This window comes from Streptomyces sp. NPDC001270 (genome assembly GCF_042896695.1).
Taxonomy (GTDB): Bacteria; Actinomycetota; Actinomycetes; order Streptomycetales; family Streptomycetaceae; genus Streptomyces.
Genome location: NZ_JBIAXM010000027.1, coordinates 1 through 113,813, shown reverse-complemented (window position 1 = coordinate 113,813; position 113,813 = coordinate 1). Strand labels below are relative to the sequence as shown.

Genomic DNA, 113,813 nt, shown 5'->3' with positions numbered 1-113,813 from the left:
GTGCCGATCAGCGCCTCCGCGGGGACGCCGTCGAGCGCCGCGCCGCGGTAGCCCATCGGTACCAAGTACGCCACCGGTTCCCGCTCCTGCTCGTGTGCGCTGGTGTCCACCACGACCATGAACTCGATCCCGACCGTGCCCTCAGGGTCGTCCAGGCGGAACCCGCCCGCCTTGAGCAGTTCCGGCGTCTTCGCGTCACCCACGTACCAGCTCTGCTTCGGCAGCCACTCCGTGAGCAGTTCCAGCTTGGTCGGTTTCATGGTGGTGCGGTGGATGAAGGCCATGCGAGTCCCCCTCGTGAGTGGGTCCGGGCCCGTCCTACGACGGGTGTGACCGAACCTATAGGAGACGGCCCTACTTCCTGAGCGGTGGGAAGTGGCCAAGATCTCGCCGGGTCCCGTCATGGCCAGCTCTGGTCATGGCAGGGTCCCGTCATGGCCGGTGCCTCGTCATCCGGGCCGCCGACGCGATCGTCGCCCGCGCCTCGCCCTCCGAGAGACCGGTGTTGCGGGCCGCCTCGACCAACGGGGCCACAAGGGCGGGGCCGATGCCGTTCTCGTAGGCGCGGCAGGCGGCCCAGAACAGGCGGGTGTTGCGCTGGCCCTCGTGGGCCGCGAGGACGAACTGGACCAGTCCCTTTCCGTGGTCGCCGGTCACCGGGGGCGCCGGATGAGGTGCGGGGGGCGGCGGGAGGAGCAGGCGCAGCAGGGCGGGCGGACAGGGTGCGGGGACGAGGTGGGCGGTGCCGGGGGCGGTCGCGTAGACGCCGTGCTCGGTGCGGGAGCCGGGCCCGACGAGGTAGCCGCCGGCGCCCCGTATGTCGATACCGGGGGCGAGCCGGCCGGCCGAGTTGGGGACGACGACGTCCGGCGGGCCGGTCAGCCAGACGTGCCGGCCGCCGCTCGGCGTCAGCACCACGACGGTCTCCGGGACGGTGAACAGGTGGCGCAGGGCGAGTTCACGCAGGGCGGCCGAGGAGTCCGTGCCGGACGTGGTGTCGAGGTCGACGCCGATCAGATGGTGCGGGGGCAGCCCGCAGGCGATGCCGTAACCGGTCGCCCAGGGTGCGGCGGCGAACAGCTCGCGGATGCGTTTCGGGTCGGTCGAGGCGTCGTACACGCCGTGCCCGAAGTTGCCGCATTCGCCGTGGCACGGGGCGGGGGTGGGGGTGGCGTGGCCGCGGTGGGGGGATCGCAGGGCCGGGAGTTTCGTCCGGGACAGGGGGATGACGGCCAGTCCGCGTTCGGCGGCTGACAGGGCGTGCGCGAGGGCCAGCGTCGTGGCCTGCCGGTCGGTGATGGCCATACCTCATGGTCGTACATGTGTTCGAGGAAAGGAAGAGGGGGTCGGGGCCGGCACGTCGGTGCGGGCGGGCTGGCCGGACCTGCGGAGGAACGATTCATCGCTTGCGCCGCTTGAGTCCGAGAAGTCCGTACTGAGTGCTCTCAGGCTATGAGGTCACTAAAGATGGCGAAAGGGGTTTATCGACATGTCATCACGCTTGAGTGCGAATCAGGGCCTGTGGGGTGGTTCGCCAGGGATTCGATGGGCAACTCTGGATTCGCGACGTCGTGCAGAACCGCCCGGGGGGTCGGCCAACTTCCCTGGCAGAAGCCGTACTTCACGAATTTCCCGTGCGCCCGGCCATCCGGCCAATGGGTATTGTCCTGGAGGAACAAAATGGCAAGCATCCGTACCGCTCGCGTTCTCGCCGCCGTCTCCGCGCTCCCGCTCGCCGCCGCTCTCTTCACCGGCGTCGCGGCCGCGGACAACGGGGCCCTCGCGAACGACGGATCGAACGCCGCCGCGGCGACCGGCGTGGCGAGCGTCATCGGCAGTGGGGTCGGTGACGACAACGAGGGCAACTCGTCCACCACGGCGCAGAACGCGAGCGGCTCCGGCGCCTCGAACCAGAGCAACACGGCCCAGGTCGACGGCTCCGCGTTCACGCCCATCCAGCAGGGAAACGAGAACGTCTCCGTCAGCTTCGACCACCTGTGGTAAGCCGGGGCTGACGTCCTGTGTGGGGTGTGCTTTCGGGGTCGTAGCACGTCTGCGCGGCGGTACTTCGGTACCGCCGCGCAGGCGTTTTCCGCTGCTGCCCCTGTCCCCTGTCCCCTGTCCCCTGTCCCCTGTCCTTGTTTCTTGTCCTTGTTCTTGTTCTTGTTCCTCGTCCTTTGTTCCCTGGCTCCGGCCTCCGTGTCTCCCCTTCGCCCCCTCCTCTTCCTCTTCTCCCCTTCGCCCCGTCTCCCGGTCCTCCGGCCTTCCGGTCTTCCGCCGACCTTGACACCCGACGGTATCTGACGGACAGTCAGAAACCGTCGTGCAGTCAGAGATCGTCGCTCGTGCGGGCCGCACCCGGTCCGTGCGAATCCGTAACCGGGCCGGGAGGTTACACCGCCGTGCACCTCGCCCCCACTGAGCGCCAGCAGCGGCTGCGCGCCGAACTCCGCGCCTATTTCCGGGCCGTGCTGCCGGCCGGACCCGTCGAGCCGCGGGAGCGGCGGGCGCTGCTGCGCCGGATCGGCGACGACGGCTGGCTCGGGCTCGGCTGGCCGGTCGAGTACGGCGGCCAGGGCCGGAGCGCGGACGAGCAGTTCGTGTTCTTCGACGAGGCGTACCGGGCCGGCGCCCCGGTCTCGATGGTCACCCTGAACACCGTCGGGCCCACGCTCATGAAGTACGGCAGCGAGGAGCAGAAGGCCCGTTTCCTGCCCCGTATCCTCAACGGGGAGCTGACCTTCGCGATCGGCTACAGCGAGCCGTCGGCCGGTACCGACCTGGCCTCACTGCGGACGCGGGCCGTGCGGGCGGACGACGGCTGGCGGATCGACGGGCAGAAGACGTTCACCTCGGGTGCCCAGCACGCGGACTGGATCTGGCTCGCCTGCCGCACCGATCCCGAGGCACCCCGGCACCGCGGCATCTCGATCCTTCTCGTCCCCACCGACGCGCAGGGGTTCTCGTGGACGCCGATCGAGACGGTCGGCGGGCAGACCACCACGGCCACTTACTACGACGGGGTCCGCGTCCCGGCCGGGAACCTCGTCGGGGCCGAGAACGAGGGCTGGTCGCTCATCACCAACCAGCTCAACCATGAGCGGGTCGCCCTCGCGGCCGTCGGCATGCAGGCCGAGGACTTCTACGTGGCCGCGGTCGCCGCAGCCCGTACCCCCGATCCGGTGACCGGCGAGCGTCGGATTGACGAGCCCTGGGTGCGTGCGCAGCTGGCAGAGGCGCATGCGCGACTGGCGGCGACACGCCTGCTGAACTGGCGTTTGGTGGGGGACGTGGGAGCGGGTCGGCTTGCGCCGGGAGACGCCAGCGGCGTGAAAGTGGCGGGAACCGAATCGGCGGTGGCGGTGTACCGAATATGTCAGCACGCGATCGGGACGGACGGGCTGGCAGGGACGGTGCGGTCGGGTTCGCCAGGTGCCTTCGCGGACGGCGAGCTGGAACGGCTGAACAGGGCAGCGCAGATCAACACGTTCGGGGGCGGGGTGAGCGAGGTGCAGCGGGAGATCGTCGCGACGATGCGGCTCGGGATGACGAGGGGGCGGCGGTGACGGGCGAGGAAGGGGGCGCGGTGACCGGCGTGGAGGGGGCGGCCGGGCTCGGCTCGGGAGCGGGGAGGGAAGCCGCGATGGGTGTGGGCACGGGGCCAGGACCGGGTGCGCCGCCTACGGGCTCGGGTGCGGGGGTGACGGCAGTCGCGGGCACGCCGGACGAGCGGCGCGTGTCGGATGAACGCTGCGCGTCGGACGAGCCGCGCGCGCGGGGCGAGCAGGGTGCGCCGGACGAGTTGTGGGTCCGGCTCAAGGCGTACGAGGGGCGGGCCGCAGCCGTCGCCTGCGCGGGCAAGGACCCGGTCAACGCACCGATGATCCGGCACTGGTGCGAGGCGATGGGCGACACCAACCCGGCGTACACGGGCCCGGACACCCTGGCCCCGCCCACCATGCTCCAGGTGTGGACGATGGGCGGACTCTCCGGGTACGACGGGCGTACGGACGCGTACGACGAACTGCTCACCCAGCTCGACGAGGCGGGCTGCACCTCGGTGGTCGCCACCGACTGTGAACAGGAGTACCTGCGACCCCTGCGGCCCGGGGACGAGGTCACCTTCGACGCGATGATCGAATCGGTGTCGGAGCGCAAGACGACCAGGCTCGGCACGGGGTACTTCGTCACGACCCGCATGGACGTCCGCGTGGGCGCCGACCTCGCGGGCACGCACCGCTTCCGCATCCTCAAATACGCCCCCGTGCACCGGAAACCCAGGCCCCCGCGCCCCCGACCGGTGGTCAACCGGGACACCGCCGGCTTCTGGGAGGGGGTGGCCGGGCACCGGTTGCTCATCCAGCGCTGCACCGGCTGCGGCACCCTGCGCCACCCCTGGCTGCCGGGCTGCAACACCTGCGGCTGCCTGGACTGGGACACGGTCGAGGCGAGCGGCGAGGGGACCGTGTACTCGTACGTCGTGATGCATCACCCGCCCTTCCCCGCGTTCGACCCTCCCTACGCGGTCGGCCTGGTCGAACTGGCCGAAGGCGTGCGGATGGTGAGCAACGTGGTGGGGGTGCCCTACGACAAGGTGCGCGTCGGCCTGCCGGTGCGCGTGGAATTCCGGCGGTACGAGGAACCGGACGGCGACACGGACCCCCTGGTCCTGCCGGTCTTCCGGGTCACCGAGGGCGGGGTCTGAGATGGACTTCACGCCCACGGAGGAACAGACCGCGGCCCGCGACCTGGCAGCACGGATCTTCACCGACCTGGCCACGCACGAACGGCTCACGGCCGCCGGCACCGGCAGCGACCCGGACCTGTGGAAGGCACTCACCGGCGCGGGCCTGGTGGGCGCCGTGGAGGAGCTGGGACTGCTCGGCCTGGTGCTGCTCCTGGAAGAACAGGGGCGTACGACAGCCCAGGTGCCCTACGCGGCGAGCTGTGTCTTCGGGATCCTGGCGGTGGCGGCCCACGGCACACGGGATCAGCGGGAACGGCTGCTGCCGCGGCTCAGGGACGGATCGCTGGTGGCCGTCGGGGCGTTCCCGGCGCAGCCGGGCGTGCGGGCCTCGGCACCGGGCGGACCGGAGGACCCACAGGGAGCGGCCACGGCCGAGCTGACCGGCACGGTGCCCGTCGTCCCCTGGCTGCGCGACGCCACACACGTCCTCGTCGCCGACGGCCGGCGACGGCTGTGGCTGACCCCCCTCGCCGCCGGGGCGACGGTCACGCCGGTCGACCTGACCGCACCCTGGTCGGCCGGCCGCCTCACTCTGGACCACGCCGACGCGGAGCGCCTGGGGACCGGCGAGTCACCCCAGGACACCGGTGCCTACGACGACATCCTCGCCACCGCCCGTACCGCCTTCGCCGGGCTCCAGGCCGGTGTCTGCGCCGGGTCGCTCGCGCGGGCGGTGACGCATGCGAACTCCCGGGAGCAGTTCGGCCGCCCGCTGGCCACCCGCCAGGCCGTCCAGCTCAAGGCCGCCGACGCGCACCTGGACACCGAGGCGATACGGGTGACGGCGTATGAGGCGGCCTGGCGGCGCGATGCCGGGCTGCCGTACGCCACCCATGCGCTGACCGCCGCCTGGTGGGCGTCCGAGGCGGGGCAGCGTGTCGTCCACACGGGCCAGCATCTGCACGGCGGCACCGGAGCCGACCTCGAGCACCCGGTGCACCGGCACTTCCTGTGGGGCCGGCAGCTGGACGCCTATCTGGGATGCGGGAGCGAAGCGCTCCAGGAGTTGGGGAAGTTGATCGCACATGGGGAGTGAGGCATGGCGGTGACGACAGGAAAGCCGGCGATGACGGCGGGCGCGCAACTGGCGCCGCTGGAGATCCCGGTCACCCGCACTCTGATCGTGTCCGGAGCCATCGCGTCCCGGGACTACCAGGACGTGCACCATGACGCGGAACTGGCCCGGCAGAAGGGCTCCCCGGACATCTTCATGAACATCCTGACGACGAACGGCCTGGTCGGCCGGTACATCACGGACCACTTCGGCCCGACGGCGGTCCTCCGCAAGGTCGCCATCCGGCTGGGGGCGCCCAACTATCCCGGGGACACCCTGGTGCTGACCGGCACGGTCGAGGAGGTGGACGGCGACACCGCGACAGTACGGGTGGTCGGGTCCAACGCCATCGGCAGACACGTGACCGGGACGGTGACGGTCACGGTCCCGGCGGGAGGTGCGTGATGGCCGTACGCACCCGTGACCGGCTCGGCGGCCGGGCCGCCGTCGTCGGTATCGGCGCCACCGAGTTCTCCAAGAACTCCGGACGCAGCGAGCTGCGGCTGGCGGTGGAGGCGGTGCGGGCCGCGCTGGACGACGCGGGGCTGACCCCCGGAGACGTGGACGGGCTGGTCACCTTCACGATGGACACCAGCCCGGAGATCACCGTGGCGCAGGCATGCGGGATGGGCGAGCTGTCCTTCTTCTCGCGGATCCACTACGGCGGCGGGGCAGCCTGCGCCACCGTCCAGCAGGCGGCGCTCGCGGTGGCGACGGGCGTGGCCGAGGTGGTGGTCTGCTACCGCGCGTTCAACGAGCGGTCGGGCCGGAGATTCGGCTCGGGCGTGCAGCACCGGGAGCCGTCGGCGGAGGGCGTGGCGCTGGGCTGGGCGCTGCCGTTCGGGCTGCTCACCCCGGCCTCCTGGGTGGCGATGGCGGCTCAGCGTTATCTGCACGCGTACGGGCTGACCCCCGAGGCGTTCGGGCACGTGGCCGTGGTGGACCGCGCATACGCGGCGACCAACCCGGCGGCGTACTTCCACGGCCGCCCGATCACGCTCGCCGACCACGCGGCCTCGCGCTGGATCGTGGAGCCGCTCAGACTGCTGGACTGCTGTCAGGAGACGGACGGCGGGCAGGCGCTCGTGGTCACCTCCGTGGAGCGGGCCCGTGATCTGCCGCGGGCACCGGCGGTGATCGCGGCGGCCGCCCAGGGCGCCGGCCGGGCCCAGGAACAGATGACCAGTTTCTACCGCGACGACCTGACCGGCCTGCCGGAGATGGGTGTGGTGGCCCGCCAGCTGTGGCGCACCTCCGGGCTGGCCCCGGCCGAGATCGACGTGGGGATCCTGTATGACCACTTCACCCCGTTCGTTCTGATGCAACTGGAGGAGTTCGGGTTCTGCGCGCCAGGGGAGGCGACGGGTTTCATGGCCGAGGAGCGGCTGCCGGTCAATACGCACGGGGGACAGCTCGGGGAGGCGTACCTCCACGGGATGAACGGCATCGCGGAAGGGGTGCGCCAACTGCGGGGCACGGCCGCCAACCAGATACCGGGGGCCGCCCGGATCCTGGTGACGGCCGGTACCGGAGTGCCTACGTCGGGGCTGGTCCTGGCGGCGGACGGATGACCCTCAGGGGTCATCCCGGAGCAGGTCTCGTCCCCCACTCCACCTTCAGGAGGTGTAGCCACCCCCACCCCTACAACCTGAGGGGGACTCTGCTTCGGGACCTGCGGCCGATCCGTCCGACTCAGGTCACTCATAGCGTGGAGCCATGACCACACCCGTCTGCACCAGTGCTTCGGACGCCGCCCCGGCGGCGAGGCAGACCCTGCCCCACCCCCGGCTTCGGTCGGGTGGAGGGACTTCCGTGTATCCGTCGTTCTCGTCGTACGTGAAAGACCGGCAGCCGGTACTGCTGCGTGCCGCCCGTTCGCTGACCGCCAACCCCAGCGACGCGGAGGACCTGCTGCAGACCGCGCTCACCAAGACGTACGTGGCGTGGGAGCGGATCGAGGACCATCGGGCGCTCGACGGCTATGTGCGCCGGGCGCTGCTGAACACCCGGACGTCGCAGTGGCGCAAGCGCAAGGTCGACGAGTTCGTCTGCGACGAACTGCCCGAACCGGAACCCGTGCCCGGCGACGACGACCCGGCCGAGCGCCAGGCGCTGCACGACGCGATGTGGCGGGCGATCACGAAGCTGCCGGCGCGGCAGCGGGCGATGGTCGTCCTCCGGTACTACGAGGATCTGAGCGAGGCCCAGACGGCCGAGGTGCTCGGGGTGTCGGTGGGCACCGTGAAGTCCGCGGTGTCGCGTGCGCTCGGCAAGCTGCGCGAGGATCCTGAACTGGGGCTCGTTCGATAGCGGTTTCTTGCGGACCTTGCGAGGTTTGCGGGGTTAGCGGGATTTATCCGGGTATGCAGGGCATATTCCGGGCGTACCCCGGGCGTATATCGCAGGCGTGCAGGTGTATCGGGGAAGGTCGGGGGAGGCCGTGGAGGGTTGGCGCGGCGGACAGTGCCCGTACCGAGCCCAGCCGGTTGCGCTCGGCGGTGGGATGACGAGGGGGGAACCCGATGCCTGGGCCAATCACGCGACCTCACGGAGGTCCCCGTCGATGAGCGCGGCTCCAACGAGACCCCCGTCGGCGAGTGCGGCTCCACGGAGGTCCGCGTCAGCGAGTGCCGTTCCGGGCGAGCCTTCGTCGGCGAGTACTGCCCCGAGTGCCGAGTGGGTCGGTCGTCGGCGCCGATCAGGGGATGCCGGTGTGGAACACAGACCGAGCGGGCCAGAGGTAGTGACATACCGCCAGGTATGCCCCGAGAATCGCGGCCAGTAGCTACCACCGCGTAACTCAATGGGGAGGCCCCCGGTGTACAGCACGATGCAAGACGTCCCGCTGACGATCTCGCGGATTCTGGAACACGGCCGACGGGTGCATGGCTCGTCCCAGGTCATCACGTGGACCGGGGGGACCGGGGAGGCCGCTCCCCAGCGCCGTAGCTTCGCCGGGATCGGCGACCGGGCCGCCCAGCTGGCGCACGCACTCCGTGACGACCTGGGAGTACGTGGGCCGGACGTGCTGGCCACCCTCATGTGGAACAACGCCGAGCACGTCGAGGCGTACTTCGCGATCCCGGCCATGGGCGCGGTGCTGCACACGCTCAACCTGCGGCTGCCCGCCGAGCAGCTGACCTGGATCGTCAACCACGCGGCCGACCGCGTGATCATCGTCAACGGGTCGCTGATCCCGCTGCTCGCCCCGCTGCTGCCCCGGCTCACCACGGTCGAGCACATCATTGTCTCCGGCCCCGGCGACCGCTCCCCGCTGGCCGCCGGCCGGGCGCAGGTGCACGAGTACGAGGAACTGATCGCGGGCAAACCGACCACCTACGACTGGCCCGAGCTGGACGAACGCCAGGCCGCCGCCATGTGCTACACCTCCGGCACGACCGGCGACCCCAAGGGCGTGGTCTACAGCCACCGTTCGATCTACCTGCACTCCATGCAGGTCAACATGGCCCAGTCGATGAGCCTGACCGACCAGGACACCTCGCTCATCGTGGTCCCGCAGTTCCATGTGAACGCCTGGGGCCTGCCGCACGCCACGTTGATGACCGGCGTGAACATGCTGATGCCGGACCGGTTCCTGCAGCCCGCGCCGCTCGCCGAGATGATCGAGTCCGAGCGCCCGACCCACGCGGCCGCGGTGCCGACCATCTGGCAGGGCCTGCTCGACGAGCTGACCGCCCGGCCCCGGGACGTCACCTCCCTCACCCAGGTCACCATCGGCGGCTCGGCCTGCCCGCCCTCGCTGATGACGGCCTTCGACCGGCTCGGCGTGCGGGTGTGCCACGCCTGGGGGATGACGGAGACCTCACCGCTAGGCACGGTGGCGCGGCCGCCGGCCCACGTGATCGGCACGGAGGAGGAGTTCGCCTACCGCCTCACGCAGGGCCGTTTTCCGGCCGGGGTCTCCGCCCGGCTCACCGGACCCGGCGGCGAACGCCTTCCCTGGGACGGCGAGTCGGCGGGCGAGCTGGAGGTGCGGGGCCCGTGGATCGCGGCCGCCTACTACAACGGCCCCGACGCCGAGCCGCTGCGTCCCGCCGAGAAGTTCAGCGAGGACGGCTGGCTGAAGACCGGCGACGTCGGCACCATCAGCCCGGACGGCTTCCTCACCCTCACCGACCGTGCCAAGGACGTCATCAAGTCCGGCGGCGAGTGGATCTCCTCGGTCGACCTGGAGAACGCCCTGATGTCGCACCCGGATGTCACGGAGGCCGCCGTGGTCGCCGTACCGGACGACAAGTGGGGCGAGCGCCCGCTGGCCACCGTGGTCCTCAGAGCGGGCGCCGTCGTCGACTTCGAGGCCCTGCGCACCTTCCTCGCCCAGGAGGGCAGGATCGCCAAATGGCAGCTCCCGGAGCGCTGGACGGTCGTCGAGGTGGTGCCGAAGACGAGTGTGGGCAAGTTCGACAAGAAGAAGATTCGCGAAGCACATAGGTTGGGCCGACTCGATGTGACGCGGGTCGACTGACCCCACCAGCATCCCAGTTCGGGGGCCTGGCCTGAGCGCTGTCTAGGAGGCCGCCGGGGGTCTTCCGCTGCTTGGTGGCAGCCGCAGCCCGCGCGGCACACGTAGGCCCACCTTCGCCGAGTGTGCACCTTTCCCGTTCTGGAAAGTCAGGAGCCTTGACCTTGATCAAGGCTGGCCGGAAGCATCGAGCACGACATGGACTGTTGACGTGAGGGGGAAACCGTGGGCGCACCACTGCGGAAGCTGTCCGGTGACCCGGACTGCAAGAACGGAACGTGCCCGACTTTGTGGGGTACGGACGACGGGAATTACGTTGTGCAAGGCTACGTGATCACCGATCCAGAGCGGATGGCACAACTCGACCTGCCCGAGGGCGAGGCGGCCGTCATGGTTCCGACCGCAGTGCTTGAGGAGTATTTCCGTGCTCAGCGGTGAGGATTTCAGCCATCTCTTCGAGACTTTCGAGCGGACGGCGTTCCGTCTGGAGACGCTGGACGAGTACGACGTGGACGAGGAACGCGAGGATATCGCGCGGTTCCTCGCGGGTGAGGACATGGGCCCGGACTGGGGCGACAACCCTTGGGTGCGCTCCATGACCGACAAGGGCAAGCAGGTGTCGCGTGTGCACGTCCTACGGTCTCCGCTGACTGAATACCTGCGGTACGAGCTAGCGGCGTACCCCGGCAACATCAAAGCCGGAGAATCCATCGGAATCATCGACCTGGCTGAGCAGGAGGTCAGCGGCCTTCCCGATCATGACTTTTGGCTGATGGACGATCGTGACGTCTACCGCATGCACTACACCCCGGAGGGCAAGTTCACAGGGGCAGAAATTCTGCCCCCGAGCAGGCTCATAGAGTACCAGGGTTACCGCAATCGCGCCCTAACCGTCGCGACGCCATTCGCTGCCTACTGGGAGCGGCACCACTGACCGGCGACTCACTCGGGACAGCCCTGCGGGCACTGCGAGAAGGGGACTTACCGGTGACGTAGTGGCCCGTAGGGCCTCCATGTCTGCAGGGAAGCTCTCCAAGATTGAGAATGGGAGGGTTCGGCCGACGGTCCAAGACATCGACCTGATCCTGTCAGCTCTCGGGGTGTCTCAGGCGGTGAAGGACCAGTTCCTGAGCACGGCCCGCGCCGAGGCCACGGAAGCCATGGCATGGCGCCTGCTCCGCCGTATTGGCCCATGGAAGCACCAGAACACCATCAAGGCCATTGAGGCCAGCACACGGACCCTCAGGCTGTTTCAGGGGCAGTTGGTGCCGGGCCTACTCCAGACCCCGGAGTATGCCTCGGCCGTATTCAGCGTGCCTCCAGCGTTGCCCGTCGAGACCAGGGCGCGGACCGTGGCCGCGAGGATTGAACGGCAAGAGACTTTGCACGATCCGGACCGATCGTTTCGGTTCCTCATCTGCGAGCACGTCCTTCGGTGGCGCGTGCCGTCTCCGGTAGTGCTCGCGCTGCAACTCGACCGCATTGTGTCCCTGTCTCGGCTCCCGAACGTCAGCATCGGGGTTCTTCCGCTTGACGCCCCGATGCCGGACTTCCCAATGACGTGCTTCAGTCTCCATGACGATCGGCTAGTCATCGCGGAGACCTTCCACTCAGAGGTCACCACGCGTGATCCAAAGGACGTACAGACGTACGTTGACACCTTCGAGAGGTTCGCCACAGCAGCCATTTATGGCGATGAAATGAGAGCCCTGGTCGAAAGCATCCGAGACGGGTTCTTGCCTCAACAGGAAAGAATCTAGGGCTACCCTCAATCTGGCGCGACGATCTCTCTCGTACCGAGACGAGGAGACGGCGAAGATGGTGAGCCAGACCCAGGCGGACACGAACGCGGCCAAGTCGGAGTACGCGACTCGCGCGCACGACAGTGAGGCCCGTCCGGCCGTGAGGAACCCTCCCGGATTAGAACCGGTGGGCATCGAGGGGTGTATGACATGCGCCGCTCTCTCCGTGTCCCGCGAAGCGGCCCGTGAAGCGGGCGTTTCCGAAGCCGTGGCGACGGCCAATCGGGAAATCGGGAATCACCCTCACAGTGCCGTAGGGCAGGGGCGCAGTCTTCCCATGGTGTCGGTATGGGGTGTGGCCGTATGACCACGCCTCATCAGTACCCCGGTGCGGCGGTCGAGTTGCCGCTAGACGATTGGCTGACGGAGGCATTGTTGGCCGGCAGTAGACGACGGTATCGGCGCCCGAGCGGGCTCCGGTGTCCATGAGATAGCCGTACTCGACCAACTTCCGGCGATGCGGGTGAACCTTCGTCGCGTTGGATAGACCGACCATTTCAGCAATGGTCGCCATGGACGGAAACACATCCGTCCCGTTCGAGTAGTCGCCGAACATCGAGAAGGCCATTCCCACGGCGAAGGTGTTCTGCTTGATACGCGGGTCTTGGGCTATGCATCGGCGCCAAAGGCCCTGGTGTACGCGGGAGTTTATCTATGCAAGTGCTCCAAGTCATGAGGGTACGTGGCGACTCTTGCCGTCCCGTCGCCCTATTGAGGCCGAAGCGGACGCGTGGGCCAGGTCTACCGGCGCCACCCTGGCGGTTTCAAACAAGGGCGTTTAAACACTCCCTGGATAGAGCGTTTAAACGCTGTTTTTGACTTCGCCATGGAGTGTTAGTGCAAAGTGTCTCCGTAATAGCAACGTAACGGGCGGAGATAGTCAGAATTGGGCCTCTACATACCAGCCAGCGAACGCACCACCGAAATGAAAGGATGGATAGAGTGCCAGCTAGCCGCAGCCCCTTCGAGGGATGAGAAGTGGACGCAGGAGCTGTACCAGATCTATGGACACAGGTTGGATCTTAAAGTCGTAGAGAACGACAAAGGCCCCTGCGGGCAAGGCAGGGGCCTGGTGTGGTGATCGGGCTACTTAGCGGTCCAAACGACGTCGAGTAGATCCGGGTTGAACTTACGGGCTCCACGACCCGCAGGCTGCACCATGACCGCCTTTATGTGCTTCATGACCACAGCGCGCTGCCGCTCGATAGGAAGACGCTCGAACTCTTCCGGTAGGGCGAGTGCCGCCGCCGTGGCCTTCATCTGGTCAACGCTGTGGCGGTTCCGTTCGTATCCCAACTTGTCGCGTTCCTGCTCAAGCGGCTCCAGCATTGCGATAGCCGTTGCGGCGGAAATTTTCTTCCCGTTCATGGCGGAGATAAGTTCGCTGATGTCCTGCTCTACCTCGGACAAGCGGGCGGCTCCGGCCCATTCGACAGGTTTGACCGCCGGGGCTTTCAGCCGCGCTTCAGCATCGTGAATCAGGTTGATGATGTGCTGATCTAGTGGTTCTCCAGCCCGGGAAACCTTGCCGCAACCACCGTCTTTGGTTGCCGGGCAGCGGTACATGAAGCGGCTTCCTTTGCTGCCTTCTTTCCACGATGAACGCATGTTGGCAATCATGCGCGTTCCGCACTCGGCGCAACGGAGAATGCCGCTCAGGAGATATTTGTGATTGTTGCTCAGGTTGTTCGCCTGGTACTGCGACTTGACGCCTTCGAGGATGGCCACAACGGCGTCTAGTCTTTCCGGGGTACAGATTGGCGTCCAAACCCCCATTACCGGCTTACCGTCCGGGCCGACATGCTTTTTCCCCTTCACCGCACGAAAGCCAGCCAAGCGAGGGTTGGTGAGAATTCCCTTCAGGGCGACACGCGTGATCGGCTTTCCAGTGTTCCGAGAGGTGCGAACGCCCTTCTCCTGCCACTCGGCAGTGATCGTGGAAAGTCGGGTTCCCGTCAACAGGGCTTCATGCGCTTTTGTGATTAGCTCGGCCTGTACGGGATCAATGGTGATGCGATCGGTCTTCCAGCCAAAGGGCGGGAAACCGCCGCCGTTCTTCCCGGAATCGGCAAGCTCGCGGTGTTTGCGGGCTACCCGCCTGCCGGTGTCTGCACTGGCCTTGTTGGCGAAAGCCACCATGACTCGCGCCATCGTCCGGCCGTCTGAAGTCGACAGGTCAATGTCATTCGTGATCGTGCAGAAGACGAGTTCCGGCCGCTCTTCGAAGACGTCGATGAGCCGTTCAAGGTCGCGCGGCTGTCGGGCCAACCGGTCAAGGTCGTAGGCGATCACACCGCCAATAATGCCTGACTGGAGGTCCACTAGAAGCTGCTCGAATTCGGGGCGAACTACGTTGCGCTTGAAGGCGCTTACGTCGTTGTCGATGTAGTCGCGAGTCACCTCCCAACCGGGACGCACCCCTGCCACCTGGCGGTAGTCGTGTCGCTGGCGCTCGACGCCCAGTTCTTCGCCGTCCTTGTCGAGACTGATTCGGGCGTACCCCCCGAGCCGTACGACCACAGTGATCCCCTCCCCACACCCTGCCGGGTGCTCCGTCGCAGGCTCCCCAGCCTGACCTGCGTTGATCGCAGAGCAGGAGGCTACCGCGGAACTGTGGTGGTCCGTGTAGGTTCTTGAAGAAGGTGCTGCGCAGGCGGTACGCGGACGGTCAAATGGAAGTCACCCGCCTCTGACCGCGGTCCTCACCCGTCTCCGATCGGTCCTCATACATCTCCAACCGGTTTGGCAGCGCCCCGAAGGAGCGCGAGGAACGGTGCGACCGGCCACGCCGCTGCCGACGTCGATGCGGCGGCAGCGGACGGCGAACGCAAGAACCGGCCAACCGCCCCACCACTGAGGCCATCCACCGCTGCCGCCGCCGCCCCCCGCGGAGCGGCTAGTTGGTGCCGATGCGGGCCAGCAGGTCGACGATGCGGGCCTGCACCTCGGCGCTGGTGGAGCGTTCCGCGAGGAACAGCACCGTCTCGCCGGAGGCCAGCCGCGGCAGGTCGGCCTGGTCGACGGCGGCGGTGTAGACGACGAGCGGGGTGCGGTTGAGCCGGCCGTTCGCGCGCAGCCAGTCGATGATCCCGGCCTGGCGGCGGTGCACCTGGAGGAGATCCATCACGACCAGGTTCGGCCGCAGTTGCCCGGCCAGGGCCACCGCGTCGGCGTCGCTCGCGGCCCGCGCCACCTGCATCCCGCGCCGCTCCAGCGTCGCGGTCAGCGCCAGCGCGATCTCCGCGTGCTCCTCGATGAGCAACACCCGCGGCGGATGCTGCTCGCTGTCCCGGGGGGCGAGGGCCTTCAGCAGGACGGCGGGGTCGGCGCCGTACGCGGCCTCCCGGGTCGCCTGCCCGAGCCCGGCCGTGACCAGGACCGGTACCTCCGCCGCCACCGCGGCCTGGCGCAGCGACTGGAGCGCGGTCCGGGTGATCGGCCCGGTCAGCGGGTCCACGAACAGCGCGGCCGGGAAGGCGGCGATCTGCGCGTCGACCTCCTCACGGGAGTGCACGATCACCGGTCGGTAGCCGCGGTCGCTCAGTGCCTGCTGGGTCGTGACGTCCGGCGCGGGCCACACCAGCAGCCGGCGCGGATTGTCCAGCGGTTCGGGCGGCAGTTCGTCGTCCATCGGCTGCGGGCGCGGCGGGTCAGCGACCTCGATCGCACCGCCGGGGCCGTCGAGTGGTTCGGGACCCTCGGCGGCGTTCTCGTCCGGGGCGCCGATGGCGTACGAGCGTCCGGCGCCCTCGGTGCCCGGGGCGAGCCGGGACTGCCCGGCGGGCGACGGCTGTGCGGACGGCTGCTCGGCCGGCGGGTGCGTACGGCTCCCCTGTTCAGTGCGCTGCTCGGTGCGCTGCTCGGCGTCGGCGGCCGGATCCGGCCGGGTGCCCAGTTTGCGGCGACGGCCGGCGGCGTTCGGGCCGTGCGGGGGAGGCGTGGCCGTCGGCTGCTGCACCTGGGCGGCCTGGCTGCTGAACGGCACGCCCTGCCCCAGCGTGCGCACACTGATCGCCCGGCCCTGTGTCGAGTTCGGGTCCACCGGGGCGCCGGTCGCCTCGGCGGGCAGCGGCTGGGCCGCGCGCGGCTGGGCACCGGCGTGCTCCGGAGGCAACGGTGTGCCGGACGCCGGGGTGACGGACGACGGCGTGGCGGATGACAGTGCGCCGGCCGCTGGGGTGCCGGTCGTGGGGGTGCCGGACGGTGGCGTGTCCGTCGCCGGGGTGCCGGCGGCGGGTGGGGCCCCGGCCGGGAGCGCGGCGGGGGCCGACTCCGCGGGCAGCGGCTGGGCGGCTGGGAGCAGGCCGGGCTGGTCCTGCGGGCCTGGCAGGGCCGCAGCGGGCGGCGGAACCGCGGCACCCGGCGGCACAGGGGCGAACGGCTGTGCCGCCTGCGCTGCTTGTGCCGTCCCGGCCGGCTGGACCGGCACGCCCTGCGCGGGCGTGCCCGGCGCCGCCGGAGCCTCTCCCGGCTGGGCCATGGCCCGCCGCCGACGGCCGGTCGGCGCGGTGGTGGGGTGCGGCTGGGGCGGGGTGTGGTCCTCGGCCTGGTCGTGCGGTACGGCGTCGTGCCGGCCGTGGTCGCCGGGTACGCCCGCACCCGGCACCGGCGCCGGACCGACGGCCGGCACCTGCCCCTGACCGGGCACCTGCCCCTGACCGGGCACCTGCCCCTGACCGGGCACCTGCCCCTGAGCGGGCACCCGCCCCTGAGCGGGCACCTGCCCCTGAGCGGGCGTCGGCACCGCGGGAACCGGCAGCGGCCCCTGCGCGGGCACCGGCGGCTGCCCGGGTACGGGACCGGCGCCGGGCACCTGGCCCGCTGCCGACCCCCGACCCGTGACCGACCCGCGACCCGCGGACGCCCCCTGCCCGGTCCCGTCCCCGGCCCCTTCCACATCCCCTTGGCCCGGCCCGTTCCGGTGGCCGTGTCCGTGGCCGTTCTCATGACCATTCCCGTGGCCGTTCCCGGCGCCGGGAACGGGTGAGCGGTCCGCATCGGCGGGCGGCAGCGCGAACACCGGACGCGCGCCCGCCTCCTGCGCCGCGGCGCGCTCCGCCGCCGCGGCCAGCGCGCGGCGCCGCCGCCCGGTCGGCTGCTCGTCCTCGGCCGGCGCGGAACCCGCGGCCGGCAGTGCGGCAGGCCCGGCCCCGGCCTCCGGCGCCTGCTGGGTGCCCGCGGCAGGCAGCGCGGGCGGCAGCGCGGCCTGCGGTTCGCCGCTCTCGTGCCGGGCGCGCCGTCCGGGGGGCGCGGGCACGCCCTGCGGCGGCACGGTCCCACCGAGGCCACTGCCCACCGCGGCGGTTCCCGCCGCATGCTCGGCCGCCGTCATGACGGCACCCTCGGAGACCCCGTCGTCCCCGTTGCCGTGCCCGTCCTCGTCGCCGGTGTCATCGGCGGGGCGTCCGCGCCGCCGACCCGTGCCGGAGGAAGAGACCTCCGCGCCCTCCGCCGGGCCCGCGGGACCCGACGCGGTCTCCTCGGCCGCCCGCCGCCTGCGCCGCCCGGTCGGGGCGGGCGCCTCCGTCTCGTCACCGGACTCGCCGGGGACCTCGCTGTCCAGGAAGGCGTCCACGGAGGACCGCCGGGCCCGCCGCCGTCCGCCGCCCGAGGTCTGCTCGGCCGGTGCCGGCCCGCCGGCGGCGACCGCGGGCAGGGGCGGCGCCTGGACGGCGCCCGCTCCGCCGCCGAGCGGCACTTCGAGCACGTACGCGTTGCCGCTCATGCCCGGCACCTCGTGGGTCTGCAGCACGCCGCCGTGGGCTCTGACGATTCCGCGCACGATCGGCTCGTGCACCGGATCTCCTCCGGAGTACGGGCCGCGCACCTCGATCCGTACCACCTCGCCGCGCTGCGCGGCGGCCACCACCACGGTGTTGTCCAGGTAACCCCCGGTCGACACGGGCGCGTTGCCCGTCGCGTCGACCCCGGCGACGTCCGCGATGAGGTGGGCGAGCGCGGTCGCGAGCCGCTGCGGGTCGACCTCGGCCTCGATGGGCGGCGCGTGCACGGCGAACTGCACCCGGCCGGGCCCGATCAGTTCGCCGGCACCGTCGACGCCGGCGGCGACGACCGAGTCGAGCATCACCTTCGTACGGGCGACGTTCTCCGTGCCCGCGTCGAGCCGCTGGTAGCCGAGGACGTTGTCGATCAGCTGGGTGATGCGCGAGTAGCCCGCGGACAGGTGGTGGAGCACCTGGTTGGCCTCCGGCCACAGCTGGCCGGCGTCGTCGGCGGCGAGGGCCGCCAGGTCGCGGCGCAACTCGTCGAGGGGGCCGCGCAGGGAGCCGGCGAGCAGCGTGAGCAGCTGTTCGTGCCGGCCGGACAGGGCCTCGTAGCGGTCCTTCTCCCGTTCGCCGAGTGCGGCGTACCGCTCCTCGCCGGAGGCCAACTCCTCCGCGTGCCGCTCGCGCAACTCCTCCAGTTCGGCCACGTGCTGCTGGCGCAGGGCGGTGAGATCGGAGGCGTGGTCCTCGGAGAGCCGTTCCAGCTGCTGCGCGTGCTGCTGGTCCGAGGCGGCCTTCTCGTCGGCCAGGGCGTCGTAGGGCCGCCGGTCGGTGAAGGTCATCACGGCGCCGACGAGCTGGTCGCCGTCGCGCACGGGCGCGGTCGTCAGGTCGACCGGCACCTTTTTGTCGCCCTTGGACCACAGCACCTGCCCGCGCACCCGGTGCTTGCGCCCGGACCGCAGGGTGTCGGCGAGCGGCGACTCCTCGTACGGGAACGGGGAGCCGTCGGGGCGCGAGTGCAGTACGAGGGTGTGCAGCTCCTTGCCGCCGAGTTCACCGGCGCGGTAACCGAGGATCTGGGCGGCGGCCGGGTTGACGAGGACGATCCGCCCGTCGGTGTCGGTGCCCACCACGCCTTCCGCGGCGGCCCGCAGGATCATCTCGGTCTGCCGCTGCGAGCGCGCCAGCTCGGCCTCGGTGTCCACGGTCCCGGACAGGTCGCGCACGACGAGCATCAGCAGTTCGTCGCCGGTGTAGCCGTAACCGTCGTACGCCTGCTGACCGTTCTCCAGGTTGGCGCTGGTGACCTCGACGGGGAACTCGCCGCCGTCGGTGCGCCGGGCGATCATCCGCGTGGGCTTGGTGCGCCCGCGGGTGTCGACGTGGCCGGGGCGTCGCATGGAGCCCGGGATCAGCCGGGAGTCGAACTGGGGCAGCAGATCGAGCAGCCCGCGCCCCACCAGGGCGGTGCCCGGGGCCTCGAACGCCTCCAGGGCGATGGAGTTGGCGTTGACGACGGTCCCATTGGCGTTGACCAGCACCAACGCGTCGGGCAGCGCGTCGAGTATGGCTGCGAGGCGAGCAGCGCCTCGGGATGGCCTGCTGCTCACGAGACGCTTCCTCCCTGTTACCGCACCTTGCCGACCGCTCGTGCCATCTTGCCAACCGGCCCGCAGCGTGTCACGCGAGGGAGTCTAAAGGCAGCGATTGCGCTCGCGATGCCGGATGAGAGGGAGGTCGCACGACGAAGTGACGGGGAACGTGTGACCGCATGCCTCCGCTTCGCGAGACCTTTGCTGGACGTTTACGGGACCGGGGGATTCCGCCACGAATCGCCGGTGCGCCCCCGGTCACCCGATCGGTGCGGACGCTCAGGAGCCCAGGTCCGGCAGGAACGGCACCATCCGGTTCCACCGCGCGGTCTGGCAGCCGTCGCTGCGGTTGTACGTGGCGTCCACCGGGCGTCCGGCCCAGGTGCCGGTGACACGGGCGGTCGCCGGCCCGCCGTACAGCATGGTGCAGACGCTGCCCTCCGGCACGGGCGCGAACGGCTCGCTGCCCCAACGGGTGTTCTTGTCGACGGCGGCGCAGGCGCCCCGCAGGTCCGGGTGGCTGCCGGCGGCGGGGTGGCAGGACAGTTCGTACGTCCCGTCGTGCCCCCGGCCCGCGTGCTCGACGGTGATGGTCAACCGGTCGCCGGACCCGGACCCGGGTCGGGATCGGGACTCGGATCCGCCGGCCCGGTCCTCGTCCCGGACGGGCGGCGGCGCTGCGGCGGAGGCGGGCGGGGCGGCCGGCGCGGGGACGGCGGCGACGGCGGGCGCGGTGGTGCGGGGCGCGGCGGCGACGGCGGGCGCCGCGGACAGCGCGGTGAGCGTGGCGAGCGCCGTGACGGCGGCGGCGGCGAGGGCGGCGGCGGAGCCGACGGTGCGCGAGATGACCAGCAACATGACCTGATCAACGCGGCAGACCGCCGGACGTTGCGGGGCCGGGCGCGGTGGGCGAGGGCTTTGCTCTGCGGCCCGACTGCCTAGTACCGTGGGAGCCGATTGGTGACAGCACGCTCGACTGTGTCATCATCTGCACGCACCACTCGCGCGCTCGCGTGGGAGGTAGTGCTGGAGGCGTCGCCTAGTCCGGTCTATGGCGCCGCACTGCTAATGCGGTTTGGGCCTTAAAGCCCATCGAGGGTTCAAATCCCTCCGCCTCCGCTCTCTGACTCAGGGAGTTCAGCCGATGTCGGTTGGACTCCCTGAGTCATGCCCAGGGCATTTCCCAAGCCGCTTCCCCAACCCTTTCTCCGCTCCCCTTCTCCTTCCTTCTCTTTCGTTTCTCTTCCTTCTTTACTCGGTGGCAGTCGGCCGTCCTCGGCGTCGTCCGGCCGGGCTTTCCACCGGCACCCCCGTGAACCGGGACGCCCCTGCGGCACGCGCCCGCCGCCAGTCGTGCACCGCACCGCCCACCGCACCGGTCGACCACGCGGTCGACCGGTGCCCAGGTCGACAGCTCCGCGTTCACATCCATCCGGCAGGGGAACGCGGCGGCCCGTACGGGCCGGTACCACCACCGGCCCCTCGCCCCGCCGCCCCGCTGGGGCGTCGGACCGATCCGGCCGTCCGACCCGTCCTTACGTCCGCCCGAGCCCACCATCTGGCTGTTTTCCCAGGTCACAAGGGGTGAGCGGAACGGATTTCACATGGCAGCGGCAGTCATGTAATGTTCTTCCTGTCGCCAGGAGCGGCCCAGAGGGTCGGGAAGCGGCAGGGAAAGCAGAACAAAACAAGCACTCGTAGCTTAACGGATAGAGCATCTGACTACGGATCAGAAGGTTGCAGGTTCGAATCCTGCCGAGTGCACACAGGTGAGAGGCCCCGGAGAGATCCGGGGCCTCTTGCATTTCCAGGGCGTGCAGCAGCGAAGTACGGCAACGGGTCCGGTCGGGTGGTGCTGGTGCTGCCCGCTGCCGATCGCTCGTCCCATGGCGGCTCCAGCCCAAGGCCGCGGAGCCGACCTTTCACCGTTGCCGGCTTTCCGCTGACGGGAGCGGGGGGAGAGGGACTGGTGGAGATCGACTGAACCAAGCGCTCGTCACAAGCGTTGTAGAACGCGAACAGTGGGCTTAGCTCACTCAACACTCGCGAAAGGGATGAAATGCCGGAACCGGGCCAGGCGGCCAACCAAAAGAAACTCGCCTATCAGATTGCTTCGGGTGTAGCAACGGTAGGCTTTGCAGCAACTGCCGTTGCTGCCACGGTTTCGCGGGACAAAGTCGCGAGCGGTCTATTCGGCGGGGCGGCAGGCGCCTCAATGATTACTGCTGTTGGTACTGCTGTCCTGGCAGCCCAGCAGGGGATGCATCGGCGGCCTGGGACCGATGTTGAGCTCGGGTCCCCTTCGTCCGACGCTGGCGGGCCGCAGCGGCCGGCTTCCGTGTACTTCCCTCCCTCTGCTCGCCCGTCCTCACGGGCGCGGTAGTTCCGCGTCTTCGTTCGGGCGTCTTTCGCCGGAATTTCGCACTTTTCGCGGCTCGTCGGGCGGAGCATCGGTGGGGTGATATCCACCTACGGATCAGAAGGTTGCAGGTTCGAATCCTGCCGAGTGCACATAGGCGAGAGGTCCTGGAGAGATCCGGGGCCTCTCGCATTTCGGGGGCGTACAGCAGCGAATTACATGCGTTGAAGTCCTGGTTCGGTACAGCGGCGAAGTACAGCAACGGCCGCGACCGCAGTCGCCCGCTACCACCCCCCGACGGCCGGTTGACCGGTGCGGCGGACCTCGGCGGTCACCCGGGGGTGCCCGTAGGGCGGAGGGCCCCGGTGATTGCCGGGGCCTTTCGGTTGCAGGGCGTCATCGGCTGGGTTCGGTCAGCGTCCGTGGCCTCCGTGGCCGCCGTAGCCGCCGTGACCGCCGTAGCCACCGTGGCCATAACCGCCGCCGTAGCCGCCGTGGCCATAACCGCCGTGGCCATAACCGCCGTGGCCGTATCCGCCTCCGTAGCCTCCGTAGCCTCCGTAGCCGCCGCCGTAGCAGACGTAGCCGTAGTAGGCGTTGAAGTAGCAGTTGCCGTAATACTCGTTGTAGTTGTGTGAATACGAAGAGTTCGTGTGGGTCGGGGTCGCCGAAGCGGTGCCCGCTGTGCCGATCGCGGTGCCACCGGCGATCAGAATCCCGGCAGCGGATATCGCGAGGAGATGCCTCGTGCGTTGCGCTCGCATGGGAACGCCCGCCTTTCCTTCCATCGTCTCGCGCGCCGGAGGGCGCGCCAGTGGCCGCCGCCGCAGAGAGGAGCACGCGCGGGACGGTCGGTATCACCGCTCGGATCTGAAAAGCAACGTCACGGCACCGGTGCCGCCAGGCCGTGCCACGCGGTGCGCGTGGGCGACATCAACGGCCGGAGTTCCTCGACTCGGGGAACTTCAACGGCCCGGACGTCCCAATTCATGATTTTGGGGTTAGTTTAGTCCGGTTTCATGTATTTGGCACCTTGTGTCCGGCCGGGGATTCGGCCAGGGGATTCGGCCGGAGGGGGGCGAATCAGAGGGGTCGGTGAGGGGTTCGGGCCTTCGGCCGGCGGGCGGTGATCAGCCTACGTACGCCTCGTAGTCCCAGTAGGGACGGGTCCGTCGGCGGGCTGTGAGGGTGTGGGGGTGTTGGGTGCCCAGGGTGCGTATCAGCGTTGTCAGGGCTGCCTCCTCCAGCTTTTCCGCGTGCTTTCGTTCGTCCGTGGCGCGCAGGTCGGCGGCGAGGGCGACCTGGCACAACAGGGTGAGCGGGTGCTCGACGCCCAGGACGGACCGCGCCCGGTCGCAGGTGTCCGCGCTCAACCGGTGGGCCTCGGCCACACGGTCGTTGGCGTTGCGTGCGTTCGCCGTGTTCAGGGCGCAGCCCAGGGTGGTGGGGTGGTCGGCGCCGAGGGTGGCGGTGAGACCGGCCAGCGCGGCCTCGAACAGCGCCAGCGCCTCGGTGCGTTCGCCCATGGCCAGCATGACCACTCCGGTGTTGGAGAGCATGCCGGTGGTGACGGGATGGGCGGGGCCGAGCAGGGAGCGGTAGCCGGACTCCGCCTCCACGATCAGGTCGCGTGCCCGGCCCGGATCGCCGGACTCCCGCAGGCAGTTGCCGTAGGCCGTGCGGCAGGACAGCGTCCGGTGGTGCTCCCGGCCGTACGCCTGCTCCAGTTGTGTCAGGAGTTCGGCCAGTGAGGCCGCGACGTCCGGGCCGCGGGCGTCGGAGTGGCGGAGGCACAGGGCCAGCTGGAACCTTGCCTCAAGCGTCTGCGGATGCTGCTCGCCGAGCACTTGCGTGTGGAGCCGGACGAAGTACTCCTGGCGGGTGAGCGCGGCCTGGTGGCGGCCGAGGAGCCGCAGACCGTGGGTGACGGCGTTGCCCGAGTCCAGCGTGCTGATGTGGCGTCCGCCGAAGGCGTGTTCCCGCCGCGCCAGGGTCTGCGTGTCCAGCTCGTACGCCTCCTCGTACCGGCCGAGAAGCCGCAGGCCGACACCGAGGTCGTGCTGGGCGGCCAGGGTGGCGGACTCCGCGGGGCCGAGCCGGTCGAGGGTGTCCTGGAAGACTTCGTGCTGCGCCTCGAACGCCTCCTGGTACCGCCCGAAGTGACGCAGGCCGCCGGCCACGGCGCGCTTGGCGGTCAGCTCGCCGAGCGGGTTGCGCCGCGGAGCGGCCTCCAGCCGTTCGAGGACGCCCCGGGCCAGTTCGTACGCCTCACGGAACCTGCCGCCTGCCTGCAGCAGGGCGCTCTCCTGGTCGGCGAGGTCGAGCATGGGCTCGGTCAGCGGGTCCATGGTCGTGGACCAGCGGGTGCGGACCTGTCGGGCCAGGGCCAGTCCGGCTCGGTGGTCCCCGCCGAGGAGGGAGTAGCGCAGGCAGTTCAGGACCGTCCGCTGGACCGGGTTCCGGTCGCTGCCCAGCGCTCCGGAGGGCTCCAGGTGCGGCAGCAGATCGGCGTACCTGGGCCAGTTCCTGCTGTCCTCCGGGTTGCCGGGGTCGGCCGCCGCGAGCAGGGTGCGGACGGCCCTGCGGTAATCGGCGCGGCCGTCGCCGTGGCTGTGGCCGTTGCCGTTGCCGTTGCCGTCGATCAGCTTGGAGACGATGTCGTGGACGAGGCGGTGCATGTGCACGGTCTCCCCGGACGGGTCCGCCTCGGCGCCGGCCGGATCGCCGGGGTGGCCGCGGGTGAGCACCGAGTAGGTGACCAGGGTGTCCAGGGCGTGGGTCCAGGCGGGCAGGTCGTCGGTCATCCAGCGCAGTTCCTCGGGCAGGTCGGTCCCCGGGTAGGCGTGGACGAGGCCGAGCGGAATGGGGCCGGGTGCGAACGCCGTGCACAGGCCGAGGACGTCCAGGGCCCGGGGTTCGGTGCGGCGGAGCCGGTTGAGCAGGATCGACCAGGAGGTCATGGAGGACTGCGGGAAGCCGTCGCCGGTGCCGGGTTCGTCCACGGTGGAGAGCCTGCGTTCGCGGACCATCCGCAGGTATTCGGACGCATCCATGCCGGATTCACCGAGCCAGGCGGCGGCCTGCACCAGGGGCAGCGGTACGTCGCCGAACTCGGCGGCGACCTCGTCCGCCTCGGCGGAGGTGAGCTGCGGGGCGCGCCGCATCAGGTAGGCCGTGGACTCCGCGCGCAGGAACGCGGGGATCTCCACGACGTCCATGTGGTCGCCCCACGTCCGGTTCCGTGAGGTGACGAGGATGTGCCCGGATCCCTCGGGGAGCAGCGCGCCCACGCCCTCGGTGTCGTCCCAGCCGTCGAAGACCACCAGCCAGTTGGCGTACGGGTGGCCGCGGCGCAGGGCGTCCCGGACGGCGCGGATGCGTTCCTCGGGTTCACCGCCGACGGGCAGACCGAGCTTGACGGCGAGTTCGCCGAGACGGTCGCGCTGGCCGGCGCGATCGTCGGAGTTCACCCACCACACCAGGTCGTAGGCGGTGTTGAAGCGGTGCGCGTACTCGGCGGCGAGCTGGGTCTTGCCGACGCCGGACATGCCGAGCAGGGTGCAGGCGGCGGCGCCGCGCTCAGCGTCGGCCAGCCGCTGGTGGATGTCGGTCAGCAGGTGGTCGCGGCCGGTGAAGCGCGGGTTGCGGCGCGGGACCTCGCCCCAGACCTCGCAGTTCGTCTCCGGGTAGCGGGTCAGGGCCCGCTGGGTGCGGGCGCGTTCCAGGCCGAGCCTGCTCAGCAGGCGGTCCTCGGCCTCCTCCTCGCTCAGCCCCCACAGGCCGGCCGGTTCCAGCACCGCGGTCGCCGGGGGCAGCGCCCGGTTGGTCAGGCTGACGGCCGCGAAGCGGTCGGAGTGGGCCGCGACGAAACCGCGCAGTACCGCGTCCCACTCGCCCGCGGGCCGCGGGCCGATCTCGAAGAACCCGTCGTTGAGGACGAGCAGCACGCGCACGCTGGACCGGAGCAGGTCGCCCAGCGAATCCTCCAGGGGGACCTGGTGCGGCGGGTCCCAGTGCTGGAGCGTGATCCGGTGACCGTGGCGCTCCAGGCACTGCGCGATCCACGCCGCCCAGGGCCGGTTGGCGCCGGAGAAGACGATCGTGACGCTCGACGGAGCGGCCGTGAAGTCCCGGCGGACCGCGGTGGGGGAACCGGCCGCGCCGGTCGCCACGAGATCCCCGCGGGGAGTCGGCGCGCGGTGGGCCCCCGTTTCCGTTTCCGTCTCTGTCGTCGTATCCGTCGCCGCCGTCGGATCCGACCCCGTCGTCGCCGCTGCCGTCGTTGTCGTTCCGTCCCGTCCCGTGGTTCCTTCCGGTGTCCTGGTCCCCGGCGTGGCTGCCCGCAGTCGCGCCACTTCTTCGCGCAGAGCGTCGAGTTCCGCCTGCTCCCGCTCCCTGTTCTCCTCGGCCTGCCGCCTGTCCCGGTGTTCCTCATCGGCCGCCGTGGCATCGGCGGCGAGCAACTGGTGTTCCAGATCGACGCAGCGTTGCTCGGCCCGCGCAACACGTCGTTCGGCCGCTTCGAGTGCCTTTTCCAGGTCTGCCACCCGCTGGTGCAGCGCGTCCCGCTCGGTGCGTTCCCGGTGTTGCTCCGCGCGCAACAGGTCCAGCTCGACGCCGATGAGCTGGTGGTCCGACGCCGTCCGGGTGAGTTCCGCCCGTTCCGCCTCCAGCCTCGCCACGTGCTCCTGCGACTGCTGAAGGGCCGTGGCCACCGCGTCGGCCTGGGTCCTGGCCAGGTCCTTCTCGTGGAGAGCGGTGACCAGTTGGTCCTCCAGGTACTGGACCTTCCAGGCCCGGCTGCTGGTCGCCTTCAGGGCCGCGCGTTGCAGCCCCGTCACGCGAAGCCGCGCTTCCTGGGCCATCGGGCGACCGAGTTTCCTGCCGACGTCGTCCATCAGCGTGGCGATGAAGTTGTCCGGCGCGACCGTGTCCCCGCTGAGATACCGGCTGACGCTGCTCGCGTGGTAGCGGCGCGTGACGGCGTACCTGCGTACGGAGATGTCGAGCACCTCGAAGCATCTGCGGAGCGCCAGGGCCAGGTCACGGCGCTCTCCCAGCACGTCGTCCGCGATGGGCCGCAGGCCGATGCTCACGGACACGGCGCCCACCGTGTCGTCCGGGGGCAGCAGGTCCCCGGACAGCGCGTGGTCGTCGCCGGGAGGTCGCTCGTCCACTGTGCTTCTCCTCCGGGTGCGCTCCGGCCGTGTTCCACAGCATCCGCAACGCGTAGAGCTTGGCGCAACACCGCCGACGATGCGGAGAGTTGCGGCAGCTGCCCTGGACTCGACGCGAAAGGCGTGATCATGAAAAGGAGTGATCATGAAATGGGTGGACGCGCAGGGGTGGACGCACAGGGGTAAGGGATGAGGGGCCAGAGTTGAGGGCCGGAGTTGAGGGCCGGAGTTGAAGGCCGGAGTTGAGGGGCAGAGCGTGAGTGCGGAGATTGTTCAGTTTCTGGGGCAGGCCGGGCCGTATCTGACGGCGGCTCTGGGTGCCTATGGCGCAGGGGTGTTGACCCGGGCCGAGAACTCGGCGGTGGACGCGACGGCGAATGCCGGTCGTCGCCTGTTGCAGGCCGTATGGCGGCGCCGGGACGCGCAGGGGCGTGCCGAGCTGGAGGCCGCGGTCGGCGACGCGGTCGCGGAACCGGACGACGCGGACGCGGCGGCGGCCCTGCGCCAGCAGATCAAGCGGGTCCTGCGGGACGACGCGGAGCTGCTGCGCGAACTGACCGCCCTGCTGCCCGCCGGCGGCGGGGTGTCGGTCACGGCATCCGGGGAGCGGTCGGTGGCGGCGGGCGGCGACATCGGTGTCGCGATCACCGGTGACATCCGTACGGAACGGCCCTGACCTGCGATGATTCCTTGTCAGTCCGGCAGGCCCAGATCCTCGCGCATGACGCGGCGCATGGTGGTGAGCCTGGGCTCCGCGGTCTTCAGGGTCAGCAGGGCCTGTTCCGCGCTCTCCCCTTCTCCCGCCCGGCCCCGGTCGATGCGTTTGGCGGTGGCGTCGACCGCGGCCAGGACGGCGTTCACCTCGCGGGACGACCTGAGCACCGCCTCGGGGACGATCATCTGTGCCTCGGCGTAGCGGTCGCGGTAGTCCCGCCGGGCCTCCTCGACCTGGACGCGGTCGTCGTCGCTGTAGACCCCGTCCCGCAGGCGGTGCAGGGCGTCCTTCAGCATGGTGTGGAAGTGGCGGGAGGCCCGGTTCATCGCCGTGTAGGCGGCCCGCCGCTCCTCGAAGCGCCGTCTCGCCTCCTCGGCGCGGCTGTCCTCCGCCCGGCGGCGCTTGGCCGTCCAACTGGTGATCAGCGGCGCGAACAGGGTGCCGAGGACCCCGACGACGGCAGTGACCATGGCGGCTGTGGCGGCACCCATGGGAGTGACCCTAGCCGTATCGCGGGGGCGGCCCCAGCCGTTCCGCGGCGCCCCTGCCGAGGTCAGCGCTGTCGAGGTCAGCGCTGTCGAGGTCAGCACTGCTGAGGTCAGCACTGCTGAGGTCAGCACTGCCGAGGTCAGCACTGCTGAGGTCGCCACTCTCCCGTCCCGCCCGGATCGTTCCGGTTGAGCTTCTCCAGGTACGCGTGGGCCAGCGCCGTCGCGCGGGTGAACCAGTCGGTGATGACGGTGAGTTCACCGGGGGAGCAGTCGGTGAACAGGGCGGTGAGGCGCTGGTAGTGGCCCGCGTAGACGGTTTCGACGCGGGCGACGGCATCCGGTACGGCGGCCACGCGGACCCGTCGGCGGTCGGCCGGGTCGGGACGGCGGCTGACGTAACCGGCGCGTTCCAGGCGGTTGAGGATTCCGGTCACGGCACCCGTGGTGACATGGGCGCGGGTCGCGAGGTCGCCGGCGGTGAGCAGGTCGTCGCCGGCCTCCAGGACGAAGCCGAAACAGGTGAGGTCCGTGACGTTCAGGCCGAGGCGGCGGGCGATCTCCTGCTGTGCGATGAGATGGGCCGCGATCAGGTGGTCCATCGCCGACAGCGCCTGTGCCGGGGTGGCGGCGGTGTCCGGCTTGGCGTCCATGTTTCTCAATTACCTTAGCTGGTGAGGGATGTGGGAGTAAATTCCTTACGTGGTGAGGGAGTTTAGGCCCTCACGCCGAGCGGGCGGACTCGCCCTGCCGACGAACGGAGGCGGGAACGTGAGCGGACAGCACGACGAGGGACACACGGTCGCCGGTTGGACCGGTGCCCTCATCGCGACCGTCGGGTCCACGGTGGCGGGCCTGGGCGTGGTCATGGCCTCCGCCGCGGTGGTGGGCGGCGGGACCGGGATCGTCGCCGTGGCCGTCCTGGTCACCTGGGTGCTGCACCTCGTGGGCTGGGGCAAGCCGCCCGGGCCGCGGCCCCGGGAGACCTGGGGCATGCGGGTCCGGGACGCCGGCGCGCGGGACGGGCACGTGGGATGCGTGGCATGCCGGCTGGCGGGGCGCGAGCGGCGTACGGCAGTGGTGGCGGCCGGGGCGGGCAGTGGGGAGCCGGAGTCCGCGGTTGCGGAGGCCGGTCACTGAGGTCGGTGCCCGACCCGGCCCGACTCCGCCCGCGGAGGGACCGCGTGTCCCCGGACGGTCGGCCCTCTCCCGATCCGAAGCACGTGGGCGTTGTCAGTGGGGGCGCCTACTCTCGGGGGTGATGGCACAGGCATGGACATGCGCGGGGCTGCGGTGGGCCGGGGACGGTCCCGTGCTGATGTGGGACGGGGGGCGCAGGAGTGCGCTGCCCCGGGGTAAACGGGTGGCCTTCGGGGTCCTGGACGGGGGTGTGCGGAGATGTGTGGGGGCGCGTGGGCATCCCTGCCCGGTGCGGGCGGTGGTGTCGGGGCGGAGCACCGGCGCGCGGTGCGAGGAGTGCGCGCGGCTGGACCGGGCGCACTCCGTGGCTGCGGACACCGTCGCGGACGACCCGCGGCCGTACCACGTGTATCTGGCGTGGTTCGGGCCCGGCCTGGTCAAGGTCGGGATCACCGCCGAAGAACGGGGGTCCGCGAGGCTGCTCGAACAGGGCGCTGTCTGCTTCAGCTGGCTCGCCGTCGGTCCGCTGATGGCCGCGCGGCGCGCCGAGGAGCTGCTGCGGGCCGCGCTGCGGGTGCCCGACCGGATTCCGTACGGCGTGAAGCGGGCGGTGCGCGCGGCGCTGCCCGGGTCGTCGGCCGACCGCGCCGCGGAGATCGAGGCGCTGCACGCGCGCGCCGTCGCGCTCGACAACTGGCCGGAGGCGCTCGCCCGTGAGCCGTTCCTGGCGGTCGACCACGCGGAGGTGTTCGGGCTGACGGCGGGCCCGGCGGCCGCGTTCGGCGAGGTGACCGAGCTGGTCGCGGGCGGGGGTGTGAGCGGTGAGCTGGTCGCTGTCGCGGGGCCCGATCTGCACCTCGCCGCCGAGCGCGGGACGGTCGTCCTGGACACCCGGCTGATGACCGGATGGGAACTGGTCCCGGCCCTGCCCGGGGCCGACGGACGCGGTGGGATCGCCGTACCCGTAAGGAAGTTCAAGGAGGAGACGGGAATCCAGGACGAGCTGTTCTGAGCCGGTGCGACGGCCGGACATGGACAGTACGCGGCCCGTGGGCGATCGTGGAGGAATGAGCGATCATCCCGGTGGAGCGGGCGCGTGACCGGCACGGAGAGGACATCGGCCGCCCCGGCGGACGGCTCCGCCGACGTGGACGGGGCCTCCGAAGCGGGCAGAACTGCTGAGCCCACCGGGGGGCCTGGAGCTGGCGGGTCCCTTGAAGCCCACGGGGCCGGTGAGGCCGGCGGGGCCGACGAGACCGATGGGGCCCGTGAAGCCAGCGGGGCCCATGAGGCCGATGGGGCCCATGGTGCCCTCGTAGCCCCCGTAGCCCCCGTAGCCCCCGTAGCCCCCGTAGCCCCCGAAGTGTCTGATGTCCGGCGGTTCTGGACTCGGCTCGGGGTGCCGGGGCTCGTGGACGTGCATACGCACTTCATGCCCGAGCGCGTGCTGCACAAGGTGTGGGCCTACTTCGACGGGCTCGGGCCGCTCACCGGTGGCCTGGAGTGGCCGATCGCCTATCGGACCGGTGAGGGCGAACGGGCCGCGCTGCTGCGCGAGTTCGGCGTACGGGCCTTCACGGCGATGCTGTATCCGCACAAGCCCGGCATGGCCCGCTGGCTCAACGGCTGGGCCGCCGACTTCGCCGGCCGCACACCGGACTGCCTGCACACCGCGACCCTCTTCCCGGAGGAAAACGCCACCGGCTACGTCCGGCAGGCGCTCGACGACGGGGCCCGGGTGTTCAAGGCGCATGTGCAGGTGGGGGCCTACGATCCGGCGGACGACCTGCTCGACCCGGTCTGGGGGCTGCTCGCCGAGGCCGGGGCACCGGTGGTGATCCACTGCGGTTCCGGGCCCGCACCCGGCAAGCACACCGGACCGGGGCCGATCGGACGGGTCCTGGCCCGGCATCCGCGGCTGCGCCTGGTCGTCGCGCACCTGGGGATGCCCGAGTACGAGGACTTCCTCGCGCTGGCCGAGCGGTTCACCGAGGTGCGGCTCGACACCACGATGGCGTTCACGGACTTCATCGAGGACCATGCGCCCTTCCCCCGGCGCGCCCTGCCCCGCCTCGCCGACCTCGGCGACCGCGTCCTGCTCGGCTCCGACTTCCCCAACATCCCCTATCCGTACGTGCACCAGTTGCACGCCCTGGAACGGCTCGGCCTCGGCGACGCCTGGCTACGGGCGGTGTGCCACGACAACGGGGCCCGGTTGTTCGGTTTGTGAGCCGTCGCCCAGCCTCGCGACGGCGACGACGACGGTGACGTCCAGCCCGGTCGTCCTGACGTCCGGCCCGGTCGTCCTGACGTCCGGCCCGGTCGTCCTGCTGCCCGATCCGGTGGTCCTGAGGCTCCCTCTGGGGGCATCAGTGCAGGCCAGAGGGTACCTGGAAGGCACCTGGGAGATGCCCAGCAGGTGCCCATGGGCTGGCTGAGGGCCCGCTGTGGGTTTCTCAGAGAAATCACAGACAAGTGAAAGTGTGCTCTCAGAGGCCGCCGCAAAGGTGTCCACCATGACCACGACCTCGCCCCAGGGGCGCACCGAACTGCTGAGGCCGGACGGGAGCCCCGTCCGAGTGCTTGTGGTGGACGACGAGCTGTCGATCACCGAACTGCTGAGCATGGCTCTCCGCTACGAGGGCTGGCAGATCCGCAGCGCAGGCGACGGCCAGGGTGCCGTCCAGACCGCCCGGGAATTCCGGCCCGATGCCGTCGTCCTGGACATGATGCTGCCCGACATGGACGGGCTGACCGTGCTGGGCCGGCTGCGCCGCGACCTGCCGGACGTACCGGTCCTCTTCCTCACCGCGAAGGACGCGGTGGAGGACCGGATCGCCGGTCTCACCGCGGGCGGCGACGACTACGTCACCAAGCCGTTCAGCCTGGAGGAGGTCGTCGCCCGGCTGCGCGGCCTGATCCGGCGCTCCGGCGCCGCGGACCGGCGCTCCGACTCCGTGCTGGTCGTCGGCGACCTGACCCTCGACGAGGACAGCCACGAGGTGTCGCGGGCCGGGGAGAACATCCACCTCACCGCCACCGAGTTCGAGCTGCTGCGCTTCCTGATGCGCAATCCGCGCCGGGTGCTGAGCAAGGCGCAGATCCTCGACCGCGTCTGGTCCTACGACTTCGGCGGTCAGGCCAACGTCGTCGAGCTGTACATCTCCTATCTGCGCCGGAAGATCGACGCCGGGCGGGAACCGATGATCCACACCCGGCGCGGCGCCGGTTACCTGATCAAGCCCGCCGCGTCATGAGCGGACGCCGACGGCCGCGTACGCAGCAGCGACGAGCGCGACAGCAGCGCACCCTGCGGAGCCGGCTGGTCGTCGCGACCGTCATGCTCGTCGCCGTCGTCTGTGCGGTGATCGGCACCGTGACCACGCTTGCGCTGCGGTCACATCTGTACCAGCAGCTCGACGGCCAGCTCAGCGAGGTCGGGGCGCGCGCGGCCGGCATGTTCGCCCCGCCCGGCCAGGGCGCGGGCGGGCCCGCCGCCCAGCAGGGTGTCCTGCGCGCCAAGTCCAAGACGGTCGACCTGACCGATTTCGTCTCCCGGGGCCCGCAGCCGCAGTTCACGATCGCCGCGGTGGTCGACAACGGCACCGTCACCGAAGGCAAGGTCGGCCACAAGTCGCACGACACCCTCGACATGAGCGCCCAGGTGCTCGGCGAGGACCAGCTCTCGGCGCTCGGCTCCGTCCCCAAGGACAAGGCCAAACACACCGTCGACATCCCCGGTCTCGGCAGCTACCGCGCGCAGTACGTCACCGGCCCCAACGGCAGCTATTACGTGGCCATACCGACCAAGGACACCGACGACAACATCAACACCCTGATCCTCGTCGAGATCAGCGTGACCGCCGCCGGTCTGGTCGCTGCGGGAATCGCCGGGTACGTCCTGGTCGGCGTCGCCACCCGCCCCCTGCGGAGGGTCGCCGCGACCGCGACCCGGGTCTCCGAACTGCCCCTGCACACCGGCGAGGTGCAGCTGAGCGAGCGGGTGCCGGAGTCCGAGTGCGACCCGCACACCGAGGTCGGACAGGTCGGCGCCGCACTGAACCGGATGCTCGACCACGTGCACGGCGCCCTGCACGCCCGCCAGCAGAGCGAGATGCGGGTACGGCAGTTCGTCGCGGACGCCAGCCACGAACTGCGCACCCCGCTGGCCTCCATCCGCGGCTACGCCGAACTGACCCGGCGCGGCCGGGAGCAGGTCGGCCCCGACACCCGGCACTCCCTCGGCCGTATCGAGTCCGAGGCGGGCCGGATGACGCTGCTCGTCGAGGACCTGCTGCTGCTCGCGCGGCTCGACGCGGGCCGGCCCCTCCAGTTCGAGCAGACCGACCTCATCCCGCTCGTCGTGGACACCATCAGCGACGCCCGCGCCGCCGGCATGGACCACACCTGGCGGCTGGACCTGCCCGACGAGCCGGCCCTCGTCTCCGCGGACGCGGCACGGCTGCAACAGGTCCTGGTCAACCTGCTGGGCAACGCCCGCAACCACACCCCGACCGGCACCACGGTCACGGCCCGGGTGCAGCGGCGCGGGGAGTGGATGTGCATCGACGTCGAGGACAACGGCCAGGGCATTCCGGCCGATTTGCTGCCGCACGTGTTCGAACGGTTTGCGCGGGGCGACTCCGCCCGGTCCAGATCCACCGGCTCGACCGGTCTGGGCCTGGCCATCGTGCAGGCCGTGGCGACCGCGCACGGCGGGTCCGTCACCGTGGACAGCGTCCCCGGGCGCACGGTGTTCACCGTGCACCTGCCCGTGCTTCACCCGGCGCTTTTCCGGCAGGCCCGCGAAACACCTGGGCCATCGCACTCACAGGCGCAGCACAGTGCCACCACATGGGCAGAACAGGGCGCCTGACGACAGTCGGGGGCATGCGAACCGACTCTTCTCCCGGCACCCTGCCGGCGCGGGAGCACCTCCCGGCCGCAGCCGCCGGTACGCCTGTCCTGGACGTAGTGATCCCCGTCTACAACGAGGAGAAGGACCTGGGGCCATGTGTGCTCAGACTGCACGAGCACCTCACCCGCACCTTCCCGTACGCGTTCCGCATCACGATCGCCGACAACGCGTCCACGGACGGCACGCCGCAGGTGGCGGCCGACCTGGCGGCGCGCCTCGCCGAGGTGCACGACTTCCGCCTGGAGCAGAAGGGCCGCGGGCGTGCCCTGCGGACCGTGTGGTCCGCCTCGGACGCCCCGATCCTCGCGTACATGGACGTCGACCTGTCCACCGACCTCAACGCGCTGCTGCCGCTGGTGGCCCCGCTGATCTCGGGCCACTCCGACCTGGCGATCGGATCCCGGCTGAGCCGGTCGTCGCGGGTGGTGCGCGGCGCCAAGCGGGAGTTCATCAGCCGCTCGTACAACCTGATCCTGCGCGGCTCGTTGCAGGCCCGCTTCTCGGACGCGCAGTGCGGCTTCAAGGCGATCCGGCGCGATGTGGCCCAGGCGCTGCTGCCGCTGGTGGAGGACACCGGCTGGTTCTTCGACACCGAGATGCTGGTGCTCGCCGAGCGGGCCGGGCTGCGGATCCACGAGGTGCCGGTCGACTGGGTCGACGACCCGGACTCGACGGTGCACATCGTGAAGACGGCGACCGAGGACCTCAAGGGGGTGTGGCGGGTGGGCAAGGCCCTGGCCACCGGTTCGCTGCCGCTTGACCGGCTCACCCGCCCGTTCGGCGACGACCCGCGCGACCGGGACATCCAGGACGTGCCGAAGGGGCTGGCCCGCCAGCTCGTCGGGTTCTGCGTGGTCGGCGGCCTGTCCACCCTCTTCTACCTGGTCCTCTACAGCCTCTTCCGGCAGTTCTCCGGCTCCCAGGTGGCCAACGCGCTCGCCCTGCTGGTCTCGGCCGTCGCCAACACCGCCGCCAACCGGCGGCTGACCTTCGGGGTGCGCGGGCGCGGCGGAGCGGTCCGGCACCAGGCGCAGGGCCTGGTCGTCTTCGGCATCGGTCTCGCCCTGACCAGCGGTTCGCTCGCCGCCCTGGACGCGGCCAGCAGCAACCCGCCGCACTCCACGGAGCTGGCGGTGCTGATCGCCGCCAACCTCGCGGCGACCGTGCTGCGCTTCCTGCTGTTCCGCGCATGGGTGTTCCCGGAGCGGCGCGAGTACGGTACGGGCCCGGCGGCCCAGGACACCCGCCACCCGGCGGCCACCGCGTCCCACCCGTTGCCCTCGGCATCCGCCCCGTCCCACCCGGCGGCCACGGCCCAGTACCCCGTCTCCGCCGGGCGGCTCCCCGGCCTGCCCGCGCAGCCTTCGGGCCCGCCCGCGCGGCACGGCTCCGCCCAGTACCAGCACACCCAGCACCCGACGACCACCCAGTCCCGCGTCGACGACGCCGCGGACGGCAACTGGAGGGACGCCACCGTGCGGATGCAGCCGGTGCGCCCTCATGACACCGACCCGGGGGAAGCCCGATGACCACCCACTACGAGCAGTCGTCCCCGCACGGCGGTCCCGGCCCGTCGGGCCCGCCGCAGACGGCTCCCCCACCCCCGGCCTCGCCGCCGCCCCCGGCCCTGGCATCCGGGCAGGCCGCGGCCCCCGCGGCGGACGCGCCCGGGAACCCCGTCCCCGAGTCGGGCGAACCGAAGCAGCCCTTCGTCCGCAGACTCTGGCGCGGACGTCCGGAGGACCCCCGCTGGGCGCGCCCGGCCTTCCTCGGCCTGCTGCTCGCCACCGCGCTGCTCTACCTCTACGACCTGAGCGTCTCCGGCTACTCCAACTCCTTCTACTCGGCGGCCGTGCAGGCGGGCAGCACGTCGTGGAAGGCGTTCTTCTTCGGGTCCCTCGACGCGGGCAACGCCATCACCGTCGACAAGCCCTCGGCCTTCCTGTGGCCGATGGACCTGTCCGTACGGATCTTCGGCCTGAACTCCTGGGCGATCCTCACCCCCGAGGTCCTGATGGGCGTCGGCACGGTCGCGGTGGTCTACGCGGCCGTACGGCGCCGGTTCAGCCCGGTGGCCGGACTGGTCGCCGGCGCGGTGCTCGCGCTCACCCCGGTCGCGGCGCTGATGTTCCGGTACAACAACCCGGACGCCATGCTGGCCCTGCTGATGGCGCTGGCCTGCTACCTGGTGCTGCGCGCCGTGGAGGACGGCCGGACCAAGTGGCTGGTGTGGGCGGGGGCCGCGATCGGCTTCGCCTTCCTCGCCAAGACGTTGCAGGCGTTCCTGATCCTGCCGCCGCTGGCGATCGTGTACGCGGTCTGCGCTCCGGTGCGGCCGCGCAAGCGGTTCGTCCAACTGGGGCTCGCCACGGCGGCGATGGTCGTCGCGGGCGGCTGGTGGGTGGCGATCGTGGAGCTGTGGCCCGCCTCGTCGCGTCCGTACATCGGCGGTTCCCAGAACAACTCCTTCCTTGAACTGACCTTCGGCTACAACGGCTTGGGGCGGCTGAACGGCGACGAGACCGGCAGCGTCGGCGGCCAGGGCGGCGCGGGCGGCGGCAGCCGCTGGGGGGAGACCGGCTGGGACCGGATGTTCAGCGCCGAGGTCGGCAGCCAGGTCTCCTGGCTGATCCCGGCCGCGCTGATCCTGCTGGTGGCCGCCCTGTGGGCCACCCGGCGGGCCCGGCGCACGTCCGTGACCCGGGCCTCGTTCCTGGTCTGGGGCGGCTCACTGCTGATCACCATGATCGTGTTCAGCTACATGGCGGGCATCTTCCACCAGTACTACACGGTCGCCCTCACCCCGTACCTCGCGGCCGTGGTCGGGATGGGCGTCGGCCTGGTGTGGGAGCGGCGGGCCGAGACCTGGGCCTCGCTGGTCCTCGCGGCCTCCGTGGTGGCCGCCGCGGCCTGGGGTTACGTGCTGCTCAACCGCACCCCGGACTACGCGCCCTGGCTGCGGTGGCTGGTCCTGGTCGGCGGCCTGGCCGCCGCGCTGGGCCTGGTCTTCGTGGGCCGGGTGCCGCGCCGGCTGGCCCTCGGGGCGGCGGCCGCGGGCCTCGTCGCCGCGCTGGCCGGACCGACCGCGTACACGCTGTCCACGATCGACTCCGCGCACACCGGCGCCATTCCGACAGCCGGTCCTGCGGGTGCGAGCCGGATGGGCTTCGGTGGCGGCCAGGGCGGTGGCGGCGGTATGCGCGGCGGCTTCGGCGGAGGCGGCGGTATGCCCGGCGGCCAAGGCCAGCAGAACGGTGGCGGTGGCTTCCCCGGTGGTCAGGGGCAGCAGAACGGCGGTGGCGGCTTCCCGGGCGGCGGTGGCGGTGGCTTCCCGGGCGGTGGCGGTTTCGGCGGCGGTGTGCCGGGCGGTCAGGGACAGCAGAACGGTGGCGGCGGTTTCCCCGGTGGTCAGGGGCAGCAGAACGGCGGCGGCTTCCCGGGGGCCGGCGAGGGCGGCCGGACGGGTGGTGGCATGGGCGGTCTGCTCGACGGGCCCACGGTCAGCTCGGACGCCAAGAAACTGCTGGAGGCGGACGCCGACCAGTACACCTGGGTCGCCGCGTCCATCGGCGCCCAGAATTCGGCGAGCTACCAACTGGCCACCGGTGACCCGGTGATGGCGATCGGCGGATACAACGGCACCGACCCGTATCCGACGCTGGAGCAGTTCCAGCAGTACGTGGCGGACGGGAAGATCCACTACTTCATCTCCGGCGGCCGGGGAGCCGGCATGCCCGGCGCCATGGGCGGCGGCGACACCGGCACCGACACGGGTATCTCGTCGCAGATCACTTCGTGGGTCGAGAGCACCTTCAAGAAGGTGACGGTCGGCTCGGACACCTTCTACGACCTCACGCAGAAGACGAGCGGCACCTGATGAGCGCCGGCTGAGGACCGGTTCGCCCGGCGGGGCGGGGGTGATGACCGCGGTCACCACCCCCCCCCCGCCGGGCTGTGAGCGGGTCAGTTCGCCGACTCGTCAGTTCGCGGGCACGGTAGCCGTGTTGGCCGAAGGATCGACGGACCGACAGACCGGCGGGCCGGTGGCCGGGGCGCCGCCGCGGCCACCGGCCGGAGAGGGCACGCCCCGACGGTCCGGGGGACTCGTCCGGGCGTACGGCAGTGGGGTGGGACCCGCTGATCACACAGGACGGGCCTAGCATCGTTGGTAGTGGTCGGAGATCCAGGAGGGTGCGGCGATGGCGCAGCAGGCGGAGCGGACGCCGCGTACCAGCGTCTGGCTCGAGCAGAAGGCGCCCCGGGGCGGGCGCGGCGGCGGGCAGCCGTCCGGCCTGGACCGGGAGCGGATCACCGGGGCGACGGTACGGCTGCTGGACGCGGAGGGACTGGCCAGGTTCTCCATGCGGCGGCTGGCCGCCGAACTGAACGTCACGGCGATGTCCGTGTACTGGTACGTCGACACCAAGGACGACCTGCTCGAACTCGCCCTGGACGCGGCCTTCGGCGAGCTGCGGCTGCCCGAGGCCGGGGAGACCGGCGAGGACTGGCGGGACCAACTGCGCTCGCTGGCCCGCGAGTACCGGGCGTTGCTGGTGCGCCACCCGTGGCTGTCCCCGTTGGCCGGCCGCTACCTCAACATCGGCCCCAACTCGCTCGCCTTCTCGGGCCGGGTCCAGCAGGTCGTACGCCGTTCCGGGCTGCCCGCCCACGGGATCACCGGCGCCCTCTCGGCCGTTTTCCAGTTCGTGTACGGCTACGGCACGATCGAGAGCCACTTCGCCGCCCGGGTCGAGGCCGCCGGCATGACCCCGGACGAGTACCACCACGCGGCCATGACCGCGGTCACCGAGGTCCCGGAGACCGCCGAGGTCATCAGGGAGTCCACGGACATCAGGGCGGCCCGCGGCGGCGCGACGGTCGAAGAGATGCTGGAACGCGACTTCACCTTCGCCCTGGACCTCCTGATCGCAGGAATCGAAGCCATGGTCCAAAAAACCAAGCCCAGTTAGCCCCGCGCCCCCGCAGGGGCGCGGCCCCCCGAGGGGCGCGGGGAACTGCGCGACCAGCGCTCCGGCACGCGACTGATCGCCTTGGTCGGCAACGGCCCTCTTAAGGGGCGCGGGGAACTGCGCGACCAGCCCCGACGCTCCGGTACGCGACTGATTACCTTGGTCGGCAACGGCCCTCTTAAGGGGCGCGGGGAACTGCGCGACCAGCCCCGACGCTCCGGTACGCGACTGATCGCCTTGGTCGGCAACGGCCCTCTTAAGGGGCGCGGGGAACTACGCAATCACTGCTGCTCAACCAACCGCGCTGGAAATCCCCCCGTCGCCACCGGCCCCCACCGCGTCGGGGTGACCCGGATGATCGACTTGCCCTGCTTGACCATCGCCTCCCGGTACTCGTCCCAGTTCGGGTGCTCACCCGCGATGTTCCGGTAGTACTCGACCAGCGGTTCCACGGAGTCGGGGCTGTCGATGACCTCCGCCGTCCCGTCGACCTGGACCCACGGCCCGTCCCAGCTGTCGCTCAGCACGATCAGGCTGACCCGGGAGTCCCGCTTGGCGTTGCGGGTCTTGGCGCGCTCCGGATACGTGGAGACCACGATCCGGCCGGCGTCGTCGACCCCGCAGGTCAGCGGCGACGCCTGGGGGCCGCCGTCGGCCCGCCGGGTGAGCAGGACGGCGTGGTGCCGGGGCCGTACGAAGTCCAGCAGCTCGTCGAGGGAGACGGCGGTGTTCGTCGCGATGTTCGGTGCCATGAGCGAAGCCTAAGGGGCGGTGACCTCGCTCAGGGTGACCCTGCTGGGTCTACGTACACGCCTACATCTGCGGCAGCGTCTCGCCCTGCACCGCCTGGATGTCCAGTTCGATCTTCAGCGTGGTGCCGATGGCCGCGATGCCCGCCTGGACGATCTGGTTGTAGGTGATGGCGAAGTCCGAGCGGTGCAGCTCCGTCGACGCGCGGAAAGCGGTGCGGACGCCGCCCCACGGGTCGGGGCCGGTGCCGAGGTAGGCCAGGTCCAGGTCGACCGGGCGGACGATCCCGCGCATGGCCAGCTCGCCGTGGACCGTCCAGCGGTCCGAGCCGGCCGGTGACAGCCCGGTGGAGCGGTAGGTGATCTCGGGGTGCTGCTCGGCGTCCAGGAAGTCCGCGGACCTGAGGTGGTTGTCGCGCATGCCGTTGCCGGTGTCGATGGAGGAGGCCCGGATCACCGCCTGGACACGGGACTTCCCGATGTCGTCGGGCGCGATCTCGATCGAGCCGGCGAATTCGGTGAACCGGCCGCGCACGCTGGAGATGCCCAGGTGCTGGGCGACGGCGGCCACGGTGGAGTGCGCCGGGTCGATCGTCCACGGTCCCGGCGGGGGCAGCTCGGAGCCGCCCTGCCGGGACAGTGTCACGGTGCCGACCTCGGCCCGTCCGCTCGCGGTGACGATCGCGCTGGAGGCGACGGGCGCGTACCCGATGGCCGTGACGATCACCGTGTACGCCCCGGGCGCGAGCGGGGTGGTGTCCCGCACGGCGCCCTCCGCGTCCGCCTCGGCCCGCAGTACCTGCGTGCCTGTCATGTCGGTCACCGTGACGACCGCGTGCGACACGGCCCATCCGTCCCGGCTGCGGATCCTCGCGGTCAGTCCCATCCCGTTTTCTCCCTCAGAAGCCATGGTTCGAACATTTCCATGGTGGCTTCGAAAATCTGTACAAATTGGTCGTAAAGTGTCCGGCCCGCGGGGGGCGAGCCGCCGCTCAGGACGTACCCCCCACGGGCCGGAGTAGTGCGCTACTCGCCGGGGTGGGCGAGTTCTATGTTGTGTCCGTCGGCCCCGGTGCCCTGCACCGTCAGGGCCGTCGCCACCGGCGGGTAGCCGGTCGCGATGACGGTGTAGTCACCGGCGTCCAGGTCGGTGAAGGCGTACGCCCCGTCCGGCCCGGTGGTGGACGTGCCGACCACGTTGCCGGCCGCGTCCACGAGGGTCACCCGGGCGTCGCCCAGCGGACCGGACGGTGCCCGGACGACACCCTGGAGCCGGGCCCCCGCCTCCAGGTCCACCTCGACCCGGGTGACCCCGGTGGCACCGACCTCGACGGGCAGGGCCTGCGGCCGGAAGCCGGAGGCGTTCACCGCGAGCGTCACCGCGCCGGGTACCAGCTCACCGAAGGTGAACTGCCCCTGCTCGCCGGTGGTTCCGGTGGCGAGCAGATCGCCGCGCACATCGGTGACGATCACCATCGCGTCCTTGACGGGCAGCGCGCTGCCGGCCGCCCGGACGACCCCGCTGAGACCGCTGGTGCCGCTGAGCAGGACGTCGTACGACACCGGGTCCTCGTGCACCACGACCGTACTGGCCTGCGGCTGGAAGCCGTCGGCGGAGGCGATCAGGACGTACGAGCCGGCGCCCGGCGCGTCCAGCCCGTAGGAACCGTCGATCTGGGTGACCGCGCGGCCCAGCTGGCGGCCGGAGAGGGAGATCAGGGTGACGGCGGCCTGGCCCACCGGGACGCTGTCGGCGCCGCGGACGTAGCCGTGGATCGGGGTGCCGCCGGAGCCGGACTGCTCCGGTGCGGGCAGGGTGGCGACGGCGGTCAGCTGCCGCGTGGCGGCCGGCTGGAGGCCGTCCTCGGCCTTCGCCACGACCGGGGAGGCCCAGCTGGGCACGTGCTCCGTGGCGGGCGCGGCGGCCTGCGCGACGACGGCCGGCGCCTCGGCCGCCGCGTCCTGCTTCGGGTCCTGCGTCGTGTTCTCGTCGGCGGTCTGCGCCAGCGCGCCCTTCGTCCGCAACGGAACCTCCTTGATGAACAGGGTGATCAGAAAAGCGAGTGCCGCGAGGCAGCCGGCGATCAGGAACACATCGGCGATGGCGTGGCCGTAGGCGCTCTCGATGACCGTGCGCACCGGGCTCGGCAGGGTGTTCAGGTCCGGGATGGCGTCCGAGGAGCCCGAGCCGGCCAGGGCCTGGGCGTTCTTCGGGCTCAGATCGGCCAGGCCGTCCTTGATGTAGTCGGTGATCTTGTGGGACAACACCGTGCCCAGCGCGGAGACGCCGACCGCGCCACCGAGGGAACGGAAGAAGGTGACCGTGGAGCTGGCCGAGCCGAGGTCGGACGGATCCACCTGGTTCTGCGTGCACAGCACCAGGTTCTGCATCATCATGCCGATGCCGAGGCCCAGCATGGCCATGAAGATGGCCATCTTCCAGTACTCGGTGTCGTAGCGGATGGTGCTCAGCAGGCCGAGGCCCGCCGTCACCAGCAGACCGCCGGCGACCAGCCATCCCTTCCAGCGGCCGGTGCGGGTGATGAACTGGCCGGAGACGGTGGAGGCGACGAACAGGCCGCCGATCATCGGGATGGTCAGGACACCCGACATCGTCGGGCTCTTGTCGCGGGCCAGCTGGAAGAACTGGCTGAAGAACACCGTGCCGGTGAACATCGCGACACCGACGAACATCGAGGCGAGCGACGCCAGGGTGATGGTGGGGTTGCGGAACAGCCTGAGCGGGATGATCGGCTGGCTCGCCCTGGCCTCGGTGATCAGGAACAGCACGCCGAGCACGATCGCGCCGCCGACCATCGCGTACGTCTGCCACGACAGCCAGGCGTACTTGGTGCCCGCGAAGGTCACCCAGATCAGCAGCAGCGAGACCGAGGCGGCGATGAAGAACGCGCCGCCCCCGTCGACCTTCACGTCCCGCTTCACCACGGGCAGGTTCAGGGTCCGCTGGAGCACGATCAGCGCGATGATCGCGAAGGGCACGCCGACGTAGAAGCACCAGCGCCAGCCCAGCCACGAGGTGTCGGTGATGACACCGCCGAGCAGCGGGCCGCCGACGGTGGCGACGGCGAAGGTGGCGCCGAGGTAACCGGAGTAACGGCCGCGCTCACGCGGGGAGATCATCGCCGCCATGACGATCTGCGCCAGGGCGGACAGACCGCCGACGCCGACGCCCTGGACGACGCGGCAGGCGATCAGCATGCCGGGGTTGTGCGAGAGACCGGCTACGACCGAGCCCAGGACGTAGATGACCAGGGCTATCTGGACGAGGGCCTTCTTGCTGTACAAGTCTGCGAGCTTGCCCCACAGGGGAGTCGTCGCGGTCATCGACAGCAGGGCGGCCGTGACCACCCAGGTGTAGGCGGACTGGCCGCCGCCGAGGTCGCCGATGATGCGGGGCAGGGCGTTGGAGACGATCGTGGACGACAGGATCGCCACGAACATGCCGAGCAGCAGCCCGGAGAGCGCTTCCATGATCTGCCGGTGCGTCATGGGAGCGAATTCGGAGCCTCCCCCGTGCTTGGCGTGAGCCCGCACACCGGCTGGTGTGGTCGTTGCCATGGGCTTCCTTTTCTACGTTTCTACGTTTCTGCGCTTCTGCGCTTCTGCGATCTGCGTTCTGCGTGCTTATGCGGGTGTACGGGTGGTCGTCGCTTCGAGGACGGACGTGGGTGCGGGCGCCGGCGCCGGTACGGCTGCGGGCGCGGTGGCGGACTGCGATGGGTGATGGGCCCGGGCATGCGGGGGCCGGCAGTCGCCGAAACTGTCCTTGAGCCGGGCCATGAGCCGGATCAGCAGGCCGACCTCGTCGTCGGTCCAGTCGCTGAGCCGCTCGGCCAGCAGGTCGGTGGTGCGCCGCGCCAGGTCGTCCACCATGGCATGACCCGCGGGCGTGAGGCGCAGGATGCGCGAGCGCTTGTCGGCGGGGTCCGGGGACCGTTCGACCCAGCCCCGGTCGACGACGTGGCCGACGGACCGGCTGGTGACGGACATGTCCACGGAGAGCAGCTCGGCGAGCTTGCTCATGCGCATGTCTCCGTAACGCCCGAGCAGGGTCAGTACGGCGGCGGAACCGCTCGGGCAGTCGTGCGGCAGTACCCGTCGCAGGTCCCGGTGCACGGCCCCGATGGCGCTGAACTGACGCCCCAGCTCCTCGAACTGCGTCTGCTCAGCCATCACACCTCCCGTGTTCGTTGCTTGAGGCAACCTTAGACTTGCTTGGTTGCTACAGGCAAACAACAGGGGGTCATCCGGCATAAAAACTTGGCAAAGACAAGTATTACGAGCGTAAATATGCAGGTGGACCGGGAGGCCGGACGGGGGCGGGCGCCGCGTGCTCGGGACGGGGGGCGGACCCAGGTTCCCGGGAGACGGTCCGGACGGCCGTTCCGCGCCTGTTTCCCCCGGCTTTCCTGGGCTTTCCTCGGCTTTCTTCGCCGCCCCCGCTTGGGCGGCCCCGCCCCTCTTCGCTAGTGTCTCGGCCCATGGCTAACACCCAGGGCCCCCAGGGCAACCAGGACCCCGCAGGCAGCACCCAGATGTTCCGCGCGTTCGTCGACGAGTCCCCGCAGGGCCGGCAGCAGGCGGCCGCCCCGGCCGGCCCCCGCGTCGGCGTGATCGTCGGAGTCGTCGTGGCCGTGGTGATCGTGGCGGTGGTGGCCTGGCTGGCGCTGAAGTAAGGCCGGCCGCCGAGCCGTCGGACGGCTGAGCGGCCGGGCAGCCGGGGGCGTGGGGTTACGCCGATACGCCGGTGAGCTGATCGGCGAGCCACGGCACGACATCCGTGGGGTAGGGCGCCGTCAGACCGAGCACGAGGTGCCGGAAGCCGGCCTCGACTGCCGCGTCGACCGCGTCCCGGGTGACGCCGGGCCGGTCGTAGGAGACCGGTACGAACAGGGAGCGGGTGACCGAGGCCGGATCGCGGCCGGCCTCGGTGCAGTAGCGGTCCAGCAGCGCGCTGCGGCGCACCGCGTCGTCGATCTCGCCGCCCGGCATGTTCCACACGTCGGCATGGTCCGCGGCCACCCGCAGTGTCGCGGCCGAACGCCCGCCGACGAGGATCGGCGGATGGGGGCGCTGGACGGGTTTGGGACTGCCGAACGCCCCGGTGAGGCGGTGGTGGGCGCCCTCGAAGTCGAACGGCTCCTCCTCGGTCCACAGCCGCCGGATCAGCGTGCATGCCTCGGCGAGGCTCTGCGCAGCGTGCGCGGCGTCGTGGTAGGGCAGCCCGTGCGCCGCGTACTCGCGCCGGGCCATGGGCAGGTCGGGGCGCGAGCCGGCACCGATGCCGAAGTCGAGCCGGCCGCCGGAGACGATGTCCACCGTCGTGGCGATCTTGGCCAGCATCGCGGGCGGCCGGAACCGGTTGCTGGTCACCATCACGCCGAGCCGCAGCCGCCGGGTCTGGGCGGCGAGCGCCGCGAGCAGCGTCCAGCCCTCGAAGGTGGGCCCTTTCTGGTCGCCCCAGATCGGCATGAGGTGGTCGTACAGCCAGGCGTGCTCGATCTGCGGAGTCTCGTCCGCCGCCCGCCAGATCCGCAGGATGTCCTGGTAGTCGACGTGCGACGGGGCGGTCATGATCCCGAATCGGGGTCCGGGGGTGTGCGACATGATGTCGTCGTCCTCCTCTCGCGCGGCTGTGCCGCGGTCTCGAACGGTCGGCGCCGCCGCCGCGGCGACGGGCTGCGCGGCGCGGACGGGGTGGCGTGGAGGGGTGGCGCGAACGGGGTGGCGTTCTTCTGCTGTGGGGCCGGTCTTGTGGTCCGTGGGGGAAGTGGAGTCAGTGGGGTCGGTGGGGTCAGTGGTGTCGGTGGGGCATCGATAGTCGATGGGGGGCGGTCGCGTGGTGCGTGAGGCCGGGTGGGGTTGCAGGTTCCCTGCGGTGCGCGTGGGGGCTGTGGTGTACGGGTCCTGCGGGTGCGCGGGTGGGGTGGTGCGCCGAGGGTCCGGCCCGGGGGGCGGGGCGGGCCTCGGTGGCCGGCCGGGGGCGCCGGTGGTCGGGGCGGGACGCCGGTGGCCGGGCAGGAGTGATGGGTGGCCGGACATGGGATGGTGGTGACCGGGCGGGGGCGGCCGTCGGGCTCCCGCTCGGCGTCCACGGAAAAGCGGAACTCCGCTCCGGAAAGAATACGGAACGACGATCCGCTTAGGCAAGTCCGTCGGCGGCGACTCTGACGGAGACGGGTCCTGCGGCAGCGGGTCCGGCGGTGGAAGATCCGGCGGTGGAAGGAGCGGTGCGGTGAACGACCGTGACGCGGGCGCGGTGCGCGCGGCCCGGCCCAAGCGGGCGGACGCCCGGCGCAACGAGGAGACCCTGCTCGACGCGGCGGCGGCGGCCTTCGTGGCCTCGGGGGTGGAGGCCCCGGTGCGCGACATCGCGGCCCGAGCCGGTGTCGGCCTCGGCACGATCTACCGGCACTTCCCCACCAGGTCGGACCTCGTCATCGCCGTCTACCGGCACCAGGTGGAGTCCTGCGCCAAGGCCGGTCCGGCCCTGCTGGCGAGCAGCGCGAGCCCGCACGCCGCGCTGGGGCAGTGGATCGACCTCTTCGTCGACTTCCTGGTCACCAAACACGGACTCGCCGCCGCCCTGCGGTCCGACAGCGCCGGATTCGAGACGCTGCACGCCTACTTCCTCGACCGGCTCCTGCCCGTGTGCGCCCAACTCCTCGACGCCGCGGCCGCCTCCGGCGAGGTCCGGTCCGACCTGGAGGCGTACGAGCTGCTGCGCGGCGTCGGAAACCTCTGCATCGGCGCGGACGGCGACCCCGGCTACGACGCGCGCCGGCTGGTCCGGTTCCTCGTAGAGGGGCTGCGCGGCCCGCGGTGACCGCCGGCCCGCCGCGCGCTCGGGTCATTTCCAGGTGACGGACACGTCCTGCGTCTCGATGCGCATCCCCAGCGGTACCCGCCAGGCGTCCACGCACACCGTCCAGGTGTGGTCCTCCTCGGCCTTCGGACCGAGCGGTACCGGGAGGACCACCGTGGACTCCACCGTCGCCCAGTCGATGCCGAGCGCGCCGATGACATGCGTCCCGAAGGTCACCGTTCCCGAACGGACCGCCGTTCCCCCGGTGTTGTGGAAGGTCACCGTCACCTTCTCGCACCAGCGCTTGTCGGTACTCTTCCGGGCCGGGTCGTCCCAGGTGAGGGCGGCGGGGGTGGGTGGTGTGGCGGGGCCGCCGGGTGATGTCGGCGGAACCGGGGACCCGGTTCCCGTACCGGTCGGCGCGGTGTCTCCCGGCGGGGCCGGTGCGCCGGTTCCCGCCGCGCCGTCGGCCGCGGATCCCTCGCCGCCGACGCCGGATCCGGTCCGGTCGTTGCCGGCGGTGCCGCTTCCGCCCGGCGTCGGGCGGACCGGCCGTTGCTGTGAAGCCGGCCCGGTGCCGGGCGAGTTGCCGTCCGCGCCGGGCGATCCGTCGAGCGGTACGAGCGTCACCGGGGCGCTCGGCTTCAGTGACGTGCCCGATGGTGCCTGCGGGGAACCCCCGGGCGCCCCGACGGCGACGTAACCGCCGCCCCCGCCGCCGCCCCCGCACGAGGCCAGTACCGCGCCCAGACAGACGGCCGCCGCCGACGCCGCCGTGACGGCGCCTCGGCGGCCCTGGGCGAGGCCCGTCCAGGGCCGGTGGACCGCTCGGGTCCGGGGGGCCGCTTCGGTTCGGGGGGCCGCTCCGGTCCCCGCGTCCGGCCCCGTGCCCGTCCCTGCTCCCGTTCCTGTCCCAGTGCCGCGCATCGGGACAGTGTGGCTGACGCACCGTCAGGAAGGAAGGGTCAGGCGGGAGAAGGGCCGGGCGGGGGAGGGAGGCGGAGGGGCTGGGGGCCGGCCTCAGTCCGAGATGAGACCTTCGCGCAGCTGCGACAGGGTCCGGGTCAGCAGGCGGGAGACATGCATCTGGGAGATGCCGACCTCCTCGCCGATCTGGGACTGGGTCATGTTGGCGAAGAAGCGGAGCATGATGATCCGCCGCTCGCGGGGCGGGAGTTTGGCCAGCAGCGGCTTCAGGGACTCCCGGTACTCGACGCCCTCCAGAGCGGTGTCCTCGTAGCCGAGGCGGTCGGCCAGGGAGCCCTCGCCGCCGTCGTCCTCGGGGGCCGGGGAGTCCAGGGACGAGGCCGTGTAGGCGTTGCCCACGGCCAGCCCGTCGACCACGTCCTCCTCCGACACACCCAGGACCGCGGCGAGTTCGGGCACGGTCGGGGAGCGGTCCAGCTTCTGGGACAGCTCGTCACTGGCCTTCGTGAGCGCCAGCCGCAGCTCCTGGAGCCGCCGCGGGACCCGCACCGACCACGAGGTGTCGCGGAAGAAGCGCTTGATCTCGCCCACGACCGTCGGCATCGCGAACGTCGGGAACTCGACGCCGCGTTCACAGTCGAAGCGGTCGATGGCCTTGATCAGGCCGATGGTGCCGACCTGGACGATGTCCTCCATGGGCTCGTTGCGGGAGCGGAAGCGGGCTGCCGCGTACCGCACGAGCGGGAGGTTGAGTTCGATGAGGGTGTCCCGGACGTAGGCACGCTCGGGGCTGTTCTCGTCGAGTGCGGCGAGCCGCAGGAACAGGGAGCGGGACAGGGTGCGGGTGTCGATGGCCTCCGAGCCGGCCGAGACGGCCGGGTTGGGCGTGGCCTCAAGGGCCGTGACGTCGTCGAGCACGTCGAGAGCGTCGAGCTCCTTGGGCGCTGCCTCGCTGTTCGTGGGCGTGAGCACCTTCGAGCTGCCCTGGTCTGCGGACATGCCACCCCCTTTGGGTCGCGGGACGGTCGCGGTGCGTCCCCTGGGAGGAACGCAACCTTCACCTGAATACCGGAGCCGGAGCCACGGCAAACGCGCTTCCCGCAGAATGTCACATGTCGGCAACGCGCTGTAGTGACATGTCGACATGATAGTTCTGAATCAGCCCAGCCAGGAGGGGGTCTGGCGGCCCGTGGGCCGGTGGATGTCGGAATCTTCCCTGGTGGGCGAATCGCTCGGTCCGGTGATCGATCGCTCTCGCATTCGGTTGTGCGCCGGAGCGGTACGGCGGCGGATGCGCGGCGGGTCGTCGGGGCCCGTCGGCGGCCCGTCGGCGGCGTCGCGGCGGAGGCCGGGGCGGCGGAGTCTCGCGGTGGCGGAGACTCGGGGCGCTGGAGGCTCGGGGTGGCGTCCGGGGGTGCGGTCCCGCAGGGGGGCGCGGGAAACCGCGTGACCAGCCACGAGGGTGCCGTACGGAACGACGGCGCACACGCCGGCGGCGCGGTGCCGCCCGCCCGGCCGGCGGAGCCCCTACGCGTCGATCCGGTTCGCCGACCGCAGCCGCTGGAAGCTGCGCGCGAGCAGCCGTGAGACGTGCATCTGGGAGACGCCGAGTTCCGCGCTGATCTGCGACTGGGTGAGGTTGCTGTAGTAGCGCAGCAAAAGGATTCTCTGCTCCCGTTCCGGGAGTTGGACCAGCAGGTGACGGACCAGGTCGCGGTGCTCGACGCCGTCCAGGGCCGGGTCCTCGTAGCCGATGCGGTCCAGCAGCCCGGGCAGCCCGTCGCCCTCCTGCGCGGCCTCCAGGGAGGTCGCGTGGTACGAGCGGCCCGCCTCGATGCAGGACAGCACCTCCTCCTCGCTGATCCGCAGCCGCTCGGCGATCTCGGCGGTGGACGGGGAGCGTCCGAACGCCGTCGTCAGGTCCTCGGTCGCACTGTTGACCTGCACCCACAGTTCGTGCAGCCGGCGCGGTACGTGGACGGTGCGGACGTTGTCCCGGAAGTACCGTTTGATCTCGCCGACGACGGTCGGCATCGCGAAGGTCGGGAACTGCACGCCCCGGTCCGGGTCGAAGCGGTCGATGGCGTTGATGAGGCCGATGGTGCCCACCTGGACCACGTCCTCCATGGGCTCGTTGCGGGAGCGGAAGCGGGCGGCCGCGTAGCGCACGAGCGGGAGGTTGGCCTCGATGAGCGCCCCGCGCACCCGGTTGTGCTCGGAGGTGCCCGGCTGCAAGTCCTTGAGCTGGGCGAAGAGCACCTGGGTGAGGGCACGGGTGTCGGCACCGCGCCGCTTCTCGGGCACCGGGTCCGGGGCCGGAGCGGGAGCCCCGTCCTGGGGCGGCGCAGTACTGGCCGACAAGGTCAACGCCACCTCTTCTATCGGACACCTCATCCGTCAAAAGCGGTCATAGCATCACAAGACATGTGCACTGTGTTCAAGCACCGCATAACGACGTGTTGACTGATGAAGTGGGGCATGAGACGCAAAAAATCCCCGCACCACTCCGGTGCGGGGGCGAGTTTCGACCGTACGGCTCAGAACTCGTAGTCGGCGATCACCCAGGTGGCGAACTCCCGCCACAGTGCGACGCCCGCCTGGTGCGCCGGGTGCTCCAGGTAGCGCTTGAGGGCGTCGGCGTCGTCGACCGCCGAGTTGATCGCGAAGTCGTAGGCGACGGGCCGGTCGGAGACGTTCCAGCCGCACTCCCAGAAGCGCAGGTCCTCGATGCGGTCGCCCAGGGGCCGGAAGGCCGCCTCGCCCGCCTGGACGCGCGGGTCGTCGCGCTCGACGCCCTCGTTGAGCTTGAACAGGACCAAGTGGCGGATCATGGGCGTTCCCTCAGCTCTTTCCTCCGTTGACGGCCCAGGTCATGAAGTCACCGATGGCCTTGGCCGCGTTCGATATGCCCTCGAACCCTATCTGGACGTAGTCCGCCGCCTTGGCCGGATCCGTGATGATCACGTACAGCACGAAGACCACGAGCACGTACACGGCGATCTTCTTGGCGTTCACCGCCACCGCGCCTCCCCTGTCACTGATGTGTCCGTCGGGCCGCCTGCTGCCGGCGGTGAGTGTAGCCTTCACGTGCCCCACGGGAACCAACGGCCCGCCGTCCGAGGGCTTTTGCCGAGGGCTTTTGCCGGACTCGCACCGCCCATGCGAAAGGGCCCCGTCGGTCGACGAGGCCCTTCTACAGCGGTAGCGGAGGGATTTGAACCCTCGGTGACTTGCGCCACACTCGCTTTCGAGGCGAGCTCCTTCGGCCGCTCGGACACGCTACCGAGGGAGACCCTACAGCACCGGGGGCCGGCGGCTGAAATCGGTATGTCAGCGCTCCCGGAAGAACTCGCTGAGCAGCTGGGCGCAGTCCTCGGCCAGGACGCCCTCGACGACCTCGGGCCGGTGGTTGAGCCGTCGGTCGCGCACGAGATCCCAGAGGGAGCCGGCCGCACCCGCCTTCTCGTCGCGGGCCCCGTAGACGACGCGGTCGACACGGGACTGCACGAGGGCGCCCGCGCACATCGTGCAGGGCTCCAGCGTGACCACGAGGGTGCACCCCGTGAGCCGCCAGGCGCCCAGTGCGGCGGCGGCCCGCCGGAGCGCGAGGACCTCCGCGTGGGCCGTGGGGTCGCCGGTGGCCTCGCGTTCGTTGTGGCCGCTCGCGAGGACCGTCGCGCCGTCCGGGGACAGCACGACGGCGCCGACCGGGACGTCCCCGCCCCGGACGGCCTGCTCGGCCTCCGTCAGGGCGAGCCGCATCGCGGCCCGCCAGCGGTCGCGTACCGGATCAGGGATCCGCTGCGCGGGTGATCCGGTCAGCGGACGGTCTCCAGCACCTCCGAGGCGCCCAGAGCCTCGGCGATCGAGCCCAGGGCGTCCTCCGCATCCAGGGCGCGCAGCTCCTTCTCGCTGACGCCGAGGTCGTCGAGGATCTCGCTGTCGCCGACCGGGCCGTGGCCCACCGCGTCGGCGGACGGGCCGTCCCCGTCCTCGTCCTCGTCCTCGTCTTCGGACTCACCGTCCTCCGTGCCGTCGAGGTCGAGGGCATCCAGGTCGGGGCCGTCCGAGCCGGGCTCGCGGCCGAGCAGTTCGTCGGTGAGCAGGAGTTCGCCGTAGGCGCTGCGGGCAGCGGCGGCGGCGTCGGAGACGTAGATGCGAGGGTCGTCCTCGCCGTCCACGCGGACGACGCCGAACCACGCGTCCTCCTGCTCGATCAGGACGAGCACCGTGTCCTCTTCGGGAGAGGCTTCCCGGGCCAGGTCGGCCAGATCCGACAGGGTTTCCACATCGTCGAGCTCTGTGTCGCTCGCTTCCCACCCGTCTTCGGTGCGCGCGAGCAGTGCGGCGAAGTACACCGTGACTCTCCCACTGGTCTTAGGCGTGCCGGTTGGGGGTCCCCCCGGCGGAGGTTCTGGGCGGAGAGAGCTGTGCTCCGAGCCCCGCCCACTCGGAATCGTGGCAGAAACAAAGCGCTCAGGGGACGTCTTCGGCTCCCTGTGTCTGGCAGTTTTGATCGTGCGAATGCAAAGTCGCATCCGTACGTCGGTCAAGGAATCACCAGCGCACTCGTTGCCGCCACCTGCGGATCGTACGCGGCTTTTGGGCGCGCTCACGCACGGCCTCACTCGCAACGCACCGGGGACCGCCGATCTTCCCTACCAGCGGAAGGTCCGCATGCGCAGTGTCTGCCGGAGTCTGGCCACCTTGGCGCGGCGCGGCTGGACGCGGTCGCGCAGCTCGCGCGCCTCCGCCAGCTCGCGCAGGAACCGGGCCCGGCGGCGTCGGCGCTCGGCGTCGGTCTCGGGTTCGGTCTCGGGTTCGGTTCCGGGTTCGGTTCCGGGCCCGGACGTGCTCCCGGTGGTTGCGCCGGGCGCGTCGGTGCGGTCGGGCGCGACGGGGTCGCCGGGCGCGTCCGACTGGTGATCAGGCTGCTCAGGCATCGTTTCACCACCCTGGTCAGTCCATCCCACTTTCCCTCGAACGGGTGGTTTGATGCCAGCGCAAGCGGTGCAAGGGCGCGGTTACTGTTATGGGCATGCGTCTCCACGTCGTCGACCACCCCCTGGTCGCCCACAAACTCACCACGCTGCGCGACCAGCGCACCGACTCCGCGACCTTCCGGCGACTCGCCGACGAACTGGTCACCCTGCTGGCCTACGAGGCCACCCGGGACGTACGTACCGAACAGGTCGACATCACCACGCCGGTGGCCACGACCACCGGCGTCAAACTGTCCCACCCGCGCCCGCTGGTGGTGCCGATCCTGCGCGCCGGGCTCGGCATGCTGGACGGCATGGTCCGGCTGCTGCCGACCGCCGAGGTGGGCTTCCTCGGCATGATCCGCAACGAGGAGACGCTTCAGGCGTCCACGTACGCCACCCGGATGCCGGAGGACCTCTCCGGCCGGCAGCTCTACGTCCTGGACCCGATGCTCGCCACCGGCGGCACGCTGGTCGCGGCGATCCGGGAGCTGATCAGGCGTGGCGCCGACGACGTGACCGCCGTGGTGCTGCTCGCCGCCCCGGAGGGCGTCGAGGTCATGGAACGCGAACTCGCGGGTACCCCGGTCACGGTCGTCACGGCCGCGGTCGACGACCACCTCAATGAGCAGGGCTACATCATTCCCGGCCTGGGGGACGCGGGGGATCGGTTGTACGGCGCTGCCGAGTAGCACCGGGTGCCTGCGGCGTCTGTGCGGGCTCGTGGGTGTGCGGGGTGGCAGCGCTTGTGCGGGTTCGGTGGGGCGTGCGGGGTGCCTGCGGCGCCCGTGCGAGGCGGTGGGGGCGTGCGTAGCGCCTGGTCGTGGTGGGTGGGTCGGGGCCGGGGCGGGGGGTGTCCGTCCTCGGACCGGCGCTGATGCTCGTCGACGGGGAACCGGTGACGGATGCCGGCCGCTGCGGGCGGACACCCCCCGCCCCGTCCCCTTCCCGCCGCGGGCGACCGCGGGGACGCGTCAGCAGTTCTTCTTCGACGTGGCGGGCGTCGTCTTGGACGGGGTCAGCTCGGCCAGCGCCTTCTCGGCGTCCGCCGGGTTCGCGAGACCCTTGAAGGCGGTGCCGATGATGAGGTCGAGGGTGGTGCCCTTGCGTCCGGCGTCGGTACGACGCTCTGCGTCGCCGAGCTGGGTGGCGAGGACGGGCAGCGTGGTGTTCCGCGCGGAGTCGGGGCCGAGCAGTATCCCCGTGCCCTTGATCTTCTGGTCGAACTGGGTCGGCGCGTTGCCGACCTCGCCGATCTTGAAGCCGCGTTTCTTCAGCTCGTCCGCGGTGGTCTTCGCGAGGCCGGTGCGCGGCGTGGCGTTGTAGACGTTCACGGTGATGCTGCTGGGCCGGGGCACTGTCGCGGCCGGGCTCGCCGAGGCGTCGGCCCCGGTGGGGCAGTCCGGCTCGGCGTTCGCCGCCGACGCCTTCTTCCCGCCGGTGAAGACGTCGATGAGCTGCCAGGTCCCCCAGCCGATCAGGGCGAGTACGGCGACCACGGCAATTAGCCCGAACGCGAGCCTGCCGCGTCGCCGACGAGGGCGCATCCTGGGGTATTTGTCCCCCGTGATCCGGTACTTGCCGCCCATGCCGGGGGGAGTCAGCATGCTCATGGCCGCAGCGTAGTGCGCCTGGGCTGCCGTGCCTACTAGATGATCATTCGATGGCGTAGGAGAACCCGAAAGGGTCAACCACCGTGCCGGAGATGGCCGACTGGTGGGTGTGGGGCCGGGAGGGCCGCCGGTCGGGTCGCTCGGGTCGGCTCCGCGGGGTCAGTCCAGTTCGAGCACGCGTGCGTGCAGCACCTGGCGCTGCTGGAGAGCCGCACGGACCGCGCGGTGCAGTCCGTCCTCCAAGTAGAGGTCGCCCTGCCACTTCACGACGTGCGCGAAGAGGTCGCCGTAGAAGGTCGAGTCCTCGGCGAGGAGCGTTTCCAGGTCGAGTTGGCCCTTGGTCGTCACGAGCTGATCGAGGCGGACCGGGCGCGGTGCGACGTCCGCCCACTGCCGGGTGCTCTCCCGGCCGTGGTCGGGGTACGGCCGGCCGTTTCCGATGCGCTTGAAGATCACACGGAAAGCCTACCGGTCCACACGTTCCGGGCGCAGCCGTGGCGACGGAGTGCGACGCTGGAAAAAGCGCCCTAAATAAGGGCATATCGGGAACAGGGGTCCGAGATGAGTGACAGCGAGACCGTGCGGCCGGCCGCTTCCCCGGAAATGCGCGGGAGCGCTCCCGCACTGCCGAAGGAGGCCCTGGAGATCGCCGCTGGGTACGCCTTCGCGGGCCCGGCGCTGGATCTCGGCGCCCTGCTGTGGGACGGGTTGTGCCTGCCCGACGCGCAGGTCCGCATCCCGCTCCCGATGCTCAACCGGCACGGTCTGGTCGCGGGCGCCACCGGCACCGGCAAGACCAAGACCCTGCAACTGATCGCCGAGCAGTTGTCGGTGCAGGGCGTTCCTGTGTTCCTGGCCGACGTCAAGGGGGACCTGTCCGGGATCTCGGCGCCGGGCACCGGGGACGCCCGGGTGCGGGGCCGTGCGGCGGATGTGCACCAGCAGTGGACGGCGACCGGCTTCCCCGTCGAGTTCTTCGCCCTCGGCGGGGTGGGCCACGGCATCCCGGTCCGGGCCACGGTCACCAGCTTCGGCCCCGTGCTGCTGTCGAAGGTGCTCGGGCTCAACCAGACCCAGGAGCAGTCGCTCGGCCTGATCTTCCACTACGCCGACACCAAGGGCCTCGAACTGTTCGACCTCAAGGACCTCAGGGCGGTCGTCGCGTTCCTGACCTCCGAGGAGGGCAGGGCGGAGCTGAAGGCGATCGGCGGGCTGTCGACGGCGACGGCCGGGGTGATCCTGCGCTCTCTCACCGCCTTCGAGGCGCAGGGCATGGCCGACTTCTTCGGCGAGCCGGAGTTCGAACCCGGCGACTTCCTGCGCACTGCGGACGACGGCCGCGGCATCGTCTCCGTCCTCGAACTGCCCGCTGTGCAGGACCGGCCGCAGTTGTTCTCGACCTTCCTGATGTGGCTGCTCGCCGATCTCTTCCACGACCTCCCCGAGGTCGGCGACGTGGACAAGCCGAAGCTGGTCTTCTTCTTCGAGGAGGCGCACCTGCTGTTCGACGGCGCGTCCAAGGCGTTCCTGGACTCGATCACGCAGACCGTGCGGCTCATTCGCTCGAAAGGGGTCGGCGTTTTCTTCGTCACCCAGACCCCGAAGGACGTGCCCTCCGACGTTCTCGCGCAACTCGGCAACCGGGTCCAGCACTCGCTGCGGGCCTTCACCCCGGAGGATCAGAAGGCCCTGAAGGCCACCGTGAAGACGTTCCCGTACTCGGCGTACGACCTCGAAGAACTGCTCACCGGTCTCGGCACCGGCGAGGCCGTGGTCACCGTGCTCAGCGAGAAAGGTGCCCCGACCCCGGTCGCCGCGACCCGGTTGCGTGCGCCGGAGTCCCTGATGGGCCCCGTCGACGCCACCGCCCTGGACCGGGCCGTGCGGGAGTCTCCGTTGTGCGGGCGTTATGCACAGGCTGTGGACCGCGAGTCGGCGTACGAGAAACTGGCGGCGGCGCAGGAGCAGCCGCGGCCGGATCAGCCGCAGGCCCCGGCGCGGCGGGGCGGGGCGCCGAAGGAGGAGCCGACCCTGGTCGAACAGGTCGTCGGCAGCGGCGTGTTCAAGTCCCTCGCCCGTTCGGTGGGCACACAGCTCGGACGGGAGATCACCCGCTCCCTGTTCGGCACGGCCCGCAGAAGGCGTTGACAGTGCCAGACGGGAGGCGTTGAGCCCCGCGGGGGTGGAGGGAGAGAGGGTACGGGGCGCTGGGAAGGGGGGCGAGGGGGGCGCGGAAAGGGGGGAGGGGGGTGTGGGGGAAGGGGGGAAGGGGGGAGGGGGTGTGGGGGAAGGGAATGTGGGGGTGCGGGGGTGTGGGGGTGGGCTGAGGGGCGTATGGGCGATCGTATGGAGATCGGATAGAGATCAGATAGAGATCGCATGGACGTGATGGGCCGACGTGGTGGTGCCGGGCGCAGCGCGGCACCACCACGTCGATCGCGGCCATCGTGTCGATGGTGTCGATCGTGATCGTGGCGATGGGTCAATCGCGCCAGCCGCGTGGCCGCTTCACGGGTTGCTGATGCGGCTTCGGTTTGTCCGTGTCCGGTTTCGGTGTGCTGCGCAGGGCCTCCGCGCGCAGCAGGGCGCGCAGGACCGCGTACGGGTCTGAGGGCATGGCCGTGTTCCTCGTGGTTCCTCGTGTGTGCTGCCTGGGGTGCTGACGGACCGGGGAAGGGCAGGTCCGTCTCAGCAGCGCAGGACCACGGAACAGCGGGCGCGCAGGGCGTGCGAGGGTCGGGGCGGCAGGGGGAGCGGTTGCCCGTGCGGGACGGCGGTCGGCGGGTCGGCGAGGGGCGAGGGGCGCGCGGCCGCCAGGGGGTGGTGGACGGCCCGGGGCGGTGGCCGCAGGGCCGTGTCGAAGCCGTCGTGCTGGACGATGTTGCCGGCGACGACCGGCGTCGTGTGCGCCTCGGTGAGGGTGCCCGGCACCAGCAGCGCCAGCAGCACGAGCACCCGCAACCAGACTCGGCCGGACCGGAGGGTGCGCGTACTGCTCATGGAAGGTCGTCTCCCCGCGGGGCGTTCGGCGTTCATCGCGATGGCTGCGGGATCCGCTCGCACGGCGTACGGAGCGTCGTCACACGACGCGCGGCACCTGGCCGGCGTGGTTGTGGATGCCGATGGACGTGATGATCTCGACGATGCCGACGGCGACCAGCCAGGCTCCGGCGACCACGGTGAGGACGGCGATCGAATCGAACGGCGAGACGATCAGCACGATCCCGGCGATGAAGGTGACGACCCCGAGGAAGATCTGCCAGGCCCGCGCGGGCATGGCGCCGTCGGAGGCCGCGGCCAGGGTCTGGGTGATGCCGCGGATCAGCCAGCCGATGCCGATCCACAGGGCGAGCAGCAGGATCGACTGCATCGGGCCGCGGAAGCAGAACAGGCCCAGCACGATCGACAGCGCGCCGCTGATGAAGGCGAGCACGCGCAGCGAGGTCGCCTTGTGCGTGCCGAAGGCGGCGGACAACTGGAAGATGCCGCTCACCACCAGGTAGATGCCGAACAGCACACCGGCGATGAGCAACGAGACGCTCGGCCAGACCAGGACGAGGATGCCCAGGATGAACGAGGCGACGCCGGTGAGCAGGACGACCTGCCAGGCGGCGCGCGACAGGGCGTGCAGCGGCCCCTCGAAAGGCGGTTCGGGGTCGTGGCGGCCGGTCGCGGTCGCCGGGTGGGTGGCGTGGACCTTGCGGTCGTCGTACTCGGGGCCCCAGTTGGAGCCGCTGCTCGGTGGCTCGGTCATGCTCCATGCTGGGATCGGCCCCGAGCGGCCCGCCACCCGGGACGGGCCACCCGGCTGACACGCCGGCTGACGCTATTTTTCCGATGTTCCCGATCTCCCGGACTTCCCCGACCCGCCGGACGACTTCCCGGGCTTCCCGGGCTTCTCGGGCTTCTCGGTCTGCCCTGGCTTCCTCGGCCTGTCGGCGGTCCTGGCCGTCCTCGCCGTGCCGGCAGTCGTCTTCGCCCTACCGGCGGTCGTCTGTGTCGTGCCGGTGGCCTTCTTCGCCGTGTCGGCCGGTTGTGACGGCTGTGCAGTCTTTGCCGTCTTCGTCGCCGACTTCAGTTCCTGTTTGTACGCGCGCACCTTGGCCAGTGACGTGGGCCCGGTGATGTCGGCGACGGACCGATGGGACTTCGCCTCCCCGTACACCCCGGCGGCCTCGCGCCAGCCCTCTGGGCGTACCCCGAGCTGCTTGCCCAGCAGCGCGAGGAAGATCTGTGCCTTCTGCCGGCCGAACCCGGGCAGGTCCTCCAGCCGCTTCAGTAGTTCGGCCCCGCTGCCGACGTCCCGCCAGACGGCTTCGGTGTCCCCGTCGTAGTGGTCGACCAGGTATTGGCACAGCTGGTGGATCCTCTTCGCCATGGCGCCGGGGTAGCGGTGCACGGCTGGTTTCCCGGAGAGCAGCGCGGCGAAGGACTCCGGGTTCTGGGCGGCGATCTCGTGTGCGTCCAGGTCGTCGGTGCCGAGCCGTCGCGCGATGGTCGCCGGGCCCTGGAACGCCCACTCCATCGGCACCTGCTGGTCCAGCAGCATGCCGATCAGCGCGGCGAGCGGACTGCGGCCGAGCAGCGCGTCGGCCTCGGGGTCCTGGGCGAGGTGCAGTCTTACGTCCATGAGTCGATGCTGCCGTGCGTCGGCCCTGGTCGCGCGTCAAGGGGAGGGGGTGCCGTTCGGCCGGGTGGCCGCCCGCCGCGCCGAGCCGTGTCCTCTCGCCCGCCGACCCTGGGCCTCGGCCCTCTCGCCGCTCGCGTACGATTCCCGCACTGCCTGAGATAATTAGGTAAGGCTAACCTAAAGATGGGGGTCGGGGTGAGCATCGAGATCTACCGTGATGTCTGGGGTATCCCGCACCTGCGGGCCGACAGCGTCCGTGAACTCGCCCGGGTGCAGGGGCGGGTCACCGCTCTCGACCGCGCCTGGCAACTGGAGGTCGAACGGCACCGCTCGCGCGGAACCTCGGCTTCCTTCCTCGGTGCCGAGGCCCTGTCCTGGGACGTGTTCGCCCGCCGCGCCCGCCTCGACGACACCGCGCGACGCTGCTTCGCGGCCCTGGAGCGCCGGGACTCGGAGACGGCGGACTGGGTACGGGCCTACGTCGACGGGGTCAACGAGGGGCTGGGCCGAGGGGCCCGCCGCGCACCCGAGTTCGCGGGGGCCGGGCTCGCGCCGGGCCGCTGGGAGCCGTGGACGCCGATGGGTGTCTGGCTCGGCACACACGTCCTGTTCGCCGGATTCCCCGCCAAGTTGTGGCGGGAGTGGGCGGCACGGCACCTCGGGCCCGACGCCGTCGGGCTGTTCGCCACGGACGGGCCGGGCAGCGCCGGCAGCAACGGCTGGCTCGTGAGTGGCGCGCGCACCGCCACGGGGCGTGCGGTCCTCGCCGGCGACCCGCACCGGTTCATCGAGGAACCCGGCGTCTATCAGCAGATCCGGCTCGCCTGCCCCGAGTTCGACGTCGTCGGCCTCGCCGTGCCGGGCGTTCCCGGCATCGCCCACTTCGGTCACACCGGCACGGTCGCCTGGTCCATCACCAACGCGATGGCCGACTACCAGGACCTGTACCGCGAGCGGCTGCGCCGCACCGGCGCGGGAGTGGAGGCGCTCGGGCCCGACGGCGGCTGGCGGCGCGCACACCGGCACGTGGAGACCGTGCGGGTGGCGGGGGAGGCTCCGGTCGAGATCGAGATCATCGAGACGGACCGCGGCCCGCTGATCATCGGCGGACCGGAGGGCCTGGACGGCGTATCGGAGGGCCCGGACGGTGTGCCGGAGGGCCCGGACGGCGTATCGGAGGGCCCGGACGGCGTCCCGACGGAGGACGACCTTCCCGCGGCGGTTCTCGCGGACCCCGCAGCCCCCACCGTCCCGAGTACTCCTGAAACCCCCGCAGTCGTCCCGAGTACTCCTGAAACCCCCGCAGTCGTCCCGAGTACTCCTGAAACCCCCGCAGTCCCCACCGTCCCTCTCCTCCCCCTCCCCCTCGCCCTCGCCCTCCGCTTCCCGCCCCGGGTCACCGAGGATCTGGGGTTCAGCGCGCTCCTGCCGCTGCTGCGGGCCCGCCGGGTCGGCGACGTCGACCGGGCCTTCGACCGCTGGGTCGAGCCGGTGAACGTCGTGCAGGCCGCCGACACCGAGGGCGGGCTGCTGCACCGGGTCGCCGGCTGGGTGCCGGAGCGGGCCGGGGCCAACCGGCTGCGGCCGGTGCCCGCCTGGGAGCCGGCGTACGCCTGGCGGGGCCGGCACCCGACGCCCCGCGCCGGACTGGCCGACGGCATCGCCGTGATGGCGAACCAGCGTGGCCCCGCCGCCCCCCTCGGCATCGAGTTCGCCCCGCCGCACCGCGCCGACCGCATCCGTGCCCTCCTCGACGGGCGCCGGGTCTGGTCCGCGGCCGACATGGGCGCGATCCACACCGACACCCACCTTGCCTCCGCCGGTCCGCTGCTCGCCCGGCTGGCGGCCCTCGACGGCCTGACTCCCGAGGCTGCCCGGCTCCGCGACCGCCTGCTGGCCTGGAACCGCCGGATGGACGCGGACAGCGCCGACGCCGCGGCGTACGCGGCGGTGCGCGGCGCCGTCGTACGCCACCTCGCGGCACATCCGGCGTTCGCCGCGCTCACCGAGCCGCCCGCCTACCCGGACGTCCTGCTTCCCTGGCTCGCCCTCGTCCCCCGGATCGGCCACGCCCTCGAACACCTGCTGACGGCCGAGAAGCTGTACGGCATCGACCGTCCCGCCGCCGTCCGCGCCGCCGTCGAGGAGGTCGCCGCCGCGCCGCCGTACGGCACCTGGGCCGACACCCACCGGCTCGCCCCCTGGCGCGCGCGGCCCGGGACGCCGTGCCGGCCGGAAGCCGAACCGGGCCTGGCCGGCGACCACGACTGCGTGCTGTGCACCTCCGCCGTACCGGGCCTCACCGACCTCGCCGCGCGCGGCCCGGCCGCCCGCTACGTCTGGGACCTGGCCCGCCGCGAGGACAGCCGCTGGGTGGTGCCGTTCGGTGCCGACGGGGTTCCCGGCGCACCCCACCACCGCGATCAGCTCGACCTGTGGATCCGGGGCGAACTCGTCCCGGTCGTCACCGACTGGACCCGCCTCACGAGGGAGACCGCGATGCCCGACCCGCACGCCGACCCGCACGTCGATTCATATGCCGGTCCATTCCCCGGTCCGTATGCCGACCCGAGTTCTGGAACCCCGTACGCCGCCGTCCGTGAGGCCGTCCACGAGCAGCGGGTCGACGGCTTCGGCACCGTGCGCGTCCTGCCGCTCGACCCGCGGGCCGACGCCGCCGTGATCCACGCCTGGGTCAGCGAGGAACGCGCCGTCTTCTGGGGCATGAACGGCCTCACCGAGGACCAGGTGGCCGAGATCTACGCCCACCTGGCCACCCTCGACACCCACCACGCCTTCCTCCTGGCCAAGGACGGCGAACCGGTCGCCCTGTTCCAGACCTACGAGCCCGCGGCCGACCGGGTCGGCGAGTGCTACGAGACGCGCCCCGGAGACATCGGCATCCATCTGCTGCTCGCTCCCGCCGGGCCGGCCGGCGCCCGGCCCGGCTGGACGGCGGCGCTGCTCTCGGTGCTCACGGCGTATGTTCTGCGCGGCCTGGACCGCCGCCGGATCGTGGTCGACCCGGACGTGCGCAACGAGAAGGCCGTCGCCCGTTTTCTGAAGTCGGGTTTCGTGGCCGGTCCCGCGGTCGTCCTCCCGGAAGTGGACCTCCCCGACGTCCAGGTGCCCGAGAAACACGCCCAACTGGCCTTCCTGGACCGGGCGGCGGTCTTCCCGGAGGAGGACGCCGGCGCCTGACGGCAGTCGCGGCGGCACCCTTTTTGGGCTTTGCCATCTCTTTACAACCCGTACCCCTGCCGCCTCGTCTCTCCGCTCGATCCACAACCGCCCGCCGACCATCGGGCGGTGAGACGAGAGGAAGCGATTCGATGCGCCGTACTGTGCTGAGCCTTGTGGCATTCGCCGCCACCGCCGTGCTGGCGGGCGCCGCGCCCGCGTTCGCCGACGGGCCGACCCCGGTGCCGTCCGCGCCCAAGGACGCCACCCCCGTTCCGTCCGCGCCCAAGGACGCCACTCCCGTTCCGTCCGCGCCCAAGGACGCCACTCCCGTTCCGTCCGCGCCCAAGGACGCCACTGCGGTTCCGAGCGCGGTTCCCTCCCGCGCGTCCGGTGCCGCACCGGCCAAGACGCCGGGCCAGGTCTCCGTCGTGCCCAAGGGCGCGCCCGACACCGGGGTGGTGGCGCCGTCCTCGGCGTCCGGTTCGCGGGACGGGCTGCTCGGCGGTGGCGCCGCCGCGGCGCTCGTCGTGGCGGGCGGCGCGGTCTTCGTCGTACGCCGCCGGCGGGCCGCCGGGACCACCGGGGCATGACCGCGCTCTCCAGGCGCGCCTTCGCCGCCGCTGCGCTGGCCACGCTGCTCGCGGGCTGCGCGGGGAACGGCGGGAACGGTGGGGACGGAGCGGGGAAGGCGGCCGGCGGTGGGGCCGTGGTGAGCGGGGCGCCCGCCACGGCCGGGGGTGCGGGTACCCCGCCTCGGCCGCTCGGCCGTTCGGTCCCGGTCCGGCTGCGGATCCCGGCCATCGGCGTCGACACCCCGCTCCTGCAACTGGGCCTGGCGCCCGACGGCACCGTCCAGGTCCCCCCGGTCACCGCGCACGACCGGGCGGGCTGGTACCGGAACTCGCCGACGCCGGGCCAGGTGGGGCCGTCGGTCCTCCTCGGCCATGTCACGGTCGGCTCCTACGGGGACGGCGTCTTCCGGCACCTGGCACGGCTGCGCGCCGGTGAGAAGATCGTGGCGGTCCTGGAGAACGGCAAGCAGGCGGAGTTCGCCGTCACCCGCGTACGGACGGTCCCCAAGGCGGACTTTCCGTCGGACGAGGTCTACGGCGACGTGGACCGGCCCGAGTTGCGGCTCATCACCTGCGGCGGTCCCCGCACCGGTGACGGCTACCCCGACAACGTGCTCGTGTTCGCCGCGCTCAGCGCCACCGTGCCCTGACCGGCTGGAGCCCGGAACCGTGGCCGGGCCGGCGGAACGCGACACCGTGGGCCCGGCATCTTTCCCCACGGGTGCCACCGCCCGACCCCCCACCGGTGCCCCGAGGGGCAGTACGACCCTGGAGAGCGTTGAAACGGTCCCGCGACACGGCAGCGTCCGAACTGTTCGCCGCCCTGTACCCACGTCTCGCCGGCTGGTGCCGCCGTCTCGTCGACGACGACGAGACGGCGCACGAGATCGCCTCGGAGGCGTTCACCCGGCTCTGGGCCCGCTGGACGTCCGTGGACGAGCCCCGCGGTTTCCTGTACGTCACCGCCGCCAACATCGTCCGCGACCACTGGCGCAAACTGGAGCGCGAGCGCAGGGCCGTACGCCGTGTCCGCACGGAGGCTGCCGTCCGCCCGCATGCCGAGGCGCCGGATCCTTCGGTACGTCTCCTCGTGCAGTCCCTGCCGGAACGGCTGCGCGTCCCGATCCTCCTCCACTACTACGCTGACATGCCGATCCGGGAGGTGTCCGTGCTGACCGGACGCAAGGAAGGAACCGTCAAGGCCGATCTGCACGCGGCCCGCGAACTGCTCCGCGTCCACCTGAGGAGAAGCCTTGACCACACGGTTTGACGACGACCCGGAGTTCGCGCCCGACGATCCACTCGCGGTGATCCTGCGGCCCCCGGCCGAGCATCTCGGTCCGCCCGCCGGCCGCTACGCGGCGATCCGCCGGGCCGCGGCCCGCCGCAGGCTGCTCCGTGCCGCGGCCGGTGCCGGCCTGACCTGTGCGGTGGCCGCCCTCGTCGCGCTGCCCCTGCACCTGGCCTCGTCCGGCCCCGCTTCCCCGACGGTTCCGCTGGCCCCGCCGTCCTCGGTCACGCCGAAGCCGTCCGGGCCCCCGGCCCCGACCCCGTCCACGGTGCCGACGCCGGTCCCGGCGTCCCAGGACCAGGGCTCCGGCCCCGCCACCGCGCGCGGCACCCGGGTGCCGCCGAGTGAGCAGTCCCTCGGCACCTCGACGCCACCGTCGAAGGCCGTGTCCGGTGCCGTACCCGGAAGGGTCCCCACCCCCGAGCGGTCCGTCCCTCGCTGAGCGCATCAGGACGTTGGCCGATCTGCGACGGTCGATCCGTGCGGAGAAAGCGGAACCGACCCTCTTATCGGCCATGCGGACGGTGACCGATTGTCGGTGTCCCACCCGGTTAGCCCGCCAGGCAATTGCCTGGTGGGCTAACCTGCGTCCTTGTCCAGGTAACCCCTGTTCACCTGTGAGTGGTTTCTCTCCGTAGTGTGTTCGGTCGTGAGCAGGTGGCTCGCCGTATCGCACCCGGGAGAGAGCGCGCAAGATGCCGTATTTCAGTCAACATCTCCAACTGATCTTGGCTGAGATGGATCGATAAGTAGACAATTCCTTGGGCGGTCAGCCTGGGGCGAGGAACCACTGCCTGCGAACGACCTCTGGATCCAGCCGGGTTCGGAGGCAGCGTGTTGGAGGGGTTGTGGAACGCTATTTCACGAGCGGATGGCACGAGGATCTACGGCGTCACGTGCGGGAGTTCGCCGAGCGGGAAGTACGTCCGCGAATATCCGGGATGGAATCTTCCCGTACGGTCGCGCACGAACTGTCCGGGCTTATCGCCCGGCAGGGCTGGATCGGAGTGACCATCGGCCGGGAGTACGGCGGGATGGGGGCCGGACATCTGGCCAAGACCATCATCATTGAAGAACTCGCCCGGGTCTGCGGGGCGATGGGGGCCATGGTGCAGGCTTCCCAGCTCGGCGTCGCCAAGATCATCCACTTTGGCAACGCGTTGCAGAAGCGGACCTGGCTGCCGCGCATCGCCGCGGGCGACTGCCTGCCGACGATCGCGACCACCGAGCCGGAGTCGGGCGGCCACGTCCTCGGCATGGCCAGCACCGCCGTCCGCGACGGTGACGACTACATCCTCAACGGCCGCAAGGTCTTCGTGGGCAACAGCCACGTCGGTGACGTGCACGGCGTGGTCGTACGCACCGGCGAGGGTTCGAAGGGGCTGTCCGCCTTCCTCGTCGAGTCCGACCGCCCGGGTTTCTCGCTCGCCCCCCACCAGCCCGCCATGGGCCTGCACGGCTTCAGCTTCGGTGAGCTGATCTTCGACAACTGCCGGGTGCCGGCGGCCAATCTGCTCGGCGGCGAGGGCCGGGGCCTGGCCGTCGCCTACTCGTCGAGCGTGCTGTACGGCCGGCCGAACCTGACGGCGGTCTCGCTCGGCATCCACCAGGCCGCTTTCGAGGAGACCACCGCCCTGTGCATCGAGCGCGAGCGGTACGGTGCCCCGCTCGCCCAGCTCAACAGCATCAAGCTGAAGCTCGGCAGGATGAAGTCACGCCTGATGACCGCCCGGCTGGCCGCCTACCACGCCGTGCATCTGCTCGACCAGGGGCTGCCCTGCGACGCGGAACTGATGAACGCCAAATACCTCAATTACGAGACCTCCGTCGAGTCGGCCCGCGATGCCATGGAGATCCATGCTGCGAGCGGCCTGTTCACCGACCGTCCGGTGGAGCGCTATCTGCGCGACGCCCAGCACATCTACGCCCCCGCCGGCACCTCCGACATTCAGTTGCTGCGACTCGGCGAGGTCGCCCTGGGCACCGACAAGGGCCAGTGGTCCGAGCGGCTGGCCGAACTCGTCCGCACCGTCGAGCCGCGCCGCCGACTGGGCCAGTTGGAGACGGTCGGCCACCCGGCCTGACGGCACAGGGACCCGCTCGAAGGGCAGAGAGCCGCTCGAACGGCAGAGAGCCGCGGACACGACACCGTGTCCGCGGCTCCTGCGCATCCGGTCCGGCGCCCGGCCCGCGCGCGGTGGCCCCGCGCCCCGTGCCGGGGTGGCTCAGATCCCGCCCCGGGTCTCCAACTGGTGGATCCGGTCCGACAGCTGATCGGCCAGCGACTTGATGGTCGCCAGGCCCTCCCGGCCCCACGGGTGGGTGTCCGTGTCCACGACGCAGATCGTGCCCAGGGCCATCCCGGTCTTCCGGTCGATCAGCGGCGCACCCATGTAGGAGCGGATGCCGATCTCGTCCACGACGGGGTTGCCGGCGAACCGCGGATAGTCGCAGACGTCCTCCAGCACCAGCGCCTTCTTGCGGACCACGACGTGCGGGCAGTAGCCCTGGTCACGGGTCATCGTCCGGCCCACCTGGGGCTGCTGCGGCGCCGACTCCAGCTGCACGCCCGGCCGGCCGGCGGCGTACAGACCGGCGAAGTACTGCCGGTTCTCGTCGATGAAGTTGACCATCGAGAACGGCGCGCCGGTGGTGTGCGCGAGATTGCGCGCGAACTCGTCGAACTCCGGCACGGGGAGTTCCCCCAGTCCGAGTTCGCGCAGCCTGGCCACCCGGGCGGGCGCGTCCCGGTCCTCCGGGGTGAGCAGCAGATGGCTGGTCGGGTCGTAGGACGTGTGGTAGGGAACCGGGGCTGACATGCAGGGCTCCATTCGGTCGAGGTGAGGGGCTCAGCGCGACGGGTTAAGCTCCGCGGGCACATGGCCGGGAGTCGATGCGAGCAGGTGCTTGACGAGATCGATCAACACGCGGGTTCCGGAGTTGCACTGCCGCGCGTCGCACATCACGACGGGTACGTCGGGCTTGAGGGCGAGGGCCGCCCGCACCTCGTCGGCGTCGTAGCGGTAGGCGCCGTCGAACTCGTTGACCGCCACGATGAACCGGATGCCGCGCCGCTCGAAGAAGTCGACGGCGGCGAAGCAGTGGTCCAGGCGCCGGGTGTCGGCGAGGACCACCGCACCCAGCGCCCCGTTGGACAACTCGTCCCACATGAACCAGAACCGTTCCTGCCCGGGTGTGCCGAACAGGTACAGGATGTGGTCCGCGCTCAGCGTGATACGTCCGAAGTCCATCGCCACCGTCGTGGTCGACTTGTCCTCGATGCCCACCAGGCTGTCCGTGCGAGCGCTGACCGTGGTCAGCAACTCCTCGGTGCTCAGCGGCTCGATCTCGCTGACCGCTCCGACGAAGGTGGTCTTGCCGACCCCGAAGCCTCCGGCGATGAGGATCTTCAGGGCGGTCGGAAAGGGGTCAGAGCCGCTTGCGAAGGCCATGCAGCACCGCCTCCAGGAGGTTTCGGTCGGTCGGGGAGGCCGCCTCTACGACGCGCGGCGCCCGGGTGGTGAGTGCCTGGTGCGTCACGAGGTCGGAGAGCAGAACTTTGGTGATGACGGCCGGCAGCCGCAGATGGGCGGACACCTCGGCCACCGACATGGGCACCCCGCACAGCGCGAGGACCTGGTCGTAGTCGGGGCCCAGATAGGTGTGCGGCCGGGTGCCGGTGGCCATCACCATGGTGAGCAGGTCGAAGTGGGACGAGGGCTGGGTGCGACCGTTGCTGACCGTGTACGGACGTACTAACCGCCCGGCGTCGTCATCGAGCCACGAACCGTCCTCGGTGTCCGTCATTCTCAGCGCCCCGGATCCATCGAGGCGCCGGCCGTCTGCTGGCGGACCGGCGTGGCGAGGTACGGGCGGACGCTCTTGACCAGCATGGCCATCTCGTAGCCGAGCACCGCCGCGTCGGCCTCCCGGTCGGCGAGGACCGCCAGGCAGGCCCCGGAGCCCGCCGCGCACACGAACAGCAGCGCGGTGTCCAGTTCGACCACCACCTGCCGCACATCGGCACCCTGGGCGAACTGCATGCCCGCGCTGCGGGCGAGCGAGTGCAGGCCGGACGACAGGGCGGCCAGGTGTTCTGCTTCGGCAACTGTTTCCAGCCCGTCGAAGGCTTTCGACAGTCCGTCGGAAGACAGCAGAAGAGCACTGCGGGTGTAGGGGACCCGCTGGACGAGGCCGGCCAGAAGCCAGTCCAGATTCTTCGACTGGCCGGCATGCATGTCGCTCACGGTGGCGTTCTTCTCCTTGCTACAAGTACCGAGCCTGCGGTCAGCGAGAGCTGTCGAAGGGAGGCTCATCGGGTTCGTGGTCGGCGAGGCTGACTCCGCGCTGGAAGCTGGCCATCAGTCCAGGATCGTGCTCCACCTCGTGATCGTCGTCCCGGCGGGTGACGGGACCGTTGCGCAGCTCCGCCACCAGATGCTCCTGCGCGCGGCGCTGCGGCAGCCGGGGCCGGTCTTCGTGGGCGTTGCCGCCGCCGTACGGGGAACCGTGGTCGTGGGGTGCCGCCGGTGCCCCCGCGTAGTGCTGCGCGGGCGTGGGTGCGGCGGCGGTCCGGGGCTGCGGCTGCTGCATGCCGGGCTGCTGCTGCATGCCGGGCTGCTGGGCACCGGCATGGGCGGATACGGCCGGGCCGGCCGGGTGCTGCGCCGCGGACATCTGCGCGGCGGGCAGCTGACTCGTGTGGCCGTGACCCGCGGGCATCTGCGCCTGTGCCTGCGCGATCTGGGCCTGGCTCTGCATGGGTACCCGGGCCTGGGCCTGGGCCTGCATGGGCATCTGGGCCTGGGCCTGCGCGTGCGGAACCTGGGTCTGCGTCTGGCCCTGCGTCTGGGGGATCTGGGCGTGGGTCTGCGCCTGGGCCTGCGGGGGCACCTCGGCGGGCGCCTGGGCCGGGGCCTCGCCCGGCTCCTCGCCGATCAGGCCGCGCGGAATGACCAGGATGGCCTGGATACCGCCGTAGATGTTGCTCTGCAGCCGGACCGCGATGCCGTGCCGGCGGGCCAGCGCGGACACCACGTACAGGCCGATACGGCCGTCGGCGAGCAGCTTGCTGAGGTCGATCCGGTCCGGTTCGGCGAGCAGCGTGTTGATCCGCGTCTGCTCCTGGAGGGGCATGCCCAGGCCGCGGTCCTCGACCTCGACGGCGAGACCGGCGGTCACCCGCTGGGCGCGCATCAGGACTTGGGTGTGCGGCTCGGAGAACATCGTGGCGTTCTCGACGAGTTCGGCCAGCAGGTGGATGACGTCGGCGACGGCGTGGCCGCGCAGCGTGCCCTCGATCGGCGGCACCAGCTTGACCCGCGAGTAGTGCTCGACCTCGGCGATCGACGAACGCAGCACCTCGGTCAGGGTCACCGGGCGGGTCCACTGCCGGCGGGACACCGAGCCGCCGAGCACGGCGACGTTCTCCGCGTGGCGGCGGATGCGGGTGGCCAGGTGGTCGACGTGGAAGAGGCCCTTGAGCAGCTCCGGGTCCTCGACCTCGTTCTCCAGCTGGTCGAGCATGTTGATCGCGCGGTGCACGAGCGACTGGAGGCGCCGGGCGAGGTTGACGAAGACCTCGACCTTCTCCTCGCTGTCCGGCGAGGAGGCGCGGGAGAACTGCGCCGTGCGCGCGACGGCGGTCCGGGCCTGCCACATGCCGACGTTGATCTCGTACGCGATGCGGGCGAGCGGGTCGTTCTGCGGCGGGGCCTGGTGCGTGAACGGCGGCTGCTCCACCTGTTCGCCCTGCTCCAGCCGGCGCAGCACGTCCTGGAGGTCGGCCTGGGCGCCCGCGATGACCTGGCGCAGCGACGCGTATCCCTGTGCCACCGACCGGTTCGCGGCGCGGCCGGAGCGCCAGGCACCGGCGAGCACGGCGCAGCCGAGGACGGCGCCGCCGGTGAGCACGGCCCAGGTGGTCGCGTCGGCGGTACCTTCCTGGGTGCGCAGGACGACGAACACCACGACGAGCGCGAGGAGCGCCATGAGCGTCGCGGGCAGCACCGCGAGCCGGACCACGGACGAAGGCTGAGAGCGAATGGCCGAATCACTCGGCGTGTCCCGAGTGGGGGGCCTGGCGTGCCTGTGCTGCGCCGAAGCCGCCGCCGTCACCCGGCCGGGCTCTGAACGCACTGCATAGGGCGGGGTTTCGGGCATCGGAGTCCTCTCGGGCATGCAGGTGGGGACACACGGCGCGCAGCGCGGACCAACCGTCAACTCCGGCATGGAATCAGACAGTTATTAGGACAGCCACCCTACGCCACCCTCCTTCGAGTGACGTAATCGCAGGTATCGGGGATAGGGGGTGGTGACCCGCCAAAACGATTCAGTCGGACTCCGTAACAGCAGGGAAACCCGAGTCGGTGAAATATTGGTGAAACTCCTCTTCCCGGGGCCCGCTCACGACCCGATTACATACCCCCACCCCCGGAAACCCCACCCCACCAGCGACACGAGCAACGCCCCTCTTGGGGGCGCGGGGAACGGCGCGCTCAGCCGCGACGCGCCGGCAGTGGACTGGCGGCCTATCGGCCCCTTCAGGGGCGCGGGGAACTGCGCGACAAGCCACGACCCACCGACAGCCGACCGACGACCTGTCCGCCCCTTGGGGGCGCGGGGAACGGCGCGCTCAGCCGCGACGCGCTGGCAGCGGACTGGCGGCCTATCGGCCCCTTCAGGGGCGCGGGGAACTGCGCAACCACCTACAACACCGCCGCAGCGAACCCCGCCCAAGCCAGCGCAGCGCAAAGGCCCCGGCCACCCGGCCGGAGCCTCCGCGTTCCAGTTGCCGCTCTGTCGGTCGTTCGCCGTGTCTCGGTGCTCCCGATGCCGTCAATGCGTCACCGGACGACGATCACCACAGGGCTGTTGCCGTAGCCATAGCCGTTGCCGTAGCCGAAGCCGTTGCCGAAGCCGTACCCGAAGGGGCTGAACCCGAACGGTGCGTAGCCGAAGCCGTATCCGGCCCCGATTCCGCAGAACCCACGGTTGAAGCCGCCGCGGCATCCACCGCCGCCGTTCGGCAAGCTGCTGTGGGACAGCGCCGCGACGCCGTGCGTGGTGACTGCGGCTGAGGCCGGGCTGGCTGCCGCTCCCGTTCCGACGATCGCACCGCCTGCGAGGAGAGCGGCGGCCAAGGCTCGCATGACCGGTTTCCTGCGCATATTTCGGCCTCCTTTGCCCCGGTGAGTCCTCACTCATACCGGTGTGTCCCCTCGCTCCAGGTAACACCGGATCGGCTGAACGGACCACCGGAGCACTCGCCGCCGCGCATCCCCGGGCCCGGCCCAGGCCGGTGCCGGGCGGCCGTCCGCGGCCTGGAAGCCGCGATCACGAGGGTTTTCGGCCCGGGGGCCGGTCCCGAGCGCTGTTCACCCGTTGAGGTGACGCCCGCTCTCCGGCTGCGGGCGGCTCACCAGGGCAGTTCCCCGGAGTTCTGCTGGAACGTACCGGTGGGCCCGTCCGGTCCGAGAGTCGCCATCCGCACGATGACCTCGGCACTCTCCTCGACCGGACGCCCGCCGGATCCGGGGCCCCCGGCGAGGTCGGTGGCGGTGAATCCCGGCTCGACCGCGTTGACCTTGAATTCCGGAAGTGCCTTGGCGTACTGCACCGTCACCATCGAAACCAGGACGTCCAGGCGTCCCTCCGCCTCGCCGATCACGTCCAGCGCGGACTGCACCCAGTCGTCCTCGGTCACGTCGAGCCGTACGAACCGTGCCCCGAGCCGGGCCGCGACCGTCTGACCGCGTTCGACGCTGCGGGCGCCGACGTAGACGTGTGCCCCAGTGCGATCAGCCGGCGGGCGGTCTCGTAGCCGAGCCCCTTGTTCGCTCCGGTGATCAATGTCACGGTCATACCGGCAGCCTCCCTGTCCCTCTTATCTCCCTTGCCCTTCTTGCTCCTCTTGTCCCGTTGTCCCGCTGTCCCGCAGAACCCGCGTACTGGCCCCTCGGAACCCACGGACGAGTCGTACGAGCGCCCGCGCGCCCCCTCGTGTTCCCGGGCGGCGAACGGCCCGGACGGGCCGCCGCGCCGCCCGTCGGGGAACGCGAAGGGCTGTCCCCATGCCGACGAGTACGCATGCCTCCGGGGCCGGATCCCGCAGCCGGACCGGACCTCGAAGCCGGGCCGGATCCCGCAGCCGGACCGGACCTTCCACCACCTTCGCCCGGCGCCGGAAGGCAGAGCGTGTGGCCGTTCGGCGACATTGCCGGACTCTTTCTCCACCGGTCGATCGGTATTACCGACGAATGCCTGACCAATGCTGCGGAAATCACGAATATTGAGCGAAGGCATTCACTGGACCGGACGCAACCCGTTGCCCGACCCTGAAAATGTGCCAGAGCTCCCTTCTCCCCCCTCCGCGCACCCCACGCCCCCCTGGATCGTGCGGCCCACTGCCCGCGCCTGGCGCTGCGCACCCGCCCCCGCCGGGGTACGCGCTTTCCACGCCACCCTGCCCGACTACTCGCCCACCCCGCTGACCCGGCTCCCCGTACTGGAGGCGGAGTCGGCGGTCGGCCGGATCTACGTCAAGGACGAGTCGTGCCGCCTGGGACTGCCCGCGTTCAAGGCACTCGGCGCGTCCTGGGCGATCCACCGGGCCCTCGCCGACCGAACCGCAGCCACCGCGGACGCGACCCACAACCGGCGTCCGCACCCGGACGTGCACCCGGACGTGCACCCGCACCCCCACCCGAACCCAGACCCGCTCCCGACCCCGGTCACCTTGGTCACCGCCACCGACGGCAACCATGGCCGGGCGGTGGCCCGCATGGCCCGCCTGCTGGGGCAGCGCGCCCACGTCTTCGTCCCCCGGGGCGTGCATCCGCAGGCCCTGGCGGCCATCGTCGCCGAGCGGGCGACCGTCACCGAGGTCCAGGGGCCGTACGACGAGGCGGTACGGCGAGCCGCCGAGGAGGCCGCGGAGCCGTGCGCGGTCCTGGTCCAGGACACCGCCTGGCCCGGTTACGAGCGGATCCCGGGATGGATCGTCGAGGGCTACTCCACTCTCTGTGCCGAGATCGACGAACAGCTCAGGGCCGACGGCGTCGGCGAGGGGCCGAATCTGGTCTCCATACCGGTGGGTGTGGGCTCCCTGGCCCAGGCCGTCGTCACCCACTACCGCAGCCGTCCCTCCGTGCGGGCGCCGGCGCTGCTGTCGGTGGAGCCCCGGTCCGCGGCCTGCGTCCTGGCGAGCCTGGTCCACGGCGCACCCGTCTCCGTCACCACCGGCGACACCATCATGGCCGGCCTGAACTGCGGTACTCCGTCCAGCATCGCCTGGCCCTACCTGAACCACGGGCTGGACGCCGCGGTGGCCGTCTCCGACGCGGACACCGCCCGCGCGGCCGCCCGCCTGGCCGCACTGGGCGTCTCCGCGGGCCCCTGCGGCGCCGCCGCACTCGCCGGCCTCCGTACGATCCTCACCGGCCCGGACGGCGACGCCCGCCGTACGGCCCTGGGACTCGACACGGACTCGGTGATCGTGCTGCTGAACACCGAGGGGACGGCCGCCAATCCACACGCGCCCGCCGACGACGTCTCGTGACGAAACCTCCTGACGACGCCTCGTGACGACGTCTCGCAAGGGGAGCGAGCGGAACGACCCAGCACCGGGACGTGAACCGAGACCTTTCCCCTCCCGCTCAGTCGGGTGTGAAGCCCATGACGCCGTGGATGCGGGAGAGGGTGAAGACGCGCTCGGCGTTCCTCAGGTGGCACCAGGCGTCGAGATAGGGCGGGTCGAGCACGAGTCGGCTCAGGGTGCGCACGGTCCGGCTCCCCGAGGTGGCGACGTACTCGACGGTGACGGGTTCACCGGTGTCGATGGCATGGGCGAGCTGACGGACATCGCTGTAGGCCAGGTTCTTCGCCCACCCCGCGACGATCTCCTCGGTGTCCGTGCCGAAGGGCCCTCCCCCGTCGAACGGCGCGGGTTCGGGGGTGGTCGGCGGGGCGGCGAGCAGCCGGGCGGCCAGCACGAGGGGGTCGACGGCGGCGGATGCCTTCGCCGCGCGCGGGGCGGCGTTCCGGCCGCCGGCCCTCGTGCCGGTGCCGCGCGGAGCCGGTACGGGAGCGGCGGCCCGCCGGGGCCGGCCCTTCTCGACGCGTGCCGTGCCGTCGGCCGTCTCCGCGACAGGGGCGTACCCCTCGGCCCGCAGCGCGGCGAGCGTCGTGTCGACCGGGCTGCGGCTGACCAGCACCGTCGGCGCCAGCTGTCGCAGCCCGAGCTTGGCGAGTCCCGGGTGGGCGGCGAGTTCGGCCAGGAGGGCGGGCTCGTCGCCGTGCAGGACGCAGGCGGCGGGGGCGACGCGTACCCGGCCGTGGCCGCGTGCGGTGTCGGCGATCAGGTACGACAGCGGCTGCGGCAGGGGGCCGACGGCGACGGCGGCCAGATCGGTCGTGAGGTCGTCGGGGGCACGGCCGGCGTCCAGTGCCCGACGGATACTGCCGGGGCTGAACCGCCACACGGATGCGGTGCCGCTGGTCTCCCGGTCGGCGACGGAGTCCAGGAGCGAGGCCAGCCGCGTGGACGGTGTGCCGGTGACGACGGCAGTGAGGTCGGCGCCGATCCGTGTCGTCGTGGTGGCCGAGGGCAGCAGCCGCCGGCACTCGACGTCCAGGCCCTCCGTGTCGCCGGTCCGCAGGTGGATGCCCAGGGCGGACAGGGCACCGCGTGCGAGGACGCCGAGGAGTTCGGCCTCACGGATCACGGTGGCGAACGGCGTTCCCTCCTGGGGTGCTGCGTGGGCGAGCGGGCGGTACCAGCCGATCAGCGGCCCCAGATCCGGGGTGACCCTCGCGCCCTGCCCCGCGGGAAGCCGTTCGGCCGCGTCCAGCAGGCCGTGCCGGGCCTGCACGCAGCCGTTGCAGGGCGGTGCTCCCGCGAGGGAGGGAAGCGCCTTGTTGTCCTCGTCGCGGGCCTGGGTGGGGGTGAGCGGCAGGTTCCGCCACGTCCGGAGCAGGGTGGCGAACTGCTCCGCGGGTTCCTGTTCCGCCCAGGTGTCGTACGCCTCGGTGGGAACCACGCGATCGCCGTCCCGGGCCAGGAGCCCGGCAGCGTACGCGGTTTCGAGAGCGAGGCGTACGACGGCGTCGTCGGCCTGAGCGGCCTTGCCGATCCGGGCCAGTTCACGCGCACCGATCCCACCGGACTTCAGCCGGGCCGGCGCGGTCGCCGAGCAGACCGACAGGACCGAGGCGGCATGGGAGGCGAACGCGGTGGCCGCAGCCGATGCCTCCTGGTCCACCGCTCTCCGGCCGACGGACGCCATGCGCACGGAGGGCGGGGCGGGTGTGAACGGGGCGTGCCAGCCCGGTCCGCGCAGCGCGAGCGCGACCTCGGCAGGCATGCGTGCCGGACCGTGGCGGTGACGCTCCTGGACCAGGAGCCCCCGCTCCAGCGCCCATCGCTCGCCCGTTTCGAGGCCGGGACCGGGAGTGCCGAACATGATGAACCGCGGCTCCTCCGGCACGGTCTCCGCTCGGCGTCCGAGCAGTTCCCGGACCGCCGCGGGTGCCTCGGCGACCACTGCGGCGACCCGCTCCGGGTCGCTGTGGTGTGCGACCAGCGCGGCCAGCCGCTGCGGCTTGGTGCCCGGCGGTTTGGTGCCCAGTGCCACCAGCATGCCGCGCAGCTCGTCGGAGGTCGCGCCCGCGAGCAGCCGCTCCAGCGGCGCGTCCAGCCCCAGGGGCGTGTCCCACGCCTGCCGCAGCGGTGCGGCCATGCGGAGCTTCCCCGCGCCGTCCGGCCAGACCAGAGCGTGATCGGCCAGCACCGCCAGCGCGGCGTCCAGGTCACGGGTGATTCCGTCTTCACGCGTGATTCCGTCGTCACGAGCGGGATCGTCGTCATGAGCGGATTCGTCGTCACGAGCGGTCGCCTCGCCCACCGTCCCCAGCAGCTCGGCCAGGGCATCGTGCGACATGGGTGCGCCGTGCGCCGCCAGCGCCTCCGCCACCTGGAGGTGCGGCAGCGCGAGCCGCGGCAGGACCAGTGCCACCGATCCCGGGCGCTGAAGCCGGTCCGCCAGTTCCCCCACCGAGCGCGGCTCCGGCGGGGACACGGCGTCCCTTCGTACGTCGAGCACACGCGCCAGCCGAGAACCGTCGAGGCCGGACAGCCATGTCGCCAGTGTCGATCGGGACTTCATACGGGGTACACCTCGTAGGACCAGGGAGTGTCACGGTCGGGCCGGAGTCACGGCGCCGCTCCCAGGATGCTGCATCCCGTGGTACGCGGGCATCGCATGGGGCGGGTTCCCCCCTGGCGGGTGGCGGACGGTGCTGGACGGGGATGAATGAGACCAGAATGGAGACCAGGGCGCGGTCTGCCTGAACCGCTCCGGGTTTCGTGGAGGCTCGATTCCCTGAGCGGATCGTTTCGCTGGGAAAGGGACTCAGCGCCGGCTGCTGGAGTGCGCCGGAATCCGACCGTGTTCGCGGCTGTTGGTGTCAGCCGCTGGTGTCAATGATCAAGTGATCTCTTGACATCCGATCGCTCGGCCTGCTTCGTAGCGCACAGGAACTGATGGGCTGGTGTCACCAGCTCACCCGGGGTCGGGTCAATGCCGCGCACTCGGACCGCCACGACGTCGACCACGACGGGCGAGTGAGGAGGCTTGATCTCGACCAGCCGCCATCGGAAAGGCCGAGGAACGTGCTTGGCCGGCAGTTCTGTCATGGCCAAATGGACCCATCGATCGTAGCCAGTGGGATAGATCCGCACGACGGCCCCGCACAGGCGGCACGATGGCGGCTCCACAAACGTCACATCGTCAGGGTCGAGCTCGGGCCGAGGTGCTGCCGTAGCGCCCTCTCTCTCCGCCATTTCGTTGGCGAACCGATTCCAACAGCCGTCGCACAACACGGCCATGAGATCGATGCGCCCTCGACTGCGGACCGTCGGTCCGGCCTCCCCGCGCGCAATCCGGCACGCCTGTGGCACGGGCCGACCTCCTCCGAAACCTCTCATTCCGCCGGGATCAAGTGCGCCCAGACGGCACGGAGCCTTTCGAGCAGGGCACGCTGCTCGTCGATCCAGCCGCGGTCCACTTCGAGGGTGAGGGCCAGCCTGGTGGTCTGCTGGTCTGCGACGGTGACGGTGATCCCGTCCTGGTCGTCCTCCCGCCAGTTCAGGCGGATGCCGATCTCGGCGACTCGCGCAGCCTCACGCCAGACGGCGTCGTGCCCCGCGGCGACTTCATCCAGCACGTGTGCCCAGCCGGCCAGGTCTCTTGGATCGACATAGGTGTCGAGGACACCGGCCACGAAGTCGTTGTGGACCAGGAGCTGTCCCTTCACGTCCGGGATGCCCGGGGCGTAGGAGTCGTTCAGCTCGACTACGACACTGCCGCCGTACTTACCAGTGATCCGCAGCAGTACGAACCGCTCGGGCTCCTTCATGTCGCACCCCTGTGTGTTCGATCCAGCGCTAATGCTGCGCACTCTAGACAGCACCACTGACGATGCCTGTAGCTCTCAATGTCTCAATGGGCGACCCAAGGACCATCTTCTTGCCCTGGGTGTTGCCGGGGATCTTGGTGAGCTGGGTCTTCCCTGTTCAGGGGCAGCGGGCCTGTGCGCCTAGTACCAAGGCCGTTCAGTTTGCGGGTTGGTGGGGTTGTCCAGGAGCCGTAAGCTGCGGTTTCGCCGGACATGAGGAGCGGAGCCCCGGTAGAACTGGCAGTCGACCAAGACAAGCCGTTCACAAAGACCGGAGGCTCCGCTGTCCGGACAGTCTGCCATCACACGTGTCGTGACAGTGGCCGGAGGCCGGTTTGCACCCGGTCATCTCGGCGAACTCACCCAGCTCATCCCTTTCGAGATGGTCGACGAGGCATTGAGTGCCACCAGGGCCGTGCAGTCGCGGCTGCGGGATCTGCCCTCCCGGGTCGTGGTCTACCTGGTCCTGGCCGCGTGTCTGTTCCCGGAGGTGGGATATCCCGGCGTGTGGTGCAAGCTCACCGGCGCGCTGTCCGGCCTGCCACTGGCCACGCCGACAGCAAGCGCGCTGGCCCAGGCCCACCGACGTATCGGTGCGGCGCCCATGCGATGGCTGTTCGGCCTGCTGCGCGGCCCGGCTCCCACCCCGCACGGCCCCGCGGCCCGCTGGCGAGGTCTGCTGGTGGTTGCGATCGACGGCACCACCCTGACGGTCCCCGACACCCCCGCAGTCCTGACCCGGTTCACCAAGCAGGCGGGCAACCACGGCGGCACCGGATACCCCCAGATCCGCCTCCTGGCTCTGGTCGCCTGCGGCACCCGCACCCTCATTGACGCCGTGTTCGGCCCCACCACCGCGGGCGAGACCACCTACGCCCCACGCCTGCTGCCCAGCCTCCGGCCCGGGATGATCCTGCTGGCCGACCGCAACTTCGCCGCCCATAAGCTGATCACGGACATCTCGGCCACCGGGGCCCACGTCCTGGTCCGGCTCAAGAACGGCCGCAGGATGCCGGTCCTGGCCCGCTACCGGGACGGCTCCTATCTCTCGGTACTGGGCGACCTGCGCGTCCGTGTCGTCGACTGCGAGATCACCATCACCACCGCCGCCGGGAAGCACACCGGCCTCTACCGGCTCGCCACGACCCTGATCGACCACCACCGCCACCCGGCAGCCGAGCTGACCACGCTGTACCACCAGCGCTGGGAGATCGAAACGGCCTACCTGGAATGGAACTGAAGTCGACCATCCTGGGTGGCCGGGTACTGCGCGCCCGCACCCCTGAAGGCATCGACCAGGAGATCTACGCCCTGCTCGTGGTCTACCAACTGCTGCGGACCGCGATGGCCGACGCCACCAACACGCAAGCGGGCATCGACCCGGACCGGGCCGGCTTCGGCATCGCCTGGCAGACCGCCCGCGACCAGATCATCCTGGCCGCAGGCGTCTTCGCCGGCACCGTCATCGACCTGGCGGGCACCATCGGCCGCCACGTCCTGGCCGGTCTGCTTCCCGCACGGCGCCTACGGGTCAGCCCGCGAATCGTCAAACGTGCCATCTCCAAGTACCAGGCACGAGGACCCCGCATCGACCGGACCAGCTATAAAGCCACCACCAGCATCGACATCCTCACCCCCGCCCTTGACAACGCGCCCCACCCGCAAACTGAACGGCCTTGGGGCTAGGGCTACGTCTTCGCCTCGCCGACCGGCGGTCCTCCCAGCCCCAACACCGACTTCCACGTCTGGAAGCGCCTGCTGCGGGACGCGGGCGTGCGCGACGGCCGTCTTCACGACGCTCGCCACACCGCCGCGACCGTCCTTCTGATCCTCGGCGTCCCGGACGTCGTGGTCGACGCGATCACGGGCTGGGAGCCCGGGGGAGCGGCGCGGATGCGGGCCCGGTACATGCACGTGACAGGGACGCTGCTCCGGAAGGTCGCGCAACAAGTCGGAGACGTCCTCTGGGAGTCGCCCGACGCGGCCCGGAAAGTCAACTGAGACGGAAACTGAGACGGACAACGTCGAAGGGCCCCACCGTGACCGGTGGGGCCCTTCGACGTATTGCCCGGTGAGAGCAATGGCGGAGGATACGAGATTCGAACTCGTGAGGGGTTGCCCCCAACACGCTTTCCAAGCGTGCGCCCTAGGCCTCTAGGCGAATCCTCCGCCGGAAACATTACATGATCCTGAGGAGTGCTCGCGAACTCGTTCCTCGGGCGGAGATCGGGTACCCTGTGCAAAGCCCCTCACGCGGCGCTATCTGACTGAACTCCCCCAGGGCCGGAAGGCAGCAAGGGTAGGTTGGCTCTGGCGGGTGCGTGGGGGGCGTTTGCGTGTCCCGGCCCAGGTGGGAGGCCATGGCGGGGATCGTTGTCAGTGGGCGCCTATAACCTCGTATGCGTGTCGTCTCTCGCGCTGTACCGCCGCTATCGCCCGGAGACCTTCGCCGAGGTCATCGGGCAGGAGCATGTCACCGACCCGCTGCAGCAGGCGCTGCGGAACAACCGGGTCAATCACGCGTACCTGTTCAGCGGGCCGCGCGGGTGTGGCAAGACGACCAGCGCGCGCATCCTGGCCCGCTGTCTGAACTGCGAGCAGGGGCCGACGCCCACACCGTGCGGCGAGTGCCAGTCCTGTCGGGACCTGGCCAGGAACGGGCCCGGTTCCATCGACGTCATCGAGATCGACGCGGCGTCCCACGGTGGCGTGGACGACGCCCGTGACCTGCGCGAGAAGGCTTTCTTCGGGCCCGCGGGCAGCCGGTACAAGATCTACATCATCGACGAGGCCCACATGGTCACGTCGGCAGGCTTCAACGCCCTGCTGAAGGTCGTCGAGGAGCCGCCGGAGCATCTCAAGTTCATCTTCGCCACCACCGAGCCCGAGAAGGTCATCGGCACCATCCGGTCGCGGACGCATCACTACCCGTTCCGGCTCGTGCCGCCCGGCACCCTGCGGGAGTACCTCGCGGAGGTGTGCCGCAAGGAGGACATCCCGGTCGCGGACGGAGTGCTTCCGCTCGTCGTGCGCGCCGGGGCCGGGTCCGTGCGTGACTCCATGTCCGTCATGGACCAGCTGCTCGCGGGCTCGGGCGCCGAGGGTGTCACGTACACCATGGCCACCTCGCTGCTCGGGTACACCGACGGGTCGCTGCTCGACTCCGTCGTGGAGGCGTTCGCCACCGGTGACGGGGCGGCCGCCTTCGAGGTCGTGGACCGGGTGATCGAAGGGGGCAACGACCCCCGCCGGTTCGTCGCCGATCTGCTGGAGCGGCTGCGTGACCTGGTGATCCTCGCCGCTGTGCCGGACGCCGTGGAGAAGGGGCTCATCGACGCTCCGGTGGATGTCGTCGAGCGCATGCAGGCCCAGGCCGGCACCTTCGGGACGGCCGAGCTGAGCCGTGCCGCCGACCTCGTCAACGAGGGGCTGACGGAGATGCGCGGTGCCACGTCGCCCCGCCTCCAGCTCGAACTCATCTGCGCGCGCGTGCTGCTCCCCGCGGCCTACGGGGACGAGCGTTCCGTCATGGCCCGTCTCGACCGGCTGGAGCGCGGCGTCAACTTCTCCGGTGGCGGCGGCGCGCCCGCGGCGGGGTACGTTCCCGGTCCCGATGCCCACCTGGGAGGCGACGCCCACCTGGGCGGGGGCGGCGGGCTGCCCGGCGGCGGGCCCGCCGCGGTGCGCGCGGCCGTACGGGCACCAGGGGGCGGCGCGTCCTCAATGACACCGCCGCCCGGCACTCCGCCCGCCACTCCTCCGGTCAATCCGTCCGCCGCGGCGTCCGGGGCGGCGCCCGTGTCACCCGCGTCATCCACGACGCCCATGGCTCCGGCCGCTGAAAGCCCGCAGGCTCCCGCCGCTGTCGCGCCCGCCGCGCAGCCCACCCCGCCTGCTCCCGAACCGGCCGCCCCGCAGGCCCCCGCAGCCCCTCCCGCCGCCGCGGCGGCCCCGGGCGGCTGGCCCACCGCGGCGCCCGCGGGCGGCGGCCGACGGCCCGGCGGCTGGCCCACGGCGGCTCCGGCGGGCGGTGGACAGCAGCCCCCGGCCCCGCCCGCCGCCACCCCGCAAGCTTCGCCCGCCGTCGCCCCCCAGGTCCCGGCGGCGGCCCCGGGCCCCGGTGGCCTCGACCCCCGCATGCTCTGGCCGAACATCCTGGAGGCCGTCAAGAACCGTCGCCGCTTCACCTGGATCCTGCTCAGCCAGAACGCCCAGGTCGCGGGCTTCGACGGCACCACCCTCCAACTCGGCTTCGTCAACGCCGGGGCCCGTGACAACTTCACGAGCAGCGGCTCCGAGGACGTGCTGCGGCAGGCGCTGGCCGAACAGTTCAACGTGCAGTGGAAGATCGAGGCGATCGTCGACCCGTCGGGCGGCTCGGCCGTCGCGCCCACCGGCGGCCCCCAGGGCTACGGCGGGGGCGGCAACGCCGGCGGTTACGGCGGCGGCGGTGGAGCCGTCGGAAGCGCGGGAACAGGCGCAGGCGGCGGTGGAGGCTACGGCGGGTCGGGTGCCGGGTCCCCCCAGCGCTCCGCCGCGCCCCAGCCGACCGCCCAGCCGCCGACCGCGGTCCAGAGCAGACCGCAGACCTCCGCGTCGGCCGCTCAGCCCCCGTCCGCCCAGCCCGCGGCAGCCCCCGAGCCGCCACCGGTCGCCCTCGAGGACGACATCCCCGAGGACGACGATCCCGACCTCGACGAGTCGGCCCTCTCCGGTCACGAGCTGATCGTGCGCGAGCTGGGGGCGACGGTGGTGGAAGAGATCTCGAACGAGTAGAGCGAGTGGAATGGGATGACGAGTAGAGCGGGGTGAACGGGGTGAACGGGTAGAGCGTGTGAGGTGAGTGGGGTGGGTGCGGGGACCAGGGCCCAACCGCAGAGGGCACCGGTCCGAAGAGGCAGGGTGCCGGGACGTATGCCCCTTTGGAGGTTCGCCTGACTCCGCCGTGCCCCAGTCCTCGGAAGCCCGCACAAGTCGGTTCCCCCGTGCCGGTTAGGCTGACCCCGTGAAGGTCCTCGTCATCGGTAGTGGCGCCCGCGAACACGCCCTGTGCCGTTCCCTGTCCCTCGACCCCGCCGTCACCGCGCTGCACTGCGCCCCCGGCAACGCCGGCATCGCCGAGGTCGCCGAGTTGCACCGGGTCGACGCCCTGGACGGCGCGGCCGTGTCCGCGCTGGCCACCGAGCTCGGCGCCGACCTCGTGGTCGTCGGCCCGGAGGCCCCGCTGGTCGCCGGGGTCGCCGACGCCGTGCGCGCCGTCGGCATCCCGGTGTTCGGCCCGTCCGCGGAGGCCGCCCGGATCGAAGGGTCCAAAGCCTTCGCCAAGGACGTGATGGCGGCGGCGGGGGTGCCCACCGCCCGTTCGTACGTCTGCACCAGCGCCGACGAGGCCGCCACGGCGCTCGACGCCTTCGGTGCGCCGTACGTCGTCAAGGACGACGGGCTGGCCGCGGGCAAGGGCGTCGTCGTCACCCGCGACCTCGACGCCGCGAAGGCGCACGCCGCCGTCTGCGAGCGCGTGGTGGTCGAGGAGTTCCTCGACGGTCCCGAGGTGTCCCTGTTCGCGATCACCGACGGCGAGACCGTCGTCCCGCTCCAGCCCGCGCAGGACTTCAAGCGCGCCCTGGACGGGGACGAAGGGCCGAACACCGGCGGGATGGGCGCGTACTCGCCGCTGCCGTGGGCCGATCCCAAGCTGGTGGATGAGGTCCTGCAGACCGTTCTGCAGCCGACCGTCGACGAGCTGCGCCGCCGCGGCACGCCCTTCTCCGGGCTGCTCTACGCCGGGCTCGCGATCACCTCGCGCGGTGTCCGGGTCATCGAGTTCAACGCCCGCTTCGGCGACCCCGAGACCCAGGTGGTGCTGGCCCGGCTGAAGACACCGCTGGCCGGCGTACTGCTCGCCGCCGCCCGGGGCACCCTCGACGATCTGGAGCCGCTGCGCTGGAGCGAGGACGCCGCGGTCACCGTGGTCGTCGCCTCGCACAACTATCCGGGCAGCCCGCGCACGGGCGACCCGATCACCGGCCTCGGCGAGGTGGCCGCCACGGACGCCCCGCAGGCGTACGTCCTGCACGCCGGGACCAGGCGCGACGGCGACGCGATCGTCAGCGCCGGTGGCCGGGTCCTGTCCGTCACGGCGACCGGTTCGGACCTGACCGAGGCCCGCGACCGTGCGTACGCGGCCGTCGCCCGCATCGGGCTGGACGGCTCCCAGCACCGCACGGACATCGCGGCGAAGGCGGCCGGAGTCTGAGAACCGCCGGTCGACGCAGCGGTCGACGCAGCGCAGGCCCCGGGCGGAAATCCGGGGCCTGATCTTTGCTGTCCGTCATTCACCTTTGACCAAAGCCATTCCATCGAGTGAGCGATGTTCCATCCGGCTGACGGGGGCCGGGGCCCCAACTAGGGTGCGGCGCAAGCGTTCCGGCACTTGGCCCACCGGCATTGCGATGTCAGTGGCGGGTGCCACAGTGGGGGAGTGAGCAAGGCCAGGAAAGCGCCAGGACAGTGAGGGGGTGACGTCCGGTCGTGACCGGTATGGGTGTGGAGGCGGGCGCGCAGGCCGCGCGCTCCCGGGCCATCGCCGTGCTGCGGGTGCGCGGCCGGGCGCTGGCCGTGGCGCTGCTGCCCGCGGCGGCGGCCGTGATCCTGTTGACCGGTGGCACCACCGGCCATCTCGTGGGTGGCGGCTGGGACACCGCGCGCGGTGTCGTGGCGGCGGTCGCCCTGCTGGTGCTGCTGGCCGCGGCGGTCGTCGCGATGGTCGTGGCCCGGGCCCGCCCCGCCGTGAGCCCGACGATCCCGATCTCCGAGGACTCCGCCCCGGATCTGTACCGGATGGTGCGCGACCTCGCCGACCGGCTGGACGTTCCGGCGCCGTCCGCCATAGCGCTCACCCCGGACTGCGACAGCTGGCTGGAGGACCGTACCCACCCGGCACACGGCCTGCCCGCGCCACGCGGCCGGGACGCACTGACGGCCCCGGCGCGGCGCCCGCACCGGCGTGCGCCGACCGCGCCCGTCCTCGTCATCGGCTCCCCGTTCCTGTGGTGGATGCGGGTCGGCGAACTGCGCGCGGTCCTCGCCCCGGTCATCGCCGGTACGGGACCTTCGGCGCACCCCGACATAGCGGCGGCCCGCCGTTTCGTCCGCGGTCTTGACGCGGCGGTGGCGGTGACCGCGGCGCCCGGCCGCGACCCGGTCTCCCGCACCGTGCTGGCGGGCGTCGGCTGGGTGGCCCGACTGCTGCTGCGCGGCTGCCGGGGGCACGCCGCGGAGATGGAGCGAGGGGTGGCGGCGGCTGCCGCCGAGCGGGCCCAGGCCGTGGACTACGGGCTGCGGATCGTCGCCCAGGAGCAGGTGGGGCTGGCGTACGCGGGCTGGGACCGGCTGCTGACCCGTGTCGCGCTCCCCGCCTGGCGGATGGGCCGCTGGCCGTCCCGGCTGGACGCGGGCGTCGTCGCGGCGCTCACCGAACTCTCCCGGCGCGACCGATTGGCCGAGGGCTACGCCTCACGTCTCGGTGAGCGCCCCGCCTGCGACCTGCTGGAGGAGCCCGGCACCGTGGACGAGGCCGCCTCGCTGCTCGCCGCCCGGCTCTTTCACGGCGGCCCGGCGGAGCGGGGACCCGACTGGTCCCCGGTCGACTGGCAGGAGTATCCGGAGGAGGTCGTCGACCGCAAGTGGCGCACGGACGCGGCCCGCCTCCACCGCGTCCTGGACTCCCTGGGCGTACGCCCGGCCCCGGACCTCACCGCCCGGTACCCGGAGGGCCCTACCCTGGCCCGCGTCCTCGACCACCTGTCGGCACCGCCGGACCAGCCCACCGATACCGGCATCGCCGATCACGACGTCCGCGCCGATCACGACGTCCGCGCCGATCACGACGTCCGCGCCGATCACGACGTCCGCGCCGATCACGACGTCCGCACCGGCCATGACGTCCATACCGATCACGACGTCCGCGCCGATCATGATGCCCCCGCCGGCCCCCGCAGCGCCGATCGCATCGACAGCGCCGGCCGATTCGACAACGTCTCCCGAATCGGTGCCACGGACCGCTCCGACCTCGGCTCCGACGACGGAGATCTCGGCAAGGCCGGAGACCTCGATCTCGGCCTCGATCTCGGTCTCGAACTCGACGGAGACTTCGGCGCCCACGCCGCCCCCGACACCGGACACCCGAGCCCCGGCGGCGGTCGGCCCACCCCCCGGCCTCAGCCGTCGGCGAGCGGGCCCGCCGCGGAGCCGGCCGGGCACGCCTCGGAAGCATCAGCAATATCGGAGACATCAGAGATATCGGAGACATCGGAGATGGCAGAGACATCAGGGGTGTCAGAGATGTCGGGGACATCGGAGGCAGTCGACGGGTATCTCTCGGGACGGGGTGCGGGTTCGGACATGGGTGGTGGCCGAGATGCGGGTGCCGACGTCGATGTCGATGCCGAGACCCGGCACGGCGCTGCGCTCGCCGCCCGGCTCAGCGCCGAGGTGGCCCGCGAGGAAGCCTCGGCGACGGCCCACGCCGCCGCGACCGGGCGGGCCGTCCCCGGCCAGGGCCCCGACACTGCCCTCTGGGACGGCGGCGCCCTGCCGCTGTTCCCGCTCCAGCCCCCGCGTTCCGCCCGCGAACTGCTCGCCGACCACGTGGCGGCGATGGTCTGCTGCGCCGCGGTGGACACCGCGGGTGCCGCCCCCGGTCTTGACTGGCTCGACGGTCCGTCCCTGATCCTCAACGGCGAGCGGGCCGTCGACCTGGGTTCCCGAGTGCTCAGCCTGACCGAGGACGGTGATCCGGCCCCGCTGCGCGCCTGGCTGGCCGAGTCAGGAATACGGCCGGAGAAGCCGGTACGGCTGGTCTGACGGGCCCCGCCGCCCTCGGCTTCCCGCCCTCGGCTTCCCGCCCCGCCAGGGGCTCGGCGCTCGACCTCCCGTGGGATTCCCGACCGCTCCCGGACGGCTGGGAACGGAACGGCGGTTGACAGCGGCGGGTCGTGGTTGAGGCCGTGAGCCGTGGGTGACGGCCGTGAGCCGCGGGCGGCGGTCGTCAGCTGCCCCGCACTTGCCCGTCGATGCTGGTAGACGCCCGTGGACAGCAGAAAAGGCGGCCAACCTACCGGAGTACTACGTTCCACTTTCGGTCAATTGGCAACGAATAGTGACTACGCGCGTGCAGAATGTGATGTGCTGGGACAGTTCGCGCACACGGCCGGGACAGGCGGTACACGGCAGCGCGGACGGCGCACCACGGGGGCACGAGGGAGGGGAGCGACCATGGGATCCGAACACATCCGCCGCTGGGAGTCCGGCGCACTCGCACACGCCGTCAGCGATCCCTTCGGGCAGGGCCCCGTTCCCTGGCTGCGGGGCAGCGAGACCTATTTCGACGACACGGGCCACGTCGTCCCCTGGTACGTGGACCCGATTCCGCAGCGGTCCGCCGACGGCAACAGCCGGATTCCGGCGCCGCGTTCGGCCGGCGGCCCCCGCTCGGCCGACGACGTGCACCGGCAGATCAAGGGCTTCACGTCGACCGGCGCGGCAGCGCCGGGCGAGGCCCTCGACTTCCACATCACGGTCGATCCGCCGCAGGAGTTCGGCGTCGACATCTACCGGATCGGCCACTACGGGGGCGACGGCGCCGCCAAGATCACCACCAGCCCGCGGCTCTCCGGCATCGTCCAGCCCCCGCCGCTGACCGCGGACCGTACGGTCTCCTGCCACCACTGGTGGCTGTCCTGGCGGTTGCAGATCCCGTCGTACTGGAGCATCGGCGCCTATGTCGCCGTCCTCACCACCGCCGACGGCTACCGCTCCCACGTGCCGTTCACGATCCGCGACAACCACCTCGCCGATCTGCTCCTGCTGCTGCCCGACGTCACCTGGCAGGCGTACAACCTCTACCCGGAGGACGGTCACACCGGCGCCAGCCTCTACCACGCCTGGGACGACGCGGGCCGGCTGCTCGGCGAGTCCGAGGCGGCGACCACGGTCTCCTTCGACCGCCCGTACGCGGGCGCGGGCCTGCCCCTGCACGTGGGCCACGCCTACGACTTCATCCGCTGGGCCGAGCGCTACGGCTACGACCTCGCCTACGCCGACGCCCGCGACCTGCACGCCGGCCGCATCGACCCCACCCGGTACCGGGGCCTGGTCTTCCCCGGCCACGACGAGTACTGGTCGACCAGCATGCGCCGCACCGTGGAACTGGCCCGGGAGAGCGGCACCTCGCTGGTCTTCCTGTCCGCCAACACCATGTACTGGCAGGTGGAGTTGGGCCCCGCCCCGACCGGCGTCCCGGACCGGCTGCTCACCTGCCGCAAGCGCAAGGGGCCGGGCCGGCCGGCGCTCTGGCGCGAGATCGACCGGCCCGAACAGCAGCTCGTCGGCATCCAGTACGCGGGCCGCGTCCCCGAACCCCGGCCCCTGGTCGTGCGCAACGCGAACCACTGGCTGTGGGAGGCCACGGGAGCGCACGAGGGCGACGAACTGGCCGGTCTGGTGGCGGGCGAGGCGGACCGCTACTTCCCGCGCACCCTGCTGCCCGAGCACGAGGAGCGCATCCTGCTCGCCCACTCGCCCTACACCGACAACGACGGCGCTCTGCGCCACCAGGAGACCTCGCTGTACCGGGCGCCCTCCGGCGCGATCGTCTTCGCGTCCGGCACGTTCGCCTGGTCCCCGGCCCTGGACCGCCCCGGCCATGTGGACAGCCGAGTCCAACGCGCGACGGCGAACCTGCTGGACCGCATCTGCAAGCGCGACTGACCACTTGCCCGCTGCCCGCCGTCCTTTATCCCCTGCTTCCCGTCCCCTGCCCCCGCCCCTGCTTCGCCTGCCCGTCACCGACTGCCCCGCAGGCCGACCCCCTTCGGCTGGTCTCCTACGACTGGTCTCCTAGGGCTGGTCTCCTAGGGCTGGTCGGCCTCCTGCGGCTGATCCCTTGCGGCTGATCCCCCGCGATTGATCCACACCGGCCGACCCCCTGTCGGTGGCTCCTGTCCGATACGGGACAATCGACCCATTGGACAGAACCACGGGGAGGAACCGTGTCCGGATTCGTTGAAAAGCCCGAACCGATCCAGGTTCCGGGCCTGGTGCATCTGCACACCGGAAAGGTGCGCGAGCTGTACCAGAACGAGGCGGGTGACCTCGTGATGGTCGCCAGTGACCGCATGTCCGCGTACGACTGGGTGTTGCAGACCGAGATCCCCGACAAGGGCCGGGTGCTCACCCAGCTCTCCCTCTGGTGGTTCGACCAGCTCGCCGATCTTCTTCCGAACCACGTGCTGAGCACGGAACTGCCCGCCGGCGCCCCCGCTGACTGGGCGGGCCGCACCCTCGTCTGCAAGTCCCTGCGGATGGTCCCGGTGGAGTGTGTGGCCCGCGGCTACCTCACGGGCTCGGGCCTGATCGAGTACGACGAGTCCCGGACCGTCTGCGGCCTCGCCCTGCCCGAGGGCCTGGTCGACGGCTCCGAACTGCCCGGCCCGATCTTCACCCCGGCCACCAAGGCCGAGGTCGGCGAGCACGACGAGAACGTCTCCTACGAGGAGGTCGCCCGCCAGGTCGGCGCGGAGACCGCGGCCCAGCTGCGCCAGGCCACCCTCGCCGTCTACGGCCGGGCCCGCGACATCGCCCGCGACCGCGGGATCATCCTCGCGGACACCAAGTTCGAGTTCGGCTTCGACGGGACCACCCTCGTCCTCGCCGACGAGGTCCTCACCCCGGACTCCTCCCGTTTCTGGCCCGCCGCGCAGTGGCACCCGGGCCGGCCGCAGCCGTCGTACGACAAGCAGTTCGTGCGTGACTGGCTGACCTCCGCCGCCTCCGGCTGGGACCGCAGGAGCGAGCAGCCTCCGCCGCCGCTGCCGGAGGAGATCGTGACGGCGACCCGGGCGAAGTACCTGGAGGCGTACGAGCATCTGACCGGCCTGAGCTGGTCGTAGGGCGCACAGCCCCGGCGGTGACGGGGCCCTGGTCGCGACTCTCGAACGACCACGAAGAAGCCCCCCGGCACCGGCCGGGGGGCTTCCTTCTGGAGCGGACGACGAGGCTCGAACTCGCGACCTCAACCTTGGCAAGGTTGCGCTCTACCAACTGAGCTACGTCCGCATGCGCCGTGGCGCGAGAGCAACTATACCCAACCTCGCTCCCGGGCGAGACGGACCGCCGCGTGCCGGTTGTCCGCGCCGAGTTTCGTCACAGCGGACGACAGGTAGTTCCGCACGGTCCCCTGGGACAGCGCGGCCCGTTCGGCGATCTCCGCCACCGGCGCCCCGTCCGCCGCCAGCTCCAGCACCTCGGCCTCCCGCGCGGTCAGCGGCGAGTCCCCGGCGGAGATTGCGTCGGCGGCCAACTCCGGGTCGACGTAGCGGTTTCCGGCGTGCACGGTACGGATGATCTCGGCGAGCCGCTGGGCGCTGACCGTCTTCGGGACGAAGCCGCGCACGCCCGCCGCGAGAGCCCGTTTCAGATGTCCGGGCCGGCCGTGCCCGGTGACGATCAGCACCTGGCACTCCGGCAGTTCGGTCCGCACGGATGTGGCGACCTTCACACCGTCGGCGCCCGGCATCTGCAGATCCAGGACGGCCACGTCCGGGCGGTGGGCGCGGGCCATCGCCAGCGCCTCGGGCCCGCTGGCCGCCTCCGCCACGACGAGGAGGTCCTCCTCCAGGGCGAGCAGCGCGGCCAGCGCGCCCCGGATGAGATGTTCGTCGTCGGCGAGCAGCAGCCGTACCGGGGAACTCATCGTCGTACTCCGCTCCCGGTCGTCACGCCGCTCTCCGCAGTCACGCCGCTCCCGGTCGTCACGCCGCTCTCCGCAGTCACGCCGCTCCCGGTCGTCACGCCGCTCTCAGGCGCCATACCGTACTCAGGCGTCCTGCCGCCTTTCTCACCCGCCAAGGGCACCTCCGCCACCAGCCGGAACCTGTCCTTCCCGACGGCGCCCGCCTCCAGCGTCCCGTCCACCGCGGCCAGCCGCTCCCGCAGCCCCGCGAGCCCGGAACCCCCGCTCCCGCTCCCGCTCCCGGTCCCGGACCGTCCGTCGTTCTCCACGGTCAGCACCACCCGTCCGGCACGCAGCCCCAGCTCCACACGGCACCGCCCGGCATTCCCGTGCCGCAGCACATTGGTGGTCGCCTCGCGCACCACCCAGCCCAGCGCCGACTGGACCTCGGCGGGCAGCCCCGCGGCCCCGCCCGTCACCTCGCAGTCGATCCCGGCCGCGGTCAACACGCCTTGGGCGCCGGTGAGTTCGACGGTGAGGTCGGCTTCCCGGTAGCCGCGTACGACCTCCCGGACCTCCCGCTGCGACTCCTGCGCGATGCGCTGCACCTCGATCATCTGCTCCACGGCCTCCGGCCGCTCGCGCCGGGCGAGCTGCACGGCCAGCTCGCCCTTGAGCGCGATCACCGAGAGGTTGCGCCCCAGGACGTCGTGCAGGTCCCGGCCGAACCGCAGCCTCTCCTCGGCGACGGCGAGCCGGGCGCGGGTCTCGCGGGCGTCGTCGAGTTCGTAGACCGCGTTGAGCAGCCAGACGGAGAAGACGCAGGCGAAGGAGTAGAGGCCGGAGCCGGCGAGGATCGCGAGGACGGTGATCAGCGTGGTGGGCGCGGGCATGCCCAGCGGGAAGGCGACCAGCCCGGCGCCGACCGCGAAGCCGGCCACGACCGCGAACACGCGCCGCCGGTTGCGTACCCCGAGCGCCACCATTCCGGCGCCGAAGCTCAGCACGCCGGCGAAGACCGTCCCCGTGGCCGCGTCGACCTCCCTGCCGCCGGGCCAGTACTCCTGGATGCCGAGCGCGGCCAGCGCGATCCCGAAGCTCACGGCGCCGTACGTCCATTGCAGCCGCGTCGGCTGCGGGCGTCGGCCGCGGGCCCAGTCCAGCGCGTGGGAGGCGGTGACGGCGCCGAGCACGGAGTGCACCAGCAGCAGGCCCGCGAGCCAGCCGGCGAGGGCCGGGTCCACGATCCCGAACAGCGGCAGTCCGAGTACAGCGAATTCCATCACCGAAAAGCCGTGGAACGACCAGCGGGTGTAGGTCTCCACCTTGGCCGGCGTGCTCTTGCGCCGCCACCAGCCGTTCCTCCTGCTCATCTCCTCGTCTCCTCATCTCGCTGCTCACCGGCCCGGCCGCGGCCCCGAGGCATCGGTGCCCGAGGCGTCGGCCCCCCGGGACGTCGGCGCCCCTGTCGTCGGTCGGTCCGCGGTCAGCGTCGCGGTTCCCAGCGGAACCACCGTCGTACAGCAAACACCGCCACCAGGACCCAGGCCAGCGCGAGGGCCAGGGTGCCCAGGGCCTGGGGCGCGTCCAGCTCGCCGGTCCAGCCGCCGCGGACCAGCCGGACGGCCGGGGAGAGCGGGAGGAGTTCGCAGACGGCGGCGACCCGGTCGGGCATCACGTCGGTGGGGATCACCACCCCCGAGCCGATCATGGATACGAAGATCAGCGGTAGCGCGGTGACCTGGGCGCTCTCCGCGGTCCTGGTGATGGCGGCGGTGAGGGCGCCGAGCGCGGCACACAGGACGAGGCCCGCCAGGACGCCGAGGACGGTGAGGTACACCGCCTTGGGCGCCCCGGTGTCGAGGAGCGCCGCGCAGCCCACGGACAGCACCAGCGCCTGTACGAGGCCGAGGCTCATGGCGGGCAGGGCCGTGCCGGTGAGGATCTCCGTGTCGCCGAGTTCGCCGGTCCGCAGGCGTTTGAGGACCAGTTCCTCACGGCGGGCGACGAACGCGCTCACCACGGAGGTGTACACGGCGAACAGGAAGGAGAAGCCGATCGCCGCGGTCAGCATGACCACGCCGATGCTCAGACCGTGCCCCTTGAGGTCCATCTCGCCGAGCGCGGGCCGCAGGCTGAACGGCAGCGCGAGCGGCACGAGCAGCGCCGTGACCATCGCGGTCCGGTTGCGGCCGAGGAGGGTGAACTCGGCGCGGGCGAGGGCGCGCAGCCGCCGGGCCGAGGGCCTGAGTGACGCGCGGCCGGGCCGGACGGGGGCGCTCGGCCGGTCCGCCGGGCCCGGGCGGACCTGTGTGGTCGTGCCGGCCCGCGTGCTCATGTCGGGTTGACCGGGCTGTGTGCTCATGTCGGGCTGTCCGGGTCGGGTGCTCATGCGGCTGCCTCCCGCTCCTGTGCGATGCCGAGGAACGCCTCTTCCAGGGATGCCGAGCGGACGTCGAGGCCGTGCAGTTCGACCTTGCTCCGCTCGGCCCACACCAGCAGTCCGGTGGCCGCGCGTTGCAACTGCCGGGTCTGCAACCGGACCGTCCGTCCGGTCACCTCGTGCCCGCACACCCCCAGCGCGTCGAGGGGCGGCAGGTCGCCGAGGAAGTAGCCCGTGGGCAGTTCGAACTCGATCCGGGAGGGCCGCTCGGCGGTCACCTCGGCCGGGGTCCCGGTGGTGGCGATGCGTCCTTCGTGCATGATCGCGAGCCGGTCGGCGAGGTGCTCCGCCTCCTCCAGGTAGTGCGTGGTCAGCAGCACGGTGGTGCCGGCGTCGCGCAGCGCGCGCACCAGCTCCCAGGTGTCCCGGCGGCCCTCGACGTCGAGACCGGTGGTCGGCTCGTCCAGGAACAGCACCTCGGGCTCGCCGAGCACGGCGAGGGCCAGGTCGAGACGGCGCCGTTCACCCCCGGACAACTGCTTGACCCGTACGTCGGCCTTCCCTTCCAGGCCGACCAGGGCCAGTGCCCCGGCCGCTCCCCGGCGCGCCCGGCTCGCGCAGTCCGCCCACAACCGGGCGGTCTCGGCGACGGTCAGTTCGGCGGGGAAGCCGCCCTCCTGGAGCATGATGCCGGTGCGCGGGCGTACGGCGGCCCGTTCCAGGTGGGGATCGTGGCCGAGGATCCGCACCCGGCCGTCGGCCGGTGCCGCGAGCCCTTCGAGTACCTCGACCGTCGATGTCTTGCCGGCTCCGTTGGTGCCCAGCAGCGCGAAGATCTCCCCGCGGGCCACGGAGAAGCTGATCCCGCGCACGGCTTCGAACCCGCCCCCGTAGACACGGCGGAGGTCGGTGACCTCAATCACGTGTTCGTGCTCGTTGTCGTCCATGACACCAGCGTCCCGGCAGACCGGTCCGGGCAGCAGTGCGTGATGTCATCGCTCGGCATGACAAATGTCAGGGCCCGCGGAGCGGTGCGCGCGGAACCGCCGACAATGACTGCGGACATGAAAAGACCCCGGTCCGGTGGACCGGGGTCTCATTCCCGAGCGGACGACGAGGCTCGAACTCGCGACCTCAACCTTGGCAAGGTTGCGCTCTACCAACTGAGCTACGTCCGCACTGCTCCCGATCGGCTCCCACCGATCGGTGCGGCACCAGCCTACCTGATCCTTTGGGACCGGATGGCGATGCAGAGCGGGTGACAGGAATTGCACACTGCGCCTTCCCCCTGGAAGGGGGATGTTCTACTACTGAACTACACCCGCACGACTGAGGTGGTTTCGGCCTTTCGGCCTTGCCCCTCGGCGTGCTCCAGACTCTAGCTGATCAGGAGGGGTGCAGCGCAAGTCGGTTGTGCCGAGGGGCGGATGACCGGGCGTCGGCCGCGCTCACTGCGCGGCGCTGAACGCCTCGTAGACCTTCTTGGGGATCCGGCCTCGCGCGGGCACGTCCATCTTGTTCGCCTGGGCCCAGGCGCGGACGGCCGCCGGATCGGGGGCGACCTCCGTCTGCCGGTACGCCTTGCCCGACCTGGACCGCTTGCGGCCGGCCGCCACGTACGGCTCCAGGGCCCTACGCAGTTTCTTGGCATTGGCTTGGTTCAGGTCGATCTCGTACGACTTGCCATCGAGTCCGAAGGCGATCGTTTCCGCCGCTTCCGAGCCGTCAATGTCGTCAAAGAGAGTGACCACGACCTTCTGCGCCACGAATATCGGTCCCTTCGTGCGGCACCTCATACAGCTCAGCTGTGATGACGTGCCGAGTATCGGCTATTGCCAATTCATTTGTACAGTGCCCGGCAATGAAATGTGAAGCCCGACTAAATCCTTCAGCGTGTCCGAGGACAATAGCTTGGGCGGGGCGGAGCGGGGATCTTTCCCGGAACTTTTCACAAGTGCCCCCCTTCGATGCGGGATCGTGATGGCAGTCACGTAGGTTCCTACAACTCTACCCGCGTAGAAATTTTGGGCCGGTAGTCTGAGGGAACCAGCTCAGCACCACACACCGGGAGTGCCAGTGGCACGCGTCGTAGTCGACGTCATGCTCAAGCCGGAGATCCTCGACCCCCAGGGCCAGGCGGTCCAGCGTGCGCTGCCGCGCCTGGGTTTCGAAGGCATCTCCGATGTACGTCAGGGAAAGCGATTCGAACTGGAAGTTGACGGGCCGGTCGACGAGGCCGTACTCGCCCGCATCCACGATCTTGCGGAATCCTTCCTCGCCAACACCGTGATCGAGGACTTCACCGTCAAGGTCGAAGAAGCGGCGGAAGTGGCGGAGGCCGCCAAGTGACCGCTCGTATTGGCGTCGTCACTTTCCCGGGCAGCCTCGACGACCAGGACACCCGGCGTGCGGTCCGCCTCGCGGGCGCCGAGCCGGTCGCCCTGTGGCACAAGGACAAGGACCTCAAGCAGGTCGACGCGGTGGTGCTGCCCGGCGGTTTCTCCTACGGCGACTACCTGCGGGCCGGCGCCATCTCCCGGTTCTCGCCGGTGATGGAGACCGTCATCGAACAGGCGAGGGCCGGGCTCCCGGTGCTCGGCATCTGCAACGGCTTCCAGATCCTCACCGAGGCCCACCTGCTGCCCGGCGCGATGCTCGGCAACAACCACCTCCACTTCGTCTGCCGCGAGCAGAAGCTGCGCGTGGAGAACGCCCGGACCGCCTGGACCGGCGACTACCGCGACGGCCAGGAGATCAGCATCCCGCTGAAGAACATGGACGGCCGGTACGTCGCCGACGAGTACACCCTCGACCAGCTGGAGGCCGAGGGCCGGGTCGCGTTCCGGTACGTGTCCGGCGGCGAGGCCGCCGACGGTTACGGCAACCCCAACGGTTCGCTCCGGGACATCGCCGGCGTCACCAACGAGGCCGGGAACGTCGTCGGCCTCATGCCGCACCCCGAGCACGCCGTGGAACCGCTGATCGGTACCGGCCGCACCGACGGCCTCCCGTTCTTCACCTCGATCCTCAAGAAGCTGGTGGCCGCATGAGCCGGACCCCTCTGGACACGGTCGAGCACGCGGCCGAGACCCCCGACGTCCAGCTGCCCTGGGCCGAACTCGGACTGAAGAAGGACGAGTACGAGCGGATCGTGGAGATCCTGGGCCGCCGTCCGACCGGCGCCGAACTCGCCATGTACTCGGTGATGTGGTCCGAGCACTGCTCGTACAAGAGCAGCAAGGTGCATCTGCGGCAGTTCGGCGAGAAGGCCCCCGAGTCCGACGCGCTCCTCGTCGGCATCGGGGAGAACGCCGGCGTCGTGGACGTCGGCCAGGGCTACGCCGTGACCTTCAAGGTCGAGTCGCACAACCACCCTTCGTACGTCGAGCCCTACCAGGGCGCGGCCACCGGCGTCGGCGGCATCGTCCGCGACATCATCGCGATGGGCGCCCGCCCGGTCGCGGTCGTCGACCCGCTGCGGTTCGGCGCGGCCGACCACCCCGACACCAAGCGGGTGCTGCCCGGCGTCGTCGCCGGCATCGGCGGCTACGGCAACTGCCTGGGCCTGCCCAACATCGGCGGCGAGGTCGTCTTCGACGCCTGCTACCAGGGCAACCCGCTGGTCAACGCCGGTGCCATCGGCGTGATGCGGCACGAGGACATCCACCTCGCGAAGGCGTCGGGCGCCGGCAACAAGGTCATCCTGTACGGGGCCAGGACCGGCGGCGACGGCATCGGCGGCGCCTCCATCCTGGCCTCCGAGACCTTCGACGACGCGAAGCCCTCCAAGCGGCCGGCCGTCCAGGTCGGCGACCCCTTCCAGGAGAAGCTGCTCATCGAGTGCACCCTGGAGGCGTTCCAGGAGAAGCTGGTGGTCGGCATCCAGGACCTGGGCGCCGCCGGCCTGTCCTGCGCCACCTCCGAGCTGGCCTCCAACGGCTCCGGCGGCATGCGCGTCACCCTGGACGACGTACCGCTGCGCGACTCCACGCTCTCGCCCGAGGAAATCCTCATGAGCGAGTCGCAGGAAAGGATGTGCGCGGTCGTCGAACCGGAGAAGGTCGACCGCTTCCTTGAGATCTGCGCCAAGTGGGACGTCATCGCCACCGTGATCGGCGAGGTCACCGACGGCGACCGGCTTGAGATCTACTGGCACGGCGGCAGGATCGTCGACGTCGACCCGCGCACGGTCGCGCACGAGGGCCCGGTCTACGAGCGCCCGTACGCGCGCCCGTCCTGGCAGGACGACCTCCAGGCGGACGACGCGAACAAGCTGCCCCGGCCGGTGACCGGCGAGGAGCTGCGGGAGCAGGTCCGCGCCCTGGTGGCCTCCCCGAACCAGGCGTCCAAGAGCTGGATCACCTCGCAGTACGACCACTTCGTGCAGGGCAACACGGTGCTCGCCCAGCCCGAGGACTCCGGCATGATCCGGGTCGACGAGGAGACCGGCCTCGGCGTCGCCATCGCCACCGACGGCAACGGCCGCTACGCCAAGCTCGACCCGTACACGGGTGCGCAGCTGGCGCTGGCGGAGGCGTACCGCAATGTGGCGGCGACCGGCGCGAAGCCCCTCGCGGTCTCCGACTGCCTGAACTTCGGCTCGCCCGAGGACCCGGCGGTGATGTGGCAGTTCGCCGAGGCGGTGCGCGGCCTCGCGGACGGCTGCCTCCAGCTGGGCACGCCGGTGACCGGCGGCAACGTCTCCCTCTACAACCAGACCGGCGAGGCGGCCATCCACCCCACGCCGGTGGTGGCGGTGCTGGGCGTCATCGACGACGTGGCCCGCCGCACGCCCGTCGCCTTCCAGGAGGAGGGCCAGCTGCTCTACCTCCTCGGCGACACCCGGGAGGAGTTCGGCGGCTCGGCCTGGTCCCAGGTGGTCCATGACCACCTCGGCGGTCTGCCGCCGGCCGTGGACCTGGAACGCGAGCGCCTGCTGGCCGAGATCCTGATCTCCGCCTCCCGCGACGGCATGATCGACTCCGCGCACGACCTGTCGGACGGCGGTCTGGTCCAGGCGGTCGTCGAGTCGGCGCTGCTCGGCGGCAAGGGCGCGCGGCTGGTCGTACCGGACGGCCTGGACGCCTTCACCTTCCTCTTCTCCGAGTCGGCGGGCCGCGCGGTCGTCGCCGTGCCGCGCTCCGAGGAGGTCCGCTTCAACGACATGTGCGGCGCCCGTGGTCTCCCCCTCGTCCGCATCGGCGTCGTGGACGGTGACGCGGTCGTGCTCCAGGGCGAGTTCGAGCTGACCCTGGCCGAACTGCGCGAGGCGCACGAGGGAACCATCCCGGCGCTGCTCGCCTAGCCACCACGGTCCGTACGCCGAGGCCCCGCCCGTTACGTTCCCGACGGGCGGGGCCTTCGCGTGGAGAACCTGACGGGCCGGACCACCGCGGGGCCGGGCCGGGGGCGAGGTCCGCCGCAGGTGCGCCGCTGCCCTGAAGGGACGCGGGGCCGTACCAGGCCACCCCGGCGGAGCGCCTAGGCTCACCGCCATGCCACCGGCCAAGAAGCGCACCCGGACCTACGACCCCGCCAGGACCCGCGCGGCGGTCCTCGCCCAGCTCGGCAATGTACGGGAGGCCGTCCGCACCCTCGGGCCCGAACAGCTCGCGCTCCCCACGCGGCTCGGCGACTGGACCGTGCGCGAACTCGTCGCGCACATCGGGATGGCGGTCACGGCCGTCGGGCGCTCGCTCGACCGGCCGGAGCCGCCGCGGCCACAGGGCACGGTCCTCGACTGGCCGTTCGCCACCTCCGCCAGTGCCGCCGCCATCGACGAGTTCACCCGGCGGCTCGCCGAGCGCCACCCCGACCTCGGCGCCTACCTCGCCGAGGTCGAGCAGAGCCTCGGCGCCCAGCTCGACGCCCACCCGGGCACCCGCGTCCTGGAGACCAATGCGGGCGCGCTGCCGCTCGCCGACTACCTGGTCACCCGTACCGTCGAACTCGTCGTCCACACCGACGACCTGAACGCCGCCGTGCCCGGCCTCGCGGTGCCGCAGGACCGGCAGGCCCTCGCCGCGGCCACTCGGCTGCTGGCCGACGCGCTCGCCGTGCGCGCGCCCGGCGGCTCCACCGAGGTGCGCATCCCGCCGTACGCCGTCGTGCAGTGCGTCGAAGGCCCCCGGCACACCCGCGGTACGCCGCCGAACGTCGTCGAGACCGACCCGCTCACCTGGATCAGGCTCGCCAGCGGGCGGCTGACCTGGGCGGACGCCCTGGCGGACGCGAAGGTCAGCGCGAGCGGGGAGCGCGCGGACCTCGGCGGGCTGCTGCCGCTGATGGCGTAGTGAACCGACGGCGCGGCTGCCGCGTCGAAGAACCATGGACAGGAACAGGCAGCGAACGACCCTCATGGCCGCCGTCGTCCTGCTGCCGCTCGCGGCCTGCGGCGGCGAGCGCGCGGACGGCGGTTCCGGCTCCGTACGGGAGGCCGTCACCGGCGTCCACTGGAACGTCGGCAGCGTCACCGTGGACGGTGCGACCCGGCGCGCCCCGGCCGGCACCTACGCCGAGTTCGGCGACGGCCGGATCCGGGGCAGCTACGGCTGCAACCAGTTCAGCGCCGCAGCCACCTTCGACGGCGACCGCCTCCGCGTCGGCGCCACCCAGACGACCATGATGGCCTGTACGAAGGACCCCCTGGACCCCCCGGACCCCAAGAACCCCACGGACCCTGTGGACTCCATCGACCCCATGGACCCCATCGACCCCATGGACCCCATGGACCCCATGGACTTCGAGCGGACACTCGCCCGCACCCTCGCCGACGACCCGCTCACCGCCCGGGTTGGCGGCGGCGAGCTGGTCCTCACCAGCCGGTCCGGGGACACCGTCCGGCTGACCGACGAGCCGGACGCCCCGTTGCGCGGTACGAAGTGGACGATCACGGCACTCGGCGCGGACGGCACCGCGGCTTCCCTGCCCCGGGGCGCCTCGGCCCACCTCGTCTTCAGCAGGGACAACGGATCCAGCACGGGCAACGGATCCAGCACGGGCCACGCATCCGGCACGGGCAACGGATCCGACAGGGACAACGGATCCGGCACGGGCCACGCAAAGGTCACCGGCCGTCTCGGCTGCAACAGCGTGTCCGCCGATGCCACGGTCCGCGACTCACATATCACTCTGGGCACTCCCCTCACCACCCGAATGATGTGCGACGCCTCACTCATGCATGTGGAAAGGAGCCTGCTGCGCTTCTTCGGCGGCTCGGCCGAGTACCGAATCGACCATCGCACTCTCACGCTGACCAGGGAAAACGGCGAAAGCTTCAGTGCGGTCGCGGAACCGTGACGGACGGCGGACCGATGCCGTCGCGGCATCAGAGAGCCGTTAGCCAATTCGGACCAGTGGTCGATCTCGCCTACACTCGGTGCCGTGCCACGTGGTGACGGTCGACTCAATCACGATCTGCTCCCCGGTGAGAAAGGCCCCCAGGACGCGTGCGGCGTCTTCGGTGTCTGGGCTCCGGGTGAAGAGGTCGCAAAGCTCACGTACTTCGGGCTCTACGCCCTCCAGCACCGGGGTCAGGAATCCGCGGGAATCGCGGTCAGCAACGGCTCCCAGATCCTCGTCTTCAAGGACATGGGCCTCGTCTCCCAGGTCTTCGACGAGACCTCGCTCGGTTCGCTCCAGGGTCACATCGCGGTCGGTCACGCCCGCTACTCGACCACCGGTGCCTCCGTGTGGGAGAACGCCCAGCCGACGTTCCGTGCCACGGCGCACGGATCCATCGCCCTGGGCCACAACGGCAACCTGGTCAACACGGTCCAGCTCGCCGAGATGGTCGCCGAGCTGCCGAAGGACACCAACGGCCGCTCGACCCGGGTCGCGGCCACCAACGACACCGACCTGCTCACGGCCCTCCTCGCCGCCCAGGTCGACGACGACGGCAAGCCGCTGACCATCGAGGAGGCCGCGCACACGGTCCTGCCCAAGGTCAGGGGCGCCTTCTCGCTCGTCTTCATGGACGAGCACACCCTCTACGCGGCCCGCGACCCGCAGGGCATCCGCCCGCTGGTGCTCGGCCGTCTGGAGCGCGGCTGGGTGGTCGCCTCCGAGACCGCCGCCCTCGACATCACGGGCGCCAGCTTCGTCCGGGAGATCGAGCCCGGCGAGTTCGTGGCGATCGACGAGAACGGTCTGCGGGCGTCGCGATTCGCGGAAGCGAAGCCCAAGGGCTGTGTCTTCGAGTACGTGTACTTGGCCCGTCCGGACACCGACATCGCCGGCCGGAACGTGTACCTCTCCCGCGTCGAGATGGGCCGCCGCCTCGCCAAGGAGGCGCCCGCCGACGCCGACCTGGTGATAGCGACCCCGGAGTCCGGCACCCCGGCCGCCATCGGTTACGCGGAGGCCAGTGGGATCCCCTTCGGCTCCGGCCTCGTCAAGAACGCCTACGTCGGCCGGACCTTCATCCAGCCCTCGCAGACCATCCGCCAGCTCGGCATCCGCCTGAAGCTGAACCCGCTCAAGGAAGTCATCAGGGGCAAGCGCCTGGTCGTCGTCGACGACTCGATCGTGCGCGGCAACACCCAGCGCGCCCTGGTCCGCATGCTCCGCGAGGCGGGCGCGGCCGAGGTCCACATCCGGATCTCCTCGCCCCCCGTCAAGTGGCCCTGCTTCTTCGGCATCGACTTCGCCACCCGCGCGGAGCTGATCGCCAACGGCATGAGCATCGAGGAGATCGGTGTCTCGCTGGGCGCCGACTCGCTGGCCTACATCTCCCTCGACGGGATGATCGAGGCGACCACCATCGCCAAGCCGGACCTGTGCCGCGCCTGCTTCGACGGCGAGTACCCGATGGAGCTGCCGGATCCCGAGCTGCTCGGCAAGCGGCTCCTGGAGACCGAGCTGGCGGCCGGCCCGGCCGTCCCGGCCGCGGTGGACGCGATCCGTCGTCCGTAACACCTGTCGTACGACACGAAAGTCACCGTCATGCCTGAGACCACTGGTGCCAGCTACGCAGCCGCGGGCGTCGACATCGAAGCGGGCGACCGCGCCGTCGAGCTGATGAAGGAATGGGTGAAGAAGACCAGGCGGCCCGAGGTCCTCGGCGGCCTCGGCGGCTTCGCCGGTCTCTTCGACGCCTCCGCCCTGAAGCGCTACGAGCGGCCGCTGCTGGCGTCCGCCACGGACGGCGTGGGCACGAAGGTCGAGATCGCCCGCCGGCTGGGTGTCTACGACACCATCGGCCACGACCTGGTCGCCATGGTCATGGACGACATCGCGGTGTGCGGTGCCGAGCCGCTGTTCATGACCGACTACATCTGTGTGGGCAAGGTGCACCCCGAGCGGGTGGCCGCCATCGTGAAGGGCATCGCGGAGGGCTGTGTGCTCGCCGGCTGCGCGCTGGTGGGCGGTGAGACGGCCGAGCACCCGGGGCTGCTGGGCGAGGACGACTTCGACGTCGCCGGCGCCGGCACGGGCGTCGTGGAGGCCGACCGGCTGCTGGGCGCGGATCGCATCCGCACGGGTGACACGGTGATCGCCATGGCATCGTCCGGGCTTCACTCGAACGGGTACTCCCTGGTCCGTCACGTGCTGCTGAACCAGGCCGGGCTGTCCCTCGACGCCCGCGTCGAGGAGTTCGGCCGCACCCTCGGCGAGGAACTCCTGGAGCCGACCAGGATCTACTCACTGGACTGCCTGGCCCTGATCCGCACCACCGAGGTGCACGCCTTCAGCCACGTCACCGGTGGCGGGCTCGCCGCCAACCTGGCCCGGGTGGTCCCGGACGGCCTGCACGCGGTCGTCGACCGCTCCACCTGGACCCCCGGCCCGGTCTTCGGCCTGGTGGGCAACGTCGGCGACGTGGCGTGCCTGGAGCTGGAACGGGCGCTCAACATGGGCGTCGGCATGATCGCGGTGGTGCCCGCGGAGTCCACGGACGCGGCGCTGGCTACCCTGGCCGACCGTGGCGTCCCGGCCTGGGTGGCCGGCGAGATCACCGACCGGGGCGAGCACACCACGGGTGCGGAACTGGTGGGCGACTACGCGTAGGCCCGGTCCGGCGACGGCGCGGGGCCGGGTGTCCGTGACGACAGCACGAAACCCGGCCCGGTGCTAAGGGCCCCGGACCGGGAAGAAGCGGCTGGGCCGCTGCAAGCATCACGCGCCGCGACGGTGTTGCGAGGACTGGCCGTCCTCGTCCTCCTCGTCGTCGTCCTCATAGAGGTCGGCGTAGCGTGAATACAAGTCGTCGTCGTGCTCATCTTCCTCGAAGCGGTCGCCGTTCGGCGACTGGTTCGACGTCGATGCGCCCAGCTCCTCGGCCAGGCGTGAGAGGTCCGTCCCACCGCTGTTGTACTTCAGCTGGCGGGCGACCTTCGTCTGCTTGGCCTTGGCCCGGCCGCGCCCCATGGCTCGACCCCCTCAACGACGGGGCTCGACGGCCCCAGAGTCTGACACGCGTTCATGATCTGGAACGGACTCTCCGCGGAGAGGCCGGTCCGTAGGGCTCCCACGGTACCTGAGCCCGCGGCCATACGGTACGTCGCCCACAGGACGCGCGTCCGCACCGGACCTTCGAGGTGCCCCGTCCTCGCTGGTCAATGGCGATTTTAACCACTTATCGGGGGACGACCCGCCGGACGAAGTGAGAGTTCTCTCCACCTTGCGTCCGGCGGGTACCGCTCAAACGTGCGAACGTGGCGCCCCGAAGGGCGCGTGACCGTGCCGACACACGGCATGCGGCTGCGCCGCGCGGGCGCGTCCCGCCGTGCCCGAGCCGCACCCGAGCGACCGCGGAGCGCGGCGCCTCCGCGAGGGGAGCACTAGTGCGCCGTCCGCGCCTCCGCCATCCGCTGCTCGGCGATCCGGTCGGCCGCGGCGGCCGGCGGAATCCCGTCGTCCTTCGCACGTGCGAATATGGCCAACGTGGTGTCGAAGATCTTCGCGGCCTTCGCCCGGCACCGGTCGAAGTCGAAACCGTGCAGCTCGTCGGCGACCTGGATGACACCGCCGGCGTTCACCACGTAGTCCGGCGCGTAGAGGATCCCGCGGTCGGCGAGGTCCTTCTCCACGCCCTGGTGGGCGAGCTGGTTGTTGGCGGCGCCGCAGACCACCTTGGCGGTGAGCACGGGCACGCTGGTGTCGCCGAGGGCGCCGCCGAGCGCGCAGGGCGCGTACACGTCCAGGCCCTCGACCCGGATCAGCGCCTCGGTGTCGGCGACCGCGGTCACGCCCTCGGGGTGCTGGTCGAGGATGTGGCGTACGGCGTCCTCGCGCACGTCCGTGATCACGACCTCGGCGCCCTCGTCCCGCAGGTGCCGCACCAGGTGGCGGCCGACCTTGCCGACGCCCGCGATGCCGACCCGGCGTCCGCGCAGCGAGGGGTCGCCCCACAGGTGCTGGGCGGAGGCGCGCATGCCCTGGTAGACGCCGAAGGCGGTGAGCACGGAGGAGTCGCCCGCGCCGCCGTTCTCCGGGGAACGGCCGGTGGTCCAGCGGCACTCGCGGGCCACCACGTCCATGTCGGCCACGTAGGTGCCGACGTCGCAGGCTGTGACGTAGCGCCCGCCGAGCGAGGCCACGAACCGCCCGTAGGCGAGCAGCAGCCGCTCGGTCTTGTCCCGCTCCGGGTCGCCGATGATCACGGCCTTCCCGCCGCCGTGGTCGAGTCCGGCCATGGCGTTCTTGTACGACATTCCGCGCGCGAGGTTCAGGGCGTCGGCGACGGCCTCCTCCTCGTTCGCGTACGGGTAGAAGCGGGTTCCGCCGAGCGCGGGGCCCAGGGCTGTGGAGTGGAGGGCGATGACGGCCTTGAGGCCGCTGGCGCGGTCCTGACAGAGCACGACTTGCTCGTGTCCACCTTGGTCCGAGTGGAACAGGGTGTGCAGGACGCCGTTGGTCACGTCGGTCACTGTGGTGACTCCCGGGTAAGTAGCGGCGGGTGGAGACGCGGCTCCTGGGGGTACCCCCGCACTTTTGGTAGCGGGGGAGGGCGGCGGGGTGCCGTGGCACGAGCGTAGAGCCTGTGCCGCCCGCCATCCGTACAGTGTTCAGGATCACTTCGGCGCGTCGTCCGCGGGCCCCTCGGCGTGGCACGATTTGCAGTGGTTTCCCGTCCGTCCGAGCGCGGCTCGGACGGGGTCCGAGTACGGGCCGCGCACGGGTTTCGAGCGGGGCCCGATGGGGAGGGAGCAGGCGTGCCCAAGGTGTCCTCGGTGATCGTCCCCTATGCGACGTACCTGCGTGTGTACGAGCCGCTGGCCGCCTTCCCGGAGCCGGAGCGCGGCCACTGGGCCCGCTACGCCCGCCGCCCCGACCGCCCCTCCTACCAGGACGAACTGCGCCGCTCCCTGGCCGACTTGCTGCCCACCCCGCCCATCCCGGTGCCGGTGCACGAGAGCGGCGACGCGTTCGTGCTGGACGTCGACGGAGTGGTCTGCGTCTGCCCCTGGCGCACCCGGCTGCGCGGCTGGCAGGCTCTGGGCGAGCCGACCGGGGAACTGCCGCCGGCGGTCCTGGACGCGGTGCTGCCGCCGGTCGTGCGCCGCCAGGCCGCCCAGGACTACGAGCGCTGGCTGGTCCGCAATCCCGACGCCCGGCCGTGGATCCGCACGGCGACCTGGCAGGTGCCGCTGAGCTGGTTCGTCCTGGTCTCCGACGACGAGCGGGAGTACGCCGAGGGCGCGGACGAGAAGACGCCGCCGCTGCTGCGCTACCGCACGCCGATGGTGCAGGCCCGGCGCCGGGTGGCGCGGGCGCTGCGCACGCTCAAGGAGGCGGTCGACGAGGGGCCGCTGATCGACGGCGTGCTGGACGTCGGACGCTGGCTGGAGGAGTTCCATCCGCGCTCGCTGGTGGAGCTGGACTACGGCGGTCTGGTGCACGTGGTGCCGCCGGGCGAGCTGGCCGGGGACCACTCGGCGGCGGACGTGGCCGAGGGCATCGACGCGCTGCGCCGGGGCGACGGGGAGGCGGCGGGCGAGGCGTACGGCCGGCTCGTGGAACGCTGGCGGACGGTCCGGGATCTCCGCTCCGCGAACTGACGGTATGTCAAAAGTGACCTGGGTCACGGCCGTGACGGCGGGGACGTCGTACGGTCGACGACACTTCCCTACGTGATGGGACGTTGGTCCTGATCCGGTCTTTTGCCTCATGGGTCATCAAGACCCTGTAAGGGTGATGGACTGCACTTAAGCGGCCCTTGCGTCTCTTGCCCCTCCTCGTGCCAAAATAGGACAAGGAGTCCGGGAGGGGCTCCGCATTGCTCGCTTTAGGGGGGTCTGGTGACACCTGCACGCCACTGTGACTGATCGTCACAGTGGCGTGACTGTCCGCTATGACATGGTCCATCGGCTTCCGTCGCTGATGAACACCTGGGAGGGCAATTCCATCGGTTTGGCCGACGCGGCTGGACAGATGGTGTAGTTGTAGTGCCGAGGACAAGCCGTTCGTCCTATAACCGACTCGACTCGCGTCCGCCATATCGGGCAACGCGGGTCAAGGTGCAGAATTTAGAGGAAAGAACCGAGAAACGTCGGTTCTCCCGAGGAGGCCGCTCATGACCGCTCGCACCCCTGATGCCGAGCCGCTGCTGACCCCGGCTGAGGTCGCCACGATGTTCCGCGTCGACCCGAAGACGGTCACGCGGTGGGCGAAGGCCGGAAAGCTCACGTCCATCCGTACGCTCGGCGGGCACCGCCGCTACCGCGAGGCTGAGGTCCGCGCACTGCTCGCGGGTATTCCGCAGCAGCGCAGCGAAGCCTGAACAACTCCATAACCGGGCAAAACGGCTGGTCCCCCAACTGGTCGCGGCGCCCGAACCCTAGTTCCAAGCGACGCGGGACCTGCCCCAACAGGGCCCACGCCCAAGCCGATCGCAGTGTTCTAGGCAGCGACACAGGGTGCGTCGTAGATCGCGCTGGACTCCGCCGGGTCCAGCGCGATCTTTTTTGTGTGCCGGCGGCCCGGGTGGCGGGGGTCTGTGAGCGGCCTTGTCGGAGTCTGGGGAGAGGTGTCGGAACCACTGTGAACCGGACGGGAGAGTGGTGCAATTGCACATATTAAATCGACCAGTTGTAGGACAAGCGTAAGCGCCACCTTTTCAAAAACTCCTTCGGTGACACCCGTCACATGCTCGGGAGCTTGTTGCCGTCGGCCTGTGTGCGCTAGAGGTCCTGTCCACGGCCCCTGTCGGAGCGCGCCTTCGGGCCCCATCGACCCACCGTGGTACGGCCGTTGGGCCGACGGTGGTCACGCAGGGAGGGTGCTCTCGACCCCGGTGGCGTCCTCCGGGACCTCGACGGCCGGCGGAGCGGAATCCATCGCTAGGCGCAGCAGACGGTGGCAGATCGCGCAGTGGCGGGTCAGATGCCGGTAGGACGTGGCAGCCGACAGATGCGCCCTCAGGAGCGCCCGCGTCTCGTGCCTGGCAGCTGCCGCCATGTGCCACCTCCACGGGCCCGTACGAGGGGACGGGTCCTCTTCCTTGGGTACCCGCGGAATGTGACGCCGTCAAGGCCGCCCCGGCCCCATCCGGCCGCGCGGGGCCGCCCGGAAACGGCCGGGAAGCGGCCCGGAAGCGGAACGGCACGGCGGCACGGGAACCGGCAGCACGGCGGCACCGCAACCAGCGGCACGGGAACCGGCCGCGCTGCCGCACCCGGGGACAGGTCGTCGCTCCGGCGGCACCGGAGCCGTAGGCACAGCGGCCGCACAAGGACGGCCGGCACAGTGGCCGCACAAGGACGGCCGGTAGAGCGGCACGGAAGCGGGGGAACGCGGCGGCGCGGAGCACGGGAACACGAGAAGGGCCCGCCCCTTGCCCGGGACGGGCCCTTCTCTACTGCGGTCCTGACGGGATTTGAACCCGCGGCCTCCACCTTGACAGGGTGGCGAGCACTCCAAACTGCTCCACAGGACCAGACGACCCCTCCCGGAAGCCTTGACGACTGGGGAGGATCCGCGGCGCCATTCGTGCGTTGCGCTGCGAGAAGAGACTGTACAGGAGGGTGCGTCCCTTGGTCGAACTCACTCAGCGTGCCAACACGACTACGGTACGGCCGCGTCGATCGCCTTCACGATCCGCTTGTCCGACACCGGGTACGCCGTCCCGAGGGCGTGCGCGAAATAGCTGACCCGCAGCTCCTCGATCATCCACCGGATGTCCAGGGCCGCGGCGGGCACCGGACGGCCCTGCGGGAACTGCTCCAGCAGCCACGCGTACTCGTCCTGCATCTCATGCACCTTCGCCATGCGCGTGGTGTCCCGCTGGACCCCCGTCGCCATCTGCTGGAGCCGGCGGTCCGCCGCCACCAGATAGCGCATCAGATCAGGCAGCCGCCGCACCCCCGCCCAGGTCACGAATCCGGGCTTCACCAGCCCGTCCAACTGGGCCCGGACGTCCGCCAGGTTCGCCAGCAGGGCGGGGCTGCGCACCGCCTTCAGACGGCGTTCGCACGACTGCCAGGCGGCCAGCACCTGCTGCACCTGGCCGACCGCGCGGACGGTCGTGTCGACGATCTCCGCCCGCACCTTGTCGTACAGCTTCCGGTACGACTCCTCGTCCCACACCGGACCGCCGAAATCGGCGATCAGCCGGTCCGCCGCCGCCATTGCGCAGTCGTCGAACAGCGCCTGCACGGAGCCGTGCGGATTCGCGGACAGGGCGAGCTTCTGCGGGTTCGTCAGCCGGTCGGCGGCGAACTTCGCCGGGTTCACCGGGATGGTGCGCAGGATCAGCCGGCGCGTACCCCGCCACATCGCCTCGGCCTGTTCCGCCTCGGTGTCGAAGAGCCGCACGGACACCGTGTCGCCGTCGTCCACCAACGCCGGATACGCCTTGACCGGCTGTCCGGCCCGGCGCGTTTCGAAGACGCGGGTCAGCGACCCGATCGTCCAGTCGGTCAGCCCCGAGCGCTCCAGGGATTCGCCGCCGGTGCGCTCCGCGGTCGCCGCCGCGGCCTGCGAGAGCGCCTTTCTGGCCTTCGGCTTCAGGCGCAGCCGCAGCGCCTCCAGATCCTTGTCCTCCGCGAGCTTGCGGCGCCGCTCGTCGACGATACGGAACGTGATCTTCAAGTGGTCGGGGACCTTCGACCAGTCGAAGTCGTCCGCTTCGAGGGGTACTCCCACCACGCGCTTCAGTTCACGCGCCATGGTGACCGGCAGCGGCTCCTGAAGGGGCACGGCCCGCTCCAGGAACGCCTTCGCGTAGTTCGGCGCGGGCACGTAATGCCGCCGGATCGGTTTCGGCAGCGAACGGATCAGCTCCGTGACCACCTCTTCCCGCAGGCCCGGGATCTGCCAGTCGAAGCCCTCGGCCGTGACCTGGTTGAGCACCTGGAGCGGAACGTGCACGGTGACACCGTCCGCGTCCGCACCCGGCTCGAACTGGTACGTCACCCGGAACTTGAGCGGGCCCTGGCGCCACGCATCGGGATAGTCGGCCTTGGTGACCGCCTCCGCCGACTCCCGGATCAGCATCTCCCGCTCGAAGTCCAGGAAGTCCGGCTGCTCGTGCCGCTGCCGCTTCCACCAGGAGTCGAAATGCGCCCCGGACACCACGTCTTCGGGGACCCGCTGGTCGTAGAAGTCGAACAGCGTGTCGTCGTCCACGACGATGTCCCGGCGGCGGGCCCGGTGCTCCAGTTCCTCGACCTCGCTCAGCAGCCTGCGGTTGTCCGCGAAGAACTTGTGGTGGGTGCGCCAGTCCCCCTCGACCAGCGCGTTGCGGATGAACAGCTCGCGGCTCCCCTCCGGGTCGATCCGGCCGTAGTTGACCTTGCGGTCGGCGATGATCGGTACGCCGTACAGCGTCACCTTCTCGTACGCCATCACCGCCGCCTGGTCCTTCTCCCAGTGCGGTTCGCTGTACGTCCGCTTCACCAAGTGCGCGGCGAGCGGTTCGACCCATTCCGGTTCGATCCTGGCGTTGACCCGCGCCCACAGCCGGCTCGTCTCCACCAGCTCCGCCGACATCACGAACCGCGGCGGCTTCCGGAACAGCGCGGAACCCGGGAAGATGGCGAACTTCGCGTTGCGGGCGCCCAGGTACTCGTTCTTCCCGGCGCCCTTCCCGCTCTCCCCGCCGGTGGTCTTCACGTCCTTCATGCCGATGTGCGACAGCAGACCCGCGAGCAGTGACACATGGATCAGGTCGTCGGAGGCGTCCTCCTCGTTGAGGTGGATGTCCATCTGTTTCGCTACGGTCCGCAGCTGCGTGTAGATGTCCTGCCACTCGCGGATGCGCAGGAAGTTCAGGAACTCCTGCTTGCACATCCGGCGGAACGACGACGAGCCCCGTTCCTTCTGCTGCTCCCGGAGGTAGCGCCACAGGTTGAGGAAAGCGAGGAAATCACTCGTCTCGTCCTTGAACCGGGCGTGCTGCTGGTCGGCCTGGGTCTGCTTGTCCGCCGGGCGCTCCCGCGGGTCCTGGATGGACAGCGCGGCCGCTATGACCATGACCTCACGCACACAGCCGTTCCGGTCGGCCTCCAGGACCATCCGGGCCAGCCGTGGATCGACCGGCAGCTGGGCCAGCTTCCGGCCGGTCTGCGTCAGCCGCTTACGGGGATCCTTCTGCACCGGGTCGAGCGCGCCCAGCTCCTGGAGCAGCTGCACGCCGTCGCGGATGTTGCGGTGGTCCGGCGGGTCGATGAACGGGAACTTCTCGATGTCGCCGAGGCCCGCCGCGGTCATCTGAAGGATGACGGACGCGAGGTTCGTACGCAGGATCTCGGCGTCGGTGAACTCCGGCCGGGCGTCGAAGTCGTCCTCGGAGTACAGCCGGATGCAGATGCCGTCCGACGTACGGCCGCAGCGGCCCTTGCGCTGGTTCGCGCTCGCCTGGGAGATCGGCTCGATGGGCAGCCGCTGCACCTTCGTACGGTGGCTGTAGCGGGAGATGCGGGCGAAGCCGGGGTCGATGACGTACTTGATGCCCGGCACGGTGAGGGAGGTCTCGGCGACGTTGGTCGCCAGCACGATCCGGCGACCGGAGTGCGGCTGGAAGACCCGGTGCTGCTCGGCGTGCGAGAGCCGGGCGTAGAGCGGCAGGATCTCCGTCCGCTGCCAGTCGGCGCCGGCGCCGCGCGGGGTCTTCCTCTTCTCCAGCGCGTCCGCCGTGTCCCGGATCTCCCGCTCACCGGACAGGAAGACCAGGACGTCGCCCGGACCTTCCGCCATCAGCTCCGCCACCGCGTCCGTGATCGCGGTGATCTGGTCCCGGTCGGCGTCCGCCGCGTCCTCGGTGTACTCCTCCAGGAGCGGCCGGTAGCGCACCTCCACCGGGTACGTCCGGCCGCTGACCTCGACGATCGGCGCGTCGCCGAAGTGCCGTGAGAACCGGTCCGGATCGATGGTCGCCGAGGTGATGACGACCTTCAGGTCCGGCCGCCGCGGCAGCAGCTGCGCCAGGTACCCGAGCAGGAAGTCGATGTTCAGCGACCGCTCGTGGGCCTCGTCGATGATGATCGTGTCGTAGGCGCGCAGCTCGCGGTCGGTCTGGATCTCGGCGAGCAGGATGCCGTCCGTCATGAGCTTGATGAAGGTGGCGTCCTGGTTCACCTGGTCGGTGAAACGCACCTTCCAGCCGACCGACTCCCCGAGAGGCGTCTTCAGCTCGTCGGCCACCCGCTCGGCGACCGTACGCGCCGCGATCCGGCGAGGCTGGGTGTGCCCGATCATCCCGCGCACCCCGCGGCCCAGCTCCAGGCAGATCTTGGGGATCTGCGTGGTCTTGCCGGAACCGGTCTCACCGGCGATGATCACGACCTGGTGATCGCGGATGGCCTCGGCGATCTCGTCCTTCTTCTGGCTGACCGGCAGCTGTTCGGGGTACGAGACGGCCGGTACGCGCGCCCGCCGTGCGGCGACACGCTCTTCGGCCCGTGCGATGTCCGCCTCGATCTCGGCGAGGACGGCGGCACGCGCCTCCGGCTTACGGATCTTGCGCGCACCTTCCAGCCGCCGCCCGAGTCGGTGCGCGTCACGCAGCGACAACTCGGTCAGCCGGGGGGCCAGGGCGCCTGGGGCGGGAGCGGGATATGCAGACATACGCGGTCCAGGATCTCATCCCGGGGAAATCGGTGGCGAACGATTTACCCCTGCCCCGGTTGCCGTCACCCGGTGACGTGGTTCAGCGCGGCCGGCTCCCTGGCCGCCGACCGCCGACCGGGCGGCTTTGAGGGCGAGTTGAACGACAGTCCGCCGGCTTCGCCCGCCCGGCCGTCACCGCTCACCGGCTCGGGCGACACGACACGCCCGGGGAGCCTGGCAGGCTGGCTCCGGAACCCCCTGCGACAGTGAAAAACCCCCGTCGATACTCCCGACGAGGGTCTTTGCGCAGTTCAGCGAGGGTGGCTGGGGCCGGGGTCGAACCGGCGACCTTCCGCTTTTCAGGCCGTGCCTGGGAGGCTGGGAGCCTGATCAGGTAGGCCGTGGGCGTCTTCGGTCGGCTGTGGTTGTGCGCTGCTGTTGGCGTACGGGTTGGCGTACGCCAACAGCTTCGTCGATCGCCCCCTGAGCTTGGGGTTCGTCCACTTCGGGGTCACCATTCGCAGAACGCCACGGAGGCGTCGTCACCGGACTTGTAGCGTGGCCAACGGCGACCTGTGGGGTCGGTGGCCTCGACCTGGCGCACGGTCTCAATCAGCTCTTGAGGACCCCCGGCGCGGAGCGTCGCGAAGACTTCGGACCAGGTGGCCATGCCGTACTCCGTCACAAGCCGGGAAACTCCATCGGACATGACCGAGGCGGCGCGGACTTCCCCGAGCGGGGTGGTTCCGGTCAGTGCATGCTCTGCCGCATCCGGGCCGGAAGCGGCTACCCAGTACCCATCCGCCGTGTTCCGGATTCGCCGTTGGGCGAGTACGAGGCGCTGTAGGGCCTCCCTGTGCCCCTCAGTGTGGGTCTCGTGCCTCTCGACCTCAGCCCTCAACTCGGGAAGTACGTCGTCCACCCGTAGGTCGGTGATGAGTGAATGGCCCTGCGGGCCGTCGAGAACGATGGGTGAGTCCGCAAGAACCAAGTGGTCAAGGGCGTCGTACCGGTGCCGCAGGATCGCGACAGTGGTCGAGGGCGTGCCTGGATTGCCGAGATCGCACTCAGGGTGAAGAGCGGCCACGCGTTCGAGTGCTTCCGCCAAGCCGTCCGAGAGAGGCCGTTCCGGCTCGGACAAGGCGGCCACGAGGTGGCTGCCGAGATGTGCCACGTACCACGGGACGCCGTGGCGGCATCCCGTGGCCAGACCCGCCGTGCTGAGTCCGTCCAGCACGACGGCAAGGGTGGGGGTGCCAGCCACCCAGTCCTCATTGGGAACGGCACCGCCCGGACGTGTGTCAATGCAGACGCGCATGATCAGCTCTCGTGTCGGTAGAGCGGAGTGACGCGACGACTCTCCAACACTTCGAGGGTCTTGGGGTCGTAGCGGCACGAAATGAGGGTGGAGAACCGGCGGGTACGAACCTCTCGGTACAGCTCAGCGAGGTTGTTCTCCAGGTAGTGCACCACGCCGTTGGCGCCAATGGCGTGGACACCCGCGATGTAGAGGAACGTCCCACGGCCGTCGAGCCGGGGAAGCCGTCCGAGGTAACCGAAGTCGCCAGCAGAACCGTCCTCGTCCATAGGCGAGCGGTACTCCTTCCCGGCTTTCTGGTCCACCAGGTGCCAGGCCCGATCCTTCGCAAACCGAAGGTTGTCGTCGCCTTCCAGTACCTGGGCGACGATGGGCGACAACCGGGGGCCACAGATGACCACGTGGTTGTCCCGGTTCAGGTTTACGATGCCCGTGGGCGGGATCACTTCGTACTGAGCGTCCAGCTTCATGCTGCCTAGCAGCTTCCGCAGGTGCTCGAAGTTGTCGAGGTCTTCCCTGGTCACCACCTCACTTGGGTTCTGGTCGGGGCCCTTGCCCGCTTCGTACTTTCCGCCGAGCGACACGGTCACCAGCTCCGTGCCGAAGAATGCGCGCTCGGGGGGCGGACCGGCGGACGCGAGTTGCCCCACGCGACCGCGACTTACGCCGAGTTTCACGGCGATCTCGGACTGAGTCATGCCAGATGCCTGTGCTTCCTCAATCGCCTCGCGTCGAATCCGGGACAGCTCCAGCACCCGGCCCTGGTAGGTCGCCATCAGGTCGATTGCCGCTTTGGCCCGATCGACCGGGGCCGCGATCTCAGCGACCCGCTTCACGTCGTCTTCCACTGCTCTCCAACCGTCGCGCCTAGGGGGGCTATCAAACTCTACCGCGAGAGGGGGTTGCGCACAGCCCCTCACTTTGCCTACGGTACCTATCAAGCGAGACGGCAAGCCCCCCTAAGCAAACCGGGGAGCGGCCCTCTAT

General features: G+C 70.9%; 95 protein-coding genes, 8 tRNA genes, 1 other RNA gene and 3 pseudogenes (1 of these 107 running past the window's edge). 50 read left to right on the top strand and 57 right to left on the bottom strand.

Going from position 1 to position 113,813, the window contains the following annotated elements; genetic code table 11:
• Positions 1 to 284, bottom strand: partial view of a 1,4-alpha-glucan branching protein gene (locus tag ACFY2B_RS34285; protein WP_390766966.1) — the start only. The gene continues 307 nt to the left of window position 1, outside the view; 284 of the gene's 591 nt are visible here — the first part of the coding sequence; the start codon lies at positions 282 to 284; the stop codon falls past the left edge of the window.
• A 148-nt stretch (positions 285 to 432) separates the two neighbouring features.
• Positions 433 to 1,305, bottom strand: coding sequence for a bifunctional DNA primase/polymerase (locus ACFY2B_RS34280; protein WP_390766965.1), 873 nt, complete (start codon positions 1,303 to 1,305; stop codon positions 433 to 435).
• Positions 1,306 to 1,680: 375 nt separating this feature from the next.
• Between ACFY2B_RS34280 and ACFY2B_RS34275 the strand changes: the two genes are divergently transcribed.
• The 11 genes from ACFY2B_RS34275 to ACFY2B_RS34225 all read left to right on the top strand — a co-directional run bounded on the left by ACFY2B_RS34275 (position 1,681) and on the right by ACFY2B_RS34225 (position 12,044).
• On the top strand, positions 1,681 to 2,004 hold the full coding sequence (locus ACFY2B_RS34275) for a hypothetical protein (protein WP_390766964.1): 324 nt from the start codon (positions 1,681 to 1,683) through the stop codon (positions 2,002 to 2,004).
• A 398-nt stretch (positions 2,005 to 2,402) separates the two neighbouring features.
• Complete coding sequence (locus ACFY2B_RS34270) at positions 2,403 to 3,566, top strand: acyl-CoA dehydrogenase family protein (protein ID WP_390766963.1); 1,164 nt, start codon at positions 2,403 to 2,405, stop codon at positions 3,564 to 3,566.
• A gap of 134 nt (positions 3,567 to 3,700) precedes the next feature.
• Entirely contained in the window at positions 3,701 to 4,705 is a 1,005-nt protein-coding gene (locus ACFY2B_RS34265; RefSeq protein WP_390766962.1) for a bifunctional MaoC family dehydratase N-terminal/OB-fold nucleic acid binding domain-containing protein, read from the top strand.
• A gap of 1 nt (position 4,706) precedes the next feature.
• Positions 4,707 to 5,783: an acyl-CoA dehydrogenase family protein gene (locus ACFY2B_RS34260; RefSeq protein WP_390766961.1), complete on the top strand. Its 1,077-nt coding sequence runs from the start codon at positions 4,707 to 4,709 to the stop codon at positions 5,781 to 5,783.
• Positions 5,784 to 5,813: 30 nt separating this feature from the next.
• On the top strand, positions 5,814 to 6,206 hold the full coding sequence (locus ACFY2B_RS34255; RefSeq protein ID WP_390766975.1) for a MaoC/PaaZ C-terminal domain-containing protein: 393 nt from the start codon (positions 5,814 to 5,816) through the stop codon (positions 6,204 to 6,206).
• Entirely contained in the window at positions 6,206 to 7,372 is a 1,167-nt protein-coding gene (locus tag ACFY2B_RS34250; RefSeq protein WP_390766960.1) for a lipid-transfer protein, read from the top strand. The genes ACFY2B_RS34255 and ACFY2B_RS34250 overlap by 1 nt, the downstream gene beginning before the upstream one ends.
• A 145-nt stretch (positions 7,373 to 7,517) precedes the next feature.
• Positions 7,518 to 8,111, top strand: a complete 594-nt coding sequence (locus ACFY2B_RS34245; RefSeq protein ID WP_390766959.1) for a SigE family RNA polymerase sigma factor — start codon at positions 7,518 to 7,520, stop codon at positions 8,109 to 8,111.
• Positions 8,112 to 8,619: 508 nt separating this feature from the next.
• Positions 8,620 to 10,287: a long-chain fatty acid--CoA ligase gene (locus tag ACFY2B_RS34240; protein ID WP_390766958.1), complete on the top strand. Its 1,668-nt coding sequence runs from the start codon at positions 8,620 to 8,622 to the stop codon at positions 10,285 to 10,287.
• A 222-nt stretch (positions 10,288 to 10,509) separates the two neighbouring features.
• Positions 10,510 to 10,722, top strand: coding sequence for a hypothetical protein (locus tag ACFY2B_RS34235; RefSeq protein WP_390766957.1), 213 nt, complete (start codon positions 10,510 to 10,512; stop codon positions 10,720 to 10,722).
• Positions 10,709 to 11,218 carry a DUF6879 family protein gene (locus ACFY2B_RS34230; protein WP_390766956.1) on the top strand — a complete coding sequence of 170 codons (510 nt, stop codon included), beginning with the start codon at positions 10,709 to 10,711 and terminating at the stop codon, positions 11,216 to 11,218. Before ACFY2B_RS34235 ends, ACFY2B_RS34230 begins: the two co-directional genes overlap by 14 nt.
• Before the next feature lie 79 nt (positions 11,219 to 11,297).
• Positions 11,298 to 12,044 carry a helix-turn-helix domain-containing protein gene (locus tag ACFY2B_RS34225; protein ID WP_390766955.1) on the top strand — a complete coding sequence of 249 codons (747 nt, stop codon included), beginning with the start codon at positions 11,298 to 11,300 and terminating at the stop codon, positions 12,042 to 12,044.
• Positions 12,045 to 13,172: 1,128 nt separating this feature from the next.
• Here ACFY2B_RS34225 and ACFY2B_RS34220 read toward each other — a convergent pair.
• The 3 genes from ACFY2B_RS34220 to ACFY2B_RS34210 form a co-directional block, all read right to left on the bottom strand.
• Positions 13,173 to 14,606 (bottom strand): recombinase family protein, encoded by a 1,434-nt coding sequence (locus tag ACFY2B_RS34220; protein ID WP_390766954.1) that lies wholly within the window; start codon positions 14,604 to 14,606, stop codon positions 13,173 to 13,175.
• 376 nt (positions 14,607 to 14,982) lie between these two features.
• Positions 14,983 to 19,425 (bottom strand): PAS domain-containing protein, encoded by a 4,443-nt coding sequence (locus tag ACFY2B_RS34215; RefSeq protein ID WP_390766953.1) that lies wholly within the window; start codon positions 19,423 to 19,425, stop codon positions 14,983 to 14,985.
• A gap of 261 nt (positions 19,426 to 19,686) precedes the next feature.
• Positions 19,687 to 20,265 (bottom strand): SSI family serine proteinase inhibitor, encoded by a 579-nt coding sequence (locus ACFY2B_RS34210; RefSeq protein ID WP_390766952.1) that lies wholly within the window; start codon positions 20,263 to 20,265, stop codon positions 19,687 to 19,689.
• A 170-nt stretch (positions 20,266 to 20,435) separates the two neighbouring features.
• Here ACFY2B_RS34210 and ACFY2B_RS34205 point away from each other — a divergent pair.
• Both ACFY2B_RS34205 and ACFY2B_RS34200 read left to right on the top strand, forming a co-directional pair.
• Positions 20,436 to 20,526, top strand: a tRNA-Ser gene (locus tag ACFY2B_RS34205).
• 572 nt (positions 20,527 to 21,098) lie between these two features.
• Positions 21,099 to 21,171: transfer RNA gene (locus ACFY2B_RS34200), tRNA-Arg, on the top strand.
• Positions 21,172 to 22,179: 1,008 nt separating this feature from the next.
• Here ACFY2B_RS34200 and ACFY2B_RS34195 read toward each other — a convergent pair.
• Both ACFY2B_RS34195 and fxsT read right to left on the bottom strand, forming a co-directional pair.
• Positions 22,180 to 22,530, bottom strand: a complete 351-nt coding sequence (locus tag ACFY2B_RS34195) for a hypothetical protein (protein ID WP_390766951.1) — start codon at positions 22,528 to 22,530, stop codon at positions 22,180 to 22,182.
• 366 nt (positions 22,531 to 22,896) lie between these two features.
• On the bottom strand, positions 22,897 to 26,943 hold the full coding sequence (gene fxsT / locus ACFY2B_RS34190) for an FxSxx-COOH system tetratricopeptide repeat protein (RefSeq protein ID WP_390766950.1): 4,047 nt from the start codon (positions 26,941 to 26,943) through the stop codon (positions 22,897 to 22,899).
• Positions 26,944 to 27,199: 256 nt separating this feature from the next.
• On the opposite strand from fxsT, the gene ACFY2B_RS34185 reads away from it, so the two are divergent.
• Positions 27,200 to 27,619: a hypothetical protein gene (locus ACFY2B_RS34185; protein WP_390766949.1), complete on the top strand. Its 420-nt coding sequence runs from the start codon at positions 27,200 to 27,202 to the stop codon at positions 27,617 to 27,619.
• A 17-nt stretch (positions 27,620 to 27,636) separates the two neighbouring features.
• On the opposite strand, the gene ACFY2B_RS34180 is transcribed toward ACFY2B_RS34185, so the two are convergent.
• The 3 genes from ACFY2B_RS34180 to ACFY2B_RS34170 are packed head-to-tail and all read right to left on the bottom strand — an operon-like array spanning position 27,637 to position 28,799.
• The gene (locus tag ACFY2B_RS34180) at positions 27,637 to 28,149 is read right to left on the bottom strand and encodes a hypothetical protein (RefSeq protein ID WP_390766948.1); all 513 of its coding nucleotides are present in this window, start codon (positions 28,147 to 28,149) and stop codon (positions 27,637 to 27,639) included.
• Between the two features lie 10 nt (positions 28,150 to 28,159).
• Complete coding sequence (locus ACFY2B_RS34175; RefSeq protein WP_390766974.1) at positions 28,160 to 28,327, bottom strand: pentapeptide repeat-containing protein; 168 nt, start codon at positions 28,325 to 28,327, stop codon at positions 28,160 to 28,162.
• Positions 28,287 to 28,799 carry a MarR family winged helix-turn-helix transcriptional regulator gene (locus tag ACFY2B_RS34170; protein ID WP_390766947.1) on the bottom strand — a complete coding sequence of 171 codons (513 nt, stop codon included), beginning with the start codon at positions 28,797 to 28,799 and terminating at the stop codon, positions 28,287 to 28,289. The genes ACFY2B_RS34175 and ACFY2B_RS34170 overlap by 41 nt, the downstream gene beginning before the upstream one ends.
• 118 nt (positions 28,800 to 28,917) lie before the next feature.
• Here ACFY2B_RS34170 and ACFY2B_RS34165 point away from each other — a divergent pair, with 118 nt between their 5' ends.
• The 8 genes from ACFY2B_RS34165 to ACFY2B_RS34130 all read left to right on the top strand — a co-directional run bounded on the left by ACFY2B_RS34165 (position 28,918) and on the right by ACFY2B_RS34130 (position 39,174).
• Positions 28,918 to 29,286, top strand: coding sequence for an HGxxPAAW family protein (locus ACFY2B_RS34165; protein ID WP_390766946.1), 369 nt, complete (start codon positions 28,918 to 28,920; stop codon positions 29,284 to 29,286).
• 121 nt (positions 29,287 to 29,407) lie between these two features.
• Positions 29,408 to 30,298 carry a DUF2797 domain-containing protein gene (locus ACFY2B_RS34160; protein WP_390766945.1) on the top strand — a complete coding sequence of 297 codons (891 nt, stop codon included), beginning with the start codon at positions 29,408 to 29,410 and terminating at the stop codon, positions 30,296 to 30,298.
• A gap of 351 nt (positions 30,299 to 30,649) precedes the next feature.
• Positions 30,650 to 31,516: an amidohydrolase family protein gene (locus ACFY2B_RS34155; RefSeq protein WP_390766944.1), complete on the top strand. Its 867-nt coding sequence runs from the start codon at positions 30,650 to 30,652 to the stop codon at positions 31,514 to 31,516.
• 286 nt (positions 31,517 to 31,802) lie between these two features.
• A complete protein-coding gene (locus ACFY2B_RS34150) occupies positions 31,803 to 32,543 on the top strand; it encodes a response regulator transcription factor (RefSeq protein ID WP_390766943.1) in 741 nt (246 codons plus the stop codon).
• Complete coding sequence (locus tag ACFY2B_RS34145) at positions 32,540 to 34,162, top strand: ATP-binding protein (RefSeq protein WP_390766942.1); 1,623 nt, start codon at positions 32,540 to 32,542, stop codon at positions 34,160 to 34,162. The genes ACFY2B_RS34150 and ACFY2B_RS34145 overlap by 4 nt, the downstream gene beginning before the upstream one ends.
• 14 nt (positions 34,163 to 34,176) lie before the next feature.
• Positions 34,177 to 35,733, top strand: coding sequence for a glycosyltransferase (locus ACFY2B_RS34140; protein ID WP_390766941.1), 1,557 nt, complete (start codon positions 34,177 to 34,179; stop codon positions 35,731 to 35,733).
• Complete coding sequence (locus tag ACFY2B_RS34135) at positions 35,730 to 38,081, top strand: glycosyltransferase family 39 protein (RefSeq protein WP_390766940.1); 2,352 nt, start codon at positions 35,730 to 35,732, stop codon at positions 38,079 to 38,081. Before ACFY2B_RS34140 ends, ACFY2B_RS34135 begins: the two co-directional genes overlap by 4 nt.
• A gap of 322 nt (positions 38,082 to 38,403) precedes the next feature.
• A complete protein-coding gene (locus ACFY2B_RS34130; protein WP_390766939.1) occupies positions 38,404 to 39,174 on the top strand; it encodes a TetR/AcrR family transcriptional regulator in 771 nt (256 codons plus the stop codon).
• 281 nt (positions 39,175 to 39,455) lie between these two features.
• On the opposite strand, the gene ACFY2B_RS34125 is transcribed toward ACFY2B_RS34130, so the two are convergent.
• From ACFY2B_RS34125 to ACFY2B_RS34110, 4 genes are all read right to left on the bottom strand, one after another.
• A complete protein-coding gene (locus ACFY2B_RS34125) occupies positions 39,456 to 39,926 on the bottom strand; it encodes a PPOX class F420-dependent oxidoreductase (protein ID WP_390766938.1) in 471 nt (156 codons plus the stop codon).
• Positions 39,927 to 39,987: 61 nt separating this feature from the next.
• Complete coding sequence (locus tag ACFY2B_RS34120) at positions 39,988 to 40,809, bottom strand: YceI family protein (RefSeq protein ID WP_376531132.1); 822 nt, start codon at positions 40,807 to 40,809, stop codon at positions 39,988 to 39,990.
• Between the two features lie 140 nt (positions 40,810 to 40,949).
• Entirely contained in the window at positions 40,950 to 43,502 is a 2,553-nt protein-coding gene (locus ACFY2B_RS34115; protein ID WP_390766937.1) for an MFS transporter, read from the bottom strand.
• Positions 43,503 to 43,568: 66 nt separating this feature from the next.
• On the bottom strand, positions 43,569 to 44,117 hold the full coding sequence (locus ACFY2B_RS34110; RefSeq protein ID WP_390766936.1) for a MarR family winged helix-turn-helix transcriptional regulator: 549 nt from the start codon (positions 44,115 to 44,117) through the stop codon (positions 43,569 to 43,571).
• 308 nt (positions 44,118 to 44,425) lie between these two features.
• Here ACFY2B_RS34110 and ACFY2B_RS34105 point away from each other — a divergent pair, with 308 nt between their 5' ends.
• Positions 44,426 to 44,620, top strand: a complete 195-nt coding sequence (locus ACFY2B_RS34105; RefSeq protein WP_390766935.1) for a hypothetical protein — start codon at positions 44,426 to 44,428, stop codon at positions 44,618 to 44,620.
• Positions 44,621 to 44,675: 55 nt separating this feature from the next.
• On the opposite strand, the gene ACFY2B_RS34100 is transcribed toward ACFY2B_RS34105, so the two are convergent.
• The gene (locus tag ACFY2B_RS34100; RefSeq protein WP_390766934.1) at positions 44,676 to 45,551 is read right to left on the bottom strand and encodes an LLM class flavin-dependent oxidoreductase; all 876 of its coding nucleotides are present in this window, start codon (positions 45,549 to 45,551) and stop codon (positions 44,676 to 44,678) included.
• A 628-nt stretch (positions 45,552 to 46,179) separates the two neighbouring features.
• On the opposite strand from ACFY2B_RS34100, the gene ACFY2B_RS34095 reads away from it, so the two are divergent.
• Complete coding sequence (locus tag ACFY2B_RS34095) at positions 46,180 to 46,770, top strand: TetR/AcrR family transcriptional regulator (RefSeq protein WP_390766933.1); 591 nt, start codon at positions 46,180 to 46,182, stop codon at positions 46,768 to 46,770.
• Positions 46,771 to 46,794: 24 nt separating this feature from the next.
• Here the strand turns inward: ACFY2B_RS34095 and ACFY2B_RS34090 are convergent, their stop codons facing one another.
• The 9 genes from ACFY2B_RS34090 to ACFY2B_RS34050 form a co-directional block, all read right to left on the bottom strand.
• A complete protein-coding gene (locus tag ACFY2B_RS34090; RefSeq protein ID WP_390766932.1) occupies positions 46,795 to 47,676 on the bottom strand; it encodes a hypothetical protein in 882 nt (293 codons plus the stop codon).
• 93 nt (positions 47,677 to 47,769) lie between these two features.
• Positions 47,770 to 48,675 carry an RNA polymerase sigma factor SigF gene (locus ACFY2B_RS34085; RefSeq protein WP_390766931.1) on the bottom strand — a complete coding sequence of 302 codons (906 nt, stop codon included), beginning with the start codon at positions 48,673 to 48,675 and terminating at the stop codon, positions 47,770 to 47,772.
• Between the two features lie 528 nt (positions 48,676 to 49,203).
• Positions 49,204 to 50,070, bottom strand: a complete 867-nt coding sequence (locus tag ACFY2B_RS34080) for an RNA polymerase sigma factor SigF (RefSeq protein ID WP_376531113.1) — start codon at positions 50,068 to 50,070, stop codon at positions 49,204 to 49,206.
• A gap of 143 nt (positions 50,071 to 50,213) precedes the next feature.
• Complete coding sequence (locus ACFY2B_RS34075; RefSeq protein ID WP_390766930.1) at positions 50,214 to 50,507, bottom strand: Dabb family protein; 294 nt, start codon at positions 50,505 to 50,507, stop codon at positions 50,214 to 50,216.
• A 10-nt stretch (positions 50,508 to 50,517) separates the two neighbouring features.
• A complete protein-coding gene (locus ACFY2B_RS34070) occupies positions 50,518 to 50,697 on the bottom strand; it encodes a hypothetical protein (RefSeq protein WP_376531153.1) in 180 nt (59 codons plus the stop codon).
• A 178-nt stretch (positions 50,698 to 50,875) separates the two neighbouring features.
• Positions 50,876 to 50,960, bottom strand: a tRNA-Ser gene (locus tag ACFY2B_RS34065).
• 46 nt (positions 50,961 to 51,006) lie between these two features.
• Positions 51,007 to 51,438 (bottom strand): tRNA adenosine(34) deaminase TadA, encoded by a 432-nt coding sequence (gene tadA / locus ACFY2B_RS34060; protein WP_390766929.1) that lies wholly within the window; start codon positions 51,436 to 51,438, stop codon positions 51,007 to 51,009.
• A gap of 56 nt (positions 51,439 to 51,494) precedes the next feature.
• Positions 51,495 to 52,034 carry a hypothetical protein gene (locus tag ACFY2B_RS34055; RefSeq protein WP_390766928.1) on the bottom strand — a complete coding sequence of 180 codons (540 nt, stop codon included), beginning with the start codon at positions 52,032 to 52,034 and terminating at the stop codon, positions 51,495 to 51,497.
• Positions 52,035 to 52,334: 300 nt separating this feature from the next.
• On the bottom strand, positions 52,335 to 52,619 hold the full coding sequence (locus tag ACFY2B_RS34050) for a hypothetical protein (RefSeq protein ID WP_390766927.1): 285 nt from the start codon (positions 52,617 to 52,619) through the stop codon (positions 52,335 to 52,337).
• 95 nt (positions 52,620 to 52,714) lie between these two features.
• Here ACFY2B_RS34050 and upp point away from each other — a divergent pair, with 95 nt between their 5' ends.
• Entirely contained in the window at positions 52,715 to 53,350 is a 636-nt protein-coding gene (gene upp / locus ACFY2B_RS34045; RefSeq protein ID WP_390766926.1) for a uracil phosphoribosyltransferase, read from the top strand.
• Positions 53,351 to 53,632: 282 nt separating this feature from the next.
• Here the strand turns inward: upp and ACFY2B_RS34040 are convergent, their stop codons facing one another.
• Positions 53,633 to 54,271: a LytR C-terminal domain-containing protein gene (locus ACFY2B_RS34040; protein ID WP_390766925.1), complete on the bottom strand. Its 639-nt coding sequence runs from the start codon at positions 54,269 to 54,271 to the stop codon at positions 53,633 to 53,635.
• Between the two features lie 159 nt (positions 54,272 to 54,430).
• Positions 54,431 to 54,727, bottom strand: coding sequence for a type II toxin-antitoxin system VapB family antitoxin (locus ACFY2B_RS34035; protein ID WP_003999914.1), 297 nt, complete (start codon positions 54,725 to 54,727; stop codon positions 54,431 to 54,433).
• A gap of 105 nt (positions 54,728 to 54,832) precedes the next feature.
• On the opposite strand from ACFY2B_RS34035, the gene ACFY2B_RS34030 reads away from it, so the two are divergent.
• Positions 54,833 to 56,419, top strand: a complete 1,587-nt coding sequence (locus tag ACFY2B_RS34030) for a helicase HerA-like domain-containing protein (RefSeq protein WP_390766924.1) — start codon at positions 54,833 to 54,835, stop codon at positions 56,417 to 56,419.
• Between the two features lie 334 nt (positions 56,420 to 56,753).
• Here ACFY2B_RS34030 and ACFY2B_RS34025 read toward each other — a convergent pair whose 3' ends face one another.
• The 4 genes and pseudogenes from ACFY2B_RS34025 to ACFY2B_RS34010 all read right to left on the bottom strand — a co-directional run.
• Entirely contained in the window at positions 56,754 to 56,888 is a 135-nt protein-coding gene (locus ACFY2B_RS34025; RefSeq protein WP_390766923.1) for a hypothetical protein, read from the bottom strand.
• Positions 56,889 to 56,959: 71 nt separating this feature from the next.
• Entirely contained in the window at positions 56,960 to 57,271 is a 312-nt protein-coding gene (locus ACFY2B_RS34020; RefSeq protein WP_390766922.1) for a hypothetical protein, read from the bottom strand.
• A 79-nt stretch (positions 57,272 to 57,350) separates the two neighbouring features.
• The gene (locus tag ACFY2B_RS34015; protein ID WP_390766921.1) at positions 57,351 to 58,025 is read right to left on the bottom strand and encodes an HdeD family acid-resistance protein; all 675 of its coding nucleotides are present in this window, start codon (positions 58,023 to 58,025) and stop codon (positions 57,351 to 57,353) included.
• A gap of 288 nt (positions 58,026 to 58,313) precedes the next feature.
• Positions 58,314 to 58,901, bottom strand: a pseudogene (locus tag ACFY2B_RS34010) (HhH-GPD-type base excision DNA repair protein); the annotation flags it as partial.
• 195 nt (positions 58,902 to 59,096) lie between these two features.
• Between ACFY2B_RS34010 and ACFY2B_RS34005 the strand changes: the two are divergent.
• From ACFY2B_RS34005 to ACFY2B_RS33980, 6 genes are all read left to right on the top strand, one after another.
• A complete protein-coding gene (locus ACFY2B_RS34005; protein WP_390766920.1) occupies positions 59,097 to 62,102 on the top strand; it encodes a GNAT family N-acetyltransferase in 3,006 nt (1,001 codons plus the stop codon).
• A 131-nt stretch (positions 62,103 to 62,233) separates the two neighbouring features.
• Complete coding sequence (locus ACFY2B_RS34000; RefSeq protein ID WP_390766919.1) at positions 62,234 to 62,674, top strand: sortase-dependent protein; 441 nt, start codon at positions 62,234 to 62,236, stop codon at positions 62,672 to 62,674.
• Complete coding sequence (locus tag ACFY2B_RS33995; RefSeq protein ID WP_390766918.1) at positions 62,671 to 63,306, top strand: class F sortase; 636 nt, start codon at positions 62,671 to 62,673, stop codon at positions 63,304 to 63,306. Before ACFY2B_RS34000 ends, ACFY2B_RS33995 begins: the two co-directional genes overlap by 4 nt.
• 128 nt (positions 63,307 to 63,434) lie before the next feature.
• The gene (locus tag ACFY2B_RS33990) at positions 63,435 to 63,926 is read left to right on the top strand and encodes an RNA polymerase sigma factor (RefSeq protein WP_390766917.1); all 492 of its coding nucleotides are present in this window, start codon (positions 63,435 to 63,437) and stop codon (positions 63,924 to 63,926) included.
• Entirely contained in the window at positions 63,910 to 64,389 is a 480-nt protein-coding gene (locus tag ACFY2B_RS33985) for a hypothetical protein (RefSeq protein WP_390766916.1), read from the top strand. The genes ACFY2B_RS33990 and ACFY2B_RS33985 overlap by 17 nt, the downstream gene beginning before the upstream one ends.
• Before the next feature lie 406 nt (positions 64,390 to 64,795).
• The gene (locus ACFY2B_RS33980; RefSeq protein WP_390766915.1) at positions 64,796 to 66,031 is read left to right on the top strand and encodes an acyl-CoA dehydrogenase family protein; all 1,236 of its coding nucleotides are present in this window, start codon (positions 64,796 to 64,798) and stop codon (positions 66,029 to 66,031) included.
• 141 nt (positions 66,032 to 66,172) lie between these two features.
• On the opposite strand, the gene ACFY2B_RS33975 is transcribed toward ACFY2B_RS33980, so the two are convergent.
• The 7 genes and pseudogenes from ACFY2B_RS33975 to ACFY2B_RS33945 form a co-directional block, all read right to left on the bottom strand.
• The gene (locus tag ACFY2B_RS33975; RefSeq protein ID WP_390766914.1) at positions 66,173 to 66,766 is read right to left on the bottom strand and encodes a GAF domain-containing protein; all 594 of its coding nucleotides are present in this window, start codon (positions 66,764 to 66,766) and stop codon (positions 66,173 to 66,175) included.
• Between the two features lie 30 nt (positions 66,767 to 66,796).
• Positions 66,797 to 67,399: an ATP/GTP-binding protein gene (locus ACFY2B_RS33970; RefSeq protein WP_390766913.1), complete on the bottom strand. Its 603-nt coding sequence runs from the start codon at positions 67,397 to 67,399 to the stop codon at positions 66,797 to 66,799.
• Positions 67,377 to 67,754, bottom strand: coding sequence for a DUF742 domain-containing protein (locus tag ACFY2B_RS33965; protein ID WP_390766912.1), 378 nt, complete (start codon positions 67,752 to 67,754; stop codon positions 67,377 to 67,379). Before ACFY2B_RS33965 ends, ACFY2B_RS33970 begins: the two co-directional genes overlap by 23 nt.
• Before the next feature lie 2 nt (positions 67,755 to 67,756).
• The gene (locus ACFY2B_RS33960; protein ID WP_390766973.1) at positions 67,757 to 68,185 is read right to left on the bottom strand and encodes a roadblock/LC7 domain-containing protein; all 429 of its coding nucleotides are present in this window, start codon (positions 68,183 to 68,185) and stop codon (positions 67,757 to 67,759) included.
• A gap of 49 nt (positions 68,186 to 68,234) precedes the next feature.
• Positions 68,235 to 69,971, bottom strand: coding sequence for a sensor histidine kinase (locus tag ACFY2B_RS33955; RefSeq protein WP_390766911.1), 1,737 nt, complete (start codon positions 69,969 to 69,971; stop codon positions 68,235 to 68,237).
• An 821-nt stretch (positions 69,972 to 70,792) separates the two neighbouring features.
• Entirely contained in the window at positions 70,793 to 71,116 is a 324-nt protein-coding gene (locus ACFY2B_RS33950) for a hypothetical protein (protein WP_390766910.1), read from the bottom strand.
• Positions 71,117 to 71,364: 248 nt separating this feature from the next.
• Positions 71,365 to 71,810 (bottom strand): annotated as a pseudogene (locus ACFY2B_RS33945) (SDR family NAD(P)-dependent oxidoreductase).
• Between the two features lie 481 nt (positions 71,811 to 72,291).
• On the opposite strand from ACFY2B_RS33945, the gene ACFY2B_RS33940 reads away from it, so the two are divergent.
• A complete protein-coding gene (locus ACFY2B_RS33940; protein WP_390766909.1) occupies positions 72,292 to 73,506 on the top strand; it encodes a diaminopropionate ammonia-lyase in 1,215 nt (404 codons plus the stop codon).
• A gap of 97 nt (positions 73,507 to 73,603) precedes the next feature.
• Here ACFY2B_RS33940 and ACFY2B_RS33935 read toward each other — a convergent pair whose 3' ends face one another.
• From ACFY2B_RS33935 to ACFY2B_RS33925, 3 genes are all read right to left on the bottom strand, one after another.
• Positions 73,604 to 76,111, bottom strand: coding sequence for a helicase C-terminal domain-containing protein (locus ACFY2B_RS33935; protein ID WP_390766908.1), 2,508 nt, complete (start codon positions 76,109 to 76,111; stop codon positions 73,604 to 73,606).
• Positions 76,112 to 76,425: 314 nt separating this feature from the next.
• The gene (locus tag ACFY2B_RS33930; protein WP_390766972.1) at positions 76,426 to 76,788 is read right to left on the bottom strand and encodes a DUF6083 domain-containing protein; all 363 of its coding nucleotides are present in this window, start codon (positions 76,786 to 76,788) and stop codon (positions 76,426 to 76,428) included.
• A 140-nt stretch (positions 76,789 to 76,928) separates the two neighbouring features.
• The gene (locus ACFY2B_RS33925) at positions 76,929 to 77,363 is read right to left on the bottom strand and encodes a DUF5959 family protein (protein WP_389734312.1); all 435 of its coding nucleotides are present in this window, start codon (positions 77,361 to 77,363) and stop codon (positions 76,929 to 76,931) included.
• A gap of 352 nt (positions 77,364 to 77,715) precedes the next feature.
• Between ACFY2B_RS33925 and ACFY2B_RS33920 the strand changes: the two genes are divergently transcribed.
• The 3 genes and pseudogenes from ACFY2B_RS33920 to ACFY2B_RS33910 all read left to right on the top strand — a co-directional run.
• Positions 77,716 to 78,642, top strand: coding sequence for an IS4 family transposase (locus ACFY2B_RS33920; protein ID WP_390766907.1), 927 nt, complete (start codon positions 77,716 to 77,718; stop codon positions 78,640 to 78,642).
• A complete protein-coding gene (locus tag ACFY2B_RS33915) occupies positions 78,633 to 79,088 on the top strand; it encodes a hypothetical protein (protein ID WP_390766906.1) in 456 nt (151 codons plus the stop codon). Before ACFY2B_RS33920 ends, ACFY2B_RS33915 begins: the two co-directional genes overlap by 10 nt.
• Positions 79,089 to 79,403 (top strand): annotated as a pseudogene (locus ACFY2B_RS33910) (tyrosine-type recombinase/integrase); the annotation flags it as partial.
• Positions 79,404 to 79,483: 80 nt separating this feature from the next.
• Here ACFY2B_RS33910 and ACFY2B_RS33905 read toward each other — a convergent pair.
• Positions 79,484 to 79,571: transfer RNA gene (locus ACFY2B_RS33905), tRNA-Ser, on the bottom strand.
• A gap of 72 nt (positions 79,572 to 79,643) precedes the next feature.
• Between ACFY2B_RS33905 and ffs the strand changes: the two genes are divergently transcribed.
• The 3 genes from ffs (at position 79,644) to purD (ending at position 83,658) form a co-directional block, all read left to right on the top strand.
• Positions 79,644 to 79,738, top strand: an RNA gene (gene ffs, locus ACFY2B_RS33900) — signal recognition particle sRNA small type.
• Between the two features lie 67 nt (positions 79,739 to 79,805).
• Complete coding sequence (locus tag ACFY2B_RS33895) at positions 79,806 to 82,178, top strand: DNA polymerase III subunit gamma and tau (protein WP_390766905.1); 2,373 nt, start codon at positions 79,806 to 79,808, stop codon at positions 82,176 to 82,178.
• Positions 82,179 to 82,407: 229 nt separating this feature from the next.
• The gene (gene purD / locus ACFY2B_RS33890; RefSeq protein ID WP_376527625.1) at positions 82,408 to 83,658 is read left to right on the top strand and encodes a phosphoribosylamine--glycine ligase; all 1,251 of its coding nucleotides are present in this window, start codon (positions 82,408 to 82,410) and stop codon (positions 83,656 to 83,658) included.
• Positions 83,659 to 84,917: 1,259 nt separating this feature from the next.
• Here the strand turns inward: purD and ACFY2B_RS33885 are convergent.
• Entirely contained in the window at positions 84,918 to 85,343 is a 426-nt protein-coding gene (locus ACFY2B_RS33885) for a hypothetical protein (protein ID WP_390766971.1), read from the bottom strand.
• A gap of 1,335 nt (positions 85,344 to 86,678) precedes the next feature.
• Here ACFY2B_RS33885 and ACFY2B_RS33880 point away from each other — a divergent pair.
• Together ACFY2B_RS33880 and ACFY2B_RS33875 are read left to right on the top strand one after the other, a co-directional pair.
• A complete protein-coding gene (locus ACFY2B_RS33880; protein WP_390766904.1) occupies positions 86,679 to 88,172 on the top strand; it encodes a N,N-dimethylformamidase beta subunit family domain-containing protein in 1,494 nt (497 codons plus the stop codon).
• A 281-nt stretch (positions 88,173 to 88,453) separates the two neighbouring features.
• Positions 88,454 to 89,353 (top strand): phosphoribosylaminoimidazolesuccinocarboxamide synthase, encoded by a 900-nt coding sequence (locus ACFY2B_RS33875; protein ID WP_390766903.1) that lies wholly within the window; start codon positions 88,454 to 88,456, stop codon positions 89,351 to 89,353.
• A 90-nt stretch (positions 89,354 to 89,443) separates the two neighbouring features.
• Here the strand turns inward: ACFY2B_RS33875 and ACFY2B_RS33870 are convergent.
• The 8 genes from ACFY2B_RS33870 to ACFY2B_RS33835 all read right to left on the bottom strand — a co-directional run bounded on the left by ACFY2B_RS33870 (position 89,444) and on the right by ACFY2B_RS33835 (position 94,284).
• Positions 89,444 to 89,519 (bottom strand) — tRNA-Gly (locus ACFY2B_RS33870).
• Between the two features lie 22 nt (positions 89,520 to 89,541).
• A complete protein-coding gene (locus ACFY2B_RS33865; protein ID WP_390766902.1) occupies positions 89,542 to 90,156 on the bottom strand; it encodes a response regulator in 615 nt (204 codons plus the stop codon).
• On the bottom strand, positions 90,153 to 91,508 hold the full coding sequence (locus ACFY2B_RS33860; RefSeq protein ID WP_390766901.1) for a sensor histidine kinase: 1,356 nt from the start codon (positions 91,506 to 91,508) through the stop codon (positions 90,153 to 90,155). Before ACFY2B_RS33860 ends, ACFY2B_RS33865 begins: the two co-directional genes overlap by 4 nt.
• A 113-nt stretch (positions 91,509 to 91,621) precedes the next feature.
• Positions 91,622 to 92,527, bottom strand: a complete 906-nt coding sequence (locus tag ACFY2B_RS33855; RefSeq protein ID WP_390766900.1) for an ABC transporter permease — start codon at positions 92,525 to 92,527, stop codon at positions 91,622 to 91,624.
• Positions 92,524 to 93,465, bottom strand: a complete 942-nt coding sequence (locus tag ACFY2B_RS33850; RefSeq protein ID WP_390766899.1) for an ABC transporter ATP-binding protein — start codon at positions 93,463 to 93,465, stop codon at positions 92,524 to 92,526. The genes ACFY2B_RS33855 and ACFY2B_RS33850 overlap by 4 nt, the downstream gene beginning before the upstream one ends.
• Before the next feature lie 158 nt (positions 93,466 to 93,623).
• A tRNA-Gly gene (locus ACFY2B_RS33845) sits at positions 93,624 to 93,696 on the bottom strand.
• Between the two features lie 75 nt (positions 93,697 to 93,771).
• Positions 93,772 to 93,843: transfer RNA gene (locus tag ACFY2B_RS33840), tRNA-Gly, on the bottom strand.
• A 123-nt stretch (positions 93,844 to 93,966) separates the two neighbouring features.
• Positions 93,967 to 94,284 carry an Lsr2 family protein gene (locus ACFY2B_RS33835; RefSeq protein ID WP_121895231.1) on the bottom strand — a complete coding sequence of 106 codons (318 nt, stop codon included), beginning with the start codon at positions 94,282 to 94,284 and terminating at the stop codon, positions 93,967 to 93,969.
• A 310-nt stretch (positions 94,285 to 94,594) separates the two neighbouring features.
• Here ACFY2B_RS33835 and purS point away from each other — a divergent pair, with 310 nt between their 5' ends.
• From purS to purM, 7 genes are all read left to right on the top strand, one after another.
• On the top strand, positions 94,595 to 94,867 hold the full coding sequence (gene purS / locus ACFY2B_RS33830) for a phosphoribosylformylglycinamidine synthase subunit PurS (protein ID WP_093825677.1): 273 nt from the start codon (positions 94,595 to 94,597) through the stop codon (positions 94,865 to 94,867).
• Complete coding sequence (gene purQ / locus ACFY2B_RS33825; RefSeq protein WP_376527641.1) at positions 94,864 to 95,568, top strand: phosphoribosylformylglycinamidine synthase subunit PurQ; 705 nt, start codon at positions 94,864 to 94,866, stop codon at positions 95,566 to 95,568. Before purS ends, purQ begins: the two co-directional genes overlap by 4 nt.
• On the top strand, positions 95,565 to 97,823 hold the full coding sequence (gene purL, locus ACFY2B_RS33820) for a phosphoribosylformylglycinamidine synthase subunit PurL (RefSeq protein WP_390766898.1): 2,259 nt from the start codon (positions 95,565 to 95,567) through the stop codon (positions 97,821 to 97,823). Before purQ ends, purL begins: the two co-directional genes overlap by 4 nt.
• Positions 97,824 to 98,013: 190 nt before the next feature.
• A complete protein-coding gene (locus tag ACFY2B_RS33815; RefSeq protein ID WP_390766897.1) occupies positions 98,014 to 98,811 on the top strand; it encodes a sterol carrier family protein in 798 nt (265 codons plus the stop codon).
• A gap of 34 nt (positions 98,812 to 98,845) precedes the next feature.
• Entirely contained in the window at positions 98,846 to 99,817 is a 972-nt protein-coding gene (locus tag ACFY2B_RS33810; protein WP_390766896.1) for an META domain-containing protein, read from the top strand.
• Between the two features lie 84 nt (positions 99,818 to 99,901).
• A complete protein-coding gene (gene purF, locus ACFY2B_RS33805; RefSeq protein WP_390766895.1) occupies positions 99,902 to 101,431 on the top strand; it encodes an amidophosphoribosyltransferase in 1,530 nt (509 codons plus the stop codon).
• A 30-nt stretch (positions 101,432 to 101,461) separates the two neighbouring features.
• A complete protein-coding gene (purM, locus tag ACFY2B_RS33800) occupies positions 101,462 to 102,526 on the top strand; it encodes a phosphoribosylformylglycinamidine cyclo-ligase (protein ID WP_390766894.1) in 1,065 nt (354 codons plus the stop codon).
• Between the two features lie 108 nt (positions 102,527 to 102,634).
• On the opposite strand, the gene ACFY2B_RS33795 is transcribed toward purM, so the two are convergent.
• Positions 102,635 to 102,886, bottom strand: a complete 252-nt coding sequence (locus ACFY2B_RS33795; RefSeq protein ID WP_376527657.1) for a DUF3073 domain-containing protein — start codon at positions 102,884 to 102,886, stop codon at positions 102,635 to 102,637.
• 413 nt (positions 102,887 to 103,299) lie between these two features.
• Positions 103,300 to 104,388 (bottom strand): Leu/Phe/Val dehydrogenase, encoded by a 1,089-nt coding sequence (locus ACFY2B_RS33790; RefSeq protein ID WP_390766893.1) that lies wholly within the window; start codon positions 104,386 to 104,388, stop codon positions 103,300 to 103,302.
• A gap of 285 nt (positions 104,389 to 104,673) precedes the next feature.
• Here ACFY2B_RS33790 and ACFY2B_RS33785 point away from each other — a divergent pair, with 285 nt between their 5' ends.
• Positions 104,674 to 105,519 carry a hypothetical protein gene (locus tag ACFY2B_RS33785; RefSeq protein ID WP_390766892.1) on the top strand — a complete coding sequence of 282 codons (846 nt, stop codon included), beginning with the start codon at positions 104,674 to 104,676 and terminating at the stop codon, positions 105,517 to 105,519.
• A gap of 515 nt (positions 105,520 to 106,034) precedes the next feature.
• A complete protein-coding gene (gene bldC, locus ACFY2B_RS33780) occupies positions 106,035 to 106,241 on the top strand; it encodes a developmental transcriptional regulator BldC (RefSeq protein ID WP_003949541.1) in 207 nt (68 codons plus the stop codon).
• A 485-nt stretch (positions 106,242 to 106,726) separates the two neighbouring features.
• Here bldC and ACFY2B_RS33775 read toward each other — a convergent pair whose 3' ends face one another.
• The 5 genes from ACFY2B_RS33775 to ACFY2B_RS33755 form a co-directional block, all read right to left on the bottom strand.
• Positions 106,727 to 106,918, bottom strand: coding sequence for a DUF6274 family protein (locus tag ACFY2B_RS33775; RefSeq protein WP_390766891.1), 192 nt, complete (start codon positions 106,916 to 106,918; stop codon positions 106,727 to 106,729).
• Positions 106,919 to 107,321: 403 nt separating this feature from the next.
• Positions 107,322 to 107,396, bottom strand: a tRNA-Asp gene (locus ACFY2B_RS33770).
• A gap of 128 nt (positions 107,397 to 107,524) precedes the next feature.
• Positions 107,525 to 111,526, bottom strand: a complete 4,002-nt coding sequence (hrpA, locus tag ACFY2B_RS33765; protein WP_390766890.1) for an ATP-dependent RNA helicase HrpA — start codon at positions 111,524 to 111,526, stop codon at positions 107,525 to 107,527.
• A gap of 493 nt (positions 111,527 to 112,019) precedes the next feature.
• Positions 112,020 to 112,772 (bottom strand): hypothetical protein, encoded by a 753-nt coding sequence (locus ACFY2B_RS33760; RefSeq protein ID WP_390766889.1) that lies wholly within the window; start codon positions 112,770 to 112,772, stop codon positions 112,020 to 112,022.
• Positions 112,773 to 112,828: 56 nt separating this feature from the next.
• The gene (locus tag ACFY2B_RS33755) at positions 112,829 to 113,674 is read right to left on the bottom strand and encodes a sigma-70 family RNA polymerase sigma factor (RefSeq protein WP_390766888.1); all 846 of its coding nucleotides are present in this window, start codon (positions 113,672 to 113,674) and stop codon (positions 112,829 to 112,831) included.
• Positions 113,675 to 113,813 lie beyond the last annotated feature (139 nt).

Excerpts from the sequence above, each read along its gene's own strand:
- ACFY2B_RS34280 (WP_390766965.1), bottom strand. The coding sequence starts at position 1,305 with ATGGCCATCACCGACCGGCAGGCCACGACGCTGGCCCTCGCGCACGCC.
- ACFY2B_RS34275 (WP_390766964.1), top strand. The coding sequence starts at position 1,681 with ATGGCAAGCATCCGTACCGCTCGCGTTCTCGCCGCCGTCTCCGCGCTC.
- ACFY2B_RS34260 (WP_390766961.1), top strand. The coding sequence starts at position 4,707 with ATGGACTTCACGCCCACGGAGGAACAGACCGCGGCCCGCGACCTGGCA.
- ACFY2B_RS34255 (WP_390766975.1), top strand. The coding sequence starts at position 5,814 with ATGACGGCGGGCGCGCAACTGGCGCCGCTGGAGATCCCGGTCACCCGC.
- ACFY2B_RS34250 (WP_390766960.1), top strand. The coding sequence starts at position 6,206 with ATGGCCGTACGCACCCGTGACCGGCTCGGCGGCCGGGCCGCCGTCGTC.
- ACFY2B_RS34245 (WP_390766959.1), top strand. The coding sequence starts at position 7,518 with ATGACCACACCCGTCTGCACCAGTGCTTCGGACGCCGCCCCGGCGGCG.
- ACFY2B_RS34225 (WP_390766955.1), top strand. The coding sequence starts at position 11,298 with ATGTCTGCAGGGAAGCTCTCCAAGATTGAGAATGGGAGGGTTCGGCCG.
- ACFY2B_RS34210 (WP_390766952.1), bottom strand. The coding sequence starts at position 20,265 with ATGTTGCTGGTCATCTCGCGCACCGTCGGCTCCGCCGCCGCCCTCGCC.
- ACFY2B_RS34195 (WP_390766951.1), bottom strand. The coding sequence starts at position 22,530 with ATGCGAGCGCAACGCACGAGGCATCTCCTCGCGATATCCGCTGCCGGG.
- ACFY2B_RS34180 (WP_390766948.1), bottom strand. The coding sequence starts at position 28,149 with ATGGGTGCCGCCACAGCCGCCATGGTCACTGCCGTCGTCGGGGTCCTC.
- ACFY2B_RS34170 (WP_390766947.1), bottom strand. The coding sequence starts at position 28,799 with ATGGACGCCAAGCCGGACACCGCCGCCACCCCGGCACAGGCGCTGTCG.
- ACFY2B_RS34160 (WP_390766945.1), top strand. The coding sequence starts at position 29,408 with ATGGCACAGGCATGGACATGCGCGGGGCTGCGGTGGGCCGGGGACGGT.
- ACFY2B_RS34150 (WP_390766943.1), top strand. The coding sequence starts at position 31,803 with ATGACCACGACCTCGCCCCAGGGGCGCACCGAACTGCTGAGGCCGGAC.
- ACFY2B_RS34145 (WP_390766942.1), top strand. The coding sequence starts at position 32,540 with ATGAGCGGACGCCGACGGCCGCGTACGCAGCAGCGACGAGCGCGACAG.
- ACFY2B_RS34140 (WP_390766941.1), top strand. The coding sequence starts at position 34,177 with ATGCGAACCGACTCTTCTCCCGGCACCCTGCCGGCGCGGGAGCACCTC.
- ACFY2B_RS34135 (WP_390766940.1), top strand. The coding sequence starts at position 35,730 with ATGACCACCCACTACGAGCAGTCGTCCCCGCACGGCGGTCCCGGCCCG.
- ACFY2B_RS34130 (WP_390766939.1), top strand. The coding sequence starts at position 38,404 with ATGGCGCAGCAGGCGGAGCGGACGCCGCGTACCAGCGTCTGGCTCGAG.
- ACFY2B_RS34125 (WP_390766938.1), bottom strand. The coding sequence starts at position 39,926 with ATGGCACCGAACATCGCGACGAACACCGCCGTCTCCCTCGACGAGCTG.
- ACFY2B_RS34120 (WP_376531132.1), bottom strand. The coding sequence starts at position 40,809 with ATGGGACTGACCGCGAGGATCCGCAGCCGGGACGGATGGGCCGTGTCG.
- ACFY2B_RS34115 (WP_390766937.1), bottom strand. The coding sequence starts at position 43,502 with ATGGCAACGACCACACCAGCCGGTGTGCGGGCTCACGCCAAGCACGGG.
- ACFY2B_RS34110 (WP_390766936.1), bottom strand. The coding sequence starts at position 44,117 with ATGGCTGAGCAGACGCAGTTCGAGGAGCTGGGGCGTCAGTTCAGCGCC.
- ACFY2B_RS34105 (WP_390766935.1), top strand. The coding sequence starts at position 44,426 with ATGGCTAACACCCAGGGCCCCCAGGGCAACCAGGACCCCGCAGGCAGC.
- ACFY2B_RS34100 (WP_390766934.1), bottom strand. The coding sequence starts at position 45,551 with ATGTCGCACACCCCCGGACCCCGATTCGGGATCATGACCGCCCCGTCG.
- ACFY2B_RS34090 (WP_390766932.1), bottom strand. The coding sequence starts at position 47,676 with ATGCGCGGCACTGGGACAGGAACGGGAGCAGGGACGGGCACGGGGCCG.
- ACFY2B_RS34085 (WP_390766931.1), bottom strand. The coding sequence starts at position 48,675 with ATGTCCGCAGACCAGGGCAGCTCGAAGGTGCTCACGCCCACGAACAGC.
- ACFY2B_RS34080 (WP_376531113.1), bottom strand. The coding sequence starts at position 50,070 with ATGAGGTGTCCGATAGAAGAGGTGGCGTTGACCTTGTCGGCCAGTACT.
- ACFY2B_RS34075 (WP_390766930.1), bottom strand. The coding sequence starts at position 50,507 with ATGATCCGCCACTTGGTCCTGTTCAAGCTCAACGAGGGCGTCGAGCGC.
- tadA (WP_390766929.1), bottom strand. The coding sequence starts at position 51,438 with ATGCGGCTCGCCCTGACGGAGGCCGAGCAGGCCGTCCGGGGCGGGGAC.
- ACFY2B_RS34050 (WP_390766927.1), bottom strand. The coding sequence starts at position 52,619 with ATGCCTGAGCAGCCTGATCACCAGTCGGACGCGCCCGGCGACCCCGTC.
- upp (WP_390766926.1), top strand. The coding sequence starts at position 52,715 with ATGCGTCTCCACGTCGTCGACCACCCCCTGGTCGCCCACAAACTCACC.
- ACFY2B_RS34040 (WP_390766925.1), bottom strand. The coding sequence starts at position 54,271 with ATGAGCATGCTGACTCCCCCCGGCATGGGCGGCAAGTACCGGATCACG.
- ACFY2B_RS34030 (WP_390766924.1), top strand. The coding sequence starts at position 54,833 with ATGAGTGACAGCGAGACCGTGCGGCCGGCCGCTTCCCCGGAAATGCGC.
- ACFY2B_RS34025 (WP_390766923.1), bottom strand. The coding sequence starts at position 56,888 with ATGCCCTCAGACCCGTACGCGGTCCTGCGCGCCCTGCTGCGCGCGGAG.
- ACFY2B_RS34020 (WP_390766922.1), bottom strand. The coding sequence starts at position 57,271 with ATGAGCAGTACGCGCACCCTCCGGTCCGGCCGAGTCTGGTTGCGGGTG.
- ACFY2B_RS34015 (WP_390766921.1), bottom strand. The coding sequence starts at position 58,025 with ATGACCGAGCCACCGAGCAGCGGCTCCAACTGGGGCCCCGAGTACGAC.
- ACFY2B_RS34000 (WP_390766919.1), top strand. The coding sequence starts at position 62,234 with ATGCGCCGTACTGTGCTGAGCCTTGTGGCATTCGCCGCCACCGCCGTG.
- ACFY2B_RS33995 (WP_390766918.1), top strand. The coding sequence starts at position 62,671 with ATGACCGCGCTCTCCAGGCGCGCCTTCGCCGCCGCTGCGCTGGCCACG.
- ACFY2B_RS33975 (WP_390766914.1), bottom strand. The coding sequence starts at position 66,766 with ATGTCAGCCCCGGTTCCCTACCACACGTCCTACGACCCGACCAGCCAT.
- ACFY2B_RS33970 (WP_390766913.1), bottom strand. The coding sequence starts at position 67,399 with ATGGCCTTCGCAAGCGGCTCTGACCCCTTTCCGACCGCCCTGAAGATC.
- ACFY2B_RS33965 (WP_390766912.1), bottom strand. The coding sequence starts at position 67,754 with ATGACGGACACCGAGGACGGTTCGTGGCTCGATGACGACGCCGGGCGG.
- ACFY2B_RS33960 (WP_390766973.1), bottom strand. The coding sequence starts at position 68,185 with ATGCATGCCGGCCAGTCGAAGAATCTGGACTGGCTTCTGGCCGGCCTC.
- ACFY2B_RS33950 (WP_390766910.1), bottom strand. The coding sequence starts at position 71,116 with ATGCGCAGGAAACCGGTCATGCGAGCCTTGGCCGCCGCTCTCCTCGCA.
- ACFY2B_RS33935 (WP_390766908.1), bottom strand. The coding sequence starts at position 76,111 with ATGAAGTCCCGATCGACACTGGCGACATGGCTGTCCGGCCTCGACGGT.
- ACFY2B_RS33930 (WP_390766972.1), bottom strand. The coding sequence starts at position 76,788 with ATGGCGGAGAGAGAGGGCGCTACGGCAGCACCTCGGCCCGAGCTCGAC.
- ACFY2B_RS33925 (WP_389734312.1), bottom strand. The coding sequence starts at position 77,363 with ATGAAGGAGCCCGAGCGGTTCGTACTGCTGCGGATCACTGGTAAGTAC.
- ACFY2B_RS33915 (WP_390766906.1), top strand. The coding sequence starts at position 78,633 with ATGGAACTGAAGTCGACCATCCTGGGTGGCCGGGTACTGCGCGCCCGC.
- ACFY2B_RS33885 (WP_390766971.1), bottom strand. The coding sequence starts at position 85,343 with ATGGCCGGTGCGGACGTCGTGATCGGCGCGGACGTCGTGATCGGCGCG.
- ACFY2B_RS33880 (WP_390766904.1), top strand. The coding sequence starts at position 86,679 with ATGGGATCCGAACACATCCGCCGCTGGGAGTCCGGCGCACTCGCACAC.
- ACFY2B_RS33865 (WP_390766902.1), bottom strand. The coding sequence starts at position 90,156 with ATGAGTTCCCCGGTACGGCTGCTGCTCGCCGACGACGAACATCTCATC.
- ACFY2B_RS33860 (WP_390766901.1), bottom strand. The coding sequence starts at position 91,508 with ATGAGCAGGAGGAACGGCTGGTGGCGGCGCAAGAGCACGCCGGCCAAG.
- ACFY2B_RS33855 (WP_390766900.1), bottom strand. The coding sequence starts at position 92,527 with ATGAGCACCCGACCCGGACAGCCCGACATGAGCACACAGCCCGGTCAA.
- ACFY2B_RS33850 (WP_390766899.1), bottom strand. The coding sequence starts at position 93,465 with ATGGACGACAACGAGCACGAACACGTGATTGAGGTCACCGACCTCCGC.
- purL (WP_390766898.1), top strand. The coding sequence starts at position 95,565 with ATGAGCCGGACCCCTCTGGACACGGTCGAGCACGCGGCCGAGACCCCC.
- ACFY2B_RS33815 (WP_390766897.1), top strand. The coding sequence starts at position 98,014 with ATGCCACCGGCCAAGAAGCGCACCCGGACCTACGACCCCGCCAGGACC.
- ACFY2B_RS33810 (WP_390766896.1), top strand. The coding sequence starts at position 98,846 with ATGGACAGGAACAGGCAGCGAACGACCCTCATGGCCGCCGTCGTCCTG.
- purM (WP_390766894.1), top strand. The coding sequence starts at position 101,462 with ATGCCTGAGACCACTGGTGCCAGCTACGCAGCCGCGGGCGTCGACATC.
- ACFY2B_RS33795 (WP_376527657.1), bottom strand. The coding sequence starts at position 102,886 with ATGGGGCGCGGCCGGGCCAAGGCCAAGCAGACGAAGGTCGCCCGCCAG.
- bldC (WP_003949541.1), top strand. The coding sequence starts at position 106,035 with ATGACCGCTCGCACCCCTGATGCCGAGCCGCTGCTGACCCCGGCTGAG.
- ACFY2B_RS33775 (WP_390766891.1), bottom strand. The coding sequence starts at position 106,918 with ATGGCGGCAGCTGCCAGGCACGAGACGCGGGCGCTCCTGAGGGCGCAT.
- hrpA (WP_390766890.1), bottom strand. The coding sequence starts at position 111,526 with ATGTCTGCATATCCCGCTCCCGCCCCAGGCGCCCTGGCCCCCCGGCTG.